General features: G+C 65.8%; 106 protein-coding genes (1 of these 106 only partly in view). 48 read left to right on the top strand and 58 right to left on the bottom strand.

What is annotated here, in order from left to right:
• Window positions 1-353: the 3' portion of a 4-(cytidine 5'-diphospho)-2-C-methyl-D-erythritol kinase gene (locus tag ACFSM0_RS10545; protein WP_377390100.1), read on the top strand. Its footprint begins 514 nt before the window's first position; 353 of the gene's 867 nt are visible here — the last part of the coding sequence; the start codon falls outside the window, past its left edge; it ends in the stop codon at window positions 351-353.
• Here the strand turns inward: ACFSM0_RS10545 and ACFSM0_RS10540 are convergent.
• The 13 genes from ACFSM0_RS10540 to ACFSM0_RS10480 all read right to left on the bottom strand — a co-directional run bounded on the left by ACFSM0_RS10540 (window position 346) and on the right by ACFSM0_RS10480 (window position 11,612).
• Complete coding sequence (locus ACFSM0_RS10540; protein ID WP_377390098.1) at window positions 346-849, bottom strand: hypothetical protein; 504 nt, start codon at window positions 847-849, stop codon at window positions 346-348. The genes ACFSM0_RS10545 and ACFSM0_RS10540 overlap by 8 nt on opposite strands.
• Window positions 850-854: 5 nt before the next feature.
• On the bottom strand, window positions 855-1,712 hold the full coding sequence (locus ACFSM0_RS10535; RefSeq protein WP_377390096.1) for a tetratricopeptide repeat protein: 858 nt from the start codon (window positions 1,710-1,712) through the stop codon (window positions 855-857).
• Window positions 1,713-1,737: 25 nt separating this feature from the next.
• Complete coding sequence (locus ACFSM0_RS10530; RefSeq protein WP_377390094.1) at window positions 1,738-2,292, bottom strand: tetratricopeptide repeat protein; 555 nt, start codon at window positions 2,290-2,292, stop codon at window positions 1,738-1,740.
• Window positions 2,293-2,295: 3 nt separating this feature from the next.
• A complete protein-coding gene (locus tag ACFSM0_RS10525) occupies window positions 2,296-3,306 on the bottom strand; it encodes a type II secretion system F family protein (protein WP_377390092.1) in 1,011 nt (336 codons plus the stop codon).
• Between the two features lie 10 nt (window positions 3,307-3,316).
• The gene (locus ACFSM0_RS10520; RefSeq protein ID WP_377390090.1) at window positions 3,317-4,285 is read right to left on the bottom strand and encodes a type II secretion system F family protein; all 969 of its coding nucleotides are present in this window, start codon (window positions 4,283-4,285) and stop codon (window positions 3,317-3,319) included.
• 5 nt (window positions 4,286-4,290) lie between these two features.
• Window positions 4,291-5,763, bottom strand: coding sequence for a CpaF family protein (locus tag ACFSM0_RS10515; RefSeq protein ID WP_377390088.1), 1,473 nt, complete (start codon window positions 5,761-5,763; stop codon window positions 4,291-4,293).
• Window positions 5,764-5,785: 22 nt separating this feature from the next.
• Complete coding sequence (locus ACFSM0_RS10510; protein WP_377390086.1) at window positions 5,786-7,054, bottom strand: CpaE/TadZ family protein; 1,269 nt, start codon at window positions 7,052-7,054, stop codon at window positions 5,786-5,788.
• A gap of 248 nt (window positions 7,055-7,302) precedes the next feature.
• Window positions 7,303-7,968 carry an OmpA family protein gene (locus ACFSM0_RS10505; protein ID WP_377390084.1) on the bottom strand — a complete coding sequence of 222 codons (666 nt, stop codon included), beginning with the start codon at window positions 7,966-7,968 and terminating at the stop codon, window positions 7,303-7,305.
• A 24-nt stretch (window positions 7,969-7,992) separates the two neighbouring features.
• Window positions 7,993-9,411 (bottom strand): type II and III secretion system protein family protein, encoded by a 1,419-nt coding sequence (locus ACFSM0_RS10500; RefSeq protein WP_377390082.1) that lies wholly within the window; start codon window positions 9,409-9,411, stop codon window positions 7,993-7,995.
• A 190-nt stretch (window positions 9,412-9,601) separates the two neighbouring features.
• Entirely contained in the window at window positions 9,602-10,471 is an 870-nt protein-coding gene (cpaB, locus tag ACFSM0_RS10495; RefSeq protein WP_377390080.1) for a Flp pilus assembly protein CpaB, read from the bottom strand.
• A 77-nt stretch (window positions 10,472-10,548) separates the two neighbouring features.
• Window positions 10,549-10,773, bottom strand: a complete 225-nt coding sequence (locus ACFSM0_RS10490; RefSeq protein WP_377390078.1) for a pilus assembly protein — start codon at window positions 10,771-10,773, stop codon at window positions 10,549-10,551.
• A gap of 157 nt (window positions 10,774-10,930) precedes the next feature.
• Window positions 10,931-11,155: a hypothetical protein gene (locus ACFSM0_RS10485; protein ID WP_377390076.1), complete on the bottom strand. Its 225-nt coding sequence runs from the start codon at window positions 11,153-11,155 to the stop codon at window positions 10,931-10,933.
• Between the two features lie 232 nt (window positions 11,156-11,387).
• Complete coding sequence (locus tag ACFSM0_RS10480) at window positions 11,388-11,612, bottom strand: hypothetical protein (RefSeq protein WP_377390074.1); 225 nt, start codon at window positions 11,610-11,612, stop codon at window positions 11,388-11,390.
• Between the two features lie 437 nt (window positions 11,613-12,049).
• Between ACFSM0_RS10480 and ACFSM0_RS10475 the strand changes: the two genes are divergently transcribed.
• From ACFSM0_RS10475 to ACFSM0_RS10460, 4 genes are all read left to right on the top strand, one after another.
• On the top strand, window positions 12,050-12,928 hold the full coding sequence (locus tag ACFSM0_RS10475; protein ID WP_377390072.1) for a lytic transglycosylase domain-containing protein: 879 nt from the start codon (window positions 12,050-12,052) through the stop codon (window positions 12,926-12,928).
• A gap of 2 nt (window positions 12,929-12,930) precedes the next feature.
• Window positions 12,931-14,364: a UbiA family prenyltransferase gene (locus ACFSM0_RS10470; RefSeq protein ID WP_377390070.1), complete on the top strand. Its 1,434-nt coding sequence runs from the start codon at window positions 12,931-12,933 to the stop codon at window positions 14,362-14,364.
• 82 nt (window positions 14,365-14,446) lie between these two features.
• Window positions 14,447-15,217 carry a VOC family protein gene (locus ACFSM0_RS10465; protein WP_377390068.1) on the top strand — a complete coding sequence of 257 codons (771 nt, stop codon included), beginning with the start codon at window positions 14,447-14,449 and terminating at the stop codon, window positions 15,215-15,217.
• A gap of 75 nt (window positions 15,218-15,292) precedes the next feature.
• Window positions 15,293-18,415 carry a valine--tRNA ligase gene (locus ACFSM0_RS10460; RefSeq protein ID WP_377390066.1) on the top strand — a complete coding sequence of 1,041 codons (3,123 nt, stop codon included), beginning with the start codon at window positions 15,293-15,295 and terminating at the stop codon, window positions 18,413-18,415.
• Between the two features lie 106 nt (window positions 18,416-18,521).
• Here ACFSM0_RS10460 and ACFSM0_RS10455 read toward each other — a convergent pair whose 3' ends face one another.
• Window positions 18,522-18,953 carry an Lrp/AsnC family transcriptional regulator gene (locus tag ACFSM0_RS10455; RefSeq protein WP_377390064.1) on the bottom strand — a complete coding sequence of 144 codons (432 nt, stop codon included), beginning with the start codon at window positions 18,951-18,953 and terminating at the stop codon, window positions 18,522-18,524.
• A 225-nt stretch (window positions 18,954-19,178) separates the two neighbouring features.
• On the opposite strand from ACFSM0_RS10455, the gene ACFSM0_RS10450 reads away from it, so the two are divergent.
• Complete coding sequence (locus tag ACFSM0_RS10450; protein ID WP_377390062.1) at window positions 19,179-20,324, top strand: type III PLP-dependent enzyme; 1,146 nt, start codon at window positions 19,179-19,181, stop codon at window positions 20,322-20,324.
• 135 nt (window positions 20,325-20,459) lie between these two features.
• Window positions 20,460-21,584 (top strand): DUF2235 domain-containing protein, encoded by a 1,125-nt coding sequence (locus tag ACFSM0_RS10445; protein WP_377390060.1) that lies wholly within the window; start codon window positions 20,460-20,462, stop codon window positions 21,582-21,584.
• On the opposite strand, the gene ACFSM0_RS10440 is transcribed toward ACFSM0_RS10445, so the two are convergent.
• Window positions 21,536-22,024 carry a PaaI family thioesterase gene (locus ACFSM0_RS10440; protein WP_377390058.1) on the bottom strand — a complete coding sequence of 163 codons (489 nt, stop codon included), beginning with the start codon at window positions 22,022-22,024 and terminating at the stop codon, window positions 21,536-21,538. The genes ACFSM0_RS10445 and ACFSM0_RS10440 overlap by 49 nt on opposite strands.
• Before the next feature lie 89 nt (window positions 22,025-22,113).
• Window positions 22,114-22,980: a methylenetetrahydrofolate reductase [NAD(P)H] gene (gene metF, locus ACFSM0_RS10435; protein ID WP_377390056.1), complete on the bottom strand. Its 867-nt coding sequence runs from the start codon at window positions 22,978-22,980 to the stop codon at window positions 22,114-22,116.
• An 89-nt stretch (window positions 22,981-23,069) separates the two neighbouring features.
• Between metF and ACFSM0_RS10430 the strand changes: the two genes are divergently transcribed.
• From ACFSM0_RS10430 to ACFSM0_RS10415, 4 genes are all read left to right on the top strand, one after another.
• Window positions 23,070-23,975, top strand: coding sequence for a LysR family transcriptional regulator (locus ACFSM0_RS10430; RefSeq protein WP_377390574.1), 906 nt, complete (start codon window positions 23,070-23,072; stop codon window positions 23,973-23,975).
• Window positions 23,976-24,055: 80 nt separating this feature from the next.
• Window positions 24,056-25,252 (top strand): MFS transporter, encoded by a 1,197-nt coding sequence (locus ACFSM0_RS10425; protein ID WP_377390054.1) that lies wholly within the window; start codon window positions 24,056-24,058, stop codon window positions 25,250-25,252.
• A 61-nt stretch (window positions 25,253-25,313) separates the two neighbouring features.
• Complete coding sequence (locus ACFSM0_RS10420; RefSeq protein WP_377390052.1) at window positions 25,314-26,105, top strand: inositol monophosphatase family protein; 792 nt, start codon at window positions 25,314-25,316, stop codon at window positions 26,103-26,105.
• A 108-nt stretch (window positions 26,106-26,213) separates the two neighbouring features.
• Entirely contained in the window at window positions 26,214-26,867 is a 654-nt protein-coding gene (locus ACFSM0_RS10415; protein ID WP_377390050.1) for a hypothetical protein, read from the top strand.
• Between the two features lie 6 nt (window positions 26,868-26,873).
• On the opposite strand, the gene ACFSM0_RS10410 is transcribed toward ACFSM0_RS10415, so the two are convergent.
• A complete protein-coding gene (locus ACFSM0_RS10410) occupies window positions 26,874-27,569 on the bottom strand; it encodes a glutathione S-transferase N-terminal domain-containing protein (RefSeq protein WP_377390048.1) in 696 nt (231 codons plus the stop codon).
• A 102-nt stretch (window positions 27,570-27,671) separates the two neighbouring features.
• Between ACFSM0_RS10410 and mscL the strand changes: the two genes are divergently transcribed.
• A complete protein-coding gene (gene mscL / locus ACFSM0_RS10405; RefSeq protein WP_377390046.1) occupies window positions 27,672-28,100 on the top strand; it encodes a large conductance mechanosensitive channel protein MscL in 429 nt (142 codons plus the stop codon).
• Between the two features lie 35 nt (window positions 28,101-28,135).
• Here mscL and ald read toward each other — a convergent pair whose 3' ends face one another.
• Window positions 28,136-29,254, bottom strand: a complete 1,119-nt coding sequence (gene ald / locus ACFSM0_RS10400; protein ID WP_377390044.1) for an alanine dehydrogenase — start codon at window positions 29,252-29,254, stop codon at window positions 28,136-28,138.
• Window positions 29,255-29,391: 137 nt separating this feature from the next.
• Here ald and ACFSM0_RS10395 point away from each other — a divergent pair, with 137 nt between their 5' ends.
• The gene (locus ACFSM0_RS10395; protein ID WP_097071035.1) at window positions 29,392-29,850 is read left to right on the top strand and encodes an Lrp/AsnC family transcriptional regulator; all 459 of its coding nucleotides are present in this window, start codon (window positions 29,392-29,394) and stop codon (window positions 29,848-29,850) included.
• Here the strand turns inward: ACFSM0_RS10395 and ACFSM0_RS10390 are convergent, their stop codons facing one another.
• On the bottom strand, window positions 29,851-31,299 hold the full coding sequence (locus tag ACFSM0_RS10390) for a TrkH family potassium uptake protein (RefSeq protein WP_377390042.1): 1,449 nt from the start codon (window positions 31,297-31,299) through the stop codon (window positions 29,851-29,853).
• Window positions 31,300-31,821: 522 nt separating this feature from the next.
• Window positions 31,822-32,028, bottom strand: coding sequence for a 30S ribosomal protein S21 (gene rpsU / locus ACFSM0_RS10385; protein ID WP_010398727.1), 207 nt, complete (start codon window positions 32,026-32,028; stop codon window positions 31,822-31,824).
• A gap of 105 nt (window positions 32,029-32,133) precedes the next feature.
• Between rpsU and ACFSM0_RS10380 the strand changes: the two genes are divergently transcribed.
• From ACFSM0_RS10380 to ACFSM0_RS10365, 4 genes are all read left to right on the top strand, one after another.
• The gene (locus ACFSM0_RS10380; protein WP_377390039.1) at window positions 32,134-32,811 is read left to right on the top strand and encodes a COQ9 family protein; all 678 of its coding nucleotides are present in this window, start codon (window positions 32,134-32,136) and stop codon (window positions 32,809-32,811) included.
• A complete protein-coding gene (locus ACFSM0_RS10375; RefSeq protein WP_377390037.1) occupies window positions 32,808-33,794 on the top strand; it encodes an NAD(P)H-quinone oxidoreductase in 987 nt (328 codons plus the stop codon). The genes ACFSM0_RS10380 and ACFSM0_RS10375 overlap by 4 nt, the downstream gene beginning before the upstream one ends.
• 26 nt (window positions 33,795-33,820) lie before the next feature.
• Window positions 33,821-34,276 carry a SpoIIAA family protein gene (locus ACFSM0_RS10370; protein WP_377390035.1) on the top strand — a complete coding sequence of 152 codons (456 nt, stop codon included), beginning with the start codon at window positions 33,821-33,823 and terminating at the stop codon, window positions 34,274-34,276.
• A 228-nt stretch (window positions 34,277-34,504) separates the two neighbouring features.
• The gene (locus tag ACFSM0_RS10365) at window positions 34,505-35,278 is read left to right on the top strand and encodes a DUF1013 domain-containing protein (protein WP_377390033.1); all 774 of its coding nucleotides are present in this window, start codon (window positions 34,505-34,507) and stop codon (window positions 35,276-35,278) included.
• A 227-nt stretch (window positions 35,279-35,505) separates the two neighbouring features.
• On the opposite strand, the gene ACFSM0_RS10360 is transcribed toward ACFSM0_RS10365, so the two are convergent.
• Window positions 35,506-36,984: an NAD-dependent succinate-semialdehyde dehydrogenase gene (locus ACFSM0_RS10360; protein WP_377390031.1), complete on the bottom strand. Its 1,479-nt coding sequence runs from the start codon at window positions 36,982-36,984 to the stop codon at window positions 35,506-35,508.
• A gap of 88 nt (window positions 36,985-37,072) precedes the next feature.
• On the opposite strand from ACFSM0_RS10360, the gene ACFSM0_RS10355 reads away from it, so the two are divergent.
• A complete protein-coding gene (locus ACFSM0_RS10355) occupies window positions 37,073-37,849 on the top strand; it encodes an alpha/beta hydrolase (RefSeq protein WP_377390029.1) in 777 nt (258 codons plus the stop codon).
• Between the two features lie 75 nt (window positions 37,850-37,924).
• Here the strand turns inward: ACFSM0_RS10355 and ACFSM0_RS10350 are convergent, their stop codons facing one another.
• Together ACFSM0_RS10350 and ACFSM0_RS10345 are read right to left on the bottom strand one after the other, a co-directional pair.
• Window positions 37,925-38,911 carry a P1 family peptidase gene (locus ACFSM0_RS10350; RefSeq protein WP_377390028.1) on the bottom strand — a complete coding sequence of 329 codons (987 nt, stop codon included), beginning with the start codon at window positions 38,909-38,911 and terminating at the stop codon, window positions 37,925-37,927.
• Window positions 38,908-40,503 carry a GMC family oxidoreductase gene (locus ACFSM0_RS10345; RefSeq protein WP_377390026.1) on the bottom strand — a complete coding sequence of 532 codons (1,596 nt, stop codon included), beginning with the start codon at window positions 40,501-40,503 and terminating at the stop codon, window positions 38,908-38,910. The genes ACFSM0_RS10350 and ACFSM0_RS10345 overlap by 4 nt, the downstream gene beginning before the upstream one ends.
• A 152-nt stretch (window positions 40,504-40,655) precedes the next feature.
• Here ACFSM0_RS10345 and ACFSM0_RS10340 point away from each other — a divergent pair, with 152 nt between their 5' ends.
• Together ACFSM0_RS10340 and ACFSM0_RS10335 are read left to right on the top strand one after the other, a co-directional pair.
• Complete coding sequence (locus tag ACFSM0_RS10340) at window positions 40,656-41,132, top strand: DUF1178 family protein (RefSeq protein WP_377390024.1); 477 nt, start codon at window positions 40,656-40,658, stop codon at window positions 41,130-41,132.
• A 79-nt stretch (window positions 41,133-41,211) separates the two neighbouring features.
• Window positions 41,212-41,856, top strand: a complete 645-nt coding sequence (locus ACFSM0_RS10335; RefSeq protein ID WP_377390023.1) for an SDR family oxidoreductase — start codon at window positions 41,212-41,214, stop codon at window positions 41,854-41,856.
• Window positions 41,857-42,175: 319 nt separating this feature from the next.
• Here the strand turns inward: ACFSM0_RS10335 and ACFSM0_RS10330 are convergent, their stop codons facing one another.
• Window positions 42,176-43,684: a pyruvate kinase gene (locus ACFSM0_RS10330; protein ID WP_377390022.1), complete on the bottom strand. Its 1,509-nt coding sequence runs from the start codon at window positions 43,682-43,684 to the stop codon at window positions 42,176-42,178.
• A gap of 175 nt (window positions 43,685-43,859) precedes the next feature.
• Here ACFSM0_RS10330 and ACFSM0_RS10325 point away from each other — a divergent pair, with 175 nt between their 5' ends.
• Both ACFSM0_RS10325 and ptsP read left to right on the top strand, forming a co-directional pair.
• The gene (locus tag ACFSM0_RS10325) at window positions 43,860-45,122 is read left to right on the top strand and encodes an aspartate kinase (protein ID WP_377390021.1); all 1,263 of its coding nucleotides are present in this window, start codon (window positions 43,860-43,862) and stop codon (window positions 45,120-45,122) included.
• Window positions 45,123-45,179: 57 nt separating this feature from the next.
• On the top strand, window positions 45,180-47,420 hold the full coding sequence (ptsP, locus tag ACFSM0_RS10320) for a phosphoenolpyruvate--protein phosphotransferase (RefSeq protein ID WP_377390019.1): 2,241 nt from the start codon (window positions 45,180-45,182) through the stop codon (window positions 47,418-47,420).
• A 37-nt stretch (window positions 47,421-47,457) separates the two neighbouring features.
• Here ptsP and ACFSM0_RS10315 read toward each other — a convergent pair whose 3' ends face one another.
• From ACFSM0_RS10315 to ACFSM0_RS10305, 3 genes are all read right to left on the bottom strand, one after another.
• Complete coding sequence (locus ACFSM0_RS10315; RefSeq protein ID WP_377390018.1) at window positions 47,458-47,715, bottom strand: DUF6455 family protein; 258 nt, start codon at window positions 47,713-47,715, stop codon at window positions 47,458-47,460.
• Window positions 47,693-48,055, bottom strand: a complete 363-nt coding sequence (locus ACFSM0_RS10310; RefSeq protein ID WP_377390017.1) for a DUF6455 family protein — start codon at window positions 48,053-48,055, stop codon at window positions 47,693-47,695. The genes ACFSM0_RS10315 and ACFSM0_RS10310 overlap by 23 nt, the downstream gene beginning before the upstream one ends.
• A gap of 123 nt (window positions 48,056-48,178) precedes the next feature.
• Window positions 48,179-48,970, bottom strand: coding sequence for a M48 family metallopeptidase (locus ACFSM0_RS10305; RefSeq protein ID WP_377390016.1), 792 nt, complete (start codon window positions 48,968-48,970; stop codon window positions 48,179-48,181).
• Window positions 48,971-49,090: 120 nt separating this feature from the next.
• Between ACFSM0_RS10305 and ACFSM0_RS10300 the strand changes: the two genes are divergently transcribed.
• A complete protein-coding gene (locus ACFSM0_RS10300; RefSeq protein WP_377390014.1) occupies window positions 49,091-49,345 on the top strand; it encodes a hypothetical protein in 255 nt (84 codons plus the stop codon).
• 84 nt (window positions 49,346-49,429) lie between these two features.
• On the opposite strand, the gene panC is transcribed toward ACFSM0_RS10300, so the two are convergent.
• The 6 genes from panC to ACFSM0_RS10270 form a co-directional block, all read right to left on the bottom strand.
• Window positions 49,430-50,269, bottom strand: a complete 840-nt coding sequence (panC, locus tag ACFSM0_RS10295) for a pantoate--beta-alanine ligase (RefSeq protein ID WP_377390012.1) — start codon at window positions 50,267-50,269, stop codon at window positions 49,430-49,432.
• Window positions 50,266-51,090 carry a 3-methyl-2-oxobutanoate hydroxymethyltransferase gene (gene panB / locus ACFSM0_RS10290; RefSeq protein ID WP_377390010.1) on the bottom strand — a complete coding sequence of 275 codons (825 nt, stop codon included), beginning with the start codon at window positions 51,088-51,090 and terminating at the stop codon, window positions 50,266-50,268. The genes panC and panB overlap by 4 nt, the downstream gene beginning before the upstream one ends.
• Before the next feature lie 135 nt (window positions 51,091-51,225).
• Window positions 51,226-52,074, bottom strand: a complete 849-nt coding sequence (locus ACFSM0_RS10285; protein ID WP_377390008.1) for a L,D-transpeptidase — start codon at window positions 52,072-52,074, stop codon at window positions 51,226-51,228.
• Window positions 52,075-52,276: 202 nt separating this feature from the next.
• Window positions 52,277-53,482, bottom strand: a complete 1,206-nt coding sequence (locus tag ACFSM0_RS10280) for an aminopeptidase P family protein (RefSeq protein ID WP_377390006.1) — start codon at window positions 53,480-53,482, stop codon at window positions 52,277-52,279.
• 226 nt (window positions 53,483-53,708) lie between these two features.
• On the bottom strand, window positions 53,709-56,777 hold the full coding sequence (locus tag ACFSM0_RS10275) for an efflux RND transporter permease subunit (RefSeq protein WP_377390004.1): 3,069 nt from the start codon (window positions 56,775-56,777) through the stop codon (window positions 53,709-53,711).
• A 10-nt stretch (window positions 56,778-56,787) separates the two neighbouring features.
• Window positions 56,788-57,900, bottom strand: a complete 1,113-nt coding sequence (locus ACFSM0_RS10270) for an efflux RND transporter periplasmic adaptor subunit (RefSeq protein WP_377390002.1) — start codon at window positions 57,898-57,900, stop codon at window positions 56,788-56,790.
• A 296-nt stretch (window positions 57,901-58,196) separates the two neighbouring features.
• Here ACFSM0_RS10270 and ACFSM0_RS10265 point away from each other — a divergent pair, with 296 nt between their 5' ends.
• From ACFSM0_RS10265 to ACFSM0_RS10255, 3 genes are all read left to right on the top strand, one after another.
• Window positions 58,197-58,520: a hypothetical protein gene (locus tag ACFSM0_RS10265; RefSeq protein WP_377390000.1), complete on the top strand. Its 324-nt coding sequence runs from the start codon at window positions 58,197-58,199 to the stop codon at window positions 58,518-58,520.
• A 124-nt stretch (window positions 58,521-58,644) separates the two neighbouring features.
• Window positions 58,645-58,830, top strand: a complete 186-nt coding sequence (locus ACFSM0_RS10260; protein WP_377389998.1) for a CTP synthetase — start codon at window positions 58,645-58,647, stop codon at window positions 58,828-58,830.
• A gap of 140 nt (window positions 58,831-58,970) precedes the next feature.
• Entirely contained in the window at window positions 58,971-59,462 is a 492-nt protein-coding gene (locus ACFSM0_RS10255; RefSeq protein WP_377389996.1) for a cytochrome b, read from the top strand.
• 19 nt (window positions 59,463-59,481) lie between these two features.
• Here ACFSM0_RS10255 and ACFSM0_RS10250 read toward each other — a convergent pair whose 3' ends face one another.
• Window positions 59,482-60,261 (bottom strand): alpha/beta fold hydrolase, encoded by a 780-nt coding sequence (locus ACFSM0_RS10250; protein ID WP_377389994.1) that lies wholly within the window; start codon window positions 60,259-60,261, stop codon window positions 59,482-59,484.
• Window positions 60,262-60,360: 99 nt separating this feature from the next.
• On the opposite strand from ACFSM0_RS10250, the gene ACFSM0_RS10245 reads away from it, so the two are divergent.
• On the top strand, window positions 60,361-60,717 hold the full coding sequence (locus tag ACFSM0_RS10245) for a hypothetical protein (RefSeq protein ID WP_377389993.1): 357 nt from the start codon (window positions 60,361-60,363) through the stop codon (window positions 60,715-60,717).
• Between the two features lie 63 nt (window positions 60,718-60,780).
• Here ACFSM0_RS10245 and glyA read toward each other — a convergent pair whose 3' ends face one another.
• Window positions 60,781-62,073, bottom strand: a complete 1,293-nt coding sequence (gene glyA, locus ACFSM0_RS10240; protein ID WP_377389991.1) for a serine hydroxymethyltransferase — start codon at window positions 62,071-62,073, stop codon at window positions 60,781-60,783.
• A 214-nt stretch (window positions 62,074-62,287) separates the two neighbouring features.
• On the opposite strand from glyA, the gene ACFSM0_RS10235 reads away from it, so the two are divergent.
• Window positions 62,288-63,049: an NAD kinase gene (locus tag ACFSM0_RS10235; RefSeq protein ID WP_377389989.1), complete on the top strand. Its 762-nt coding sequence runs from the start codon at window positions 62,288-62,290 to the stop codon at window positions 63,047-63,049.
• Between the two features lie 8 nt (window positions 63,050-63,057).
• On the opposite strand, the gene ACFSM0_RS10230 is transcribed toward ACFSM0_RS10235, so the two are convergent.
• The 3 genes from ACFSM0_RS10230 to ACFSM0_RS10220 form a co-directional block, all read right to left on the bottom strand.
• Window positions 63,058-64,515: a sigma-54-dependent transcriptional regulator gene (locus ACFSM0_RS10230; RefSeq protein WP_377389987.1), complete on the bottom strand. Its 1,458-nt coding sequence runs from the start codon at window positions 64,513-64,515 to the stop codon at window positions 63,058-63,060.
• Complete coding sequence (locus tag ACFSM0_RS10225; protein ID WP_377389985.1) at window positions 64,512-66,074, bottom strand: response regulator; 1,563 nt, start codon at window positions 66,072-66,074, stop codon at window positions 64,512-64,514. The genes ACFSM0_RS10230 and ACFSM0_RS10225 overlap by 4 nt, the downstream gene beginning before the upstream one ends.
• 191 nt (window positions 66,075-66,265) lie before the next feature.
• On the bottom strand, window positions 66,266-68,161 hold the full coding sequence (locus tag ACFSM0_RS10220; RefSeq protein ID WP_377389983.1) for a propionyl-CoA synthetase: 1,896 nt from the start codon (window positions 68,159-68,161) through the stop codon (window positions 66,266-66,268).
• A 346-nt stretch (window positions 68,162-68,507) separates the two neighbouring features.
• On the opposite strand from ACFSM0_RS10220, the gene ACFSM0_RS10215 reads away from it, so the two are divergent.
• The 5 genes from ACFSM0_RS10215 (at window position 68,508) to ACFSM0_RS10195 (ending at window position 73,861) form a co-directional block, all read left to right on the top strand.
• Entirely contained in the window at window positions 68,508-68,900 is a 393-nt protein-coding gene (locus ACFSM0_RS10215) for a cytidine deaminase (protein ID WP_377389981.1), read from the top strand.
• A gap of 11 nt (window positions 68,901-68,911) precedes the next feature.
• A complete protein-coding gene (locus ACFSM0_RS10210; protein ID WP_377389979.1) occupies window positions 68,912-70,234 on the top strand; it encodes a thymidine phosphorylase in 1,323 nt (440 codons plus the stop codon).
• Complete coding sequence (locus tag ACFSM0_RS10205; protein WP_377389977.1) at window positions 70,231-71,445, top strand: phosphopentomutase; 1,215 nt, start codon at window positions 70,231-70,233, stop codon at window positions 71,443-71,445. The genes ACFSM0_RS10210 and ACFSM0_RS10205 overlap by 4 nt, the downstream gene beginning before the upstream one ends.
• 11 nt (window positions 71,446-71,456) lie before the next feature.
• Window positions 71,457-72,089, top strand: a complete 633-nt coding sequence (gene upp, locus ACFSM0_RS10200) for a uracil phosphoribosyltransferase (protein WP_377389975.1) — start codon at window positions 71,457-71,459, stop codon at window positions 72,087-72,089.
• 77 nt (window positions 72,090-72,166) lie between these two features.
• A complete protein-coding gene (locus tag ACFSM0_RS10195; RefSeq protein WP_377389973.1) occupies window positions 72,167-73,861 on the top strand; it encodes an SPOR domain-containing protein in 1,695 nt (564 codons plus the stop codon).
• Window positions 73,862-73,876: 15 nt separating this feature from the next.
• On the opposite strand, the gene ACFSM0_RS10190 is transcribed toward ACFSM0_RS10195, so the two are convergent.
• Window positions 73,877-74,902 (bottom strand): hypothetical protein, encoded by a 1,026-nt coding sequence (locus ACFSM0_RS10190; protein ID WP_377389971.1) that lies wholly within the window; start codon window positions 74,900-74,902, stop codon window positions 73,877-73,879.
• 126 nt (window positions 74,903-75,028) lie between these two features.
• Between ACFSM0_RS10190 and ACFSM0_RS10185 the strand changes: the two genes are divergently transcribed.
• Entirely contained in the window at window positions 75,029-75,679 is a 651-nt protein-coding gene (locus ACFSM0_RS10185) for a sulfotransferase family 2 domain-containing protein (RefSeq protein WP_377389969.1), read from the top strand.
• Window positions 75,680-75,865: 186 nt separating this feature from the next.
• Complete coding sequence (locus ACFSM0_RS10180) at window positions 75,866-76,531, top strand: Hint domain-containing protein (RefSeq protein WP_377389967.1); 666 nt, start codon at window positions 75,866-75,868, stop codon at window positions 76,529-76,531.
• 6 nt (window positions 76,532-76,537) lie between these two features.
• Here ACFSM0_RS10180 and ACFSM0_RS10175 read toward each other — a convergent pair whose 3' ends face one another.
• From ACFSM0_RS10175 to ACFSM0_RS10140, 8 genes are read right to left on the bottom strand one after another with little or no spacing between them, the layout of a single operon-like run.
• On the bottom strand, window positions 76,538-77,323 hold the full coding sequence (locus tag ACFSM0_RS10175) for an amino acid ABC transporter permease (protein ID WP_377389965.1): 786 nt from the start codon (window positions 77,321-77,323) through the stop codon (window positions 76,538-76,540).
• Window positions 77,320-78,096 carry a transporter substrate-binding domain-containing protein gene (locus ACFSM0_RS10170; protein ID WP_377389963.1) on the bottom strand — a complete coding sequence of 259 codons (777 nt, stop codon included), beginning with the start codon at window positions 78,094-78,096 and terminating at the stop codon, window positions 77,320-77,322. Before ACFSM0_RS10170 ends, ACFSM0_RS10175 begins: the two co-directional genes overlap by 4 nt.
• Before the next feature lie 59 nt (window positions 78,097-78,155).
• The gene (locus ACFSM0_RS10165; RefSeq protein ID WP_377389961.1) at window positions 78,156-79,196 is read right to left on the bottom strand and encodes a HesA/MoeB/ThiF family protein; all 1,041 of its coding nucleotides are present in this window, start codon (window positions 79,194-79,196) and stop codon (window positions 78,156-78,158) included.
• A 9-nt stretch (window positions 79,197-79,205) separates the two neighbouring features.
• Window positions 79,206-79,451: a hypothetical protein gene (locus tag ACFSM0_RS10160; RefSeq protein WP_377389959.1), complete on the bottom strand. Its 246-nt coding sequence runs from the start codon at window positions 79,449-79,451 to the stop codon at window positions 79,206-79,208.
• Between the two features lie 3 nt (window positions 79,452-79,454).
• Entirely contained in the window at window positions 79,455-79,922 is a 468-nt protein-coding gene (gene dut / locus ACFSM0_RS10155) for a dUTP diphosphatase (protein WP_377389957.1), read from the bottom strand.
• Complete coding sequence (gene coaBC / locus ACFSM0_RS10150; RefSeq protein WP_377389955.1) at window positions 79,919-81,130, bottom strand: bifunctional phosphopantothenoylcysteine decarboxylase/phosphopantothenate--cysteine ligase CoaBC; 1,212 nt, start codon at window positions 81,128-81,130, stop codon at window positions 79,919-79,921. The genes dut and coaBC overlap by 4 nt, the downstream gene beginning before the upstream one ends.
• A gap of 51 nt (window positions 81,131-81,181) precedes the next feature.
• Window positions 81,182-82,006, bottom strand: coding sequence for a ChaN family lipoprotein (locus ACFSM0_RS10145; RefSeq protein WP_377389953.1), 825 nt, complete (start codon window positions 82,004-82,006; stop codon window positions 81,182-81,184).
• The gene (locus ACFSM0_RS10140) at window positions 82,003-82,881 is read right to left on the bottom strand and encodes an RNA polymerase factor sigma-32 (protein WP_377389951.1); all 879 of its coding nucleotides are present in this window, start codon (window positions 82,879-82,881) and stop codon (window positions 82,003-82,005) included. The genes ACFSM0_RS10145 and ACFSM0_RS10140 overlap by 4 nt, the downstream gene beginning before the upstream one ends.
• A 175-nt stretch (window positions 82,882-83,056) precedes the next feature.
• Here ACFSM0_RS10140 and ACFSM0_RS10135 point away from each other — a divergent pair, with 175 nt between their 5' ends.
• Window positions 83,057-83,749 (top strand): glutathione S-transferase, encoded by a 693-nt coding sequence (locus ACFSM0_RS10135; RefSeq protein WP_377389949.1) that lies wholly within the window; start codon window positions 83,057-83,059, stop codon window positions 83,747-83,749.
• A 64-nt stretch (window positions 83,750-83,813) separates the two neighbouring features.
• The gene (locus tag ACFSM0_RS10130) at window positions 83,814-85,328 is read left to right on the top strand and encodes a YifB family Mg chelatase-like AAA ATPase (RefSeq protein WP_377389947.1); all 1,515 of its coding nucleotides are present in this window, start codon (window positions 83,814-83,816) and stop codon (window positions 85,326-85,328) included.
• Here ACFSM0_RS10130 and ACFSM0_RS10125 read toward each other — a convergent pair.
• From ACFSM0_RS10125 to rsmI, 4 genes are read right to left on the bottom strand one after another with little or no spacing between them, the layout of a single operon-like run.
• Complete coding sequence (locus ACFSM0_RS10125; protein ID WP_377389945.1) at window positions 85,325-86,224, bottom strand: alpha/beta hydrolase; 900 nt, start codon at window positions 86,222-86,224, stop codon at window positions 85,325-85,327. The two genes, ACFSM0_RS10130 and ACFSM0_RS10125, sit on opposite strands and share 4 nt — an antisense overlap.
• Window positions 86,221-87,168 (bottom strand): glutathione synthase, encoded by a 948-nt coding sequence (gene gshB / locus ACFSM0_RS10120; RefSeq protein ID WP_377389943.1) that lies wholly within the window; start codon window positions 87,166-87,168, stop codon window positions 86,221-86,223. The genes ACFSM0_RS10125 and gshB overlap by 4 nt, the downstream gene beginning before the upstream one ends.
• A gap of 57 nt (window positions 87,169-87,225) precedes the next feature.
• A complete protein-coding gene (locus ACFSM0_RS10115; protein ID WP_377389941.1) occupies window positions 87,226-87,603 on the bottom strand; it encodes a YraN family protein in 378 nt (125 codons plus the stop codon).
• Window positions 87,596-88,519 carry a 16S rRNA (cytidine(1402)-2'-O)-methyltransferase gene (rsmI, locus tag ACFSM0_RS10110; protein ID WP_377389939.1) on the bottom strand — a complete coding sequence of 308 codons (924 nt, stop codon included), beginning with the start codon at window positions 88,517-88,519 and terminating at the stop codon, window positions 87,596-87,598. The genes ACFSM0_RS10115 and rsmI overlap by 8 nt, the downstream gene beginning before the upstream one ends.
• A 98-nt stretch (window positions 88,520-88,617) precedes the next feature.
• Between rsmI and ACFSM0_RS10105 the strand changes: the two genes are divergently transcribed.
• Genes ACFSM0_RS10105 through murJ form a run of 3 tightly spaced genes read left to right on the top strand, consistent with a single transcriptional unit; the run spans window position 88,618 to window position 94,145 of the window.
• Window positions 88,618-89,787, top strand: a complete 1,170-nt coding sequence (locus ACFSM0_RS10105) for a penicillin-binding protein activator (RefSeq protein ID WP_377389937.1) — start codon at window positions 88,618-88,620, stop codon at window positions 89,785-89,787.
• A 48-nt stretch (window positions 89,788-89,835) separates the two neighbouring features.
• Window positions 89,836-92,601 (top strand): [protein-PII] uridylyltransferase, encoded by a 2,766-nt coding sequence (locus ACFSM0_RS10100; RefSeq protein ID WP_377389935.1) that lies wholly within the window; start codon window positions 89,836-89,838, stop codon window positions 92,599-92,601.
• A complete protein-coding gene (gene murJ / locus ACFSM0_RS10095) occupies window positions 92,598-94,145 on the top strand; it encodes a murein biosynthesis integral membrane protein MurJ (RefSeq protein WP_377389933.1) in 1,548 nt (515 codons plus the stop codon). Before ACFSM0_RS10100 ends, murJ begins: the two co-directional genes overlap by 4 nt.
• 3 nt (window positions 94,146-94,148) lie before the next feature.
• On the opposite strand, the gene ACFSM0_RS10090 is transcribed toward murJ, so the two are convergent.
• Window positions 94,149-94,832 carry a rhomboid family intramembrane serine protease gene (locus ACFSM0_RS10090; protein ID WP_377389931.1) on the bottom strand — a complete coding sequence of 228 codons (684 nt, stop codon included), beginning with the start codon at window positions 94,830-94,832 and terminating at the stop codon, window positions 94,149-94,151.
• 85 nt (window positions 94,833-94,917) lie between these two features.
• Here ACFSM0_RS10090 and trpS point away from each other — a divergent pair, with 85 nt between their 5' ends.
• Window positions 94,918-95,970 carry a tryptophan--tRNA ligase gene (trpS, locus tag ACFSM0_RS10085; protein ID WP_377389929.1) on the top strand — a complete coding sequence of 351 codons (1,053 nt, stop codon included), beginning with the start codon at window positions 94,918-94,920 and terminating at the stop codon, window positions 95,968-95,970.
• A gap of 112 nt (window positions 95,971-96,082) precedes the next feature.
• Here the strand turns inward: trpS and ACFSM0_RS10080 are convergent, their stop codons facing one another.
• From ACFSM0_RS10080 to ACFSM0_RS10070, 3 genes are read right to left on the bottom strand one after another with little or no spacing between them, the layout of a single operon-like run.
• Complete coding sequence (locus ACFSM0_RS10080; protein WP_377389927.1) at window positions 96,083-97,414, bottom strand: MATE family efflux transporter; 1,332 nt, start codon at window positions 97,412-97,414, stop codon at window positions 96,083-96,085.
• 4 nt (window positions 97,415-97,418) lie between these two features.
• A complete protein-coding gene (locus ACFSM0_RS10075) occupies window positions 97,419-97,922 on the bottom strand; it encodes a PaaI family thioesterase (protein WP_097069261.1) in 504 nt (167 codons plus the stop codon).
• Entirely contained in the window at window positions 97,919-98,356 is a 438-nt protein-coding gene (locus tag ACFSM0_RS10070) for a PaaI family thioesterase (RefSeq protein ID WP_377389925.1), read from the bottom strand. Before ACFSM0_RS10070 ends, ACFSM0_RS10075 begins: the two co-directional genes overlap by 4 nt.
• A gap of 166 nt (window positions 98,357-98,522) precedes the next feature.
• Here ACFSM0_RS10070 and ACFSM0_RS10065 point away from each other — a divergent pair, with 166 nt between their 5' ends.
• From ACFSM0_RS10065 to ACFSM0_RS10055, 3 genes are all read left to right on the top strand, one after another.
• Complete coding sequence (locus ACFSM0_RS10065; RefSeq protein ID WP_377389923.1) at window positions 98,523-98,891, top strand: MerR family transcriptional regulator; 369 nt, start codon at window positions 98,523-98,525, stop codon at window positions 98,889-98,891.
• A gap of 224 nt (window positions 98,892-99,115) precedes the next feature.
• Entirely contained in the window at window positions 99,116-99,499 is a 384-nt protein-coding gene (locus ACFSM0_RS10060) for a MerR family transcriptional regulator (RefSeq protein ID WP_377389921.1), read from the top strand.
• A gap of 35 nt (window positions 99,500-99,534) precedes the next feature.
• Window positions 99,535-101,310: an acyl-CoA dehydrogenase C-terminal domain-containing protein gene (locus tag ACFSM0_RS10055; RefSeq protein WP_377389919.1), complete on the top strand. Its 1,776-nt coding sequence runs from the start codon at window positions 99,535-99,537 to the stop codon at window positions 101,308-101,310.
• Window positions 101,311-101,645: 335 nt separating this feature from the next.
• Here ACFSM0_RS10055 and ACFSM0_RS10050 read toward each other — a convergent pair whose 3' ends face one another.
• Window positions 101,646-103,490 carry a TRAP transporter large permease gene (locus ACFSM0_RS10050; protein ID WP_377390572.1) on the bottom strand — a complete coding sequence of 615 codons (1,845 nt, stop codon included), beginning with the start codon at window positions 103,488-103,490 and terminating at the stop codon, window positions 101,646-101,648.
• Window positions 103,491-103,494: 4 nt separating this feature from the next.
• A complete protein-coding gene (locus ACFSM0_RS10045; RefSeq protein WP_377389917.1) occupies window positions 103,495-104,067 on the bottom strand; it encodes a TRAP transporter small permease subunit in 573 nt (190 codons plus the stop codon).
• A gap of 731 nt (window positions 104,068-104,798) precedes the next feature.
• On the opposite strand from ACFSM0_RS10045, the gene ACFSM0_RS10040 reads away from it, so the two are divergent.
• Together ACFSM0_RS10040 and ilvN are read left to right on the top strand one after the other, a co-directional pair.
• Window positions 104,799-106,544, top strand: coding sequence for an acetolactate synthase 3 large subunit (locus tag ACFSM0_RS10040; RefSeq protein WP_377389915.1), 1,746 nt, complete (start codon window positions 104,799-104,801; stop codon window positions 106,542-106,544).
• A gap of 75 nt (window positions 106,545-106,619) precedes the next feature.
• Window positions 106,620-107,180 carry an acetolactate synthase small subunit gene (ilvN, locus tag ACFSM0_RS10035; protein ID WP_377389913.1) on the top strand — a complete coding sequence of 187 codons (561 nt, stop codon included), beginning with the start codon at window positions 106,620-106,622 and terminating at the stop codon, window positions 107,178-107,180.
• A gap of 47 nt (window positions 107,181-107,227) precedes the next feature.
• On the opposite strand, the gene ACFSM0_RS10030 is transcribed toward ilvN, so the two are convergent.
• The gene (locus tag ACFSM0_RS10030) at window positions 107,228-108,514 is read right to left on the bottom strand and encodes a DUF3422 family protein (RefSeq protein WP_377389911.1); all 1,287 of its coding nucleotides are present in this window, start codon (window positions 108,512-108,514) and stop codon (window positions 107,228-107,230) included.
• Between the two features lie 269 nt (window positions 108,515-108,783).
• On the opposite strand from ACFSM0_RS10030, the gene ACFSM0_RS10025 reads away from it, so the two are divergent.
• Both ACFSM0_RS10025 and ACFSM0_RS10020 read left to right on the top strand, forming a co-directional pair.
• A complete protein-coding gene (locus ACFSM0_RS10025) occupies window positions 108,784-108,996 on the top strand; it encodes a hypothetical protein (RefSeq protein ID WP_377389909.1) in 213 nt (70 codons plus the stop codon).
• A 176-nt stretch (window positions 108,997-109,172) separates the two neighbouring features.
• Window positions 109,173-110,237 (top strand): acetyl-CoA C-acetyltransferase (locus ACFSM0_RS10020; RefSeq protein ID WP_377389907.1); only part of this gene is annotated, 1,065 nt, incomplete at its 3' end.

Genomic DNA, 110,237 nt, shown 5'->3' with positions numbered 1-110,237 from the left:
CCGCGGTGTTCAAGGCGCTCGTCTGCAAGGACAATGCGCCGATGGACGAGATCCCGGCCTTTGCCGATGCGGCGGCCTGCATCGCGTGGCTCGCGCGTCAGCGCAACGACCTGCAAGCCCCGGCAGTGGCCCTGGCCCCGGTGATTGCCGAGGTGCTGGCCGCGCTCGAAGCCTTGCCCGGCTGCCTTCTGGCGCGCATGTCGGGCTCTGGGGCGACCTGCTTTGGCCTTTTTGAGAGTGACGCGGCAGCGGCCGCGGCGCAGGAACGGCTTGCCACCACCACCCCCGCGTGGTGGAGCGCGCATGGCCCGCTTGGCGATCAGGCCGAAGCGGCGGCGCCGCGCTTTATCTGAGCGCGGCGAGAAATCCCAGATAGCCCGTCAGCGTGCCCACAAGCACGAGGCCGAAGGGGAATTTGCGGTGCCCCCAGCTCGCCCAGTCCGGCGTTGCGGCCCGCACCGCCGGGATCGCGCGGGCGATCCGGTGCGTGGCAAAGGCCGAGAGCACGCAGGCCTGCAGCAAGATGAGGGCCAGCATCACATGATTTGGCGCGGTGGCAAAGAAGGGCGCCGCGGCGGTGGCAAATTTGACATCGCCCATGCCAACGCCCGCCGCAATGTTGAGCAAGAGCCCGATGCCGAGCAGCACCGGCAGGTTTACCCAGCGCCAGGCCCAGACATCGAGCGGCAGCACCAAAAAACCCACCACGGCGAAAACGGCAACCAGCGCCAGCACCGCCGCATTGCGGATTTTCATGAACTTCAGATCCGTAAAGACGACCCAGGCGCAGATCGGCGTCACCGCGAGAAGCAGCACCAGCGCGGCGGCGGATTGGCTCAGCCCCAGCATCGGCCCTACCCCTGCTTGCCGGCGTCGAGCGCCTCAAGCGCGCGCGCGGCCTCCTCGAAATAGACCGGCGAGGTGTCGACGGCATCTTGCAAGAGCCCCTTGCCGATCGACACATCGCCCTTCTTGATCGCCGAAAGCCCGGCTGTGTAGAGCAGCTTTGCGCGCTCGGTCTGGGTCATCTCGACCACCGGCAGATCGTATTTGTGCTGCGCGGCGCGCGCCATCACGAGGTTGTTCTTGGTGGTGAAATTCGAGGCGTCATAGGTCAGCGCCTCGGCAAAGAGCTTCTCGGCGCCTGCGGCGTCGCCGCGCGAGAGCTTGGAAAAGCCCCAGTTGTTGAGCACGCCCGCAGGCTGCGTGGTGAGGCCCACGGCGGTCTCGTAGAAACTGTCGGCCTTCTTCCAGTTCTGCTCGCTGTCGGCCACCATCGCCTCGAGCTTGTAACGCTCGAAGCTCTCATGCGTTGGCGGAATTGTATTGAGCGTGGCCTTGGCGCCATCCCAGTCATTGGCGCGGACCTGCGTTTCCGCGAGCGCGACCTTGTCATCGGCGGTCGCCCCGGGCATGCCCACCACCTTGGTCCAGACCGCCACGGCCTTGGTGGGATCGCCCGCCCGCACCAGCGATTTGGCAAGCCCGCGTTGCAGGTCGATCCGGTCGGGGTTCTCGTTCGTCGAGCGGGTGAAATAGCTCACCGCCTCGCGCGGATCGCCCACCGTCAGCATGATGTCGGAAAGGTTCGTCGCATCAACGGCATTGACGGAATCGAGGGCGGCGTTCACCTCTGCCTTGTCGCTGCCCATGCAGCCAGCAAGCGCAAGCGCCCCTCCCAAAAGGGCTGCGGAGAAGATCGTGTGGCGCATGTTTTCTGCGTCCTTTGCTCGTGCCTCATTGCTCGGTCAGCAGCAGGTATTCCCCCACCCCGCGCCGCACGAGCTTGAACGGTCTGTCCTGCGGAGGATCATAGTCGGGCTTTTCCGATTTTGCGAGCGCGTGGCGCAGGTTTTGCCGGATCGCGTCGGATTCGCCACTGTCGAGCCCGTAGGCGATCTGGAACACCCGCGCCGCCTCGGCGGGCTTGTTCTGCTCCATCAGCACCACGCCAAGGTTGTTCCACGCGGGCACGAAGCGGGGGTCCTTTTCGGTGGCGCGTTGCAGCATCTGCTCTGCCTGACCAAGACGGCCGAGTTTCAGATCCGCCGAGCCGATTGCCGAGAGCACATCGGCGGTTGCCCCCTGCTGGCCTGCGGCCCGGTAATAGGCCTTCAGCGCGAGTTCATATTCTCCCGCCGCCATCAGCCTGTGGCCGACGATCAGCCCGTCGACCCCTTCCCCCGCCGCATTGCCCGGCGCATAGGGGCTCCCCTTCGACGCACCAAGGCCGCCTGACGAACAGGCGGCCAGCAGGCAGATCAGCACGGCGCCGGTGATGCGCGGGAGCATGGATTACAATTGGCTCATCGACTGGAAGTTCACCATCATATCATGGATCGAGGGGCCGACAAGAATGATCAGGAGCGGCGGCACGGTGAACATCATCGTGCCAAGTGTCATCTTGACCGGGATCTTGTTGGCCGCTTCCTCGGCGCGCATGATCCGCTTGTCGCGCATGTCGGCGGCATAGAGGCGCAGCGCTTCGGCGATCGAGGTGCCGAATTGCTGCGACTGGATCATCACGGTGACGAAGGAAGCCACATCGGGCACGCCCGAGCGCTCGGCAAAGGCGCGCAGCACCGAGGGCTTGTCCATGCCCGCCTTGATCTCATGGGAAACGGTTTCGAATTCTTCCGCGAGCGCAGGGTAGGAAGAAACGAGTTCCTTGGAAACGCGGATGATCCCCTGATCGAGCGACAGGCCCGCCTCAACGCAGACAAGCAGCATGTCGAGCGCATCGGGGAAGCCGTTGGCGATCTCGGCGGTGCGGGCGGTGACACGTTTGTTCACCCAGTATTTGGGGGCGTAATAGCCCAGCACCGCAGGCATCAAGATCGCCACCACGGTGACTGTCGAGTCGAGCGGGATCTCGTTTGTTGCATTGTGAAAGGCGACATAGGCGAGCCCGAGCCCCAGAAACGCAATGGCGAGCGCAAACTGGATCGCGTGGAAGGTGCGCACGGCATTGGCGCCGCGATAGCCCGCCTTTTGCAGCCATTTCCGGCTCTCCGACATTTCTTCCTTGTTCTTCGGTTCAAGGAAGTCGGCGAATTTCTCCAGCTTGTCGTTGCCGCCGCCGTAGCGCAGCCGCTGCGGCCCCGCCCCTCCCGGTGCCGCCCCGCCTTTGCCTGCCCCTTGCGCGCGGATCGCGGCGCGCAGCTTGTCGATCGGGTCTTCGCGCTTTTTCAGAAGTGCGGGCAGGGCGGCGAGCACCATCAGCGCCGCAAGGGCGCCGAGCGCAATCATCGGGCCCATTGGCCCCAAAAGCTTGGTGAGGGCGTCGGCGATGGCAGCAATGGACATGAGAGCCTCCTCAGACCTTGATCGTCGTCATGATCTTCATGAACAGCATGTTGCAGCCCAAAAGCGTGAAGGCGACGATGGCAGCGGGCACGAAAGCCGGGGTCTCCTTGACCGCGTCGTAATAATCGGGCGAGACGACCATGATCGTGACCAGCACCGCGATCGGAAAGCCCGAGAGGAACACGCCAGACCATTTCGGCTCGGCGGTGATCGCCCGCACCCGGCGGAACAGGCGAAACCGCGCCCGGATCACTTTCGCAAGGCCATCGAGCACTTCGGCAAGGTTGCCGCCCGATGTTTGCTGGATCGACACGGCGACGGCGAGAAAGCGCAGATCCTGCATGTCGAGCCGCTCGGCCAGATCGCGCAGGCAGTCAACGACGTTGCGCCCATAGGCGGCCTCATCGGCGATGATGCCGAATTCGGTGCCGAGCGGGTCGGGAATTTCTTTCGCGACGGCCTGAATGGCAGAGGAGAACGGATGGCCCACCCGCAACGAGCGCACCATCAGCTCGACCGCATCGGAAAGCTGTTCTTCCGCCATTTTCAGGCGCTTGTTGGCCTTGCCATTGACCCAGAAATAGACCCCGCCCACGCCCATCACGATCGCCAGCACCACCCGCACGGGCGGCGAGGCTTGCGTGCCAAGCGTCAGCCCCAGAAAGGCAAAAACGCTCACGAGCCCCATCACCCCGATCAGCGCCGTGGGCGAAAAGGCGATATTGGCCTTTTGCGCCTTTGAGGCGAGCAGCGCATAGACCGGGATGCCCTGCGCATTCATGTGCTGCGTGGCTTCCTTGCGGAGCTGTTCCAGCACCTGATCGCGCCGCTGGCCCTTGTCGAGCATCTCGAGGCGGCGGTTGACCCTTTTGTTGAGCGAGATCGACTTGCCGAAGACCAGCAGATAGATGCCCTCGACCAGCAAAAGCACCGCAACGAAGATCAGCGCATAGATGATGGGGGTCGGAGAGATGGGCATCGGTCTCAGTCCTGCACGGGTTCATAGATCGCGGCGGGCAGGTCATAGCCCCATTGCCGGAACCGGTCCGAGTAATGGCTGCGCACGCCCGTTGCGGTGAAACGGCCGATGATCTTGCCATCGGGGGCAAGGCCAAGCCGTTCGTAGCGGAAGATTTCCTGCATCGAGATCACATCCCCCTCCATGCCGGTGATCTCGGTGATCGAGACCATCCGGCGCGAGCCGTCTTGCAGGCGCGAGGCCTGCACGATCAGGTTCACAGCCGAGGCGATCTGGCTGCGCACCGCCTTGAGCGGCATCTCGATCCCGGCCATGGCGACCATGTTCTCCAGGCGGCTGATGCCGTCGCGCGCGTTGTTGGCGTGGATTGTCGTCATCGAGCCGTCGTGGCCGGTGTTCATCGCCTGCAGCATGTCGATGACCTCTTCGCCGCGGGTCTCGCCGACGATGATCCGGTCCGGGCGCATCCGCAGGGCGTTGCGCAAGCAATCGCGCTGGGTGACGGCGCCCTTGCCTTCAACGTTGGGCGGGCGGCTCTCCATCCGGCCCACATGGGTCTGCTGGAGCTGAAGTTCGGCGGTGTCTTCGATCGTCAAAATGCGCTCGGAGTTGTCGATGAAGCTCGAGAGCGCATTGAGCGTCGTGGTTTTCCCCGAGCCGGTCCCGCCCGAGACGATCACGTTCAGCCGGGTGGCAACGGCGGCCTGCAGATAGGCGGCCATCTCCTCGGTGAAGGCACCGAATTTGACCAGATCGTCGATCGCGAGCTTGTCTTTTTTGAATTTGCGGATCGAGACGAGCGAGCCATCCACCGCGATCGGCGGCACCATTGCGTTGAAGCGCGAGCCGTCGCGCAGCCGCGCGTCGACATAGGGGTTGGATTCATCGACACGCCGCCCCACCGCGGAGACGATCTTGTCGATGATCCGCAGCAGGTGGCGTTCGTCCTTGAAGGTGACATCGGAGAGTTCGAGCTTGCCGAACCGCTCGATGAAGATCTGGTTGGGCCCGTTGACGAGAATATCGGAGACGGTGTCGTCCTTCAGCAGCGGCTCCAGCGGGCCGAGCCCCATCACCTCGTCGTAAAGCTCCTGATGCAGGTGCTGGCGCTCGGCGCCATTGAGCGCGACCGACATCTCGCTCATTGCCTCGCTCGAGATTGCGGCAATCTCGGCTTTCAGATCTGTCTCGGAGGCATGTTCGAGCGCGGCGAGGTTGAGGTTTTCAAGGAGCCGCTTGTGCAGTTCCACCTTCAGCTCGCTCATCCGCTCCTTGCGCTTGCGCTCCTTGTCGGCATGGCCGGGCTGGGCGGGCGTGGCCGCCGCGCCGGGCATGGCGCGGCGCTGCACTTGCGGCTTGGCCGGAGCGGCACCGCCTGCCGCAAGCGGCACGGGCGGCGGCGCAGCCGCTGGCGCGCTGGCCGGGCGGGGGGCCGCAGCGGAAGCCGCAGGGGCGGTTTTCTTGTAACGCGAGAACATGCGACTTCCTCCGGAAAAAGCCTCAGGCCGTCGCGGCCTCGGCGGCGCGGTTCAGCGCGGCAATGGATTGTGCAAGCTTCTGGATTTCCTTGCGCAAAGGCGCCTTGGCCGCCGACAGCGCAAGCGGCAGGCCGTGGTCATTGGCCTGCGTCACCACCCGGCCACAATCCGAAAGCTGCACCTCAAGGGCGATCTCAAGGCTTTCGGCAAGCCGCTTCACGCGCGCCTTGCCGGTCATGTCGGTGAATTTGGGCGCACGGTTGAGAACGAAGCGCAGCTTTTCGGCGGGCAGGTTCTCGGCCTTGAGCGCGCGGATCATCCGCAGCGTGTTTTGCGCCGAGCGCATGTCGAGCTCGATCAGCGCGAAATAGAGATGGGCCTGGCTCAGCACGGTCTCGGTCCAGCTCACCACCGTGGTCGGCATATCGATCACGACAAAGTCGAATTGCGCCCGCGCCATCTCGACGATGCGGGCGATATCCTCGCCAGTGACGATGTCGAGCGGCAGCATGTCGGCGGGTGCGGTCAGCACCTGCAGCCGGTCATTGAAGCTCACCAGCGCCTGATTGAAGCTCTCTGCATCCATATGCGCGGTGTCTTGCAGCATCTCGAACACGATGTCGCGGCGCGGCAGGTCGAGATAGGTCGAGGCCGAGCCGAACTGGAAGTCGAAATCGAGCAGGCAGACGCGCGGCGGGGGCACCGGGTTCTTTTTCGATGTTTCGGGATTGGCGAGCTCCCAGGCGAGGTTGACGGCAAAGGTCGTGGCCCCGGCGCCGCCCGAAAGCCCGTGCACGGGCAACACGACCCCGTCGCGCCCGCCCCCGGCGCGTTGACTCGTTGCGGGAACCGATGGCGCGGCGAGCGGTTCGGGCGGGAGCGCCCCTTGACCAAGCCGCTCGACCGCCTCGTGCAGCGCGCCCTCAGGCAGCGGGTAAGGCACAAAATCGTCGGCGCCGAGCCGGAGCAACTGGTGCAGCGCGATGGGAGAGACCTCTTCGGCGATCAAGATCACCCGGATTCCCTTTTCCTTTGCGGTGGTGATGATGCCGGAGATGCGCGCGAGATCGCCCTCGTCATCGCTGTCGACGGCAATGGCGACAAAATCGAGAAGTTCGGCATCTGGCTGGTTGAGGAAGATCACCGCATCTTCGAACGTCAGATCCCCCCAGCTTTCGCCCAGCTCCGCTTCCATGTCCTCGATCAGTAGATCGAAGTTGGAGACATCGCGCGAGACCGTGCAGGCCACGATCGGCGCCGGCTCGGGAGATAGAATGGGGGCTGCACTCATTGCCTCGGTCCTTTGTTACAGTGGTGGACCGGACCCGTGATCCGGGCATCGGCCGCCACCCGGCACGACTCACAAGACGTGCCTTTTGCTTGCGCCAAGGTCGCGGCCAATCTGGGCGACATTGGGGCCGGAATGTTCAAATTGTGGGGTAAGGTGAGACGATCAGGCCCGCGCGGGGCGTTTCGGCGCCGATCGCTCGGCATGTCCCGCGCTGGCCCTTGGGGCCAGCGCGGCCCGGTCCGGGGGCTTTACTGGCCGCCGCCGCCGCCGTTGCCGACGGTGCCGATATCTGCAGCCTGCACCGAGGTCGCGGCGCGGATATATTCCCGGAAGATCAGATCGGCATATTTGCCGTTGAGATATTGCGGCTCGCGCTTGAGCAGCCCGGTCACTTCCGTCACCGTACGGCGGTTTTGCTCATTGGGCTCGGGGGTGTAAACGAGCGGCTGCGTCTTGCCATAGGAGACGACCGCCTCAAGCCGTGCGCGCGAAATCCCCTGACCGGTCAGGAAGGCGACCACCGCCTTGGCCCGGCGCAGGCCGAGCGCCTTGTTGTAGGCATCCGAGCCGACAAGGTCGGTATGGCCATAAACGCGGAACTTCACCTCGGGGAACTGCTTGATCCAGTTCGCCTGTTGCACGAGCGCGGCCTGGGCCGCCCCGTCGAGCACCGCCGAGTTGAAGGCGAAATTGACCGTGTTGGGCACATCGGCGGCAAATTTGCGGGTCAGGCTGATGACGAGGTCACGTTGCCCGGTCATCATCAGCGTGTTGTTCATCGTGGCGTTGCCAAAGCCGCCGGTTTCGTATTCGCCGCCCACTTCGGAGCGGAACTTGTCACCGCTGCATCCGGCCAGTGCGGCCAGTGCGACGAGCGCGCCCACCAGAGCATAGCGCTGCGCGCTGTTCCGCATTCCTGCCCTCTCACGCTGCATCGCTCACTCCATCACATAGCCGTAGGAGCCGGAAAAATCCTGCCGTGCCACTTCGCCCGCGGCCCCCGAAACGGGTTTGGCGGAGGTTTTGCCAAGCAGGAACAGTTCCGATTCCGTCGGCAGGCGCACCCGGTCGGTGGGCAGCGCAAGCGCCTCACCGCGGGTCGGCGTGACCAGATGCGGCGTGACAATGATCACGAGCTCCGATTGCTGGCGCTCGAATTCGGCAGAGCGGAACAGCGCCCCAAGCACCGGCACATCACCAAGCCACGGGATCTGGCTGTTGAGGTCGTTGAAATCGTCTTGCAACAGCCCCGCGATAGCGAAGCTCTCGCCGTCGCGCATCTCGACCGTGGTCGAGGTTTCGCGGCGCTTGAACGCGTTCACGCTGAACCCGCCTGACTGCATCGTCACCGTGGTGTCGATGGCCGAGACCGCGGCGGCGATCTCAAGGTTGATCAGGTTGCCGTCCACAACGCGGGGGGTGAAGGTCATCTCCACGCCGAAGGGCTTGTATTTGATCGAAACGGTCCCGTCATCGACCACCGGGATCGGATATTCGCCACCGGCGAGGAATTTGGCTTGCTGGCCGGACAGTGCGGTCAGGTTCGGCTCGGCCAGCGTGCGCACCATGCCCTTGCTCTCAAGTGCTTCGAGCAAAACGCCAAATTCCATGTTGCCGACGGTGAAACCGAGATTGAGGTTGCCCGAAGTGCCCGAAACCGGGATCGACCCCCCGTCGAACACGCCGTCAACGGCGCCGGCGCCGGAATAGTTGCCAGTGCCCGAGGCGACGCCGGTGGCGCCCTTGCCGCTGCCCACCGTGCCGCGCATGGCGAGCGAGGAGGAGAGGTTCTTTGAAACCGAGCGCTGCATCTCTGCAAAGCGCACTTTCAGCATCACCTGCTGCGTGCCGCCCACCGTCATCAGGTTGGAGACGCGCTCACCGGCATAGCGCTTGGCCAGATCGAGCGCGCGGTCGAGCCGAGAGGTGGAGGACACCGTTCCCGAAAGCACGATCCCGTCATTGGCGGTGCGGACCTCGATGTTCTCACCGGGCAGGATTTGCTTGAGCCGTTCCTTGAACTCGCCGATGTCGGGCGTGACCTGCACCTCGACGTTCGACAGCAGCGTGCCATCGGCGCCAAGGATCGTCATGGTGGTGCGACCGGGGAGTTTGCCGAGCACGTAGATCGTCTTGTCCGACAGCGTTGTTACATCGGCGATACCGGGGTTGGCGATCGACAATTCCGAGAAGGGTTGGTCGCTTTCGACGACGACGGCACGGTTCATCGGCACATTGAGCGGGGTGCTCGAACTCCCCGAAACGACGCGCAAGGTCTCGGCGCGCAGCGGTGCGAAGGCCATGACGCCAAGCGCACAGCCCACCATGCAAGCCCGAAGAAAGCTCTTCATTTTCATTGTGATCCTGCCTCTCCGATCACGCTCTGCCGCCCGGATCTTGCGCCCGGTCCATTGGGCAGTTCGCCCGTTCAATGCTCACATTGCCCGAAACCGCGAAATTATGCAAGAATCAACCGCTTGGCACCGGGGCGGCAGCGAGGCAGGCAAAAGTGCCCCGGGTCCGGGGCACCGCTGCGGGGGACTTGGCTCAATTCTTGCAGGGGATCGGCGTCTCGACAACTTCCGTGCCGCGGCGGGTCTTGATCGTGCAGACCCTCTCGGCTTCGGCCTGAACGGCCTCCTGCACAGAGATCCCGAGCAGCTTGTTGCGGTCGATTTCGATCTGGCCAACGTCGACCGTGTCGCGCATGCCCACGAGGGCCAGTGTGAGCTGGCCGGTTGATTGTGCGAGCGTGAGCGCCGCAACCTGTTCCGGGGTCACTTCCGCGGTGACGGTGCGTGCCACCTTGGTTTCGGCGGCCCGGTCGGCATCAGAGCTTTGGTCGATGGCGATCAGCTTGAGATTGGTGTCGATCAGCTTGGTCACGGGTTGGTTGCCCACCGTCCCGGACCAATACACGTCCACCCGGTCCCCCGGTCGCAGGAAGCCCGACACCCCGGAAGAGACGTTCACCTCGATCGTGAAGGCGCGCATGTTCGGCGACAGCGCAGAGATGATGCCCGCATCGACGCCGGGGGCGGTAACTTTCTGCGCCAGCAGCGGCTCGTTGACCCCGTAGGAGCGCAGCGCCGCGCGCGGGCGCGTTTCGCCCTCCACAAAGACCGCGCGCTCGGCCTGCGGCGTGCCTTGCGGCGCGGAGGGGAACAGGAACACCCCCTCAGGAAGCTTGTCAGCCTGCACCTTCGCAATGTCCAGATCCTCGCGGGTGAAGCGTTCGCCGTATTTCAGCGGCCGGCGCAGCACCACCACATCGGTGAGCTGGGGCGTGTCGTTGCGCATCGCGGCCAGATAGTCGCGTTCGGCCTGGTATTGCGCGATCTGTTGCTGCGCCATGTAGATCGCCGCCCCGCCGAGCACGACGCCCAGAACGAGAAACACAGCAAAGAGCATCCGCATCAGTGCACCTGATCCTTTCCGGGCTCACACGAGCCCCGTTTCCGCACGGCGCGATCTCTTCTCGCGCCCTGTCACGTTCAGGAACCGGCCTCGGCAAAGGTGGAGATCACCTGTTGCTCACCGATATAGGAGGAGATCACCCCGGCCAGCGACCCGGACTGCCCCCAGATCACGCCGCCAACGATCATCCCCAGCGAGACGATCGAAGCGGTCAGCACGACCCAGTCGACGGTGACTGCGCCTTCCTCGTGGCGCAGCCGTGCGCCCCAGACTTTTCTGAAATCGAACCCTGTCACGGTCATCGTCCCTGATCTGACACCTCACTCAGCTCCCATGTTTACGCCTGAAGGCGGCGCAATTACGGCGGAAAGTGGTGAAATTCTCGTTTCATGGGCGCAAAGCGAAAGGCCGCCCGAAGGGGCGGCCCGGATGGCGAAGTGACCTGCGTCACGCGAATGGTCAGTTGCTGCCCGAGGTGGTTTCGCTCGAGTCGAAGGTGCTCTTGACCTCGGCGCTGGACACATAGGTGTCGATCTTGCCGGTCAGCTTGCCGGTGCTCGAACGCACGAGGGTGAGCGCGGCGGCGCCGAGGCCCACGACGGCGGCGGTCAGCACGACCCAGTCAACGGTCACGGCGCCGTCTTCTTCGGTGCGGATTTTGCGGGCGATTTTGAAGAATTTCATCTGGTCTCTCCTGAATGTCGGGCTTCTGAGTTCCGGGGCTCCGCGGTGCTGCCAGCTCTGACCTTGGCCCATTGCCTCGCGGGATGTCCCTGTTATCGCGGGGAATCGTGGCTCGATTGGGGCGGTTTCGGTGTTTCTTCGGGGCATGTGCCGGCGGCCTTGGTCGTGCCGGGCCAATGGCAAAAGGCCGCCCGGTCGGGCGGCCTTCGGAAGGTGGCATCTGCGCTTGGGATCAGTTGCTGCCCGAAGCGGTTTCGCTCGCGTCGAAGGTGCTCTTGACCTCGGCGCTGGACACATAGGTGTCGATCTTGCCGGTCAGCTTGCCGGTGCTCGAACGCACGAGGGTGAGCGCGGCGGCGCCGAGGCCGACGACGGCGGCGGTCAGCACGACCCAGTCAACGGTCACGGCGCCGTCTTCTTCGGTGCGGATCTTGCGGGCGATTTTGAAGAATTTCATCTGGTCTCTCCTGAATGTCGGGCTTCTGAGTTCCGGGGCTCCGCGGTGCTGCCAGCTCTGACCTTGGCCCATTGCCTCGCGGGATGCCCTCTTTTTCCTGCCCAAACGTGGCGGGAATGGGGCGCGTCAGCGGAATTTTCAGGAATCGTTAGGCCCGGATCAAATGCGCCATGGCCATTGAAATATAACGGTTTTCTTTGTTCGTTCGGGAGGTTTGCGGCAAATTTTGTCCCGGTTTGCCGGTGTTGCCCCGGGGTCTTGCGGTGGGTGGCCCGCCCCGGCGCCCGGCGTTGGTGCCACACTGGCCGGGCAATATCGCCGCGCAACGCCCGGATCGCGTGTTTTTCTTTGGAGTCGTGGCGGTTTTCGCGGATAACGGAGAAAACGGGCACAAGACCCGCCATAGAGCAGTCAACAACCAGAACGGACAGGCGCCGATGCGGCGGATATGGGCATTCACTCTTGCGGCCTCTGCGGCCCTTGTGGCGCTGCCGGGTGCGGCTTTTGCCGATGCCGGGCCGACAGTGCATCATTTTACCCCAAAACGGGTTTTGCCACCGAAAAAGGGCCAGACCCGGTTTTTGACGATTCAGATCGACCCCGAGGAGCAGATGCGCGAGCTTGCGGCGCAGGCGGCCAAGCCTTTCGCGCCGCTCACCGCCACGCCCCCGCCGCAGACCGCCAGCGCGAGCGGCATCGGTGGCGGACGGACGCAGGACGGCGCCTCGGCGAATTACGCCTGGTATTGGAACGCGGTTTCGCCCGCGCTCGGGGATCGCGCCGGTCGGTTCCAGAAAGCGATTGATGCGCTGGCCGCGGGGCCGGGCGGCCAAAGCGTGCGTGCGCCGCGGCTCGACCATCTGCAAGCGATCGCGCTGACCCATGGCCGGGAGATCCTTGCCGCGACGATCGGCACCGAGGTCTCGCCCGCGCTGGTGCTTGCCGTGATCTCGACCGAGTCGGGGGGGCGTGCCGATGCTGTTTCGCATTCGGGGGCGGTCGGGCTGATGCAGCTCATTCCCGCAACGGCGGACCGGTTCGCGGTCAATGACAGCACCGATCCGGGGCAGAACATCAAGGGCGGCGTTGCCTATCTGAACTGGCTGATGAAGGAATTTGACCGCGATCCGCTGATGGTGATTGCCGCCTATAACGCCGGAGAAAATGCCGTGAAAGGCGCGGGAGGCGTGCCCCCCTATGCCGAGACACGCGATTATGTGCCCAAGGTGCTTGCCGCGTGGCAAGTGGCGCGCGGGCTTTGCCTGAGCCCGCCGGAGCTTGTGACCGACGGCTGTGTTTTCGCGGTGAAAGGGTAGGGATGGGCGTGCCGAAACCGCTGGTGCTTGATGTCGATGGCACGTTTTTGCGCACCGACCTGCTCTATGAGGGGGTTTGGGCCGGGCTCGGGCGCGACCCGCTGACCACGCTCGGCATTGTCGCGGCGCATTTTTCCAACCCGGCGGCGCTGAAGGCGAAGCTTGCGGCCGCGGTGCCGCTTCGCACCGATCTGATGCCGGTGAACCCGGCGGTGGCAGAGGTGGCGGTCAATGCGCTCGCCGAGGGGCGCGAGGTTTGCCTTGCGTCGGCCTCTGACCGGTCTCTGGTGGCGCCGCTTGCGGCGCAGCACGGGCTTTCGCCGCATGTTTTTGCCAGCGATGGCCGCGTGAACCTGAAGGGAAGCGCCAAGGCCGGAGCGCTCGTTGCGGCCTTCGGGCCGCGCGGCTTTCTTTATGCGGGCAACGAATCCACCGATATGGCGGTCTGGTCGCATGCCGAGACGGCCATTGTGGTGGGCAAGGTGTCCGAGGCCGCGGCGCTGCCCGCGCGTGGCATTGGCGTGGTGGAGTTGCCCGGCGGCTGGGCGCCGCGCGCGCTCTGGACCGCGATCCGACCGCATCAATGGGTCAAGAACGTGCTCTTGCTTTTGCCGATGATCGCCGCGCACCGGTTCGATCTGGCGACGCTGGTGCCGATCCTCCTGGGGATGATCGCCTTCTCCCTCGCGGCCTCCGCGATCTATATCGTCAACGATCTGCTCGACCTTGAGGCAGACCGGCTGCACCCGACCAAATGCCGCCGCCCCCTTGCCTCCGGCGCGGTGCCGATCAAGATCGGCATGATCGCCTGTGTGGCGCTGGCGCTCGTTGCCCTCGGTATCGCGGCGGCGCTCAACGCGGGCTTTCTTGGCATCGTTGCGCTCTACATGCTCACCTCGCTTGCCTATTCGCTCAAGCTCAAGCGGATGCGCTGGGTCGATATTGCGACGCTGGCAAGCCTTTACACGATCCGCGTGGTCGCGGGGGCGGCGGCCGGGGGGGTGGATGTTTCAATCTATATGCTGATCTTCATCTTCCCGGTGTTCATCGCCTTGGGCTGTGTCAAGCGGCTCACAGAGCTGACATTCGCCAAGAATGACGAACGCCTCCCCGGGCGCGGTTATGGCCGCCCCGACCGGGGGGACCTGCTCAATGTCGCGGGGCTGGGTGTGTTTGGCGCGCTTTTGATCTTCTTTCTCTATTCCGTCTCCGATCAGGGCCGCGCGCTCTACCCCGACACATGGCTTTTGTGGCTGGCGATGGTGCCGATGGGCTGGTGGCTCATCCGCATGGTGATGCTGGGCTGGTTCGGCAAGCAGGATTACGACCCGATCGTTTTCGCCCTCAGGGACAAGTTCGGCCTCGGGTTCCTGATGCTGACCCTGAGCCTGATGTTCTGGGCGGCGGGGCTCTGGGCGCAGTGGTTCGGGGGCTGAGGGCGCGGGCCTGCCGCAAGATCCGTCATATTCGCGTCGGGCGCATCATGCTAGGATGGTGTCGTTTCCAAGGAGAATAGCCATGTCTGAGCACGGTCTTCCCTGCTGGTTCGAGCTTTCCGTCCCCGATCTGGACGCCGCGCAGGAATTCTACGCGCCGCTGATGGGCTGGGCATGGTCGAGCGCGGGCATGGAGGGGTTTGATTATCGCCTCGCCAGCGCCGGCAAGGACATGGTGGCCGGGGGCTTTCCGCTCTCCGAATCCCCGCCCGGCACGCCGCCGAACTGGATGATCTATATTGCGGTCGAGGATTGCGACGCCACCGCGGCACGGGCGGCGGAGCTTGGCGGCAAGGTCTGGAAAGAGCCCGCCGACATTCCCGGCACCGGGCGTTTCGCCATTCTGGGCGATCCGCAGGGCGCGGTGTTTGGCGTGCTGACCCCCTTGCCGATGGACCCGCCGCCCGAGGGCGGCGCCTGGAACCAGCGCGCCACCGGTCATGGCGCCTGGCTTGAGCTGATGTCGTCTGATCCACGCGCCAGCCTGGAGTTCTATCGCAAGCTCTTTGACTGGCGCCGCGATGCGGATTTCGACATTGGGCCTTTGGGGCAATATTACGTCTTTGCCCATCGCGGCGTGCAGATTGGCGGCATGATGGGGCTCGGCCCGGCGCCGGTCTCCAACTGGCTCGCCTATTTCGGTGTGACCGCGCTCGATCCGGCCATTGCGCAGGTGAAGGCCGCCGGCGGCGCGCTTCTCAACGGCCCTGTGGAGGTGCCCGGCCCCGCCTTTATCGCCACGCTGCGCGACCCGCAGGGGGCGCATTTCGCGCTTGTCGCGCCCAAACGCTAGGGCAAACCGTCTCGGAGGCTTTTCCTTGCAGGGCGTGCGCGCTAAAGAGCGTCAAGCCCTGAAAGGACAGAACCGATGACGATGGAAAAGACTTTCGACGCGCGCGAGGCCGAGCCGCGGCTCTATGCGAAATGGGAAGAGGCGGGCGCCTTCAAGGCGGGCGCCAATGCCTCGCGCCCGGAAACCTTCTGCATCATGATCCCGCCGCCGAACGTAACGGGCGCGCTCCATGTCGGCCATGCTTTCAACAACACGGTGCAGGATATTCTGATCCGCTGGCACCGGATGCGCGGCTTTGACACGCTCTGGCAGCCGGGGCAGGACCATGCGGGCATCGCCACCCAGCTGATGGTGGAAAAGGAACTGGCCAAGACCCAGCAGCCGAGCCGCGCCGAGCTGGGCCGCGAGGCGTTTTTGGAAAAGGTCTGGGAATGGAAGGGCAAATACGGCTCGACCATCATCAACCAGCTCAAACGCCTTGGCTCGTCGTGCGACTGGTCGCGCAACGCTTTCACCATGTCGGGCGCGCCGGGGGCTCCCGAGGGCGAGGAAGGCAACTTCCATGACGCGGTGATCAAGGTCTTTGTCGAGATGTATAACAAGGGGCTCATCTACCGCGGCAAGCGGCTGGTGAACTGGGACCCCCATTTCGAGACCGCGATCTCTGACCTCGAAGTCGAGAATATCGAGGTGGCGGGCCATATGTGGCACTTCAAATACCCGCTCGCCGGGGGCGCCACCTATGAATACGTCGAGAAGGACGAAGACGGGAATGTGACCTTCCGCGAGACGCGCGACTATATCTCCATCGCCACCACGCGCCCCGAGACGATGCTGGGCGATGGCGCGGTGGCGGTGCATCCGTCTGATGAACGCTATGCGCCGATTGTCGGCATGCTCTGTGAGATCCCGGTCGGGCCGAAGGAACACCGCCGCCTGATTCCGATCATCACCGATGAATACCCCGACCCGACCTTTGGCTCGGGCGCGGTGAAGATCACCGGCGCGCATGATTTCAACGACTATCAGGTCGCCAAACGCGCCGGCCTGCCGATGTATCGGCTGATGGATACCAAGGGCGCGATGCGGTCTGACGGGGCGCGCTACGAGGACTGCGCGCAGCGCGCGATGGAAATCTCGAAAGGCGCGTCCTTCACCGAAGCCGAGATCGACACGCTGAACCTGATCCCCGAAGAGCTGCGCGGGCTTGACCGGCTGGAGGCGCGCAAGGCGGTGGTCGCCCAGATCAACGCCGAAGGGCTCGCGGTGATGACCAGGGCCACGGTCAAGGACGCGGAGGGCAACGAGGTCGAGACGCTGGTTCCCTATGTCGAGAACAAGCCGATCATGCAGCCCTTTGGCGACCGCTCCAAGGTGGTGATCGAGCCGATGCTGACCGACCAATGGTATGTGGATGCCGAAAAGGTCGTTGGCCCGGCCCTTGAGGCCGTGCGCGAAGGCCGCACCAGGATCATGCCCGAAGCGGGCGAGAAGACCTACTACCACTGGCTGGAAAACATCGAGCCCTGGTGCATCTCCCGCCAGCTGTGGTGGGGGCACCAGATCCCGGTGTGGTATGCAATGGTGCCGAGCATCAAGGGGGAAGTCGGCACATGGCGGACTAGTGTCGCAAGCAACGTATCTCCATCACAAGCGGCGAAATTCCTGCGCGAGCATAGCTTCGATGAAGATGCACTTGGCGGCATTCTCACCGAAGGAGGTTTGCTCATACAGCAGTTCTGTGCGGCCTCTGTTGAGGAAGTGAAAGAAAAGATTTCAGAAGTCTGGCAGAGCCGCGCTGGCGTTCGTCCAGCAAGACTAGTTGAGGTCGCCTCGAAGCCGCACGGTTGGCCGTTGGAAGACCCCGCATCAGATGGATACTTCCACATCCCCTTCTGGCGCGACCCGGATGTGCTCGACACCTGGTTCTCCTCGGGTCTCTGGCCTATCGGCACGCTGGGCTGGCCGAACTGGGACGAGACGACCTCGAAATATTTCCCGACCGATGTGCTGGTGACGGGCTTCGACATCCTGTTCTTCTGGGTGGCGCGGATGATGATGATGCAGCTGGCGGTGACGGGCAAAATCCCGTTCCACACCGTTTACCTGCACCAGCTCGTGCGCGACGAGAAGGGCAAGAAAATGTCCAAGACCGCGGGCAATGTGATCGACCCGCTGGAAATCATTGATGAATACGGCGCCGATGCGCTGCGCTTCACCAATGCCTCGATGGCGGCGATTGGCGGCGTGCTGAAGCTCTCGAAAGACCGCATCGCGGGCTATCGCAACTTTGGCACCAAGATCTGGAACGCCACCCGCTTTGCCGAGATGAACGGCGTGTTCGAGGGCCCCGCCGCCGCGGGCGTGCCCGTGGCCAGCCACACCGTGAACAAATGGATCATCGGTGAGACCGCGAAAGTGCGCGAAACCGTGGATGCGGCGTTTGAAAGCTACCGCTTCAACGATGCGGCAAACGCGCTTTACGCCTTTGTCTGGGGCAAGGTCTGCGACTGGTATGTCGAATTCGCCAAGCCGCTCTTTGACACCGAACACGCCGCGGAAACCCGCGCCACGATGCGCTGGGTGCTCGATCAGGCCTATATCCTGCTCCACCCGATCATGCCCTTCATCACCGAAGAGCTTTGGGGGCTGACCGGGGATCGCGCGAAGATGCTCGTCCATGCCGACTGGCCGGGCTATGGCGCGGAACTTGTCGATACGGACGCCGACCGCGAGATGAACTGGGTGATCGGGCTGATCGAGGAGATCCGCTCAAGCCGGGCGCAGATGGGCGTGCCGGTGGCGGCAAAGCTGCCGATGACGCTGGCCGAGGCCGATGCGGCCGCGCGCACAGCGCTTGCGCAAAACGAGGCGTTGATCTTGCGGCTCGCGCGGATCGAGGCAATCACCGAGGGCGCCGTTGCCAAGGGCTCGATCTCGATCCCGGCGCCGGGCGCGCTGTTCGGGCTGCCGCTCGAAGGGGTGATTGACGTGGCCGCCGAGAAGGCGCGGCTTTCGAAAGCGCTCGCCAAGGTGGAGAAGGAAGCCGCCGGGCTGAAGGCGCGGTTTGCGAACCCGAAATTCGTGGCGAATGCCGCGGAAGAGGTGATCGAGGAGGCGCGCGCCAATCTTGCCGCGCGCGCGGAAGAGGCCGAAAAGATCGGCGCGGCGCTCAAGCGGCTCGCGGAACTGGGCTGACGGGGAAGGGGGGCGCTGCCCCCCTCTTGCCCGTTCCGGGCAATTCACCCCCCGGGATATTTAAGCAAAGTCGAAGGGGGCTTCGGGTGCGGCTGCGCCGTGCGGATCAGACCGCGCGGTCGAGTTTTGTGCTCAGATGGATGAGGCTTTCGGAGCTTTTCACCCCCTGCATCTCGCCGACCTGATCGAGCACATTGTCGAGTTGCGCGGTGGAGTTGGCCGCGACTTGCAACAGCAGATCAATGCGCCCCGAGGTGGTGGAGATCCGCTCCACCTCGGGAATGCCCTTCAACCGGCTGAGGATCGCGGGCTGGGCGCGCGGCTCGATCATCAGCAAAACCGTGGCCCGAAGGCGCCCCGCGCGCGCCGCCTCGCCCAGTTTGACCGTGTATCCGGCGATGACGCCCGTGACCTCAAGCCGCTCCAGCCGCGCCTGCACCGTTGAGCGCGCGACCTTGAGCCGGCGCGCCAGCGTGGCGAGCGACATTCGCGCATCGCCCGAAAGCAGGCCAAGGATCGCCTTGTCGAGATCATCCATGAGCGCACCCGCAGTTTGACCGAATTTTTCGTCATTATAACGAGTTTTTGGCGCATTTCTACTCTTTAGATCGGTGGAAATGTGCCCCATATCGCGCAGTCTGAGAAGACAGGAAAAGGGCGGCTCATCCGCACCTGGCCTGGTTGGTTGAAACGCTGTAAGCGTCTCCCGACCCGTGAAGCCGGGGCAAGAGGTGGCTGCAATTCTGTTGGCGAGGAGAAGCCGATGGGACTGTCGAAGACGATCTGGGCGAATCCGTCCGAAATCATCCGCACGAAACGCCCTGATCACCCGGTGCTCGTGTTTTCCCCCGAAGTCCTGCAAACGACCGCGCGCCGGTTCCTGCGCGGCTTTCCGGGGCTGGTCACCTATGCGGTGAAATCGAACCCCGACGAGATGGTGATCGAAAACCTCGTTGCTGCCGGGATCCGCGGCTTTGATGTGGCCTCGCCCGCCGAGATCGACATGATCCGCCGCATCGCACCGCGCGCGGCGCTGCATTACCACAACCCGGTGCGCGGGCGCGACGAGATCGCCCATGCCGTGCGCGCCGGGGTGAAAACCTGGTCGGTCGATTCGCGCTCCGAGCTGGAAAAGCTGATCGAGATGGTGCCCGCCGAGGGCTGTGAGATTTCGGTGCGCTTCACGCTGCCGGTGCGGGGGGCGGCCTATGACTTTGGCACGAAATTCGGCGCCACGCCGGTGCTGGCGGCGGAGCTGCTCGCGCGGGCCGCGGGCGCGGGGTTCATGCCCTCGCTTACCTTCCATCCGGGCACGCAATGCACGGACCCGATGGCATGGGGCGCCTATATCCGCACCGCGGCGGAGATCTGCCGTTTGGCGGATGTGCCGGCGCGCCGGCTCAACGTCGGCGGGGGCTTCCCGAACCATCGCACCCGCGGCCCGGCACCGGCGCTCGAAGAGATCTTTTCGCTGATCGACCGCGTTGCGACCGAGGCTTTCGGCGCCGCGCGCCCGGCGCTTGTGTGCGAACCCGGCCGCGGCCTTGTGGGCGATGCCTTCACCCATATCACCCGCGTCAAGGCGCTGCGCGATGACAGCCATGTCTTTCTCAATGATGGTGTTTATGGCGGGCTCGCCGAATTGCCGCTGATTGGCAATATCGAGCGGCTCGAAGTGAGGGCGCCGTGCGGCGCGCCGCGCACCGGCGCGGCGGTGAACCGCATCGTCTTTGGCCCGACCTGTGATTCCGTTGATCGGCTGCCGGGGGAGATTGCGCTTCCGGGCACGCTCGAGGAAGGCGATTTCCTCGTGTTTCATGGCATGGGCGCCTATTCCTCGGCCACCAACACCCGCTTCAACGGTTTTGGTCAGCTTGAAATTCTCACCGCGCTCTCGCTGCGCGGCTGAACGCTCTGCAGACGCACCTGGCGAAAACGCAACATTCTTTCGTGAGCTGCGACAATCTGGCGCAAATGTAATTGAGAGTTAACGGCCTTGCCCTATCGTTTTCAGGGTGAGGCCGTTTTCAATGACGAGTGTGCCATGATCGGATTGCTCCATCGCCTGATCGGACGCTTGCGGCAGGAAGATGCCGATGACAGCGTCGAGACCCCGACGATCCGCCGCAGGGAGCGGGGGCCCGTGGACCATGTTGTCTTGCTGGACGGCACGCTCGGCTCGCTCAACCCGATCCGGCGCACCTCGATCGGGCTGCTCTATCTTTACCTGCGCCGCACCGTCCCGCGCGCCTCGCTTTATTACGGCAAGGGGCTGAAATATCGCGAATGGCGCGACGTGAAGGATATCTGGCTGGGCTGGGGCGTGGAGATGCAGATCATGCGCGCCTATGGCTGGCTTGCGATGCGCTACCGCCCCGGAGACAGAATCTTTTTGCTGGGTTATTCGCGCGGGGCCTTTGCCGCGCGTTCGCTCGCCGGGTTGATCGACCGGGTGGGGCTGCTGCGCAGCAGCGAGGCCACCGAACGCAATGTGCTTCAGGCGTGGCGGCATTACGAGTCGGAGGCGTCGCCGCAGGCCTTCCGCAGCCAGTATTGCCACGCGGAAACGCGGATCGAGATGGTCGGCGTCTTTGACACTGTGGCGGCGCTGGGGCCGCGCTTTCCCTTCCGCTCGGCGCGGAGCGCGCTTCGGGTGCGGTTTCATGACCACACGCTCGGGCCGAGCGTGCGGCACGGCTATCAGGCGCTTGCGCTGCATGAAACGCGCCGGGTGCTTGCCCCGCTCGTGTGGGACCGCGCCGAGACCGGGGCGCACCGGATCGAGCAGGTCTGGTTTCGCGGCTGCCATGCCGATATTGGCGGCCAGCTTGCCGGCGCGGAGCGCTCCCGCCCGCTTGCCAATATTCCGCTTGTGTGGATGATGGAGCGGGCCGAAGGGGTGGGGCTTGAATTGCCGTTCAACTGGCGCGCCGACTTCCCCTGCGATGCCTCCGCCCCCTCGATCGGCAGCTGGTCTGGCTGGGGGAAAACCTCGATCTGGCGCGCGCCGCGGGTGGCGCACCGCTGTATCTCCGAGCGCATCCACGAGACGGCGCTCACCGTGCGCCGCGAATGGTGGCTGAAAATCCGTCCTGACCCCGACGTGCCGGGGGAGCGGCTTCAACCGGGGGCGGCCATCACCAGACATGTCGCCGTGCCAAGGGCGTAAACCTTGCCATCCGGCCCGCGAATTTCCCCGCGCGACACGCCGGTGGAGCGCCCGATATGCTCCAGCCTTCCCTCTGCGGTGATCTCCTGGCCCGGCGGTATCGCCCGCAACATGTTGATCTTGAGGTCCAGAGTGGTCTGGATCTGGCCGGGCTGGAGCCCGGTGATCACGGCGCAGGTGAGGCAAGTGTCCAGCAGCACGCCATACCAGCCACCATGCACGCCACCAAAGGCGTTGGTATGCGCATGGCCCGGAACGCCGGTCAGCACCACGCGCCCCGGCTCCACCGCGCTGATCCAGTAATTGCAGCCGCGTGCGAAGGTGGTGGAGGGCACCTCGCCCGCCATCATCTTGCGCATGTAGTCGAGCCCCGAGAGCTTGCCGATTTCGGAAAGCGGCAAGAAATCCTCGGGAGTTTCCGCATATCTCTGTTTCGTCATGGTTCCCCCTCGGATGATCCTGCCGCGCGCGGGTCCATGCGAAAAGGGGGCCGAGGCCCCCTTGAGACGTTCCGTTACGTCAGGTGCGTTCAGGCGACGTTTTCGAGCACCACATCCGGGTTGACCCCGAGCGCATGGCAGACATCGCGGGTCATTTGCGGGCGGTTCAGCGTGTAGAAATGCAGCTCTTCCACGCCGCCCGCAATCAGATCGTCGCACAGTTCCGTGCAGAGCGCGGTGGCCAGCAGCTCTTCGCGGTCGTCCCGCAGGGCGTGGTCAAAGGCGTCTTCGACCCAGGCCGGGATCGAGGTGCCGCAGCGCTGCGCAAAGCTTTTTGCGCCTTTCCAGGATTGGATCGGCAGGATGCCGGGGATGATCTTCGCCTCGATCCCTTCCTTCACGCAGGCATCGCGGAAGCGGAAGAACGTGTCCGCCTCGAAAAAGAACTGGGTGATCGCCGAGGTGGCGCCTGCCTCAACCTTGCGCTTGAGCCAGCGCACATCGGCGAGCGTGTCTGCGGCCTCGGGATGGGCTTCCGGGTAGGCGCCGCAGCGGAGCTTGAAGCGGCCATCGGCGGCGAGAAACTCGATCAGCTCGACCGAGGAGGCGAAGCCTTCGGGGTGGGCGGTGAACTTGGCCTCCCCCTTCGGCGGGTCGCCACGCAGCGCAACGATCTCGGTCACGCCCGCGGCGGCGTAAGCGTCGATGATGTCTTTCGTTTCGGCACGGGTCGCATTCACGCAGGTCAGATGCGCGGCGACATTGAGCCCGTAATTGCCGTGGATCGTTGCCACCGCCTCATGGGTCAGCTTCCGCGTGGTGCCGCCCGCACCATAGGTGACAGAGACGAAATCGGGTTTGAGGGGGGCGAGAACCTGAACCGTTTCCCACAGCCGGAACGAGGCATCGAGGGTTTGCGGCGGGAAGAATTCAAAGCTGATCTTGGGCGTGGGCATTTGGATGTCCTTTCGTTGCCCTCTTGTGTCACGATTTTTGATGTGAGACAAACTCATAAAGTTCAACAAGGTAATGAGGCGCGCTCATGATGTATCTGGAGTTCCGGCATCTGCGCACGATCAAGGCGATCCATGATGCGGGCGGGCTCGCCAAGGCGGCCGATATTCTGCACATCACCCAAAGCGCGCTCAGCCATCAGGTCAAAGGGCTTGAGGAACAGGTGGGAATCGAGCTTTTTGCGCGCCGTTCCAAGCCCTTGCGCCTTTCCGCCGCGGGGATGAAGCTGTTGCGCCTTGCCGAGCGGATCTTGCCCGAGATTGCCGCGACCGAGGCGGAATTTGCCGCGATCCAGCAGGGGCGGGCGGGGCGGCTGCATATCGCCATCGAATGCCATGCCTGTTTTGAATGGTTGTTTCCGGTGCTGGAGGCCTTCCGCATCGCCTGGCCCGAGATTGATATCGACATCCGCCCCGGCCTTGCCTTCACCGCTCTGGCCGCGCTCGCGCGCGAAGAGGTGGACGTGGTGATCTCCTCCGACCCGGAAAAGACCGAAGGCATCACCTTCAACCCGCTGTTTGACTATTCGCCCACCTTCCTCGCCGCCGCGACCAGCCCGCTTGCCGCCAAAGCCTTTGTGACGGCGGAAGATTTTGCCGATCAGACGCTGATCACCTATCCGATCGACCGCGCCCGCTCAGATATTTTCTCGCTCCTGCTCACGCCGGCGCGAATCGAGCCGAAACTGCACCGGCAGGTGGAGTTGACGGCGGTGATCCTGCTCCTCGTGGCCTCCGGGCGCGGCGTTGCCGTTTTGCCCGACTGGGTCTTGCGCGAGGCGAAATACCGCCCCGATTTCATCACGCGCCCCGTGACCGAGGGGGGGCTGACCAAGCGGCTTTATGCAGCGACGCGCGCCGAGGATGTGCGCGAGCCCTATATCGCGCATTTCCTGCGCCTTGCGCGCACCGAGCCGGTCAAGCTGCAACGCGCCTGAGGGCTGTATCCGTGACAATCTTGTGCGTGACCGGCGCGCGGCGTGGCGGTATAGGGCGGCTTTAGCCACCGGACCCCGCCATGACTGCAACCCTGCCTTCACGCGCCGCTTCGGCGACGGTTTTCCCGATTCTTCTCGCGATCTCTGCCTGCCACATGCTCAACGATGTGATGCAGTCGATGCTGTCGTCGATCTATCCGATCCTGAAGACCGATTTCGCCCTCGATTACTGGCAGATCGGCCTGTTGACTCTGGCCTTTCAGGGCACGGCGTCGCTGTTGCAGCCGGTGATCGGCATCTATACCGATGCGCGCCCGCAGCCCTGGTCGCTGCCTGTGGCCTCGCTCTCGACCTTCGTCGGGCTGATGGGGCTGGCCTTCGCGCCGTCCTACCCGGCGCTGATCCTTGGCGCGATGTTTGTGGGTTTTGGCTCGGCGATCTTCCACCCCGAATCAAGCCGGGTCGCGCGCATCGCCTCTGGCGGGCGCTTTGGCCTTGCGCAATCAGTGTTTCAGGTGGGGGGCAATTTTGGCACCGCCATCGGCCCCTTGCTGGCCGCCTTCATCGTGCTGCCGTTCGGGCGGCCTTCGGTTGCGCTTTTCGGGGCGCTTGCCTGCATCGCCGGGGTGATCCTCGTGCGGGTGAGCCGCTGGTATGGCGCCCATCTGAAGGACCGCGCCCGCAAGGCGGTTGACAAGACCCTGCCCCTGCCGCGCAACCGCACCATTTTGGCGATCACCGTGCTGGTGATCCTCGTGTTCTCCAAAAACGTCTATATGGCCTCGCTCGGCTCTTACTACACCTTCTATCTGATCGAGAGTTTTGGCGTGGACACGCGCACCGCGCAGCTCATGCTGTTTTTGTTCCTCGGCGCCGTGGCGGCGGGCACCGTGCTGGGCGGCCCGGTGGCCGACCGTTGGGGGCCGATGACGGTGATCTGGATCTCGATCCTCGGCGTGCTGCCCTTCACGCTTGCGCTGCCGCATGTGGGGCTTTGGGGCTCGGGCGTGCTCACGGTGATCATCGGCCTCATTCTCGCCTCGGCCTTCTCGGCCATCGTGGTCTTTGCGCAGGAGCTTCTGCCCGGCCGGGTCGGCATGGTGGCGGGGATCTTTTTTGGCCTCAGCTTCGGCATGGGGGGCATTGCCGCCGCCGCGCTCGGGCTGCTGGCGGACCATCACGGCATCCGCACCGTCTATCTGATCTGCTCGGTGCTGCCCGCGCTCGGCATCCTGACGATCTTCCTGCCGCGGCGGGCCGAGTTTCTGGCCCGCTGACCCTCTTGGATTCTTTCCGTCCGCCGTGTAAGGCAGGCGCTTGAACCGAAGGAGCCCCCCGATGCAAGGCAGTGCCAACCTCAATCTGATGATCAAGGCCGCGCGCAAGGCGGGGCGGTCGCTTGTGAAGGACTTCCGTGAGGTCGAGAACCTTCAGGTCTCTGCCAAGGGGCCGGGCGATTTCGTCTCCAAGGCGGACCGCGAGGCGGAGCGGATCATCAAGGAAGAGCTGCGCGGCGCGCGCCCGACCTATGGCTGGCTCGGCGAGGAAACCGGCGAGGAAGCGGGCGAAGACCCGACCCGGCGCTGGATCGTCGATCCGCTCGACGGCACCACCAACTTCCTGCACGGCCTGCCGCATTGGGCGGTGTCGATCGCGCTCGAACACAAGGGCGAAGTGGTCGCCGGTGTGGTGTTCGACGCCGCGAAGGATGAGCTTTACTACGCCGAGAAGGGCCTTGGCGCCTATATGAACGAAAGCCGTCTGCGGGTTTCGGGGCGCCGCCACATGATCGAGGCGATCTTTGCCACCGGCGTGCCCTTTGGCGGCCGCTCGACCCTGCCCGCGACGCTGCAAGACCTCGCCCGGCTGATGCCGGTCTGCGCCGGGGTGCGGCGCTGGGGCGCGGCGGCGCTCGATCTCGCCTATGTCGCCTCGGGCCGCTATGATGGCTATTGGGAGCGCGGCATCAACGCCTGGGACATGGCGGCAGGGTTGATTCTGGTCAAGGAAGCGGGCGGTTTTGTCGGCCCGGTGCGCGAGGGCCGCGAGATCTTCGAATCCGGGGCCGTGATCGCGGGCAATGCCGAGCTTTATGAACCGCTGTGCCGGATCATTCGCGAAGCGGCGTGAACTTTTGTTGATCGAAGGGGGAACAAGGCGCGAATATGGGCCGCGCCCGTTCACCACTTGTTCACCTCGTTGTGACAGGGTGGCGGCATCACCAGAAGGGGATGCACTATGCCGACCAGCGCTGCCAGACCACAAGCCGACGCGTGCGAGGCTGACCTCGCGCCTGTTTGCGAGCCGCAGCTTTCACCTTTTCCGCTGCAGACAACGCTTGAAGAGATTGGCCGCGCCGCGCGTGACCTTGCCTTGGCCGAGACGGCGGATGTGGTCGCGCTGGGCCGGATCCGGCTTCTGCGCGACATGATCGAGGCCTGCCATGAGGCCATCGCAGCGGCAGAGGACCGGCATGTCGCGCTGGAGCTTGTTGCCGCAATCGACGGGCTGGGCGCGGAGCTTGCCTCTTTCGAAGATACGCTGCCGCTGGAACGGGCGTTTCGGGCCGATCAGCGCGATCGGGCGCTCGAACGGATCGCCGCCGCGCAGGCACAACTGCGCGCGTTCGTGCGCGCGATCCATCAAGAGGCCGAGCTTTTCGAACCGGCGTTGAGCCGGGAAGAGGCGGTCGAGCTTGCGATCACCGCCTTGGCGCGCAGCCCCGAAGACATCGCCGCCGCCGCACGCGCCGAGGCCGAGGCGCGTTTTGCCGAGGCCCCTGCGCCATTCACCGAAATGCGCGCGCCGCAGTTTTCGCGCCCGGACGGGTGGACCGCATGGCTCGCGACCCGCATGGCCGAGCAGGCGGGCCGCGCCTTTCCTGAGATCTGAGCGCGTTCAGTCGCGTTGCGGGCGCACAAGGCCCCGTTGCACCGCCGGGCGCGCAAGGAAACGCTCCAGATAGGCGGGCACATTCTCAAGGCTCTCCCATCCCACCAGATCGGCGGCCTTGTAGCCGTCGCGGAACGCGCGCAGCCAGGGCGCGATGGCGATATCGGCAATCGTATAGGCGCCGCAGATCCAGTCCTTGCCCGCAAGCGCACCGTCGAGCACCTTCAACAGCCGCGCGGTCTCGGCGCGATAACGCTCCTTCGGGCGGGGATCTTCGATCTCCTTGCCGGCATAGGCATGGAAGAAGCCGAACTGGCCCATCATCGGCCCCATCCCGCCCATCTGCCACATCAGCCATTGCAGCACCTCGTAGCGCTGCGCCTCGGGCAGGAATTGCCCCGCCTTCTCGGCCAGATAAATCAAGATCGCGCCGCTTTCGAAAAGCGCGAGCGGCGCCCCGCCCGGCCCGTTCGGGTCGATGATCGCGGGGATCTTGTTATTGGGGTTGAGCGAGAGGAACTCCGGCGTCATCTGGTCGTTGGTATCGAAACGGACCAGATGGGGCTCGTAGGGCAGGCCGCATTCCTCCAGCATGATCGAGACCTTCACCCCGTTCGGCGTGGTCAGCGAATAAAGCTGTATCGCGTCCGGGCGGGTGGCGGGCCAGCGCTTTGTGATGGGAAATTGGCTCAGATCGGTCATATGTGCCTCCGTTTGGGCCAGCCTGCCCGAAAATTCCGGGGGAGAAAAGCCACCCGGGCGAACATGCCGTGTCCATCAATGCACGGAACCAAGGAGGGGCGCATGCTCAAGGATTTCAGAAACTTCATCGCCCGCGGCAACGTGGTCGACATGGCCGTGGGGATCATCGTCGGCGCGGCTTTCACCGCGATCGTCAATTCGATGGTGAGCGACCTGATCAACCCGATCATTGGCGTGATCACCGGCGGCATCGATTTCTCAAATCTGTTCATCAATCTGGGGGAGGGCCGCTACGCCTCGCTCGCCGCCGCGCGCGAGGCGGGGGCGCCGGTGTTCGCTTATGGCGCCTTTTTCACGGCGGTGATCAATTTCCTGATCATCGCCTTTGTGGTGTTTTTGCTCGTGAAAGGCGTCAACCGGCTCAAGGAGGCCGCGCACCGCGAAGAGGCGAAGGCCGCTGCCGCGCCGAAGGGCCCGAGCGAGGTTGATCTGCTGATGGAGATCCGTGACGCGCTGAAAACGCCGCGCTGAAGCGGAGGCCGGAGGGTGCCGGCCTCCGTGCCCGATCAGAGTGTCAACGCCTCGTCGGCAGGAAGATAGGGCAGGCGGAGCGCCTCCGCCACCGGCGCGCAGGTGATACGCCCGGCATGGACATTGAGACCGGCGCGCAGATGCGCGTTGTCAAGGCAGGCCTGCCGCCATCCCTTGCCCGCAAGCGCGAGCAGGAAGGGGAGCGTGGCATGCCCCAGGGCCTGAGTGGCGGTGCGGGCAACGGCGCCGGGCATGTTGGCAACGCAGTAATGCACGATGCCGTCGACCTCGTAGATCGGGTCTTGATGGGTCGTGGCATGCGAGGTCTCGAAACAGCCGCCCTGATCAATGGCGACATCGACGAGCACCGCCCCCGGGCGCATCGTCGAGAGCATCGCGCGGGTGACGAGCTTGGGCGCCGCCGCGCCGGGCACCAGCACCGCGCCGATCACCAGATCCGCCGTGGCCACCAGTTCGGCGGTGAGCGCCGCGGAGGCATAGCCGGTGTGGAACGCCCGCCCGAACACATCGTCAAGATAGCGCAGCCGCGGCAGGGCGCGGTCAAGCACCGTCACATCGGCGCCCATGCCTGCGGCAACGCGGGCGGCCTGTGTGCCAACCACACCGCCGCCAATCACCAGCACCCGCGCCGGCAAGACCCCGGGCACCCCGCCCAGAAGCACGCCGCGCCCGCCATTGGCCTTTTGCAGCGCCCAGGCGCCGACTTGCGGCGCGAGCCGCCCGGCCACCTCCGACATCGGCGCGAGCAGGGGCAAACCTCCCATCCTGTCCGTCACCGTTTCATAGGCGATGCAGGTGGCGCCAGAGGCGACAAGATCGGCCGTTTGCGCCGGGTCGGGCGCAAGGTGAAGATAGGTGAAGAGCACCTGGCCGCGGCGCAATTGCGCCCGTTCCTCCGCCTGCGGCTCCTTCACCTTCACCACCATCTCCGCTTCGGCCCAGACGGTGGCCGCCTCGGCCACAACCGTCGCGCCCGCGGCGGCGTAATCGGCATCGGCATATCCGGCCCCTTGGCCCGCGCCCGCCTCGATCATCACCGCATGGCCTTGCGCCACCGCCTCATGCACCGCAAACGGCGTCATCCCGACGCGAAACTCCTGCGGCTTGATCTCCCGCACACATCCGATCTTCATGGCATCCTCCCTTGACGCACTGACCTCAGCTTGCGCCCGAGCGGCTGCAATTGGCTTGATTTCCGCTTGCAAAAGGGCGCGGTGCGCGCGCATATCTTCGCCAAAATTGCCACTGCTTCGAAGAAAATCCCGCTGCGATGAGCCTTGACGCCACAGATCGACGAATTCTGACCGTGCTGCAAAAGCAGGGCCGGATCTCCAATGCCGACCTTTCCGAGCGGGTGAACCTCTCCGCTTCCGCCTGTCACCGCCGGGTGCAACGGCTGGAGGAGGAGGGCTACATCAAGGATTATGTGGCGCTCCTTGACACCCGCAAGATGGGCTGCCCGACCACGGTCTTTGTCGAGATCACGCTTTCAGGCCAAGCCGACGAAGTGCTCGAGGCGTTCGAGCGCGAGGTGAAAAAGATCCCCGATGTGCTCGAATGCCATCTGATGGCGGGCTCGGCGGATTATCTGCTCAAGGTGGTGGCGGAAGATACCGAGGATTTTGCCCGCATCCACCGCTCCAAGCTTGCGCGGTTGCCGGGGGTGCAGGGCATGCAAAGCTCGTTTGCCTTGCGCACCGTGTTCAAAACCACGGCGCTTCCCGTCTGATCAGTCGCGCCAGAACCGCGGCAGCACCAGCACGAGAATGGCGAGCAGCCCGAGCCGCCCCAAAAGCATCGACAGGCTCATCAGCCAGGTCGAAAGGTCGTTGAAATCGACCATCGTGCCGGTGGCGGCCACCATCGGGCCGACGCCAAAGCCGATATTGCCGATCGCCCCCCAACTGGCGAAGAGCGCGGAGGAGAAATCCACCCCGGTCATCGAGATCAGCACCGCAACAATGCCCTGGGTGAGGATGTAGCCCGTGACATGCAAGATCAGCGGCCCCATCGTCGCCTCGTCGAGCGGCTTGCCGTCATAGCGTGGCACCACCACGCGGTTGGGCGAATGCAGTTGCCGGATCGTGGCATAGATCGCCGAAAGCACCACCTGCACCCGGAACACCGACAGCGAGCCCGAGCTTGAACCGGTGCAGCCGCCCGACATGCCGACAAGGAACGCCAGCACCATCACGAAGCCGCCCCAGGGCTCGACCCCGCCCACGCCAAAGCCGGTGCCGGTGAGGATCGAGGAAAAGTTGAATGCGGTTTCGCGGAACACCTGCTCGAACGGGAGGTCTTCCTGGCTGTAGCGCCAGAGCGTTGCGACGATCGTGTAATAGACAAACCAGCGCAGGAAGGCGCGGATCTGCGAATCGCGCCAGATCGGCGTGAGCTGGCCTTGCATGACTTGCACGAAGCGGATGAAGGGCATCCCGGCGAGCAACATGAACACCACGCCCGCATATTGCGCGGAAGGGGCGTAATTCATGAAGCTCGAATCGGTGGTGGCAAAGCCGCCGGTCGAAAGCGTTGCCATCGCGTTGCAGATCGCATCGAAGGGGGCCATGCCGCAGGCGATGAAGCTCACCGCGCAGGCGATGGTGATAATCGTGTAAACCTGCAGCAGGGCGACGGCGATGTCGGTCGCACGGGGCAGAACCTTGCCGAAGGTGTCAAACCCTTCGGTCTGGAAAAACCGCATGCCGCCGATCCGCATCACTGGCAGGAAGATCATGGCGACAAAGGCGATGCCGAGCCCGCCTGCCCATTGCAGCATGGCCCGCCAGATGAGCACCGAGCGCGGCAGCTCGTCGAGATGCTGGAACACCGTGTAGCCGGTGGTGGTCACCCCCGACACTGCCTCAAAATAGGCATCGGCAAAGCTCACATCGGGCTTGCCATGAATGAAGGGCAATGCGCCGAAGGCCGGCAGGAAGAGCCAGATCGCCGCGGTGAGCATATAGGCCTGCCGCAGCGTGAGCGGGCGTGGCTCGTCCGAGCGCGCGGCAAGCGACAGGAGCGCGCCAAACAGCAGCGTTTCGATCGCGGCCTTGAGCACCTGCAACCCGTTCGGATCGGAAAGCGCGATATCATAGCCCGCCGGCAGCAGCATGGCTGCTCCGAGTGCCAGCAGGATGTGGCCGAAGATATAAAAGACGGGTCCGAAATCGGTCATCGTGTCCGAGCGATGCAAAGGGGGGACGGAGGACGCAACTCACGAAATCGTGAGCAGCGGTGCCGGAGCGCGGTTCGGGCTGTGACAAACACGCCATAAACCGTGCCGGACGAGGACCCGCTCAGAAGGCGGAGCTGCGCCGGCACGAGGCAGAAGAGGCGCTGCAGAGTGCCACGGCGATGCGCCTGCAATCGGAAGAGACCACGCGCACCGCGGCCGAGGCCAACAGCCGCGCGCCCGCACCGGCATCAACGGCCCGGTCGAGCCGCTCGATTCGGTGGCGCAGCAAAACGTCGCGATGGTGGAGAGACCACGGCCGCACGCCGCGCCCGCAACGGCATGGCGCGCAACTGCATGAGGCGAGGGGGCATCTCCGCACCGAGGCGCGCGCGCAGTCCCGGCGGCCTGAGCCGGCCCGGGGCCTGCCTCCCGGTCTCGGTTTGCGCCAAAAAGACAAAACCCCCGATGGCCGGGCCACGGGGGTTTTCACTTGCGGGCGAACCCGCCAGCGTATCCAAGCGCTTAGAGCGCGCCTTCGCGTTGGGCCTTCTTGCGCGCCAGTTTACGGGCGCGGCGGATGGCTTCAGCTTTTTCGCGCGCTTTCTTCACGGACGGCTTTTCGAAATGCTGCTTGAGCTTCATTTCCCGGAAAACCCCCTCGCGCTGAAGTTTTTTCTTCAGAGCACGAAGCGCTTGTTCGACGTTGTTGTCGCGAACGCTGACCTGCATGTGGTGTCACCACCTTCCTAAGTTTGAGTTGCATCGCTGTGCAGGAAGCGGCCATATAGCAAAGGCCAAGGCATTTGTCCACTGTTGCCGCACAAGGGAAAAGCCATGAAAAACGACCATTTGAACGTGTCGCGTCTGCGCGCGGACCTGCTGGATGCGATCACGCCGCATGTGCCTTTTGATGGCTGGTCCGAACCCGCCTTTCAGGAGGCGATCCGCGCCACGGGAACGGACCCGGCGCTGGCGCGGCTTGTGTGCCCGCGCGGCGCCGTTGATCTTGCGGCGGAATATCACCGCTCTGCGGACCGGGCGCTGGCGCAGGCGCTGGCCGGCGCCGATTTCAGCGGGATGCGGTTTCGCGACAAGGTGGCGAGCGCGCTCAAGATGCGCTTCGATCTTGTCGACCGGGATCTGGTGAGCCGCGGTGCCTCGGTCTTCGCTCTGCCGCAAAATGCCGCGATGGGGGCCAAGCTCGTGTGGGAAACCGCCGATCTGATCTGGCGCGCGCTGGGCGACACGAGCGTGGATTACAACTGGTATTCCAAGCGCCTCACGCTTTCGGGGGTGATCTCGGCCACCACGCTGTTCTGGATCGGGGATGACAGCGAGGGCCATGCCGAGAGCTGGGCCTTTCTCGATCACCGGATCGAGAATGTGCTGCAATTTGACAAGGTGAAAACGCAGCTTCTGAAAGTGCCGGGGCTGAAGGGCCTTTTGGAAAACCTGCGCGCGCCCGCGCCCATGGCTGCCCCCGGTCATGTTGCCGGTGAGGAGGTGGCATGAGCCTGCCCGAGCAGATGCGCTGCATCGAGATCGCGGCGCCCGGTGGCGCCGATATGCTCAAACCCGCAAGCCGCGCCGTGCCGGTGCCGGGGCCGGGGGAAATTCTGATCGAGGTGGCCTGGGCGGGGGTGAACCGCCCCGATGTGCTGCAGCGCATGGGGGCTTACAAGGCCCCCTCGGGCGCCTCGGATCTGCCGGGGCTTGAGGTCTCGGGCATTGTCGCCGCCATCGGCCCCGAGGTCGCGGGCTGGCAGGTGGGAGATGCGGTCTGCGCGCTGACCCCGGGCGGGGGCTATGCCGAATATGCGCTTTGCCCCGCCGCCCATGCGCTGCCGGTGCCGCAGGGCGTGAGCCTGCGCGATGCCGCCTGCCTGCCCGAGACCTGCTTCACCGTCTGGTCCAATGTGGTGATGCGCGGCGGGCTCACGGCGGGCGAGCGCTTCCTTGTGCATGGCGGCACCTCCGGCATTGGCACAACGGCAATTCAGATCGCGCGCGCGCTGGGGGCGCGGGTCTGGGCAACGGCGGGGAGTGCCGAGAAATGCGCCGTCTGTGAAAGCCTTGGCGCCAGTGCAATCCCCTATCGCGAAACCGATTTTGTCGAAGTGCTGCGTGCCGAGGGCGGCGCCGATCTCATTCTCGACATGGTCGGCGGCAGTTATATCGCGCGCGACATCAAGGCATTGGCGGATGACGGACGGCTTGTGTTCATCGCCTTTCTGGAGAGCCCGAAGGCCGAGATCAACTTCGCGCAGGTGATGATGCGCCGCCTGACCATCACCGGCTCGACGCTGCGCCCGCAATCGGACGCCGCCAAGGCCGCCATCGCGCGCGCGCTGGCGGCCGAGGTCTGGCCAATGATCGCCGCGGGCAAGCTCAAGGTGGTGCAAGACAGCGAGTTTCCGCTCGCCGAGGCCGCCGCGGCCCATGCGCGGATGGAAACCAATGCCCATATCGGCAAGATTGTCCTGAAGGTTCGCTGAACTTTCGCCAACCGAAGGAGGACAGGATGACGAAGGGGCGCTTTACCCTGATCGAGGGCTTTCCCGCCGATGTGCTGGCGCTGGAGGCGCATGGCAAGATCGACCATGATGCCTATGTGACCGATCTGATCCCGGCGCTGGAGGCGCGGTTGAAGGCCGAGGGGCGGCTCAAGCTGCTGTACGCGCTGGGCGAAGATTTTGAGGGCTTCACCGCCGGGGCGATGTTTGAGGATGGCAAGGTTGGCCTGCTGCATCTGGGCGATTTTGCCCGCATCGCGGTGGTGAGCGACGTGGCCTGGGTCAATGGCGGGGTGCGGCTTTTTGCGCCGCTGATCCGCTGCCCGGTGCGCACCTTCCCGCGCGCTCAGATCGCGGCGGCGAAAGACTGGATCTCGGCAGACCCTGAACGCGACGGCGGGCCGGAAGTGGCGGCGGAGCACAAGCTCTCGATGCTCGAAGATCGGGAGCCGCCGGCGAGCTGATCACCGCACGCGCTCCATAAGCGCATCGCGCAGGCGGCCGTCCGCCCGGCCCGGGGGGCGAAAAGCGTGGCGAGAACAAGGATAAATGCTCTCATTTTCTCTTTCCATGACGCGGTTTCTTGCCTATACAGGCCGGCAATTCCCCACCAGAAATGGACCGCGGCCGGGGGGAAGCCCAGGCCGCAGCCGGTTTCACGGCCCGGGAGAGATTTGTAAAGGATGGCGTCGATGACGAACAAGCCCCTGATGTCAAAGGCCACTGCCGTTTGGCTGGTGGACAATACCACGCTTACCTTCAAGCAGATCGCCGATTTCTGCGGTATGCACGAGCTTGAGGTTCAGGGCATCGCCGATGGCGATGTTGCCGCCGGTGTGAAGGGGTTTGACCCGGTCGCCTCGAACCAGCTCGACCAGAAAGAGATCGACAAGGGCGAGAAAGACCCGCTCTACAAGCTGCGGCTCAAGTTCAACGCTGCCGCCGTGGGCGAGGACAAGCGCCGTGGCCCGCGCTATACGCCGCTGTCCAAACGGCAGGACCGCCCGAACGCGATCCTGTGGCTGGTGAAATTCCACCCCGAACTGGCGGATGCGCAGATCGCCCGGCTCGTGGGCACCACGAAGCCGACGATTGCCTCGATCCGCGAGCGTACGCATTGGAACATTGCCAACATGACGGCGATCGACCCGGTGGCGCTGGGCCTGTGCCGGCAATCCGAGCTCGACAGCGAAGTGCAGAAAGCGGCGAAGAAACGCGCGGCCGAAGGCGTGATGAGCGATGACGAGCGGCGCAAGCTGGTCTCGACCGAGCAGAGCCTTGGCATGGCGACCGAGCCGCGGCTTCCGGGGGGCATTGCCGAGCTTGAGGGCTTCACGCTTGGCGGCGGCATGGCGGAGGAAGAGCGCGAGCATCCGAAGGATTTCTCGGATGCCGACAGCTTCTTCAACCTGCCGCATGACGATGAGGACGACGAGGACGAGGAAGACAGCGGCCCGATCCGCTGAGCTGATCCCCTTTTGTGAGACTGCAAGGCCCCTGCCGGATCGGCGGGGGTTTTTCTGTCGTTTCGGCAGGGCCGAAACGACCCGGGCGGGGGCTTCGCCCCCGCACCCCCAGGATATTTATGGCAAGATGAAAGGCCGTTCGGCGCGGTGTGGGCGCCGGGGAGGGGCTGCAAGATCGCGGGCCGGACCGCCGCACACGATCGGGTGCGGCGGTGTGGTGATTTGGCTCAGATCGAGAGGCAGATGTATTTCAGTTCGAGATAATCCTCGACGCCGTGATGGCTGCCCTCGCGCCCGAGCCCGGATTGCTTGACGCCGCCAAAGGGCGCCACCTCGGTCGAGATGATGCCGGTGTTCACGCCGACGATGCCGTATTCGAGCCCTTCCTGCACGCGGGTGATGCGGCCGATGTCGCGGGCGTAGAAATAGGAGGCCAGCCCGAAGATCGTGGCATTGGCCTTCTCGATCACCTCGTCCTCGGTTTCGAACTTGAAGAGCGGCGCGACCGGGCCAAAGGTCTCTTCGGTCGCGACCTTCATCTCCTGGGTGACGCCGGTGACGACAGTGGGCTGGAAGAAGGTGCCGCCAAGCGCGTGGCGCGCGCCGCCGGTGACGATCTTGCCGCCGCCCGCCACCACATCGGCGATATGTTCCTCGACCTTCTCGACCGCATCTTCCGAGATCAGGGGGCCGGTGGTCACGCCCGCCTCGAGCCCGTCGCCCACGGTGAGCTTGGCGACCGCTGCGGCGAGCTTTTCGGCGAAGGCGTCATAAACGCCCGCCTGCACATAGAGCCGGTTCGCGCAAACGCAGGTTTGCCCGTTGTTGCGGAACTTCGACATCATCGCGCCTTCGACCGCGGCATCGAGATCGGCATCGTCAAAGACGATGAAGGGGGCGTTGCCGCCAAGCTCCATCGAGCATTTCATCACCTGATCGGCGGCCTGACGCAGCAAGATCCGCCCCACCTCGGTCGAGCCGGTGAAGGTGAGTTTGCGCACGGCGTGGTTTTCACAGAACTCTTTGCCGATGTCGGAGGCGCGCGACGAGGTGATCACCGAGAGGATGCCCTTGGGCAGACCGGCGCGCTCACCCAAAAGCCCCATCGCGAGCGCGGAGAGCGGCGTTTCCGAGGCGGGGCGGCAGACAAAGCCGCAGCCCACCGCAAGCGCGGGGCCGGCCTTGCGCGCGATCATCGCATTGGGGAAGTTCCACGGCGTGATCGAGCCCACCACGCCGATCGGCTGCTTGAGCACGGTGATGCGCTTGTCACGCATGTGGCCGGGGATCGTTTCGCCGTAGATGCGCTTGGCTTCCTCGCCGAACCATTCGATGAAGCTGGCGCCATAGGCGATTTCGCCCTTTGCCTCGGCCAAGGGCTTGCCCATCTCGGCGGTGAGGATCAGGCCCAGATCATCCTGGTTCGCCATCATCAGATCGAACCATTTGCGCATCACCGCGGCGCGCTCCTTGCCGGTGCGCGCGGCCCAGTCCTTCATCGCGGCTTGCGCGGCGGCAATGGCACGGGCGGCATCGGCGCGGGTCAGGTCCGGCACGGTGCAGATCACATCGCCGCGGGCGGGGTTTTTGACATCAAAGGTCGCGCCATCCGCGGCGTCGACCCAATCCCCCGCGACGAGGGCCTTGGTGCACAGAAGGCTCGGATCCTTGAGCAGGGATTTCAGATCGGTGGCGGTATCGAGCATGGCATCTCTCATCGTTTGCGGGATATGCAAGGGAAGCACGCGGCGGCGCCGATGTAAATCGTGCGCCGTGGCAAGAAAGAGGTGGGAAATGACCGATCTGGACGATGACTATGCCAATATGCCCTACATCCCGCAGGGCGAAGCCTTCCCGGAGTGCTGGGCGCGCGCGGCCGAGGCCTATCGCGACGATGCGATGATGCTTGAGGTGGGCTATGACAGCGGGGCCGAGCGGCAGATCGACATCTTCCTGCCCCAAGGCGCGCCGAAGGGCGTGGTGATCTTCGTGCATGGCGGCTACTGGAGCGAGGGCTCGCGGCGGCTCTATTCCCACCTTGCGCAGGGCCCGGTGAGCGCGGGCTGGGCGGTGGCGATTCCGGGCTATGATCTCGCGCCCGCGGTGCGGATCTCGCAAATCACCGCACTTTTGGCGCTGGCAGTGGCAGAGGTGGCGCGGCGCTTTTCCGGGCCGATCCGGCTGTGCGGCCATTCCGCGGGCGGGCATCTGGTGGCGCGGCTGGTGAGTTCGGGGCTGCTCGCGGAGGAGGTTCTGGCGCGGATCGAGAAGGTGGTGCCGATCTCGCCGGTCTCGGATCTGGCACCGCTTTTGCGCACCTCGATGACGGCGGTGCTCGGGCTCGATGAAGAGGAAGCGCGGGCGGAAAGCCCGGTGCATGCGCCCGCGCCCCGGATGCCGGTCGAGGTCTGGGTGGGAGAGGCCGAACGGCCCGCCTTCCGCGATCAGGCGCGCTGGCTTGCCGAGGCCTGGGGGGCAAAGCTCACCGTCGATCCGGGGCGGCACCATTTCGATGTGATCGAAGGGCTGGAGCGCGCAGACCGGTCGCTGTGCCAGGCGGTGATCGGTTAGGGGGGCGCTGCCCCCCTCTTGGCGCGGACGCGCCAATTCACCCCCCGGGATATTTGCGCAAAGTCGAAGGCGGCCTCAGGAGAGGGTTTGCCAGCAAGGTTGCACATCGCCCGGCTGCGGGCTGGCCGCATAGACGGCGCGGGCAATGGCGCGGGCAAGGCAAAGGGCGGCGGCATGGCCGAGGCGGAACGGATCGGCGATGGCGTCGGTGAGCGGGCGCGCGCCGGTGGCGGCGGCAAAGACGAGATCGCCGTCGAGCGGGGTGTGGCTTGGCACCAGCGCGCGGGCCATGCCGTCATGGGCGGCGGTGGCCATGCGTTGCGCCTGCGCCTGATCAAGGGCCGCATCGGTGGCGACGATGGCGATGGTGGTGGCCTCGCCCATCCGTTTCATCGGTTGCGGTTCGGCCTCGGGCGTGTAGCCGGGCGCCGCGCCCAAGGCGCCAAATTCATCGCCCATTTCCCAAGGCGCGGCCCAGAAATGGCGGCCCGTGCCCACGGTCGCTTGCCCGAGCGCATTCACCGCCACGAGGGCGCCCACGGTGAAGCCGCCCGCGAGCACCGCCGAGGCCGAGCCGAGCCCGCCCTTGAGCGTGCCGGTCAGCGCGCCATAGCCCGCCCCTGCCGTGCCAATGGCGAAGCTTTCTGCCGCAGCCTCAAGCGCCGCGCGGCCAAGGGCGGGGTAGGGGCTTTTTTCCCAGTCCTTCGCGCCGCCGTTCAGCAGATCAAAGAGGATCGCGCCGGGCACGATGGGCACGCGCATGTCGCCCACGGCAAAGCCGCGGCCCTTGGCGCGCAGCCCCGCCATCACGCCCGAGGCGGCATCGAGCCCGAAAGCGGAGCCCCCCGACAGCACCAGCGCATCCACCTCCTGCACCAGTTTGTCGGGGGCGAGAAGGTCGGTCTCGCGGGTGCCTGGGGCGCCGCCCATCACCGACACCGCCGCGGTGAAGGGGCGGGCGCCGGTGAGCACCGTCACCCCTGAGCGCAGCGCCGGGTCATGTGCGTTGCCGACAAAAAGGCCGGGCACATCGGTGATCAGGTTCAAGGGGCCCGGTTTCATGCGTTTGCATCCTCCAAGATCATGCGCGCGGCCTTTTCGGCGATCATCATCACCGGCGCGTTGGTGTTGCCCGAGGTGATGCGCGGCATCACCGAGGCATCGGCGATGCGCAGGCCCTTCAGCGCGTTCAGCCGCAACCGCGGGTCGACCACGGCGCCCGCATCCGCGCCCATCCGGCAGGTGCCGACGGGGTGGAAGATCGTGGTGCCGATATCGCCCGCGGCCTGTTGCAGGGCCTCTTCGCTCGCCAGTTCGGCGCCGGGCTTGTATTCCTCTGGCCGGAACCGCGCGAAAGCGGGCTTGGCCGCGATTTCGCGGGTGATGCGGATGCTCTGGGCGGCCACGCGCCGATCCCCCTCGGTGGCGAGGTAATTGGGCGCGATCGCGGGCGCGGCGCGGAAATCGGGCCCCTGCAGGTGGCTGGTGCCGCGGCTTTCCGGGCGCAGGTTGCACACGCTCGCCGTCATCGCCTCGAACGGGTGCAGCGGCGCGCCGAACCGGTCAAGGCTCACCGGCTGCAAATGCCATTCCAGATCGGGGGTTTCCTTTTCCGGGAAAGACCGCGCGAAGATCCCGGCCTGAGAGGGCGCCATCGACATTGGCCCGCTGCGGAAGGCGGCATATTCGGCGGCGATTTTCGCCTTGCCGAGCAGGGTCGCGGCCATGGTGTTGAGCGTGCGCGTGCCCGAGACCTTGAAGATGAGCCGCAATTGCAGATGGTCTTGCAGGTTCTTGCCGACCTCGGGCACGGCCACTTGCGGGGCAATGCCGTTCGCGCTGAGCACCTCAGGGTCGCCGATGCCAGAGAGTTCAAGGATCTGCGGCGTGCCGATCGCGCCGGCGGCGAGCACCACCTCGCCCGCCGTCACCTTATGCCGCCCGGCCTTGTCGTGGACCACGAGCCCGGTCACGCGCCCCTCGGAAAGTGTCAGCCGTTCCACCTGTGCGCCGGTCATGACCCGCAGGTTCGGCCGCGCCAGCACCGGTTTGAGAAAGGCTGTGGCCGCCGACCAGCGCCAGCCATTTTTTTGCGTGACGTGGAAATAGCCCGCGCCTTCATTGGTGCCGCCGTTGAAATCTGCGCTGCGCGGCAGGCCCGCCTCGGCTGCGGCGTCGAGAAAGGCGTCGAGCACTTCCCAGCGCACCCGCGCCTGCTCGACCCGCAGCGCCCCGCCCGCGCCATGGGTTTCTGATGCACCAAGGAAGAAATCTTCCTGATCGCGAAACAGCGGCAGCACGTCGCTCCAGCCCCAGCCGGTGCAGCCTTCCTGGGCCCAGAGGTCATAATCGCGCGCCTGGCCGCGCATGTAGATCATGCCGTTGATCGCCGAGCAGCCGCCCAGAATCCGCCCGCGCGGGTAAAGCAGCGCGCGCCCGTTCAGCCCCGGTTCAGGCTGTGTCGAAAACCCCCAGTCGGTGCGCGGATTGCCAATGCAGTAAAGATATCCCACCGGAATGTGCACCCAGTGATAGGTGTCGCGCCCGCCCGCCTCGAGCAGCAACACCCGGTTTTTCGGATTGGCGCTGAGCCGGTTTGCCAAAACACAGCCGGCGCTCCCCGCGCCGACCACGATGTAATCGTAGCTGTCCATGATCTCCCTCCTCCTCCGGGGGGGATCTTCTCAAGGCAACCCGGCGGGCGCAAGGCTGATGCCAGGGCGCTTTTCGCGCCCGCCTGCGCCAGAGCCCTTGCAATTTTGTCGCGCCCCCTGTCTGATGGGGCTGTCTCAGAAGTGCCGCGCCCATGATCCGTTACAGCCTCAAATGTGAAAACGGCCACAGCTTCGAAAGCTGGTTTGCCTCAGCCGAGGCCTTCGAGAAACTGCATGGGGCGAGCATGGTGGCCTGCGCCGTCTGCGGCGCGACGAAGGTGGAAAAAGCGCTGATGACCCCGGCGTTGCGGTCGGCGCGCAAGGCCGCACCTGTTCCCACAGCACCAGAGGCGCCCGCAGCAATGCCCTCGGCGCAAGCCCCCGCCCATCCGCTCAGCGAACCGCAGGACGCCGCCGAGGCGCTTTTTGATGCGATGCGGCGCAAGGTCGAGGAAACCTCCGATTACGTTGGCGCCGATTTCACCGCCGAGGCGCGGGCGATGCATGCCGGGCTCAAGCCCGAGCGCTCGATCCATGGCGAGGCGAAGATCGAGGATGCCAAGGCGCTTCTGGAGGAAGGGATTCCGGTCACGCCCCTGCCGATCGTGCCAAAGCGCCGCCGCAACTGAGCCGCGACGGCGCGCCCCGCATCCAACCCCCCTTGCCCCTGCCGATGAGCACGCCATGATGGGCAAAAAGGAGGTTCGGATGACCATTCTCATCACCGGGGCAAATCGGGGCATCGGCGCGGCATTGCTGGCGCATTATCGGCATGCCGGGACGGCGGCTTTTGGCACGGCGCGGCGGCCCGAGGGCGACCTGCTGCCGCTCGATGTGACCCAGCCCGACAGCGCGAAGGAGCTGGCGCGGCGGCTCAATGGGTTGCCGCTCGATCTGCTGGTGTGCAATGCCGGGGTCTATGCCGACAAGGGGCAGGAGCTTGAGGCGGGCTATGCCGCGCCGCTCTGGGCCAAGAGCTTTGCGGTCAATGTGACCGGCGTGTTTCTCTCGATTCAGGCGCTTTTGCCAAATTTGCTGGCGGCAAAGGGGAAGGTGGCGATCATTTCCTCCGGCATGGCCTCGGATGCGCGCGCGCCGGGCGGCAGCTATATCTATCGCGCCTCGAAGGCGGCGGCGCTCAACCTTGGTCGCAACCTTGCGGTGGACCTCAAGCCGGAGGGGATCGCCGTCGGCATCTATCATCCGGGCTGGGTGAAAACCGATATGGGCGGGCCGCAGGCGGAAATTTCCCCGCGCGCGGCGGTGACCGGGCTCGCGGCGCGGTTCGATGCGCTGTCGCTCGACACCACCGGGTGTTTCGAGAGTTACGACGGCGGCACGCTGCCGTTTTGACAAGGCTTGCGGCGGGGGCGTATGAGGGGCACGCCACCCGCCGCAAAGGCATTCGGATCGACAATCAGGGCAGCCCGCCCTTGCGCCGGGAGGAGGAGGCGCAAGGGCGGGGGGCCTTGCTGTCTGGGCCCGGAGGCCAATCGGAACATTCCCTTTCCGATACCCCCAAAGTTGGGCTCCGGCGCCATTCGGTCAAGGTCAACAGCCGCCCCGAAGGCGCCAATGCGGTCACTCTCGCGCGACTGCCCGGAAACGGACCGCTGGCGCGAAGTGCGCCTAAATTTTGGGCGATTGCAAAAAGGCTGGGCTCGAAATGGGCTCAGAGATCGTGCCAGAGGCCGAGCGCGCCGAGCCGGGGAGATTTCTTGTTGGTGTGACGGTCCATCCGCATCAGCACATCGCGCAGGAACCCCACAGCCGCGCCCAGATGCGGCCCCTTGTTGAGCATCACGCATTCGGCGCGCTGGCTCATCGCGGCATCGGTCATCTCTGCCCGGCTCGCCTGACCATCCTTCACCATGCCCTCAAGCACCTGTGTGGCCCAGACCACCGGCACCTCGGCGGCCTCGCACAGCCACAGCACCTCTTCCTGAATTTCGCTGAGCCGCTCAAAGCCGATCTCGACGGCGAGATCCCCGCGCGCGATCATCACCCCGACCGGCACCCGCCCGCCCGCCTCGACAATCAGCGCGGGCAGGTTGCGCAGGGCCATCGGCGTTTCGATCTTCAGCATCAGCGCGGGCCAGTCGCGGCTCGTGCCGCCGTCCGAGCGGCAGTCAAGCGCCTCGAAGAGCGCGCGCAAATCGGCGCCGGTCTGCACGAAGGAGAAGCCCAGAATATCGGCGTGGCCCAGCACGAAATCGAGGGTTTCAAGGTCGGTGCGGGTCAGCGCAGGCACGCGCAGGTCGACGCCGGGCAGGTTCACGCCTTTCTCGAGCTTGATCTTTGCCCCTTTCGAGGGGGTCGAGACAACTTCGGCCAGCACCCGGCCCTGCGCGACGCTGAGGATTCGCGCGCGCAGCTTGCCGTCATTGATCCAGAGCGCGCCGCCCTCCACCATCGCCGCAATCAGCGCCGGGTGGCTCAGGCGGATCTGCAGATGCTCGGGCGCTTTCGAGAATGTCTCGACCACCTCGAAGCGATCCCCCTCGAACAGGCGCGGCGAGTCCTCCTTGCCCGTGGACAGCGCCTCGACCCGCAGCTTCGGCCCCTCCAGATCCATCTGCACCGGCACCCGCCGCCCCAGCCGCACGGCGGCATGACGGACATGGCCGATCATCGCCGCCCATTCGTTTGGCGTGTCATGCGCGCAGTTGATGCGGATGCAATCGGCCCCCGCGGCCAGGAGCGTGCCGACAAGGGCCGGATCGGTGGCGGCCTCGGTGGGCAGCGTGACCATGACGCGCGAGCGCGGCGCATCGCGGCGGGCGCCAAAAAGCGCATCGCGCCGCGCCGCGAGCCGGGCCGGGCCGGCGGCGAACATTTCCACGGTCGGATAATCGGCGGTGCCTTCGCCGCCGATCATCGCGAGCGAGGCCAGAACCGCATCGAGCGAGGGGCGCACATGGCTTTCGGCGCGGCCGAGCGACGAAAGGCCGAGCGAGGCGAGCGGCGCCTGAAACGGCACCAGATCGCCGCGGCGCAGCGCCAGATAATCGGCAAGGTTGCGCGCCGAGGGCAAGAATTCGGGGCGCCGGATCAGCCCGTCCCATCCCTCCAGTGTTGCCTCCGACCGGCGCACCAGATCGCCGCGCAGCGCCTCCAGCGCGCGTTGCAAACCGCGTGCTTGCGCCCGCCGCTCCCGGATCTCGACCTCGACCAGACTCATGACCCCTCCTTCAACCGTCTACGCCAAGGAGCTATCCGCTCTGGATGACGGGCAGGTGACAGATCCGCGACAGACTGTCCGCCTGGACCCGGTGAAACTCTTGCATGCGCCGCCCCCTTCCGCTAGCAGGAGCGCGATACCGGACACAGGGTCCGGCGCAGGATCGGAGGGGAAGATGCCGCTTCTCGTGATGAAATTCGGCGGCACCTCGGTGGCCGACCTCGACCGCATCGCCAATGCGGCCGCGAAGGTCAAGCGCGAGGTCGAGCGCGGCTATGATGTGATCGTGATCGTCTCGGCGATGTCGGGCAAGACGAACGAGCTTGTCGGCTGGGTCGAGGGCACATCACCCCTTTACGATGCGCGCGAATATGATGCCGTGGTTGCCTCGGGCGAGAATGTCACCGCGGGTCTGATGGCGCTGCGGCTGCAGGAAATGGGGATCTCGGCGCGCAGCTGGCAAGGCTGGCAAGTGCCGATCAACACCACCTCGGCGCATGGCTCGGCGCGCTTCGTCTCGATCCCGCGCGCCAATATCGACGCGAAATTCGCCGAGGGCTTCAAGGTCGCGGTGGTGGCGGGCTTTCAGGGGATTTCGGTCGAGGGCCGGATCACCACGCTGGGCCGTGGCGGCTCGGATACGACCGCGGTGGCCTTTGCCGCCGCTTTCGGCGCGGAGCGCTGCGATATCTACACCGATGTGGACGGCGTCTATACCACCGACCCGCGCATCAGCTCCAAGGCGCGCAAGCTCGACAAGATCGCCTTTGAGGAAATGCTCGAACTGGCCTCGCTCGGCGCCAAGGTGCTGCAGACCCGCTCGGTAGAGCTGGCGATGCGCTACAATGTGCGGCTGCGGGTGCTCTCCTCCTTCGAGGACACCGACGAAAACTCTGGAACCCTTGTGTGCGGGGAGGATGAAATCATGGAATCGAAAGTCGTCTCGGGGGTCGCCTATTCGCGCGACGAGGCCAAGATCACCCTCTTCACCATCGAAGACCGCCCCGGCGTGGCGCAGGCGATCTTTGGCCCGCTCTCGGAAGCGGGGGTGAACGTGGACATGATCGTCCAGAACATCTCCGAGAAGGATTATGACGAGGCCCACCCCGGCGCCGTCACCGACATGACCTTCTCCTGCCCGATCAATCAGGTTGCGCGGGCGCAAAAGGCGCTCGAAGACGCCGTGGCCGCAGGCAAGATCAAATATGACGAGCTGATCATCGACACCGAAGTGGCGAAGGTTTCGGTTGTCGGCATCGGCATGCGCTCTCAAGTGGGTGTGGCGGCGCGCAGCTTTGCCGCTTTGGCCGCCGAAGGCATCAACATCAAGGTCATCTCCACCTCCGAAATCAAGATTTCGGTGCTGATCGACCGGAAATATATGGAACTGGCCGTGCAAGCCCTTCATGATGCGTTCGAGCTGGAGAAAACGGCCTGAGCGCTGAGCAGGGTCGAGCCCGCGGCTGAGGCGGGGCGAAAAACGGGGGCGAAATGAATGGCAGAGCGTCGCGAGAGTGACAGTCGCAGCCTGCTGCGCCGGTTGCGCGATACGCTGGCCACCCCCGGGGGCGGGCAGGACCGGCTCGACCATATCACCCATCTGATCGCGGATTCGATGCACGCGCATGTGTGCTCGATCTATCTGTTCCGCGACCCGGAAACGCTGGAGCTTTGCGCCACCGAAGGGCTCAACCGCGAGGCCGTGCACCAGACCCGGATGCGCCTCGGCGAGGGGCTTGTGGGGCGGGTTGCCCGCACCGGCCAGCCGATCAACACCGGCGACGCCCCCTCCGAGCCCGGCTTCCGCTACATGCCCGAGACCGGCGAAGAAATTTATTCGAGCTTCCTTGGGGTGCCGATCCAGCGCGTGGGCGAAAAGCTCGGCGTGCTGGTCGTGCAGTCGCGCGAGGCGCGGGAATTCCTGGAAGACGAGGTCTACGGGCTCGAAGTCGTCGCCATGGTGCTCGCCGAAATGACCGAGCTGGGCGCCTTCACCGGCGATCAGAACGGCATTGGCGCCACGCATCGGTTCCCGGTCATGTTCCGCGGCACCACCGGGCAGGAGGGCGCCGCCGAGGGCCGGGTGTGGCTGCACGAGCCGCGCGTGGTCGTGACGAACCCGGTGGGCGACGACCCCGAGGCCGAGAAGGTGCGGCTTGAGGAAGCCGTCGCCACGCTGCAGGCGCAGATCGACGAGATGCTGATCGGCTCGGCGGCGATGGACAAGGAGCAGCGGCAGGTTCTTGAGGCCTACAAGATGCTTGCCCATTCGCGCGGCTGGGTGCGGCGCATGTGCGAGGATATTGCGCTGGGTCTGTCTGCCGAGGCGGCGGTGGAAAAAGAACAATCGACCGCCCGCGCAAGGCTTGAGCAATCGACCGATGCCTATCTGCGCGAGCGGCTCCACGACCTTGATGACCTCTCGAACCGGCTGTTGCGGCTTTTGACCGGGCAGGGGCAGGACACGGGCGCCGATCTGCCCGAGACCCCGGTTCTGGTGGCACGCAACATCGGCCCGGCGGAGCTGCTCGATTACGGGCGCCGCCTCAAGGGGGTTGTGCTTGAAGAGGGCTCGGTCGGAAGCCATGCGGCCATCGTCGCGCGGGCGCTGGCCATTCCGCTCGTGATCCATGCCCATCGCATCACCAACGAGGCGCTGAACGGGGACCAGATCCTTGTCGACGGCGATCAGGGCATTGTTCACCTGCGCCCCGAGGAAACCGTGGCGAATGCCTTCCGCGACAAGATCGCGATGCAGGCAGAGGCGCAAAAACGCTATGCCGATCTGCGCACCGTGCCCGCGATGGACCGCTCTGGCCAGACCGTGCGGCTGATGATGAATGCCGGTCTGATGGCCGATCTCCCCTCGCTGAAAAGCTCGGGCGCGGACGGGGTGGGCCTGTTCCGCACCGAGCTGCAATTTCTGATCCGCTCGCGCGTGCCGCGGCGCGGCGAGCTTGCCGCGCTCTACAAGCGCGTGATCGACGCCGCGCAGGGCGCGCCGGTGCAGTTCCGCACCCTCGACATCGGTTCGGACAAGGTGCTGCCCTACATGAAGCCGCAAGAAGAGCCGAACCCGGCGATGGGCTGGCGCGCGATCCGCGTCGGCCTCGACAAGCCGGGCGTTCTGCGCATGCAGCTTCAGGCGTTGATCCGCGCTTCCGAGGGGCGCGAGCTTTCGATCATGTTCCCCTTCATCGCCGCGCCCGACGAGTTTTACACCGCCAAGGCGATGCTGCTGCGCGAGATCGACCGGGAGGCCTCGCTCGGGCATCCGGTGCCGTGCGATGTGCGGGTGGGCGCGATGCTCGAAACCCCCTCGCTCGCCTTCGCGCCCGACAGCTTCTTTGCGGCTTGCGATTTCATCTCGATTGGCGGCAATGACCTCAAGCAGTTCTTTTTTGCGGCCGACCGCGAAAACGAGCGGGTGCGGCGCCGCTATGATACGCTCGACGTCAGCTTCCTGCGCTTCATCGAGACAATCGTGGCGCGCTGCGCTGCGAATGACACGGCGCTGAGCTTTTGCGGCGAGGATGCGGGGCGCCCGATCGAGGCGCTCACGTTCGCGGCGCTTGGTGTGCGCACGCTCTCGATGCGCCCGGCCTCGATCGGGCCGGTCAAGCATCTGATCCGACGCTCCGATCTGGGCGCGTTGCGCGATGTGATCGAGACGGCGCGGGCGAGTGGCGCACAATCCGTGCGCCACCCGGTGACCGCTTGGCTCGCCAGCCAGTAACCGCGTTGGTTGCGCTCGTGTGCTGTGTCGGCCGGGCTCAGTTCAGCGCGCGCAGGCCGGTGAGCATGGCGCGGTTGGCGCACCAGTCGGGGGCGGAGCCTGCGGCGTCATTGCCGGAGAGATAGGTCATGCAGCCATCGACCCCCTGACATTCGCGGCAGCGCAGGATCATGTCGGCAAAATCCGCCTGCGTCAGCGCCCCGTCCTGCATTGCTTCGGAGAGGTTCACTCCCATCCGACGCGCGATGCCGCGCGTAATCCAGAAGTGCAGATCAACATTTCCCTGGATACCCATCACTTTCTCCTTCTACACCGCTTCCGGGCACTGGTTCTTCGGCTTGGTCTTCCTCGACAATCTGACGGCGCAGCCGGGCCATCATCATTTTGTTGGTGCAATAGGAGGGCGCCGCGGCGATCGGGGGCGCGTTCGGGTCTGTGCCGGCCTCGGCATGTTCGGCCAGCCAGTGCATGCATTCGCCGGGGTCGCTGCAATTGGTGCAGCGCACCACCGCCTCACGCCATTCCTCGCCACTGATCTTGCCCGCGATCATGCGCTCGGTGAGGTTGATCCCCAGAACCTGAGCCATGCGGTTCATCAGTGCGGCGTGACGATTGAGGGTTTTGCGTCCGTACATGGGCCATCCTTTGGAAAATCTGCGCCATGCTGTAAATCATGACGTGTTCACGCCATGATTCAGATCAAGCGCCGCCGGTCGATCCGGCAGGGGGCCGGGCAGGGGGATGTTCGGGGGGCCGGCTCAGCTGCCGCTGGCTCCGGGGGGAAGGCTGTGGGCGCTGGCGCGGGCACGCAGCTCGGCCACGGTGCGCCGCACCAAGGCGATGCGTTCGGCATTGGCGGGGTGGGTGTCGAGAAAGCCGTGCCCCGGGTCGGGAATGCGGGTGAAGAACAGCGCGCCCCGGGCCGGGTCATAGCCCGCATCCCAGGCGATCACGGCGCCAAGCTGGTCTGCCTGCAATTCGTAATCCTTCGAGAAGCTGCGCGCGCCAACCTCGGCGCCAAAGCTCTCGGCGCGGGCGATGGTGCCCGCATCCGCGCCCGAGGCGGCGGCAAGGGCGCCCATGATCCGCGCGCCGCGGTCCGCATCGGAGCTTTTCGCCTCCAGATGGCCAAGAATGTAATGCGCCGCCTCATGCCCCATCACGAAGGCCAGCTCGTCGCGGTTGCGCGCCTCGGCGATCAGCGCGAGGTTGAAGGCGACCACCGGCCGGCCTCGGGCATCAACGGTTTGCAGCGCGTTGGGGGCGCTGTCGGGACTTTCGTCGACCATCACCTGATAGTCGCAGTTGCGATGCCCCTGGGTGCGGGCCCGGCACTCGGCCTCGATCCGCGGTTTCATGTCTTGCGTGACGGCAATGAAATTCGCGGCGGCCTCGCTGGCGTTGGGCCCCTGTTCGGTGGTGACGACCGGCGCGCCGGAGGCGGGCATCTGCGTGCGCACCACCGCACTCGGCCCCGCCCCGGGAACGGCATCGCAAGCCGCAAGGCCCAGCGGTACGATCAGGCACATAAGCAGGTGATGACGCAGCATTTCAAGCCCCGGGGGAGATCGCGCGAGTGTATCTGCCCGCCCGGCGGGTGCAACGGGCAAACAGAAGAGAAATGAAATCTTTGCCCTTGCGCGGCGGTTTTGCCGCGCTAGCATAATCCTATGTTCACCATCGAGCACGAATTCGACGCCACCGTGATCACCCTCGTCGACGAAGGGGCCGATCCGCGCGACTACCTGCAGGAAGATATCACCATCCAGTCCTTCGAGGATTGTGTGGTGGTCGAGCAACTCGACGAAAACACCGAGATCGTGATGCGGGTGGTGTTCTCGCATGCGCAGCTGCGCGAGCTCGCCGCGGCGCTGGATCTGCCCGAGGGCGTCTACCGGTTGCAAAACCGCAAGCCGCCGGCGTGACCAAAGGCAGGGGGCGCTGCCCCCTCTTGGCCTTTGGCCAATTCACCCCCGGGATATTTGCGCAAAGTCGAAGCGGCAGCCGTTTCAGACTGCGATATTGTCGATCATCCGCACCGCGCCAAGGCCGACGGCCGCCAGCAGACGGGCGGGTTCGCAGGGCGTGTCGAGCGGCTGCAGCGTTTCGGCGCTGCGCATCTCAAGATAGTCCCATGGCCCGAAGCCCGCGGCGCTGAGCGCCTCTTGGGCCGCCGCGAGCGCCGCGGCGGCGGGGGTGCCGGCGCGAATCGCTTCTGCCGCCTTTTGCAGTTCGGCATGCAGAAGGGGCGCGCAGGCCCGTTCGTCCGCGCTCAGCCGCACATTGCGCGAGGACATCGCCAGCCCGTCCTCTTCGCGGATCGTCGGGCAGCCGATGATGCGGACGGGAATGTTGAGATCCGCAACCATCCGGCGCACCACCTGCAATTGCTGCCAGTCTTTTTCGCCAAAGAAGGCGCGGCCCGCCTGCGTCATGCCGAAAAGCTTGGTCACCACCGTCGCCACGCCGTCAAAATGGCCGGGCCGGAACGCGCCTTCGAGCGGCTCGGAGACGCCGGAGACGGAGACCTTGGTGGCAAAGCCCGCCGGATAGACTTCCTCCACCCCGGGGGCAAAGAGCACATCGACCCCCTCGGTTTCAAGCAAGGCCAGATCATGCGCCTCGTCGCGCGGATATTTCGCGAGATCGTCGGAATTGTTGAACTGCATCGGATTGACGAAGATCGTCACGATGACCCGGTCGGATTGTTTGCGCGCGGCGCGCACGAGGCTCATGTGGCCATCATGCAGCGCGCCCATCGTGGGGACGACGCCCACCAGCATGCCCGAGCGTTTCCATGTTGCCACCTTCTCGCGCAATTCGGCGGAAGAGCGGATCACCTGGGTCATTTGTTGGCCTCATCGAAGAAAGAATGTTCGGGGGCGGGAAAGCGCTTTGCGCGCACCTCGGCGGCATAGGCGGCAACCGCCTCGGCAGCGGTGCGGCCCAGCTCCGCATAGCGTTTGACGAATTTCGGTTTGAAATCGGAAAACAGGCCGAGCATGTCATCGACCACCAGCACCTGCCCGTCGCATGCCACCCCGGCGCCAATGCCGATGGTCGGGATCGGGAGCGCGCGCGAGATCTCGCCCGCGAGCCCGGCGGGCACTTTTTCCAGCACCACCGAGAAGGCGCCCGCCTCGGCCACGGCCTGCGCATCGGCCATCAGCCGCGCCGCATCCGCGCCCTTGCCCTGCACCTTGTAGCCGCCGAGCGTGTTGACCGATTGCGGCGTCAGCCCGATATGGGCCATCACCGGAATGCCGCGGGCAACGAGAAACGCGATGGTCTCGCGCATATGCACGCCGCCCTCCAGCTTCACCGCGCCCGCGCCGGTTTCCGCCATGATCCGCGCGGCGTTGCGGAACGCCTGGGCCGGGCTTTCTTCGTAGCTGGCAAAGGGCATGTCGATCACGACGAGAGCCCGGTCCGAGCCACGCATCACCGCCTGACCATGCAGGATCATCATCTCCATCGTCACGCCCAGCGTCGAGGGGAGGCCGTGCAGCACCATGCCCAGCGAATCGCCCACCAGCAGCACGTCGCAGGCCGGATCGGCGAGCTTGGCGACGGGCGTGGTATAGGCGGTCAGCACCACCACCGGCGCCGTGCCCTTGAGGGCGCGAATATCCGACGGCATCAGCCGTTTCAGGCTTGCGGTTGCGCTCATGGAACCCTCCCTTTCCTCGGCGCAGGCATATAGACCTTATGAGCGGCGAATGCAAAGTGGGAACGCTGCGACGCAGCGCAAAGACGCCAATGGCCTTCCGGGCGGGCCGGAAGGCCGATGGCGCCTTGGGCGGGCTCAGTTCGCGCCGCGGGCCTCGGCCGAGGCGACGGCGGCGGCGTGCTGCTGGGCCTCGAGGATGGCCGGATCGGTGATCTGTCCGGCTTCCCAGGCCGCCTCGTCGGCGCTGATCAGCTCCACCGCGGCTTCGGGCACAACATAGCCTGTGTGCAGCTCATGCATCGGCCCTTCGAGCTCAAGGCTCTCGGCGCGGCTGCGCACCTTCACCCTGGTGCCAAGCGGCGCCTCGTCGAACATGTCGATGATGTCTTGATTGAAGAGCCGGATGCAGCCCGCCGAGGTGGCCTTGCCGATCGAGGACGGGTCCATCGTGCCGTGGATGCGGTAATAGGTGTCGTGCCCGTTGCGGTAGAGATAGAGCGCGCGCGCACCGAGCGGGTTGTCGAGCCCGCCGGGGAGCCCGCCGGCCAGCGGGCCATAAAGCGCAGGGTCGTGGCGCACCATGTTCGCGGTGGGTTGCCAGGAGGGATATTCTTCCTTGCGCCCGACGATGGCCGTGCCCGAGAAGCCCTTGCCGGCCTTGCCCACCGCAACGCCAAAGCGCATCGCCCGGCCCGGTTCGACAACGTGGTAAAGGAGCCGCGCATAGGGGTCGATGACGATCGTGTCCTTGCCCTCGGGGCCATTGTAATCGACCCAGCGGCGGCGGTTGCGCTCGTTCAGATAGGCAGGGTTGACCGGCGGCACGACACGCGTGCCGTCAGGGCGCGCCTGATATTCGGGCGGCACGGCGGAAGAAGAAGATTTGCCGCTGGGCGTCATCGGCGCGGGGGCGCAGCCGGCGAGCAGGGCGGCTGCAATCACCCCGGCGACGGGGGCGTGAAAACGGAGTGAAAGTCGAGACAAGAGTCAGCACCTGTGGACTTGAGCGAATCCCCGTGGCAGCGGGGCGATTGATAATTTAGCTCGCCGGGGCGGTGCTGCCAGGTCAAGCCCCGCCGTTCACGAAACCGCGAAAACCGCTCAGAAATCTGCCGGGAGCCGCCTTTTGGCGCGTTCCGGGCCGCGGGCGGGGCCCGGGGAGCGGTTTGCGCCCCCCGGGCCGGTTTCAGCCGACCACGTTGAAGCCGGGGCCATAGGGGTATTGGGTGATGTCTTCCGCGCCCGTTTCACCAATCACCAAAATGTCGTGCTCGCGGTAGCCGCCTGCGCCGGGCATGCCTTCGGGCAGCGTCAACATCGGCTCCATCGAGATCACCATGCCCGGTTCGAGCACCGTCTCGATATCTTCGCGCAGCTCCAGCCCCGCCTCGCGGCCATAGTAATGCGAGAGCACGCCGAAACTGTGGCCATAGCCGAAGGTGCGGTATTGCAAGAGATCGCGATCGGCGAAGAAGGCGTTGATCTGTTGCGTGATCTCATCGCAGCGCGCGCCGGGCACAAGCAGGCTCATGCCATATTCATGCGCGGCCACGTTCGCCTCCCAGATCTTCAGGCTCGCGGCGTCCACCTCGCCCACAAAGAGGGTGCGCTCAAGCGCGGTGTAATAGCCCGAGATCATCGGGAAGCAGTTCAGGCTGAGAATATCGCCGCGTTTGAGCACCCGCCCCGTGACCGGGTTATGCGCGCCATCGGTGTTGAGCCCGGATTGGAACCAGACCCAGGTGTCGCGGTATTCCGCCTCGGGGAAGCGCTTGGCGATCTCTGCCTCCATCGCGTCGCGCCCGGCCATTGCCACGTCGATCTCGCGCAGGCCCGCGCGGATCGTGTCGCGGATCGCATGGCCGCCAATATCGGCCACCGCAGCGCCATGGCGGATCAGCGCGATCTCGGCGGGGGATTTGACCATGCGCTGCGCCATTGTGGCGGGCGCCACGTCGAGCCCGCGCTTGGGCTTGAGGAAATGGGAGAACTTGTCGGCATTGACCATGGTGAGGTGGTCCGCCTCGCAGCCCACCGCCTTGCCGGTGCCAATCACATGGGCCACCGCGCGCCAGAAATTGTCGCGCGCCCAGTCGGTATAGGTGAGCGCCTCACCGTGGCAGCGCCGCCAGGGCTGGCCCGCGTCAATCCCCGCCGAGATCAGCACCGAGCGGTCTTTGGTGACCACAAGCCCATAGGGGCGACCGAAGGCGCAATAGAGAAACCCCGAGTAATAGGCGATGTTGTGCATCGAGGTGAGCAGCACCGCATCAAGGCTGTGCATCTCGATGATGTCGCGCAGCCCCGCAAGGCGCGCCTCATATTCCTCTGGGGCGAAGGGCAGGGGCGCCTTGAGGCCGTTTTCGCAGGTGTAGAATTCGGGTCTTTGCATGGTCTGTCCTCTGGGCCCGCGGGCCCGGATAGGCCCCGGCGTTCAGGACGAAGCGCGGGGGCCTTCCTCGCGCAAGCATCGGACGGATCTCCGCCCTGCGGCGACGCCATCGCCACGGCTCGGGAGCAAGAATGGCAAAAGGGCAGCGAGCTGGCAAGGGGGAACCACCGCCGCGCGGAAAAGGGACAATCGCGTGGCCACGGCGCGGGCCGCGGCCACGTGGCGGTTACCCCGCCGCGTGCCGTTTGGCCTCGGCGGCCTTCATCGCTTCATCCGAGGGCGCGATGAGCGTGTAGAACATCGGCACCACGAAGAGCGTGAACATCGTCCCGATCAGGAGGCCCGAGAACATCACGATCCCCATCGCCTCGCGCGCGGCCGCCCCCGCGCCCTCTGCGAGCACGAGCGGCACCACCGCAAGCGCCATCGCCGCAGTCGTCATCAGGATCGGGCGGAGCCGGGTTTTTGCCGCCGCGACAATCGCCTCGCGCCGCCCGAGCCCGTGGCTCTCGCGGCTCTGGTTGGCAAATTCCACCATCAGGATGCCGTGCTTGGTGATCAGGCCGATCAGCGTGATCAGCCCCACCTGACTGTAGATGTTGAGCGTGCCAAGACCGAGGTTGAGCGGCAGCACCGCGCCAAAGATTGTCAGCGGCACCGCCATCAGGATGATGAACGGGTCGCGGAAGCTTTCGAATTGCGCCGCGAGCACGAGATAGATCACGAGCACCGCCGCGCCAAAGGCGATCATCAGCGTGTTGCCCTGCGTCTGCTCCAGCCGCGACTGGCCCGAGAAGTCGAGGAAGAAGCCTTCCGGCATCACCTCATTGGCGATGCGGATGATCTCGGCCAGCCCGTCGCCCGAGGATTGACCCGGGATCGGCAGCGCCGAGATGGTGGCGGAGTTGAGCTGGTTGAACTGTTCGATCGCGGCGGCCATCGAGCCCGAGGTCATGGTGACGACGGCCGAAAGCGGCACCATCTCGCCGCTCGACGCGCGCACGAAATAGCGCCCCAGATCCTCTGTCGTGCCGCGGGTGTCGCGCGGCACCTGCAAGATGATGTCATAGCTGTTTGAATCGCGGTCGAACTGCGCCACCGAGGCGCCGCCGACCATCAGCCCGAGCGTGGTGGCGATTTGCGAGACCGGCACCCCAAGCGCTGCGGCGCGGTCGCGGTCGATCATCACCACCACTTCGGGCGCGTCGAAGGTCAGCGAGTTCTGCACGAAGATGAACTTGTGCGTCGCCGTTGCGCGACGACGGATCTCTTCGGAGACCTCGGCCACCCGGTCTGCACCATGGATCGACTGCACCACGACCGAGATCGGCAGCCCGCCACCGGCCCCCGGCAGGGTGGGGGGGGCAAAGGCGAAGCCCTGCACCCCGGTCGAGGCGTCGATGCCCTTCTGGATGTCGGTCTGAACCTCTTTCTGGCTGCGGTCGCGGTCGGCCCAGTCCTTCAGCGCCCAGATATAGATCCCCATGCTGTCCGAGCCGCCGAACCCGGCAATCGAGAACGAGGTTTTCACCTCCGGGATCTCGGCAGTCTGCTGGCCGAGCGCATCAATGTAATGCGCGGTATAATCCGAGGTCGCATAGCGCGGCCCCTGCAGCATGGCGATCACCGCGCCCTGATCCTCTTCGGGGGCGAGCTCGGTCTGGGTGTGGCGGAACATGAAGCCCATCGTGCCGATCAGCACCACGACGATCAGGAGCGTCACCGGGCGATAGTCGAGCGAACTGGACACGCGCCGTTCATACCAGCCCGCGAAGCGCTCGAAGCTGCGGTCGACAAAGGCGGCAAAGCCGGTCGCATGCCCCGATTTGAGCACCCGCCCCGCCATCGTCGGGGTGATGGTGAGCGCGATGATCCCCGAGAGGATCACCGAGCCCGCCAGCGTGAAGGCAAATTCGGTAAAAAGCGCCCCGGTGAGACCGGCGGTGAAGGCAAGCGGCGCCAGCACCGCGGCGAGCGTGATCGTCATCGCCACCACCGCGCCGGTGATCTCTTTCATCCCCTGCACCGCGGCCGGAAGCGGTTTCATCCCGTCTTCGATGTGGCGGTGAATGTTTTCCACCACCACGATCGCATCGTCGACGACGAGCCCGATTGCCAGCACCATGGCCAGAAGCGTGAGCAGGTTGATCGAATAGCCCAGCGCCATCAGCACCGCCATCACGCCAATCAGCGACAGCGGAATGGTGACGATGGGCATCACCACCGAGCGGAGCGAGCCAAGGAACAGCAAGATCACCACCACCACGATGGCGACGGCCTCGGCGATGGTCTTGAACACCTCGTCGATGGAGGCCGAGATCTGCTCGGTCGTGTCATAGACAAGGTCGATCGACATGCCCTCGGGCAGGGTCGCGGCGATGGCCGGAAGCTCCTTGCGCACGGCGGCGGCGGTGGAGAGCGGGTTCGCCGAGGGCGTGGGCGAGAGGCCGATGAAGGTGCCGCGCGCGCCGTCGAAGGTGACGATCTCGCCCGCCTCGTCGGAGGCGAGTTCAACCCGCGCGAGATCGCGCAGCCGCACCACCTGATCCCCCTCGGCCCGGATCGGCAGGGCGCCGAAGGCCTCGGGCGTCTGCAGCGTCGATTTGAGCGTGATTGCGCGGGTGACATATTCGTTCTCGGTCTTGCCCGGCGCGGCGAGGAAGTTCGAGGCATTGATCGCGGCGAGCACCTCGGCGGCGGTGACATTGCGCGCCGCCATCTTCAGCGGATCAAGCCAGACCCGCATCGCATAGGTCGAGGCGCCGATCAGCTGCACCTCGGCAATGCCCGGAATCGTCGACATCCGCGGCTTGATCACCCGCTCAAGGTATTCGGTGAGCTGCTCGGCGGTCATGTTGGGGTTTTGCACCGCCAGATACATGAGCGCGAAGGTCATCCCGGTGCCCTTGACGATCACCGGATCTTCCGCGTCGGAGGGCAGCTCGCCCCGCACCTGCTGCACCTTGGAGAGCACCTCGGTCAGCGCCGTGTCCGGGTCCGAGCCGAGCCGCATGTTGACCGAGACCGTCGAGACCGAGGGCATCGACGAGGAGGTGACATAGTCGATCCCCTCGGTGGTGGCGACGGCGGCGGCGATGGGCGCGGTGATGAAGCCCTGAATGAGATCGGGCGCAGCGCCCGCATAGGCGGTGGTGATCGTCACCACCGTCTCGTCAACCTTGGGGTATTCGCGCACCGGCAGGTTGAAATAGGCCTGGATGCCCAAGAGCAGCATGAAGGCGCCAAGAACGGTGGAAAGCACCGGGCGGCGGATGAAAAGCTCGGAGAAATGCATCCCGCCCCCCTCAGTTGGCTGCCGCAGGATCAAGGCTCAGGCTGTTGTCGATCGTTACCGCGGCGCCCGAGGTCAGCTTGTTCTGCCCCGCATTCACCACCCGGTCGCCAACCGTGAGCCCCTCGCGGATCTCCAGCCGGTCTCCCGCGCTGCGCCCGACCTTGACGAAGACCTGCTTGACCTGCAACTCCGGCGCCTCCGCCCCCTCGGGCGTGACCTCGCGCACGACAAAGACACTGTCGCCATAAAGGCTCGCCTGCACCACGGATTGCGGCAAAGCGATCACGTTTTCCTCGGCCGGCAATGCCACCTGCACATGCAGGAACTGCCCCGGCGTCAGTCGCCCCGCCGCATCGGGCACCACCGCGCGCATCGTCACGAGCCGGGAATTGGGGTCGATTTTCGGCTCGATGCCGGTGATCGTGCCGCTCAGGCTCAGATCTTCGCCCTCCGAGGTCAGGCTGACCGGCATGCCCGCGCGCACCTGTGCCGCCTGCTGTTCGGTGAGCGCAAAATCGACCCGCATATGCGCGCGGTCCTGCAAGGTCGCATAGGTCGTGCCCGCAGAGACATAGGCGCCGGTCTCGATCTGCGGAATGCCGATCACGCCCTCAAAGGGGGCGGTGAGCACCTTGGTCGAAAGGCTCGCCTCGATCTTTGCCACGCGGGCACGCGCTTCCGCCGCCGCGGCTTCCGCCTCGTCGAGCGTCGAGGTTGCCGAAACGCCACGGGCGCGCAACTCACGCGCGCGCTTGAGCGTTACATCCGCCAGATCGAGCGCGGCCTTGGCCGAGGCCAGATCGGCGCGTTCCTCGCGGTCGTCGATCTGCACCAGAACCTGCCCCTTGGTGACGGTATCATTCGCCTTGAAGCGGATCTCGCGCACGATCCCGGAGGCTTCAACCGCGAGATCTGTGCCGCGCATTGCCGCGGCGGTGCCGATCGCCTCGATCTGAGGCGTCCAGGTGCCCGCCTCGACCATGCTCACCGAGACCGGCACGGCCGGCGCTTTCATGTTGGCAAAGATCGTTTTCATCAATTGGCCAATTAAGAGATTGTAGCCGATGATGCCACCGGCCACGATGACAAGGGCGACGATGGCGATGAGCAGGCGTTTGATCATGGACAGCTCCGATACATTTCCGGTCGGGCCGCGGCGCGGCCGTCCCCGCCCGGCGACGGCGTCCGGGACGATGTCTGGCGCACCATGTGGGCGTCTCTGCCAAAACACAAGATCGTGCACCAAGTCCGTTCCGCGACGTTGCAGATAAACCCGCCAGCCCGACCGGGGCGCGCTTCATCTTTTGTTAACCAAAGCCGCCGAAAATTCCTTCCCGGCTCTGCGCGATGCCGCGACCTAGGGGGGCCTCGACGTGGAGGGGCCTCGACTTGGGGGGCCTCGATCTGGGGGAGGCCGTGATGCGATATGCGGTTCATCTGGCTTTGAGCCTTGCGCTCCTGTGCGGCTGTGCGGTCTCGCCCGCGCCCCAGTTCTTTGGCGCGACACGTCAGGAAGTGGCGCTTGAAGGGTATCGTTTCACCGTTTTCGTCAAGACTGGTCGCGCCGAGGTGGTGCGGCGGGGCTATCTGCCGCGTGCTGCGCGCGACCGGGTGCCCGCCTTGATGGTGCGCGCGGCCGAGATCGCCTCAGGATGCACGGTCATCGGCCCCGCAGGCGGGATCTGGCGCGCGCCTTCGTTGCCGGGCGACACCGGCGAGGCGCGGTTCGAGCTTGCGTGCTGAGGCCCGCGTCATTGCGCCGCATGCGGGCAAACCGCCGCAAGTATCCGAATATGACTCAGATCAATTTTCCACGCACCAAAAGATGCTTGAAATTTGCATGAAACGCGTTGCACCGGAGGCTCTCATGACACGTCTATTTGGCATCATTTATGCCCTCGCTGGCCCGACACTGGCCGGTATCCTCATCACTGCTGCGCTCACCATGAACATGTTCAACACAAAAGCGATGCTGGTCGCCGCGGCGGTCGGTTTTGTCGTGGCATTGCCGATCGCCTGGGTCGTGGCAAAACAGATCAACGAAAACGCCTGAGCGGACAGAACCCGAAGAGGGGGCGGCACCGGGGACGGGAAGGGGCCCGGGCCTGCGCTGATCTATCCGCTTGCGGGGCGAGAAGGGCTGTGCAAGCCTTTCTCGCCCCGCCTTTGTTGCGGTTCTTTCAGGAGAAAGCCATGTCCCGTCCCCAAGGATACAGCCGCGCCCAGATCGCCCTGCATTGGGCCGTTGCGGCTTTGATCATTCCGCAATTCCTGTTCAACGATGCCATTGGCGCCGCCTTCGATGCGGCGCAGGAAGGCACGGCCATTCCGTTCAACGCCGCCGCCCCGCTGCATGTGCTCACCGGGCTTTTGATCCTTGTGATGGTGGTCTGGCGGATGGTGCTGCGCTTCACCCGCGGCGCGCCGGAACCGGTGCCGACCTCGAACCCGATGATGACCAAGCTTGCCGCCGCCGTGCAGCACACGATGTATCTTGTGCTGATCTTGATGGTGGTGAGCGGCGGGGTGGCGAAGTTCGGCGGCGTCGAGCTGTCGGCTGGCGTTCATGGCGCGCTTGCGCTGGTGCTTGGCCTGCTCATCCTCGTTCATGTGGCGGGCGCGCTCAAGCAGCAGTTCGTTGAAAAAACTGGCGTGATCGCGCGCATGATGAAGGCGGCCGACTGAGCCTTTACCGACGGAGCCTTTAGCGCGCGAGGAAGGCGGCGATGGCCGCCTCCACCGCGCGCGGCTTCTCGGCATGGAGCCAGTGGCCCGCACCTTCGATGCCCTGAAAATCCGCGTGGCTGAAAAGCGCGCGGATTGTTTCATGATAGGCGGGGCGCAGGTAATCGGAGGTGCCGCCCGACAGAAACAGTGCCGGCCCGGCAAAGGGGCGCGCCCCGGCGGGCAGCGCGGGCCAATCCAGAATCGCGGGGAGGTTTGCCTCCAGCGCATCAAGGTTGAGCTTCCAGCGCACCGGGTCTGCGCGCAAATCGAGCGATTGCAACAAAAACGCCCGCGTACCAGGATCTTGAACCGTCGCGGCAAGCCGCTTGTCCGCCTCACCCCGTGTTGTCAGATCGTCGATCTTCAAGGCCTTCATCGCAGAGATGAGCCCGCCATGCGCGGCGCCATGGGTGTAGCGCACCGGCGCAATATCGGCCACAACAAGCCGTTCAACGAGCCCGGGCCGGGTCAGCGCGAGCATCATCGCGGCCTTGCCCCCCATCGAATGGCCAAGCACATCACAGGCGCGCCCCTCGGCCGCGATCACCTCGGCAATATCGGCGGCAAGCTCGGGGTAGGTATGGCTCTCGGCCCAAAAACTGTCGCCATGATTGCGCATGTCAAGCGCGAGCACGCGCCGCGCGGCGCTCAGGTGCTTGGCGATCACGCCCCAGTTGCGGCCCGAGCCAAACAGGCCGGGCACGATCACGAGCGGGGGCAGGGCGGTTTCGGGGCCATGGGCGATGACATGCAGCATGCGCGACATTTAGCGCGTGGCGCGGCGCGCGACCAGTGCAGCGTTGCGTGCCTGGCGGCGGACAGCTAGCCTGGGGCGGGGGATGCAGGGGAGAACGAGATGGAGCCGAGAGAGCTTCAGCGGATGTGTGGGCGCGTCTCGCAGCTTCTGGCAGAGCGGCTGGGCGCGCGCGGGCATTCGCTCTCCGAGCGGATCGCAAGCCGCCACCGCAGCCTGCCGCGCAAGGTGCGCCGCGCCGCGCGCCAGATCGCGCAAGCCGAGGCGATGATTGGCGCGCCGCGGCTGGCGCGCCAGCTCGATGAGCAGGCCTTGCGCCAAGCCTATCAGACCTGTGTGACGTATCTTGAGCCGCTCGGGGCGCCGATGCGCTTTGGCCGCCGCCTGCTCGACATCGCCGCCACCGTCGCTTTTGGCTGCGCCGTGATGGCCGGGGTCGCTTTCGCCTTCATTCGCTGAACCGGCCCGAGCCGCCATGAAAAAGGCCCCCGGAGGGGGCCTTTCGTCTTTGAGAGCAGAGGCTCAGAGGTTCGGATAAAGCGGGAACTGGGCGCAGAGCGCGGCCACTTCGGCGCGCACTTCGGCTTCCACCGCGTCATTGCCCTCTTCGCCATTGGCGGCGAGGCCATCGACCACCTTGATGATCATCCGCGCGATCTGGCGGAACTCTTCTTCCTTGAAGCCGCGGGTGGTGCCGGCGGGCGTGCCAAGGCGGATCCCCGAGGTCACGGTCGGCTTTTCCGGGTCGAAGGGGATGCCGTTCTTGTTGCAGGTGATATGGGCGCGACCGAGCGCCTTGTCGGTGGCGTTGCCCTTCACGCCTTTCGGGCGCAGGTCAACAAGCATGACATGGGTATCGGTGCCGCCGGTGACGATGGCGAGCCCGCCCTTGACGAGCTCGTCCGCCAGCGCCTGCGCATTCGCAATCACTTGCTGGGCATAAACCTTGAACTCGGGGCGCAGCGCCTCGCCAAAGGCCACCGCCTTCGCCGCGATCACATGCATGAGCGGGCCGCCCTGAATGCCGGGGAAGATCGCCGAATTGACCTTTTTCGCGATTTCTTCGTTGTTGGTCAGGATCATGCCGCCGCGCGGGCCGCGCAGCGTTTTGTGAGTCGTCGTGGTGGCCACATCGGCATGCGGGAACGGCGAGGGATGCGCGCCGCCGGCCACGAGGCCCGCAAAGTGGGCCATGTCGACCATCAGATAGGCGCCAACGCTGTCGGCAATCTCGCGGAACTTGGCAAAGTCGATCTGACGCGGAATGGCCGAGCCGCCAGCGATGATCAGCTTCGGCTGATGCTCTTTGGCAAGGCGGGCAACCTCGTCATAGTCGATCAGGTTGTCTTGCTGGCGCACGCCATATTGCACCGCGTTGAACCATTTGCCCGACTGGTTCGGCGCCGCGCCGTGGGTCAGGTGGCCGCCCGAGGCGAGGTTCATGCCGAGGATCGTGTCGCCGGGTTTCAAAAGCGCGTTGAACACGCCCTGGTTCGCCTGGCTGCCCGAGTTCGGCTGCACGTTGGCGAAAGAGCAGCCAAAAAGCTGGCACGCGCGGTCGATCGCGAGTTGCTCGGCCACGTCAACATACTGGCAGCCGCCATAGTAGCGTTTGCCCGGATAGCCCTCGGCGTATTTGTTCGTCATCACCGAGCCTTGCGCTTCCATCACCGCCGCGGAGACGATGTTTTCGGAAGCGATCAGCTCGATCTCGTCGCGCTGGCGGCCCAGCTCGTTCCGGATCGCGCCGAACAGCTCGGGGTCACGGGTAGAAAGGCTTTCGGTAAAGAAGCCGGCGTCGCGTTGGGCGGTCATAGGCGTCTCCTGCTGGGGATTGTTGTCGCCCGTTTATCGCAGAATTTGCGGCCCCGAAAGCGCTCAAAACGACGATCGGGCATTTTGGCGCGGCGCATTTGTCGCGCCGGGCGGAGGGCGCGATCCGCTTCAGGATCCGGCCTTGTGTTTCCGCGCCCGGCTTGCGACACCTTGTTGGCCCGCTGCGCCTGCGCCGGGCGAGAGGGGAAGGGGTATGAACCGGCCGAACCACATTCATTTCGCGGCCTCCTCGGCGCCGAGCGCGCAACAGGCCCGTGCAGATCTGACCCGGCGTTACGGTCAGGCCTCCGTCGAGCGGGCGGATGTGATCGTGGCGCTGGGCGGCGATGGCTTCATGCTCCATTGCCTGCATGCCGACCGCGGCTTGCCGGTTTACGGCATGAACCGTGGCTCGGTCGGCTTTTTGATGAATGATTATGCCGCGGAAGATCTGCCTGAACGGCTCGCGGCGGCGGAAGAGGCGCATATCAACCCGCTCGCGATGCGGGCCGAAACCGCCGATGGCGTGCTGCACAAGGCGCTCGCCATCAATGAGGTCTCGCTTCTGCGCGCCGGGCCGCAGGCGGCAAAATTGCAAATCTCGGTCAATGGCCGGGTGCGGATGGAAGAGCTGATCTCGGATGGCGCGATCGTCTCCACCCCCGCAGGCTCGACCGCCTATAACTATTCTGCTCAGGGGCCGATCCTGCCGATCGGTTCGGATGTGCTGGCCCTGACGGCCATCGCCCCGTTCCGGCCACGGCGCTGGCAGGGCGCGATCCTGCCCTCCTCCGCGCTGGTGCGCTTTGATGTGCTCGAACCGGGCAAGCGCCCGGTGATGGCCGATGCCGACAGCCGTGGCGTGAAGCCGGTGCGCTGGGTCGAGGTGTATTCCGAGCCAAAGGTCACGCACCGGATTCTTTTCAACCCCGGCCACGGGCTTGAAGAGCGGCTGATGCGCGAGCAGTTCGCCTGAACGCCCAGCTAGTCTTTCCGCCAGCTTTCAAGCTTGCGGTAAAGCGTGGAGGGCGCAACGCCAAGATCGGCCGCGGCCCGCGGCACGGCGCCCTCGTGGCGTTCCAGCGCGGCCTCGATCGCGGCGCGCTCCAGATCGGCGAGGGTGAGCCCGTCAAAGCCCGCGCTCTCTTCCATGCGCAAATCTCCTTGCGGCAGGCCGTGGTGCGCCGCGCCCGCCTGCAGCGCCTCGGGCAGCATCTCCGGGGTCAGGGTCACGCTTTCCTGCGTTACGGCCACCGCGCGCAGCACATTGCCGAGCTGGCGCACATTGCCCGGCCAGTCATAGGCTTGCAAAAGCGCCATCGCTTCCGGGGCGATCTTGCAAAAGCTGCGCCGCTCAAGCGCGGCAAAGCGGTGCAACAGGCTCTCGGCGAGCACCGGAATATCATCGCGGCAGGCGCGCAACGGCGGCATCGCGAGCGGCACGACCATCAGCCGGTAATAAAGATCCTCGCGCAGCCGCCCGGTGCGCATCGCCTGCTCAAGCGGGATCGAAGAGGTGGCAAGGATGCGCAGGTTGACCCGCCGCGCCGATTCCGCGCCAAGCGGGCGCACGATCCCGCCATGCAGGAACCGCAGAAGTTTCGGCTGCAGCGCAAGCGGCAATTCGCAGATTTCATCGAGCAAAAGCGTGCCGCCGTCGGCCATTTCCGCCGCGCCAAGCCGGTCGGAAATGGCGCCCGCAAAGGCGCCGCGGCGATGGCCGAAAAGCTCTGAATCGAAGCGGTCGGCGGTCATCGCGCCGCAGTCGAGGGCGATGAACGGGCCCTGCGCCCGGTTTGAGAGCCGGTGGATCGCCAGCGCGGCGAGTTCCTTGCCGGAGCCGGTTTCGCCCTCAATGGCAACCGGGGCCATCGAGCGCGCGGCGGCGCGAATGCGGGCGTAGACCGCGCGCATCGGCGGCGATGTTCCCATGAAATCGCCCACCGGTTCGCGCGCCCCGGCTGACTGGGGCGGCAGGGCGCGGTTTGCGGCCCGGCGCGCGGCTTCTACCGCTTCCATCAGCCGGGTCTCGCTGACGGGCTTCACAAGGTAATCGAGCGCGCCGCGGCGGATCGCCGTCACCGTGCGGTCGGTCGAGCGTTCGGCAGCGATCACCACCACCGAAGTCTCCGGCCGCAGCGCAAGCAGATCGACGAGGAGGTCGAGCCCGTCGCGGTCGGGCAGCATCAGATCCAGCAGCACCACCGTCACCGGGTGATGGCGGAAGAGCTCCAGCCCCTCGCCGGCGGTGCCGGTCGCAAGGGTGCGATAGCCGGCGCGGCGCATATGCGCTTCGTAGATCGTGCGCATCGAGGCGGTATCCTCGACGATCAGGATGTCGACCGGATCGAACGGGATCTCCGCGCCGTCATTCGCGGCGGTTTGCGGGAAGGGGCGCGGCGCGGGGCTTGTGGCCAGTTGGGCAGTGCTGTCGCGGGTCATGTCCGCTCTCCGGTCAGGTCTTGCCGTTTGCGGACGACATGGGCGATCAGCCGGTCGATCTGGGCCAGAACCGAACGGCCGATCATGCGTACGGCGGCCAGATCCTTGACCCGGGCGGCGCTTGCGAGATCTTCGGCCAGCGCGCGCAGCGGCCAGGCGCCCAAAGATCCGGCGACCGAGATCAACACATGGGTATCGGCGCAGATCATGGTCGGATTGCCCTCCGACAGCCCGGCCACGAGGCCACGTTCGACCCGGATCAGATCATCGAGCACGCGCGAGAGCAGATTGAGCACGCCGTCCGGCCCTGTGAGCTGCAACAGCGCCTCGAACACCTGCGTGTCGAGAAGCGGCGGCGCGGTCGCCAGTGCGGCTGTCGGATCGGCGGTCTCGGTATTGGAAAGCGCGAGGTTGATCGCCTCGGCGAGCGCGTCGATCGTGTCGATCGGCTTGGAGACCATCGCATCGGCGCCGGCGGCAACGATGGCATCGCGATTGGCCCGCAGCACATAAGCGGTTGCGGCGACAATCGGAATGCCCGCATGCCGCCCGCCGCCGGTGCGCAGCGTTCGCATCAGCTCAAGCCCCGACAGACGGGGCATTTCCACATCGATCACGGCAAGGTCATAGGTGCCCGTTTCCAGCAGCTCAAGTGCCGCAACGCCATCGCCCGCCGTGTGGCATTCGGCCCCGAGCGTGGTCAGCATATGCGCCAGAACCGCCTGATTGAGGGCAGAATCCTCTGCCACCAGCACGCGTTTTCCGCGCAGATCAGGCGGGGCCTGCGCCGTTTGCAACTCGTCGGGAAGCAGGTCGGCAAGCGGGATCGAAAGGCGCGCCTCCGCGCCGCCCTCGGCACGATTGAAGATCTCGAAATCCGCCGCGAGCCGTTGCGCCATCTGCCGCGCAATAAAAAGCCCAAGCCCATGGCCGCCCCGGCCCGGCAAGGCCGTGGAGCCCGCGCCGGGGGGGGCGAGCAGATCGGGGGCAAAGCCCGGCCCTTCGTCCGTGACCGCAAGGCGCAGCCACGCGCCGCCCGGCACGGCGCGCCTGTCGTCCGAGGTGTCGGGGACGCAACTCACGATCAGCCGCACGGTGCCGCGCCGGGAATGCTTGACCGCATTCGAGAGCATGTTGGAGAGCACCCGCTCCAGCGCGATCCGGTCGAGCCGGATCTGCATCGGCACATCGGGCGTGATCGCGATCTGGAAGCCGAGGCCCTTTTCCTGTGCCCGCGCGCTCCAGCGCATCTCGATATCGCAAATCAGCCGGGTCAGTTGCACGGTGTGGCGCAGCGGCCCCAGCGTCTGATCGGTGACGATCTCGATCCCTTCCTCGATCAGCCGCGCCATGTCTTCGCCCGCGGCGCGCATCCGCTCGAGTTGCAGACGGGTTTGCGGATCGAGATCCTGATCGGGCAACAGCCGCAAGCCCGCGAGAATATCCGAGACCGCAGCGCGCAGGTCATGCCCCAAAAGCATCAACCGCCCCAGGCGCGCGGTGTCGCCGGGCTCCGAGGTATCCACCTCTATGCCAGATGTTGACAAGTGTTTGTTCATGGTCGGACCTGATGAAATGATTCCGACAAGCTGGAATCAAATCAAGAGATCCGTGACAGAAATAGTCTAAAAACACAAATTGCCGCACCCGGGCAGACGCATCCCCCAAGCCGCGGCACGTCGCGCGACATCTTTCGCATGGCCTTCAAAAGGGCGTGCAGGCCCCGAAGGGGGCCCGCACCGGGGTTTGCTCAGGCCGCCACGGCGGGGAAGCCCAGCGTTTTCAGCGCGGCCGCAATCTCGTCGAGGATCGCGGGGTCGTCGATTGTCGCGGGCATCTTGAAGGGTTCGCCATCGGCGATCTTCACCATCGTCCCGCGCAAGATCTTGCCGGAGCGCGTTTTCGGCAACCGATCCACCACCACGGCCAGCTTGAACGCCGCCACCGGGCCGATCTGGTCGCGCACAAGGTTGACGCATTCCTTGATCACTTGGGCATGGGCCTTGGCGCAGCCCTTGTTGAGGCACAAAAAGCCCATCGGCAGTTGCCCCTTGAGCTCATCGGCAACACCGATCACCGCGCATTCGGCCACATCCGGGTGCGAGGCCAGCACCTCTTCCATTGCGCCGGTCGAGAGCCGGTGGCCCGCGACGTTGATCACGTCATCGGTGCGCGCCATGATGTAGACATAGCCATCCTCATCCAGATAGCCCGCGTCGCCGGTTTCGTAATAGCCCGGGAAGTGGCTCAGATAGCTCTTCACAAAGCGATCTTCGGCGTTCCACAGCGTCGGCAGGGTGCCGGGCGGCAGCGGCAGCTTGATGGCGATCGAGCCCAGCGTGCCCGCGGGCACCGGGTGGCCGCCCTCATCCAGCACCTGCACGTCATAGCCGGGCATCGCCTTGGTCGGCGAGCCGACCTTGACCGGCAGAAGCTCGATTCCGAGCGGGTTGCCCGCAATCGCCCAGCCGGTTTCGGTTTGCCACCAGTGGTCGATCACCGGCACGCCCAGATGTTCGCGCGCCCAGTTCACCGTATCCGGGTCGGCCCGTTCCCCCGCGAGGAACAGCGCCTGCATCTCGTGGAGCTTGTAGCGCTTGATGTATTCGCCGGTCGGGTCTTCGCGGCGGATCGCGCGGAGCGCGGTCGGCGCGGTGAAGAAGCTCTTGATGCGGTGGTTCTGGATGATGCGCCAGAACACGCCCGGATGCGGCGTGCCGACGGGCTTGCCCTCGAACACGACGGTCGTTGCCCCCACCAGCAGCGGCGCGTAGCAGATGTAGCTGTGGCCGACGACCCAACCCACGTCCGAGGCGGCCCAGAAGCGGTCCCCCGCCTCGATGTTGTAAATCGCCTTCATCGACCAGTTCAGCGCCACAAGATGCCCCGCAGTGGCGCGGACAACGCCCTTGGGGGCGCCGGTGGTGCCGGAAGTATAGAGAATATAGGCGGGGTGATTGCCATCAACCGGCACGCATTCGGCGGGCTTCACGCCATATTGGAAGCCGTGCCACGAAAAGTCCCGGCCTTCGACGAGTTTCGCCACTTCCTGCTCGCGCTGGAAGATGACGCAGAATTCGGGCTTGTGGGTGGCTTGGTCGATCGCGGAATCCAGAAGCGGCTTGTAGTGCACGACGCGGTTCGGTTCGAGCCCGCAGGAGGCCGCGATGATCGCCTTGGGCGTGCAGTCGTCAATCCGCACGGCGAGTTCGTGCGCCGCAAAGCCGCCGAACACGACGGAATGGATCGCGCCGATCCGCGCGCAGGCGAGCATCGCCTCGAGCGCTTCGGGGATCATCGGCATGTAAATGATGACGCGGTCGCCCTTTTCCACGCCGCGCATGCGCAGCGCGCCGGCAAGGCTCGAAACCCGCGCCTGAAGTTCCTTGTAGGTGATCCCCTTGGTCGCATGGGTGATCGGGCTTTCGTGCATGATCGCGATCTGATCGCCCCGGCCCGCCTCGACATGACGGTCGACGGCGTTCCAGCAGGTGTTCACCTTGGCATCGGCAAACCATTCCCCGGCCGGACCTTGCTGGAAGAAAGCTTTCGAAGGCGGCTCGACCCAGTCGATGCCCTTCGCCGCATCCATCCAGAATCCTTCCGGATCCGCTTTCCACGCGCCATAGACCTCATTGTATCCCATGGTATCCTCCCTCCTCACGTGCAAGCTTGTTATTCAGACAGAAAGATTTGTGCAAGATTCTTGCGGCCGCAGCGGCCGGGTTCGGCCAAAAATTTGCAGAACTGGGGCGTATGTTTAGCGCAAACTTTTGCAAAGCTCGGAAAAGTTTTCAGGAGCAGGAGTGGATAGCGGAAATTTGCAAAATTTGTAGAGTTTGCAAAGTTCGCCTGCGTCACGTTGCCCCGAGGGGGCTGCGCCGGGTCTGCGGGGGCGAGTCGGGCGCGAGGGCGGGCTGCGTTGGCCCCCTTGCACCCGCGCCAAGCGCGGCGCAGGATCATGCAGATCATTCGTTTTCGGAGGCTGCCCCATGAGCTTGCTCGACGCCGCGCGCGATGTGCGTGAGAACGCCTATGCGCCCTATTCGCGCTTCAAGGTGGGGGCGGCTGTGCGCGGCGCTTCGGGCACCATCTATCGTGGCGTGAACGTCGAGAATGTCGCTTATCCCGAGGGCACTTGCGCCGAGGCGGGGGCGATTGCGGCGATGGTCGCGGCGGGCGAGACCCGGCTCACCGAAGTTGCCGTGATCGCCGACAGCCCCGCCCCCGTGCCGCCCTGCGGTGGCTGCCGCCAGAAGCTTGCGGAATTCGGCGCAGAAGATGTGCCGGTGGTGCTTGCCACCACGGCGGGCGGGCGGTTCGACACCACGATCGGCGCCTTGCTCCCCGGCCGGTTCGACGCGCGCCACATGGACAACGTGTGATGGGAGCGATCATGGACGCCCGCACGATCATCATGGCGGTGCGCGACGGCAAGGGACTTTCGGCAGAGGCGGCGGGCTGGTTTGCGCGCGGGCTGGCCGATGGCACGGTCTCCGATGCGCAGGCCGGGGCTTTTGCAATGGCGGTGCTGTGCCGCGGCATCGGTCCGGCCGGGCGCGTGGCGCTGACCCGCGCGATGCGCGATTCCGGGCAGGTGCTGGCGTGGGATCTGCCGGGCCCGGTGCTCGACAAGCATTCCACCGGCGGCATCGGCGACTCGGTTTCTTTGATCCTTGCGCCCGCGCTTGCCGCCTGCGGGGTTTATGTGCCGATGATCTCCGGGCGCGGCCTTGGCCATACCGGCGGCACGCTCGACAAGATGGAGACGATCCCGGGCTACAAGGCGCTGGCGGGTGTGGCGACGCTGAAAAAGGTGGTGGGCGAGGTCGGCTGCGCCATCGTTGGCGCCACCGACGAGATCGCCCCCGCCGACCGTCGCCTTTATGGCATCCGGGACATTTCCGGCACGGTCGAGAGCATTGATCTGATCACCGCCTCGATCCTGTCGAAAAAGCTCGCCGCGGGGCTGGGCGCGCTGGTGCTTGACGTGAAGGTCGGCTCGGGCGCGTTCATGGCGCGGATGGAGGATGCCAAGGCCCTGGCCGAGAGCCTTGTGCGCACGGCAAATGGCGCCGGGTGCCACACCTCGGCGCTGATCACCGACATGAGCCAGAGCCTCGGCCATTCGGCGGGCAATGCGCTCGAAGTGCTTGAGGTGATGGAAACGCTCACCGGCTCCGCCGTCAATGAGGCGCTTTGGGATGTGACGGCGGCGCTGGGCGGTGAGGCCCTGCGCCTTGCGGGCAAGGCGGACACGCTCGACGACGGCGCGGAGATGATCGACTCGGCAATCGAATCCGGCCGTGCGGCCGAAAAATTCGGGCAGATGGTGGCGGCGCTGGGCGGGCCTTTCGACTTTGTCGAGCGCTTCCCGGATCGGCTCCCCGCCGCGCCGGTGATCGTGCCCGTGCCCGCCGCGCGCCGTGGGCATGTGGCGCGCGTCGATGCCCGCGCGCTGGGCGAAGCGGTGGTGCATCTGGGCGGCGGGCGGCTTGTTGCCTCTGACCGGATCAATCCTTCGGTCGGCTTGTCCGGGCTGGCCTCGATTGGCGAAGAGGTCGATCCGGGCGAGGTGCTCTGCCTCGTTCATGCCGCGGATGCCAGCCGGGCCGAGCGCGCCGCAGCAATGGTGCGGGCGGCCTATGTGATCTCTGACGATCCGCCCGAAGAGCCGCCGCTCATCCACTGCCGGATCGGCGTGGAGGATCTGAAATGAAGCCCCGCGCCTTTCTGATCGTGCTGGATTCGGTCGGCATCGGCGGCGCGCCGGATGCCGATACGTTTTTCAATGAGGGCGAGCCCGACACGGGCGCCAATACGCTTGCGCATATTGCGGCCGCCTGTGCCGCAGGGCGCGCCGAAGAGGGGCGCACGGGGCCGCTCAGGCTCCCCCATCTCGATGCGCTCGGCCTCGGTGCGGCCTGCGCGCTTGCCTCCGGCATCCGCCCCGCCGGGCTGGGGGCGCAGCCCCATGGCCTCTGGGGCGCCGCCAGCGAAGTTTCGCGCGGGAAGGACACGCCCTCGGGCCACTGGGAGCTTGCGGGCGTGCCGGTGCCGTGGGACTGGCACTATTTCCGCGACACCGAGAACAGCTTTCCCGCCGAGCTTGTCGCTGCGGTCTGCCATGCGGCCGGGACCGAGGGCATCCTTGGCAATTGCCACGCCCCCGGCACCGCGATCATCGAGCGGCTTGGCGCAGAGCATCTCCGCACCGGTTGGCCGATCTGTTACACCTCCGCGGACAGCGTGTTCCAGATTGCCGCGCATGAAGAGGCGTTCGGCCTCGACCGGCTTTTGGATCTGTGCCGCGCCATCGCGCCGCGGCTCCATGCGATGAAGGTGGGCCGTGTCATCGCGCGCCCCTTCACCGGCGCACCCGGCGCCTTCACGCGCACCCCGAACCGGCGCGATTTTGCCATCGAGCCGCCCGCGCCGACGCTTCTGGATTGGGCCGAGGCGGCGGGGCGCACCACCCATGCAATTGGCAAGATTGGAGATATTTTCTCGCATCGCGGCATCACCCATCTGCACAAGGGGCGGGGCGATGCCGATCTGATGGAGCATCTGATCCGGCTTGGCCACGAGGCGGAGCCCGGCAGCCTCACATTCGCCAATTTTGTCGAATTCGACAGCCTTTACGGCCACCGTCGCGATGTCTCGGGCTATGCCCGCGCGCTCGAATGGTTCGACACCGCGCTGGGCCGCTTTCTGCCCACGCTCAAGCGTGGCGATCTGGCGCTCTTCACCGCCGATCACGGCAATGACCCCACCTGGCGCGGCACCGACCACACCCGCGAGCGGGTTCCGGTGCTGGGCCACGGGATCGGCTTGCGCGCCGTGGGGCAGGTGGCCTATGCCGATGTCGGCGCCTCGGTTGCCGCCCATCTGGGCCTCGCCCCCTCCGGCCCCGGCCGCAGCTTTCTTTGAAAGGACACCCCATGGATGAACAGGTTACGGTCGTCGACCACCCGCTCGTGCAGCACAAGCTGACGCTGATGCGCGAGAAAGAGACCTCGACGGCCTCCTTCCGCCAGCTTCTGCGCGAGATCTCGCTTTTGCTCGCCTATGAAGTCACCCGCGGCCTCGACCTGACCACCAAGCGGATCGAAACGCCGCTGTGTGAAATGGATGCGCCGATCCTTGAGGGCAAGAAACTCGCGCTGATCTCGATCTTGCGGGCGGGCAACGGCCTTCTCGACGGGATCCTTGAGCTGATCCCGGCGGCGCGGGTGGGCTTTGTCGGTCTTTACCGCGACCCGGAGACGCTGCAACCGGTGCAATATTACTGCAAGGTGCCCGCCGAGCTTGAAGACCGCACCGTGATCGTGGTCGATCCGATGCTTGCCACCGGCAATTCCTCGGCGGCGGCGGTGCAGCTGATGAAGGACAAGGGCGCGAAGAACATCCGCTTCCTGTGCCTGCTTGCGGCGCCGGAGGGGATCGCGCGGATGCGCGAAGCACACCCCGATGTGCCGATTGTGACGGCGGCGATCGACAGCCACCTCAACGACCATGGCTATATCGTGCCGGGTCTAGGGGATGCGGGCGACCGCATGTTCGGCACCAAATAAGCCATAATTCCGCCGCTTTTCCCTTTACTCGCTCCCCGTCCTGCGGCATTTTTTGCAAAAAGGTCATGGGGGGCGAGATGCGGCGCTATGGGGTGTTTCTGGCCGCGACGGCGCTTGCCGCCGTCTGCGCAGGCTCGGCGGCTTTTGCCGATTTCACACTGAATGGTCCGGCAGAGGTGCCGCCCGCCAGCTACAAGGGCCGGCAATATGTCGACAGCGCGGGCTGCGTGTTCGTGCGCGCGGGCTACGGCGATGTGGTGAACTGGGTGCCGCGTGTGGGCCGCAACCGCCAGCAGCTTTGTGGCTACCAGCCAAGCCTCGGCGCCGATGCGCCGGTGCTCGATGTGGCGCGCTCCGCCCCGCCCGCGCCGCAGCCCGAACCGGCGCCGCAGCCTTCTGCCGCGCCCCGGCAAACCGCCGCGGCTCCGGCGCCCGAACCGGCCCCCGCCGCCAAGGCGGCATCGCCCGCCCCCGGCTCGGTCGCAGCGCTCTTCCCCACGCCCTCGCCTGCGCCCGCGCCGACGATCATTCCGGGCCCCGCTCCGAAAGCGGCGGTGGCAGAGGCGCCCGTGGCGGCCCCCGGTCGCCCCGCATCGCCCTTTGCGCCGACACCGTTTGTCGGCAAGCCGATGGCCACGGTCGCCCTGACCGAAACCCCGCCGCGGATCAACCGCGCGCCGGCGCCTGCGCCGCGCGCCGCAACCGCGCGCCCGGCCGCCCCCGTGGCCTCCCCCGTGGCGGCGCCTGCGCCGGTCGCATCGGCGCCGGGGCGGTATGTTTCGCCCTATGTCGCGGGCGCAACCGGTGCACCTGTGAGCCCGGCCACCAAGGTGCGCTACCACAATCCGATGCCGCTGCCCGGCACGGCCAGCGCTGCGGCGACGATCCTGTCGAGCGAAGTCGTGGCGCCCGGCGCCACCTCCTGCCCGGCGGGGACTGTGAGCGCGCAGCGCTTCCGGCTTTCCGATGGCCGCACCGTGGTGCGCTGCGGCGCGCAAACGACCGATCCGGTGGCCTTCATCAATACCGCCGCGGTGCCGGGGCTGCAGGTCGCGGCTGGGCCGGGCGGATATGTCTCGCCCTATGTCTCGGGCTCGGTCGCCACCGCTCCGATGGTGGGCGGCACAGGTTACGCGATTGGGCCGGTGGTCGCGGGCGCCACGGTTTCCGCGCCGATGTATGGCGGCACGGGCTATGCCGCGAGCGCCCCGCCGATGCCGCGCACGGTGAGCAGCGCGGGCAATCCGCTGGTGCCCGAGGCAGTGCAGGTGCGCAGCCCCACCGGCCAGCTTACCCTCGCGCCGGTGATCGTGCGTTCGAAAGCGGGGCGCACCGGCTACAAGCCCGCTTTTGAGGATGGCCGCCTGAACCCGTTCCGCGGGCCGCGCACGGTGCAGGGCGATGCCGAGCAGGGCGTGCTCTGGACCAATCAGGTGCCCGCCCGCCAGATCACCACCACCACGCCCGACCGGCTGCGGATCGTGCCGCCGGGGGCGGCTGCGGCTGCGCGTGTATCCTCCAAATCCATGTCCGGGACCGGTGCGACATTGGCCCCCGCCGCCGCCCCGCGCTATGTGCAGGTGGGCACGTTCGGCGTTGCGACGAATGCTGCCGCGGCCAAGGCGCGGCTTGCTGCGGCGGGGCTGCCGGTGGCGAGCGCAACAACGGCGCGCGGGCTTTCGGTGGTTCTGGCCGGCCCCTTCGCGGATGCGCGCTCCGCCCTTGCGACCGTGCGCGCGGCGGGGTTTGGCGCGGTGATCTTGCGCCGCTGATCCCGGCTTCGCGCGTTACGAGCAGATATCTTTGAGCGCGAGCCATTGCGCATCGGGAAGCACCGGTTCGGGCGCGGGCGCGCCGCGAAACGGATCTGCCTCGATCAGGCTCAGCACCGTTTCCCCTGTCGGGTCAAGCGCATAGGCATAGGGTGTGGAGGCCACGCCCGCAGCCTTGAAGGCCGCGAGCAGGGCATCGGTTTCGGCGGGGCGCTGCGGCAAAGCGACAGGCGTTGCAATGAGCGCCGCGCCATAGCCCGCGATCTCGCGCGCCGGCAGATCTCCGGTGACAAGGAGCCGGAGCGCCGAGACCGCCCCCGACCAAGCCAAGAGCGCATGCACCGGCGCCTCGCCCGCCTGCGCCTGTCGCGCCACGAGGATCGCACCTGCCGCCACCTCGGGCGTATCGAGCCCGATCAGCGTATCTTGTCCCAGCGCCACCACCCCTCCGGGCAGGATCCGCGCGCCGCCAAGCTGATGCGGCAAGACCGCAATCTGCACCATGTCACCAAGCCGCTCGGCCAGCGCTTCGAGCGCCGCATCCCCCGCGCTTGAATGGCAGGCCACCCCGGTGGAGCGCTCAAGATCGGCAAGCACCAGCCGCCCGATCTCTTCGCGCTTGGGCGCGGGCAGCACACGCGCGGCCTGATCGATGAGCGCGCCGGGCAGCCACAGCGCAACCCCCAGCAACGCCACGACCGCGGTGCTGACCCAGCCGATCCGCCGCAACCGCCCCGGATGCGGACGGTGGGCCTCGATCAGGGCCTGCACCTTTTCGATCGCCTCAACCATCGTCTCGTCGCTGATCTCAAGCTCTTCGCCGGGGTCTTCGGAGGGGGCAAAAATGGCGGGCCGCGTGCCCGGGTTGCGCCGCACCACCGCCGCCATCGACCAATGCGCGAGCGCGGCAGTGGAGCGGTCATCCGAGATCACCAAAGACGTATCGCCGAAAGACACGATCACTTCGCGCCGCTGGGCTTGCGGCGTTTCCCGCCACAGGCCGGGGGCTTCAAGCCTTTCATATTGGGGCAGGGCGGTCATGATCTAGGGTTTGGGTCCGGCTGGTGTCTGGCCACAAACAATAGCGGAAGGCGGGCGGGGGTCAATCCGCCTCTGGGGGGCGCGCGCCCTCTCGTCATTGCGGCGGCGGCCCGTTAGAGTTGCGCCATGATCGTTTCACCGGGGCGGCGTTACATTTTCGTGCATATCCCCAAAACCGGCGGCACCGCGCTTGCCGCGGCGCTTGAGGCACGCGCGATGGCGGATGACATTCTGGTGGGGGACACCGAGAAGGCCCGCCGCCGCAAGGGGCGGCTGAAAGGGGTGACGACGGCGGGGCGGTTGTGGAAACACGCGACCCTTGCCGATGCGGTCGGGCTTTATACCGAGGCCGAGGCGCAAGCGTGGTTCACCTTCACGCTGGTGCGCAACCCCTGGGACAGGATGGTGAGCTATTACCACTGGCTGCGGGCGCAAAGCTTTGCGCATCCGGCGGTGGGCTTGGCGCAGGCGCTCGACTTTGCGTCTTTTGTCACGCATCCCGAAACCGCCGCGACCATCGCGCAATGGCCCGCGGCGCGCTATTTGGCTCTTGCTTCAGGCCCGGTGCCGGGGGCGCATTTTCTGCGGCTTGAGCATTTTGCCGAGGATGCGCAGGCGCTTGAGGCGCATCTGGGCTTTCGCCTCGCGCCGCTGGCGCGCCGCAACGCCTCCGCCCGAGCGCGCGACTGGCGCCCCTATTACACCGACGCCACGGCGGCGGCGGTGGCGCGATTCGCGGCTGCGGACATCGCGCAATTTCACTATTCTTTTGGCTAGGTTTACGCGCGCAAGCCGATTGCCGCAGCTTGCGTCAACAATCTGCCCTGCATGCGCAGGATTGGCGCGACATCCGCATCAATGCCCTTTTTGTGCCGCAAAGGCGCCCCGGAAACTGCGCGGGAATCACCCGCAATGGCCTCATGGAAACACCCGGCGAAGACCGGCGCAGCGAGGGAAATGGGGATGTTCGGAGTTCACACCGCAAAACTTGCCGAACGTGCGAGGGGCGTGGTTCAGGCCGGGTCCGCGTTTGAGACGTTCTTTGCCGTGCCGCAGGCCGGGACCATTTCAGACCGCGGGCTGGCGGAGGGGATCGTTGCGGGCACCCATATCGCCACCGCGATGGGCTGGCGCCCGGCGGAGGCGATCGCGGTGAATGATCTGGTGATGACCTTCGACCACGGTTTGCGCCCGGTGCGCCGGGTCAGGCGCAGCCCGCTTTTTGCCGGGCCGAGTGCCTGCCCGCGCCCGCTCAAGCCGCTCGCCGTGCCCACGGACGCGCTGGGCAATGGCGCGCCGATGCTGCTGTTGCCCGAACAAAGCGTGCTGGTGGAGAGCGATCTGGCGGAAATCCGTTATGGCGATCCGTTCGCGCTGATCCCGGCGGCGGCGCTTGAGGGCTGGCGCGGCATCGACCGGATCACGCCGCATCAGCGCATCGAGGTGGTGGTGCTCGAATGCGACGAGGATGAGGTGCTCTATGCCAATGGCACCGGGCTCATTCATTGCGGTTCGGTACATGGCCACCCGATTGGCGCGTTTCTGGAGGCGGCGGCGGGCTATTCCGTGCTCTCGTTGAAGGCCGCGCGCGAGATCGTTGCCGATCTGAGGGCGGCGGAGCGGCTCTGAGCCGGGTCAATCCGCCCCGGGGCCACGCCGGCGCAGATGCGCCTCCAGCTTGCGCAGCAAAAGCGAGAGCGTGATGGTGAGCGCCAGATAGATCAGCGCAACGAGGTTATAGGTCTCGAAATAGCGGAAGTTGCCCGCTGCGGCGACCTTGCCGAGTTGCGTCACATCGGCAACGCCGAGCACGGAAACGAGCGAGCTGTCCTTCACCATCGCCACGAAATCATTGCCCAGGGGCGGCAGGATCGTGCGCAGCGCCTGCGGCAGCACGATCAGCCGGAACCTTTGGCCGCGCGAAAGGCCAAGCGCCTTGGCCGCCTCGATCTGGCCCGGATCGACCGACAAGAGCCCGGCGCGAAACACCTCCGCCAGAAAGGCGGAATAGGCAAGGATCAGCGCGAGGATGGCGCGGGCCAGAAGCGGCACGTCGCGCACCGAGACCGGGGGCAGGCCGAGCGCATTCCAGCCCGCAATCGCAAGCGGCACCAGCGCGAAGGCGACGTAGAGCAACAGCACGATGATCGGCACGCCGCGGATCACCTCGGTATAAAGCCGCGCAAGCTGGCGCAGCACCAGCGCGCGCGAGAGCGCCGCAAGCGCGAGCCCGAGCCCGGCCACCAGCGCGCCCGCAAAGGCCACCAGCGTGACAAAGAGGGTGACGCCGATCCCCTTGGCCAGCATGGAAAATATTTTCGCATGCAGCGGGTCGCGCGCCACGGCGAGGGCAAAGCCCGCCCCGGCCAGCGCCAGCACCACCAGCCACCACGGAAAATCGCGCTCGGGTTTTGGCGTCATTCCCCGAGCTTGTAATCGAGGAACCACTTTTTCGTCAGCGCGGTGAGTGTGCCATCGGCCTGCATGTCGGCAATCGCGGCATCAACCGGGGCGACGAGGTCGGAGCCCTTCGGGAAGATGAAGCCGAAATCCTCGGTGCCGAGCTTCTCGCCCACGATCTTCAGCGCGCCCTCGGAGGCGGCCACATAGCCCTCGCCCGCGGTGCCATCGGTCAGCACAAGATCGACATCGCCCGCGCGCAGCGCCGCGACCCCGGCGCCGAAGGTTTCAAACATGCGGATGCGCGGGTTGGCCTCGTTGCCATCAAGCACGTCATAAACGCCGACGTAAAAGGGCGTGGTGCCGGGCTGTGCGGCCATCAGCAAATCGGGGTTGGCGGCAAAGGAGGCAGCATCGGAAAACCGGCTTTCGTCGCCGCGCACCAGCATCACCATTTCCGAGCGCATGTAAGGGCGGGAGAAATCCACCGCTTCCTTGCGGTCGTCGCGGATGGTGATCCCGGTCATGCCGATGTCGAACTGGCCCGCCGAAACCGCGGGGATCATCGCATCCCAGCTCGAATGCTCATAGCTGACAGTGAGGTGGAGGCGCTTTGCGATCTCGGTCATCGCGTCATATTCCCAGCCCACCGCCGCGCCCGACGCGTCGATGAACTGAAGCGGCGGATAGGCGTTTTCGGTCACCACGGTGACCGCGCGCCCGCCCAGATCGGGGAGGTCTGCAAGCGCGGGGGACGCGGCAAGGAGGGCGGCGGCGAAGAGGGGGAGACGCATGAAAAACTCCGTCTGCGATTTTGCGCGAGGCTATGCGCGGTGCGCGCCTCTGTCCAGCGTCAGGCCCGGCGCGCGGCGGCGCAGACCGGGCAGCCGGGATCTGGGCGCACCTTGACCCGGCGGTTTTCGCCAAAGAGCACATCTTGCAGCACAAGCTGGCCGCGTAGGCTCGCCCCTGCCTGCGTGATTTCCTTGATCGCCTCGGCGGCCATCATCGCGCCGATGATGCCCGGCAGCGCCCCCACCACCCCGGCCTCGGCGCAGCTTGGCGCGAGCCCCGGTGCGGGGGCGGCGGGAAAGAGGCAGGCCAGACAGGGTGCGCCCGTCGCCGGATGATAGAGGCTGAGCTGCCCCTCCCATTGCGTGATGGCGCCGGAAAGGAGCGGCACGCCCTGTGCCACGCAGGCGCGGTTGACCGCCTGCCGAGTCTCGAAATCATCGCAGCCGTCGAGCACGAGATCATACTCGGCCACGAGATCCGCGCCGATTTCGGCGCTGAAGGCGCGGTCATAGGGGCGGATCGTGATGAAGGGGTTGAGCGCCTTGAGCGCCGCCTCGGCGGCAAAGACCTTGGGCTTGCCAATATCGGCATCGCGAAAGAGCACCTGCCGTTGCAGGTTCGAGGCGGAGACCCGGTCCGGGTCGATCACGCCGATCCTGCCCACCCCCGCGGCGGCGAGGTAAAGGAGCGCGGGAGAGCCGAGCCCGCCCGCGCCCACCACGAGCACGCGCGCCGCCTTGAGCCGTTTTTGCCCCGGCCCGCCGATTTCGCGCAACAGGATATGGCGGGCGTAGCGCTCCAGCTCGGCGGAGGAAAACGGGCCTTGCGGGGTCTGCACCGGCGCAGCGGCGCGGGCGCGCAGTTTTGCAAGCCCCCAGTGATAGGCGAGCACGATCGCGGCCACGACGCCAAGCCCGACCCAGCCCGCGAGCGAGCCGCCGATCATCTGCCGCAGCGGATGCTCGGGCGCGGAAAAAAGCGCATGCGCCGCGACATAGCTCGCCCAGAGGATGGCCAGCATCGCAAGCACCATCCGGCGCGGCGCCTTCAGCACCAGCCCCAGAAGGGCAATCACACCGAGAAGGATCAGCCCGGCCATCGCCGCCGGTCAGCGCCGTTGCCGCAAGAATGTCCAGACGGCAAAGCCAACGGCCCCGGCGGCGCCAACGGCAAGCCAGAGCGTGAGCGAGCCGCCCGAAATCGCGCGCAGCGGCGCATCGGGGTTTTTGAAGAAGAGATGCCCCGCCGTGAAGCCCGCCCAGATCAGCGCGAGGATCGCCGCGATGGCCTTCGGCGGCGCCTTCATCGCGCGCCCCAGAAGGGCGACAATCGCCAGAACAAACAAACCCTGCATACCCTACTTCCTTCCCGTCGAGCCAAAGCCGCCGGCGCCCCTGTCGGTTTCGCCCAGCGTCTCGGCGAGGCTATAGCGTGCCTGCACCACCGGCGCCACCACCGCTTGCGCGATCCGGTCGCCGTGGTGGATCGTGTAGGGCTCGGCGCCAAAGTTGATCAGCAAGACCCCGAGCGGGCCGCGGTAATCGCTGTCGATCGTGCCCGGCGTGTTGGGCAGGCTCAGCCCATGCTTGAACGCAAGCCCCGAGCGCGGGCGGATCTGCATCTCGAAGCCTGCGGGGATCTCCACCCTGAGCCCCGTTGGCACGATCACGCGCGCCATTGGCGCAAGCGTCAGCCCGGCGTTGCGGCTCTCGGGCGGCAGGTTCGCGCGCAGGTCCGCCCCCGCGGCGCCGGGCGTTTCATAGGCGGGAAGCGCCACCTCCGGGTCGGCCCAGTCCTCGCGCAAAACCTTGATCTCGGGGGTCATGGCGTCTCCAGCGTTGCAAGCGTTTTGGCGATGCGGGCGGCGAGCCGTTCGGCCACCTCGGCCTTGGGCATCCGCGGCCAATGCTCGGTTCCCGCCGCGTCAATGATTGTCACGGCATTTTCCGGGCCGCCCATCACACCACTTTCCGGGCTCACGTCATTCGCCACGATCCAGTCGCAGCGCTTGCGGGCGCGTTTGGCCACGGCATGCGCCTCGACCGTCTCCGTCTCCGCGGCAAAGCCGATCACAAGCGGCGGGCGGCCTTGCCCCATCTGCGCGACGGTGGCGAGAATATCCGGGTTTTCGGTAAAGGTGAGCGCAGGCGCTTGGCCGGAGCCGTCTTTCTTCATCTTTTGCCCCGCGGCATTGACAACGCGCCAATCCGCCACCGCAGCGGCAAAAAGTGCCACATCGGCGGGCAGCGCCGCCTCGACGGCGGCAAGCATCTCGCGCGCGGTCTCGACCCGGATCACCTCGACGCCCGTGGGCGGCGGCACGCTGGCCGGGCCGGTGACAAAGCTCACCCGCGCGCCCAGATCGCGCAGCGCGGCGGCCAGCGCCGTGCCCTGCGCCCCCGAGGAGCGGTTGGCGATATAGCGCACCGGGTCGATCGGCTCATGCGTCGGCCCGGAAGTGACGATCATATGCCGCCCCGAAAGCGGCCCTTCGGCCAGCGCGGCGCGGATCGCGCCGAGAATTTCGGCGGGCTCGGCCATCCGTCCCAGCCCGTGCTCGCCGCAGGCCATGTCGCCCGCATTGGGGCCCACTGTCAGGATGCCGTCGGCTTTCAGTTGCGCAAGGTTGCGTTGCGTGGCCGGGTGGTGCCACATCCGCACATTCATCGAGGGCGCGATCAGCACCCGCTTGTCGGTGGCCAAAAGCAAGGTCGCGGCCAGATCGCCCGCGAGGCCCGCCGCCATCTTTGCCATCAAATCCGCTGTCGCGGGCGCCACCACCACCAGATCGGCGGCGCGGCTGAGCTGAATATGACCGATCTCCGCCTCGCGGGTGAGGTCAAACAGCGCGGTATGGGCGGCCTCTCCGGCAAGCGCCGAGATCGCGGTCGGGGTGACGAAATGCTCGCCCGCCTGCGTGAGAACCGGCGTCACCGCCGCGCCCTCGGCGCGAAGCGCGCGGATCAGTTCGGGGCATTTCACCGCCGCGATACCGCCGCCGATGATCAGCAGAATACGTTTGCCGTGCAACATGGGCCCTCCGTTTCTGCCCAAGCTGTAGGGCGCCCAAGGCCCCGGCGCAAGCTAGCGGAAGGCGGCGCAGGGGTCTTCGCGGGGCGTGGGATCGGTGACGATCCAGATGTCGAAGGGTTGATCGGGGTCGATCTCGCCCTCTGCAGGCCGTTCCAGCTGGCCGAGCGTGAGCAGCCGCACCGCCGGATCGGCGCGCGCAATCAAGGCGGGCACGGCGCGGTCGGTGCGGGCATGGCCCGAGCCCGTGATCAGCGCGACGGGGCCGCCGGTTTGCGCGCGTGCGGCAAGCGTTGTCTGCGCAAAGGCCGCATCGCGCAGGCGTTGCGCCGCGACCATGCCGGGCAGCATCTCGGGGGGGAGCGCATCGCAGTGATCGGCCTGCGTTTCGGCTTCAAGTTCCGTTTGCACGTCCGCAGGGTAGGGGGTGTCGAGCCCGTAACGCGCGCCCTCGGGCAAAAGCGCGTCAAGCGGCTCCGTGAAGGCGCGGCGGACCTGCGCGCGCGGCAGCGCGGCCCCGTAGATCTTTGCCTCGGGCGCCGCTGCAAAGATCGGCGCGTAAAGCGCGAAATCGGGCCAGCCCGCCGCTTCCCAGCCCAGGACTTCGCCCAGCTTGGCGGGCTGGGCAATCAATTCTGGTGTCACCTGTGCCGCCTGTTCGGGCGAGAGCATCTCGAACACGAGCGCTTTGGGGGCCAGTGCGGCCACGGCGGCGGCCTGATTTTGGTGATGGCCGGGGTTGTCATGGATTTCGCCCAGCACCAGCACTTGCGGCGCTTCGGCCAGAACCCGTGCGGGCAAATCCGCGGCCGAAATCTCTTCGGCCACGGCGGGAAGGGCCAGAAGCCCGAGCGGGATCAGCGTGCCAAGCAGCCTCATTGCAGCAGTGTCGCCACCTCGGGGCCATGCGTCTCAAGGCTTTTGCGCATCTTGCCAAAGGCCTGCGCCTCAAGCTGGCGGATCCGCTCTTTCGACAGGCCAAGTTCGGCACCAAGGCTCTCAAGCGTGCGCGGCTCGTCGATCAACCGCCGTTGCACGACGATGTAGCGCTCGCGCCCAGAAAGGTTGTCCATCGCCTCGCCAAGCCAGTCGCGCATGCGTTGACCGTCATGTGCCTCGCTCACCCGAAGCTCCGGGCCTGCGCCCTCGTCTTCCAGCGCGTCGACCCATTCGCGGCCCTCATCCTCCGAGCTTTGCGGCGCATTGAGCGAGAAATCGGAGCCCGAAAGCCGGCCCTCCATCATCTCGACATCGGCAATCGGCACGCCGATCGTCACCGCCACCCGCTCGCGCAGCTCGGCGCCGTCAAGCTCGATGCCCTCGGCCGCCGCCTCGCGGATGATCTGCGCCTGCACCCGGCGCAGGTTGAAGAACAGCGCCTTTTGCGACGAGGTCGAGCCGGTGCGCACCATCGACCAGTTGCGCATCACGAATTCCTGGATCGAGGCCTTGATCCACCACACCGCATAGGTCGAAAACCGCACGCCCCGGTCCGGGTCGAACTTGTCGGCGGCCTTCATCAGCCCAAGCGAGGCTTCCTGAATGAGGTCATTCATCGGCGCGCCGTAGCGGCGGAACTTTGCCGCCATTGCCACGGCAAGCCGCATATAGGCGCTTACCAGCCGGTGCAGGGCAGCCTCGTCGCGCCTGTCTCGCCATGCGCGGGCAAGGGCCGCTTCGGTTTCTGCATCGAGGTATTCGGCGCGCATTGCCTGGCGCGCCAAAGTGTCGTCGGTCATTCCATCGAGTGCCATGTCCAGTCTCCTCGGGTCTCCCAACCCGCTGTTGGCGTGCTCACTGCATCCACTCTGACAGAAACGATCTGGAATGTCTTTTGGTTGCACTGTGCATCACAAAAAAATCACTGTGCGGAATTCGCCATTGTAAGCCACGGGAATTCCCATAGGATTCCGCGCACGGGAGGTGCTCATGGGCTATGAACTTGCAATTGGTGACCGGTCCTATTCGAGCTGGTCGCTGCGCGGGTGGCTTTTGTTCGCAAAAGGGGGAATCGCTGTCACCACGCACAGCGGGCGCCTTTATTGCGACGATTTCACCCGGCTTTTGAGTGAATTTGCCCCCGCGCGGCTTGTGCCTGCGCTGCGTCTGCCCTCCGGGCGGGTGATTGGCGAGACGCTCGCAATTGCCGAAACGCTCGCCGAGCGGCACCCCGAGGCGGGGCTCTGGCCTGATGCGCCGGAGGCCCGCGCCGTGGCGCGCTGGCTCGCCTCAGAGATGCATGCGGGCTTTGGCGCGTTGCGCAACCATTGCCCGATGAACCTGCGCGTGAGTTACGAGGAATGCGCCCCGCCCGCGGCGGTGCTGGAGGATCTGGCCCGGATCGAGGCGCTTTGGGCGATGGCGCAAGCCGAGTTCGGGGCAGAGGGGCCTTGGCTCTTTGGCGCGCGCTGCTCGGTGGCCGATATCTTCTTTGCGCCCGTTGCGGCGCGGATCGCGGGCTATAACCTGCCCGTGGGCGCTGCGGCGCAGGCCTATGTGAGCACCTGGCTCGCCGATGCCGATTTTCGGGCCTGGCGGGCCGAGGGCGCCGAAGAGGGCCCCGATCAGCCCTTCTACAAGCGCGACTGGCCGACCCGGCCCTGGCCCGATCCGCTGGCGTAAGCGAAAATCCTTGATCCATGGCGCCTTCCGCCCCCATGCTCGTGATGTAACGAGGGGGGGAAGGATGGTTGCGCGCACCTATACGGTGGCCTTTGAGGGCGTTGAGGCGCGCCTTGTCGAGGTGCAATGCGCGCTCGCCACCGGCATGCCCGCCTTCACGCTGGTGGGGCTGCCTGACAAGGCGGTGAGCGAGGCGAAGGAGAGGGTGCGCGCGGCGCTGGCCGCGCTCTCCATCGCGCTGCCGCTGCGGCGCATCACCATCAACCTTTCGCCCGCCGATCTGCCCAAAGAGGGCTCGCATTTCGACTTGCCGATCGCGCTGGCGCTTTTGGCTGCTATCGAGATTGTGCCGCGCGAAGAGGTGGAGGGCCTTGTCGCCATTGGCGAACTTGCCCTCGACGGGCGGCTGGTGCCGGTGCTTGGTGCGCTGCCTGCGGCGATGGCGGCGGCAGAGGCGGAAAAGGCGCTGATCTGCCCCTCGGGCTGCGGGCCGGAAGCCGCCTGGGTGGGCGCCACGCCGGTTTTTGCCCCCGCAACGCTGACCGAGGCGTTGCGCCATCTGAGCGGGCAACACCCGCTCGCCCCTTCGGTGCCGGGGGAGGTGGTGATGGACCCCTCTCCCAAGGATCTGCGCGATGTGAAGGGGCAGGAGCGTGCCAAGCGCGCGCTGGAGATCGCCGCGGCGGGGCGGCATCATCTGTTCATGGCGGGCCCGCCCGGCTCTGGCAAGTCGATGCTCGCGGCGCGGCTGCCGGGGATCTTGCCGCCGCTCTCGCCGGTCGAGGCGCTGGAGACCTCGATGGTGCATTCGCTCTCGGGGCTGTTGAGCGAGGGGGGCATTTCGCGCGCGCGCCCGTTTCGCGAGCCCCATCACACCGCCTCGATGGCGGCGATGATCGGCGGCGGGCGCGCGGCGCGACCGGGCGAGGTGAGCCTTGCGCATAACGGCGTGCTCTTCATGGATGAATTCCCGGAATTTCCGCGCGCGGTGCTGGAGACCCTGCGCCAGCCGATCGAGACCGGAGAGGTGGTGGTGGCCCGCGCCAATGCGCATGTGCGCTACCCCTGCCGGTTTTTGCTGATCGCGGCGGCGAACCCCTGCCGCTGCGGCTATCTTGGCGATCCGGCCCGCGCCTGTTCGCGCGTGCCGCAATGCGGCGAAGATTATCTGGGCCGGATCTCGGGGCCGTTGATGGACCGGTTCGATCTGCGCATCGAAGTGCCCGGGGTGGATTGGCGCGCGCTTGATCTGCCTGCGGCGGGAGAGGGGTCCGCCACGGTCGCCGCACGGGTGGCAGCGGCGCGGGCGGTGCAGGCGCGCCGGTTTGACGCGCATCCGCAGTTGCGGGTGAATGCCGAGGCGGAGGGCGCGGTGCTCGAAGAGATCGCGCCCCTTGATGCCGAGGGGCGGGAGCTTCTGGGCAAGGTTTCCGAGCGGTTCGGGCTGACCGCGCGGGGCTATCACCGGGTGCTGCGCACCGCGCGCACGATTGCAGACCTTGAGGGCGCGGCAGCGGTGCGGGCGCCCCACCTCGCCGAGGCGGTGAGCTATCGGCTCTCTTTCGCGCAGGCGCGCTAGAGGGCGAGCGCCTTGCGCGCAAACATCGCCGCGTCACGCAGCGCGGCACGGGCCTCGGGCACCCAGCCGTCAAACATCTGCCAGACATGGGGCGCCTCGGGCCAGAGCTGCACCGTGACATCGGCCCGCGCATCGCGCAGCTTGTGCTCAAGGCGCAGCGCATCGTCGCGCAGGATGTCGCGCTCGGAGGTTTGCAACAGCACCGGCGGGCAGCCCGGATAATCGGCAAAAAGCGGCGAGGCCGCCGGGTCTTCGGCACTGTGGCCCTGCAGGTAATAGCCTGCCACCTCCTCCATCCGGCCCGCCACCAGCATCGGATCGGCATCTTCCAGCAGCACGAGCGAGGGCGCGCCGCCGGTGAGATCTGTCCAGGGCGACATGGCAATGAGCCCGGCGGGAATTGTGCCGCGCGCGCAAAGCTTTGCCAGCAAGGAGAGCGCAAGCCCTGCCCCGGCGCTGTCGCCCGAGAGCACGATCCGCTCCGGCGCAAAACCTGTGCTGACGAGATCATCAAAGATCGCCACGGCATCTTCGAGCGCGGCGGGGAAGGGGTGTTCGGGTGCGAGCCGGTAATCGGGGGCAATCACCTCCAGCCGGGCAAGGCGCGCAAGGCGCGAGAGCATCGGCAGGTGTGTGGCGGGGCTGCCCGCGATGAAGGCGCCGCCATGAAAATGCAAGATCACCGCGCCCGGATGCGCGCGCCCCGAGCGGATCGAAAGCGCGGGGCGGCCCCCAAGCGCAAGAGGTAGGCTTACGGTGAAGGGCGCGGCGCGCCACAGCAGGCCGGACCAGAATTCCATGTCGGCGCGCAGTCTTGCGGGCTTCGTGACACGGGCGAGATAGGGTTTGGCCATGACCCGAAGGCCAAGGTTGAGCGCTTTCAGCTGCAGGCTCATGGCTGCGCCCTCTTCGCTTCAATGACCTCCCAGATCCGCTGCGCGGTATTGGTGCCGTCGAAGCGCTCAAGCTCCTGAATGCCGGTGGGGGAGGTGACGTTGATCTCGGTCAGCCAGTCGCCGATCACGTCGATGCCCACGAAGATCTGGCCCTTTTCGCGCAGGGTCGGCCCGATGGCGGCGCAGATCTCGCGCTCGCGTGCGGTGAGCGCGGTCGGCTCGGGGCGCCCGCCCACATGCATGTTCGAGCGCGTTTCGCCGGCCGCCGGAACGCGGTTGATCGCGCCCACCGGCTCGCCATCCACAAGGATGATCCGCTTGTCGCCCTTGGTCACGGCGGGCAGGTATTTCTGCACGATCAGCGGCTCGCGGTTGATGCCGGTGAACAGCTCATGCAGCGAGGCGATGTTACGGTCGTTTTCATCGAGCCGGAACACCCCCGCGCCGCCATTGCCGTAAAGCGGCTTGAGGATCACATCGCCATGCGCGGCCTTGAAATCGCGGATCACCTGCAGATCGCGCGCAACGAGCGTGGGCGGCGTCAGATCGGGGAAGTCGAGCACAAGGAGCTTTTCGGGGAAGTTGCGCACCCAGAACGGATCATTGACGACGAGCGTTTTGGGGTGGATGCGCTGCAGCAAGTGGGTGGTGGTGATGTAGCCCATGTCAAAGGGCGGGTCCTGGCGCAGCCAGACCACGTCAAAGCTTTCGAGATCCACCTCGGTCTCTGCGCCAAGGGTGAAGTGGTTGCCCTTCTCGCGGCGCAGCTCCAGCGGCCAGCCGCGCGCGCGCACGTGCCCCTCCCGGTAAAAGAGCTTGTCGGGCGTGTAGTAAAACAGGCTGTGGCCGCGCGCCTGCGCTTCCAGCGCAATGCGGAAGGTGCTGTCGCCGTCGATATTGATCGCGGCGATCGGGTCCATTTGCAGCGCGACTTTCAAGGCCATGACGCCCCCTTCTTGGCCCCGTGACCGCCGCTTGGCACCATCCGGGGCCGGCGCGGTTCAGTCAAACATATGGGCATTCTGAATTATTTCGATTTCGCCCCGCGCATCGACAAGGCCGAGGTCGAACCTGATATCGGGCGCGAGGGGGGCTTGGTCAAGGGCGAGGAACTCTTCTGCCGAGCGGGCGATGCGCCGCAGTTGTGCCGGGCCCAGATGCGCGGCGGCCTCGGCATGCGTGGTTGAGCACTTCACCTCGACGAAGACGATCAGCCCCGCGCGCCGCACGATCAGGTCGATCTCGCCGCCGTGCTGCCCGCGCCAGCGGCGGGCGCAGACCTCAAACCCGTCGGCGCGGTAGCGCGCCTCGACCTGCGCCTCGGCGGAGGCGCCCGCGTGATGCGCCATCGCGCCCCGGCTGCGGCGCGACTCAGTCATCGCGTGCGAGCGCCAGCGCCCGCTGATACACGTCGCGCCGCTTCAGCCCGAGCGCCTCGGCCACCTCGGCGGCGGCATCTTTCACGCTCATGTGATCGAGCCGGGCCTTCAGCGCCGCCTCGATATCCTCGGCGCCCGCGCGCGGGCCGTGCGGGCGGTCCACCAGCACCACGATCTCGCCCTTGATCGGCGCGGCGGCAAGGCTTGCGATCAGCTCTGCAATGGTGCCGCGGCGCACCTCTTCAAAGCGCTTCGTCAGCTCGCGGCAGAGCACCGCGGCGCGCTCGGCGCCGAATTCGGCGGCGAGGTCTTCAAGCATTGCACCGATCCGCTTGGGGGATTCGTAAAGGATCACGGTTGCGGGCAGATCGGCCATTTCGCGCAGCCATTTGCGGCGGGCGCTTTGGGTGTTGGGCGCAAAGCCCGCAAACAGAAACCGGTCCGACGGCAGGCCCGAGACGGTGAGCGCGGCCAGCACCGCCGAGGGGCCGGGGGCGGCGAACACAGGGTGTCCGGCGGCAATCGCGGCACGGCCAAGCTGAAAGCCCGGGTCGGCAACAAGGGGCGTGCCCGCCTCGGAGGCATAGGCGACGACCTTGCCCTCGGCGAGCGCGGCGAGCAGGCGCGGGCGCGCCTGTTCGCCATTATGGTCATGATAGGCCACAAGCGGGCGCCCCTTGAGCGGGATGCCGTGGATCTCCATCAGATGCCGCAGCGTGCGGGTGTCTTCGGCGGCGAGCACATCGGCCATCTGCAGCGTATCGAGCGCGCGCAGGGTGATGTCGCGCGCGGTGCCGATGGGCGTGGCGAGAAAATGCAACCCCGGCGCGGGCCTGCGCGGCGCGGCGCCGAAACGCGCCTCCGCGCCCGGCGGATCTTCGCCACCCGCCTCGTCTGCCCGCTCATCGGTTGTCATCGCTTTGCCGTCCCGCCTTTGTGCCAAGTTTACTTCATCAGACGAAACGCTTAGGCTCGCCCGAAATCTTTTCCCCCGTCCGAACCGGAGGTCCGTTCATGTTCGCCACTTTGCGCAGCACCCGCAACCCCTTGCTGCGGCTCTTCATCCTGATGACGACGCTCTGGCTTGCCGCCTGTCAGCCGATGGGCAGCGGCGGCGGCAATGTCAATGCCGGTGCCGCGGTGCCGGTGGCGCTTCTGGTGCCCTCGGGCTCGGGGGAAACGAATGACGAGCTTCTCGCCAGCTCGCTGCGTCAGGCCGCGCAGCTCGCGATCTCGGATCTCAACGGCGTGAAGATCGATCTGCGCGTTTACAACACCGGCTCAAGCCCCGAGCTTGCCGCGCAGATGGCCTCGAAAGCGGTGGATGAGGGCGCAAAGATCATTCTTGGCCCGGTCTATTCGGGCTCGGCCAATGCGGCTGCGGTGGCGGTGGCCAGCCGGGGCGTGAACGTGCTCGCCTTCTCCAACAACACCGATATCGCGGGCGGCAACCTTTTCGTGCTTGGCCCGACCTTCCCCAATACCGCGAACCGGATGGCAAGTTTTGCCGTGGCGCAGGGCAAGCGGCGCGTCCTTGTGGTGAGCGAGCAGACGCTCGCGGGCGAGGTTGGCGCCGCCGCGATCAAGACGGCGGTGACGCGCTTTGGCGGCGAGATCGCGGGCGAGGTCAGCTTCCCTTATTCGCAGACCGATGTTGCAAGCGCGGTGCCGAAGATCGCGAGCCGGGTCAATGCGGGCGGGGTGGATGCGCTTTTCCTGACCTCGGACGCGGGCGGCGCGCTGCCGATGCTGGCGCAAATGCTGCCCGAGCAGGGCGTCAATCCTGCGGTGACAAAATTCATCGGCCTCACCCGCTGGGACACGCCGCCCGCGGCGATGGCGCTGCCGGGGCTGCAGGGCGGCTGGTTCGCGCTGCCTGACCCGAGCCTGAACGAGCGCTTCCGCCAGCGCTATTTTACCGCCTATGGCGGGGCGCCCCATCCGATTGCCGGGCTCGCCTATGACGGCATCGCCGCAATCGGCGCGCTGGTGAAAGCGGGCCGGGCCGATGCGCTCTCGCGCGATGCGCTGACCCAGCCCTCCGGCTTCGTCGGCGTCAACGGCATCTTCCGGCTGCGCCCCGATGGCACCAATGAACGCGGCCTTGCCGTGGCCGAGATCCGCGACGGTCAGGTGCGCGTGATCGACGCGGCGCCGCGCTCCTTTGGCGGCCCGGGCCTCTGAGCCCACCGCCCCCACCCCGTGCCGCAAGGCCAAACGGATGTATCAGACGTGACCGACACTCCCCTTTCCGCCCCGGCAGACGCCGGGGCGCCCCTGCTTCTGAGACCCGATGCCCTGTATGCCGCGCTCGACGCGGCGCTTGAAGCGCCCGATGCGCGCGGGTTGCGCGCCCAGACGGTGCAGTTCCTGCACGCCGAGCGGGAGGCGGCGCTGCCGTGGATCGTTGCGGATTTTGGGCGCCACCCGCGCGATGCCGGCGAAACGGTGCAGCTTTACGCGGCGATGACCGACGGGATCGTCAAGGGGGTGCTGCATGTGGTGATGACGCGCCTGCATCCGCTGCAAGCGCCGACGGCGGGGGAAAACATCTCGGTTCTGGCGGTCGGCGGCTATGGCCGCTCCGAGATGGCGCCCTTCTCCGATGTGGATCTGCTGTTTCTCACCCCCTACAAGATGACCCCTTGGGCGGAGAGCGTGATCGAAAGCATGCTCTACATGCTGTGGGATCTGAAGCTGAAGGTGGGCCATGCCTCGCGCACGGTCGAGGATTGCCTCCGGCTCGGGCGGGAAGACATCACAATCCGCACGGCGCTGCTTGAAAACCGCCATATCGGCGGGGATGCGGCGCTGGCGGAGATGCTCGACCACCGTCTGCGCAACGATCTTTTCAAATCGACCGGGCCCGAGTTCATCGAGGCGAAGCTGGCCGAGCGCGCCGAGCGCCACCGCCGTCAGGGCGGGCAGCGCTATGTGCTTGAGCCGAACGTCAAGGAGGGCAAGGGCGGGCTGCGCGATCTGCAGACCCTCTACTGGATCGCCAAATACCTCCATGGCGTGAACGACACCGCCGATCTGGTGGGGCTCGGCGTGTTCGGCGCCGAGGAATATGCGGCCTTTGTCGCGGCAGAGAATTTCCTGTGGGCGGTGCGCTGCCATCTGCATCTGATCGCCGGGCGTGCCGCCGACCAGCTCTCCTTCGATGCGCAGGTCGAGGTGGCGCGGCGCATGGGCTATGCCGATATGGCCGGGCGCCGCGCGGTCGAGGTGTTCATGCAAGATTACTTCCGCCACGCCACGCAGGTGGGGGAGGTGACGCGGATCTTTTTGACCGTGCTTGAGGCGCAGCATGCCAAGCCCGCGCCCGTGCTCAAGCGGCTGTTCCGGCGCCGCAAGCCGCTGGTGGCGCCCTTCGTCGATGACATCGGCCGGATCAATGTGGCCGACGCGAAGACCTTTTTGGCCGATCCCTTGAATTTCCTGCGCATCTTCGAAGAGGGCCTGCGCACCGGCATGCTGATCCATCCGGCGGCGATGCGGCTGATTGCGGCCAACCTCAAGCGCATCGACGACCGGCTGCGCGAGGACAAGGAGGCGGCGCGGATCTTTCTGGATCTGCTGCTCAAGCACGGCAACCCCGAGCGCGCGCTCCGGCGCATGAACGAACTTGGCGTGCTGGCGGCCTATATCCCCGAATTCGAGCCGATCGTGGCGATGATGCAGTTCAACATGTATCACAGCTACACGGTGGATGAGCACACGATCCAGGTGATCTCGACGCTGGCCGAGATCGAGCGCGGCGAGCTTTCCGACGATCTGCCGCTCTCGACCCATATCCTCGACGAGGGGGTGAACCGGCGCGTGCTCTATGTGGCGCTGCTCTTGCATGACATCGGCAAGGGGCGGCCCGAGGACCATTCGATTCTGGGGGCGCAGATCGCGCGCAAGGTGGCGCCGCGGCTCGGGCTCAACCACGAGGAATGCGAAACCGTCGAATGGCTGATCCGCAATCACCTGCTGATGTCCGACGTGGCGCAAAAGCGTGACCTGTCGGACCCGCGCACGATCCGCGATTTCGCCAAGCAGGTGAAAACCCGCAAGCGGCTTGACCTGCTCACGCTGCTCACCGTGTGCGATATTCGCGGCGTTGGCCCGAATGTCTGGAACAACTGGAAGGCCACGCTTTTGCGGCGGCTCTATTCCGAGACGGCGCGGGCGATGGAGCACGGGCTTGAGGCGGTCAACCGCGAACAGCGCACCGATGCGGCGAAAAAGGCGCTGCGCGAGGCGCTGGCGGGCTGGGAGCCGAAGGATCTGCGCACCGAGATGGGGCGGCACTATCCGGCCTATTGGCAGGGGCTGAGCACGGCGACCCATGCCGACCTTGCGCATCTGTTGCGCGGGCTCGACAATGGCGAGATCCGCGTTGATCTGCACCCCGACCCCGATCACGACGCGACCCGCGCCTCTTTTGCGCTGGTCGATCACCCGGGCATTTTCTCGCGGCTCGCGGGGGCGCTGGCGCTGGTGGGGGCCAACGTTGTCGATGCGCGCACCTATACTTCGAAAGACGGTTATGCCACCGCGGTGTTCTGGGTGCAGGATGCCGAGGGCCATCCCTATGAGGCCGCGCGCCTGCAGCGCCTGCGGCAGATGATCGACAAGACGCTGAAAGGCGAGGTGGTGGCGCGCGAGGCGCTCAAGGACCGCGACAAGGTCAAGAAGCGCGAGCGCGAGTTCCGCTTCCCCACCCATGTCACGATCGACAACGACGGATCGGATATCTACACGATCATCGAGGTGGATACCCGCGACCGGCCGGGCCTGCTTTATGACCTCACCCGCGCGCTGGCCTCGGCCAATATCTATATCGCCTCGGCGGTGATCGCGACCTATGGCGCGCAGGTGGTCGACACCTTCTACGTCAAGGACATGTTCGGGCTGAAACTCTACTCGCGCGCGCGGCAGGAACTGCTCGACAAGCGCCTGCGGGAGGCGATTGCGCGCGGTGCCGAGCGGGCGGCACAAAACTCATGAAACCGATCCGGCTGGTGCGCGGCTTTCTCACCGTCGGGGGCTGGACCTTCGGCTCGCGGCTTCTGGGCTTCGTGCGCGACATGATGATGGCGGCCTATCTGGGCTCAGGCCCGGTGGCCGAGGCCTTCCTTGTCGCGTTTTCGCTGCCCAACATGTTCCGCCGCTTCTTTGCCGAGGGCGCGTTCAACATGGCCTTCGTGCCGATGTTTGCGAAAAAGGTCGAAAGCGGCGAAGATGCGATGGGCTTTGCCCGCGATGCCTTCAAGGGGCTCTCGGCGGTGCTGTTGTTCTTCACGCTGATCGGCACGCTGGCAATGCCGTGGCTCGTCTGGGCGATGGCCTCGGGCTTTGCCGGGGACGCACGCTTTGACCTCGCCGTGCTCTATGGGCGGATCGGCTTTTCCTACATCCTCTTCATCTCGCTCGTGGCGCTGCTTTCGGGTGTCTTGAACGCCTTTGGCCGGTTCACCGAAGCCTCGCTGGTGCCGGTGCTGATGAACCTGATCTTCATCGTGGCGATGTGGCTCGCCTCTGTGGCCGGCTGGGATATGGGGCTGACGCTCGCCTGGACGGTGCCCGTCACCGGCGTGGCGCAATTCGCGCTCACCTGGATTTCGGCGCATCGGCTCGGCTATACGCTCCTGCCCGGCATCCCGCGCTTCACGCCGGAATTGAAGCGGCTGCTCATCATCGCGGGGCCCGCGGTGCTGGCGGGGGGCGTGGTGCAGATCAACCTGATCGTCGGGCGGCAGGTCGCCTCCTTCACCGAGGGCGCGGTGGCGTGGCTGAGCTATGCCGACCGGCTCTATCAACTGCCGCTTGGCGTTGTCGGCATCGCCATCGGCACGGTGCTTTTGCCGGTGCTCTCGCGCCATTTGCGCGCGGGCGAGCATGTGCAGGCACGCGACAGCTTCTCGCGCGGGGCGGAATTTGCGCTATTTCTGACGGTGCCCGCCGCCGTGGCGCTTGTGGTGATCGCCACGCCGCTGATTTCGGTGCTCTACGACCGTGGCGCGTGGCGGGCTGAGGACACGACGGCGACCGCGCTGGCGCTGGCCGCTTACGGGCTCGGCCTGCCCGCCTTCGTGCTGCAAAAGGTGCTGCAGCCGCTTTATTATGCGCGCGAGGACACGCGCCGCCCGTTTCACTATGCGCTGATCTCGATGCTGGTGAACGCAGGCTTTGCCGTGGGCATGATGCCGGTTCTGGGCTTCATGGCGGCCGCGCTCGCCACCACCGTTTCGGGCTGGGTGATGGTGGCGCAACTGTGGTGGGGGGCGCGCGGCATGGGCGATGCGGCCCGGCCCGACGCGCGGTTCTGGCGGCGGCTGTGGCGCATTGCGCTCATCTCTGCGGTGATGGGCGCACAGCTTTGGATCACGGCGGATTGGCTTGCGCCACTGCTCGAGGCGCGCGGATCGCGCTGGGCGGCGCTTGCGCTGTTGTGCGGCTCCGGCATTGCGCTTTATTTCGTGCTTGGCGCGGCTTTGGGCACCTATGGCCTTGGCGAGCTGAAAGCGATGGTGCGGCGGCGCAGGGGCTGAGGGTCAGCGCTTGCGCAGCTTGCGCAGCAGATGCCGCCAGCCGCCGGGCGCGACCAGAAAGCTCAGCAAAAAGCCAAAGCCAAAGCCGGCGAATTGCGCGATCCAGTCCGGGCTCGCGCCGAACAGCACCGCAAAGACAAGCTGCAACCCGGCCAGCATGCCGATCATCGAGAAGGCCCGGATCCGGTTCGGATCGCCGGGGCCGAGCCGCATCCACAAAAGCCAAGTGAAGGCGCCGATCAGCCCATAGGCGCCCGGATAGCCGCCCACCAGCGTCACCTGCGTGAAGGGCATCAGCGCATAGACGAGCGCGCCGAGGATCGAGGCGCCAAGAAACACCGCCGCCAGCGCCCAACTGGCAAAGACCTCGCCCACGAATTTGCCAAGCGCCAGCGTGAAGACGACGACAAAGGCGGCATGGGTCAGGCTGAGGTGCACGAAGGCATAGCTGATCAGCGTCACAAAGGGCCGGAACGACCAGTCCTGCAGCGCGATCATGCGCTTGAACAGCAGCGGATCAAAACCGAGCTGGCCGAGCATCTGATAGCGCCAGCCGATTGCCGCGGGGCCAAAGATCCCGGTGCCCGCCAGTGCAAAGATGATCTCGGTGACGACGATCGGCGCCACCAGAATCCACACCACCGTGGGCAGCGGGTTGACCGGATGTTCGTTGTAGCCGTGATGCATTGTCTCTCCCCTTGGCGCAACATTGCGCCGCGCGCCCTTTAGCGATAAGCGCAAGACGTCCGTTTTTCCAGCCCGGAGCCTGATCATGTCTGACAAACCCCTAGAAACTCCCGAAGATATCAACGCGCGTTTTACCCCGCGCATCTTTTCCGGCATCCAGCCCTCGGGCAATCTGACGCTGGGCAACTATCTGGGGGCTTTGCGCCGCTTTGCGCAAAAGCAAGATGAGGGGATCGAGACGATCTATTGCCTCGTCGATCTGCATGCGATCACCGTCTGGCAAGATCCCGAGGCGCTCAAAAAGCAGACCCGCGAGGCGGCGGCCGCCTTCATCGCCTCGGGGATCGACCCGGAGCGCTCGATCCTCTTCAACCAGTCCCAGGTTTCGGCCCATGCCGAGTTGGGCTGGCTTCTCAACTGTGTCGCGCGGATGGGCTGGATGAACCGCATGACGCAGTGGAAGGACAAGGCGGGCAAGAATGCCGAGAAGCAATCGCTCGGGCTCTTTGCCTATCCTTCGCTGATGGCGGCGGACATTCTGGTCTATCACGCGACGATGGTGCCGGTGGGCGAGGATCAAAAGCAGCATGTGGAGCTGACGCGCGACATCGCGGCGAAGTTCAACCATGATTACGGGGTGGAGTTCTTCCCCGCGCCGCTGCCCTTGATCGAGGGCGCGGCGACGCGGGTGATGAGCCTGCGCGACGGCTCGAAGAAAATGTCGAAATCCGACCCGTCCGATGCGAGCCGGATCAACCTCACCGACGATGCCGACACGATCGCCAAGAAGTTCCGCAAGGCGGTGACGGACCCCGAGCCGCTGCCCGAAAGCCTTGAGGGGCTCGAAGGCCGGGCCGAGGCGCGCAACCTTGTCAACATCTATGCCGCGCTCGCCGACATGACGCCCGCAGAGGTGCTGGGCCAATATGGCGGGCAGGGCTTTGGCACGTTCAAACCGGCGCTCGCGGATCTGGCCGTTTCGAAGCTCGAACCGATCTCGACCGAGATGAGCCGGCTGATGAACGATCCCGCCGAGATCGACCGGATCCTCGGTGCGGGGGCGGCGAAAGCGGATGCGATCGCCCAGCCGATCCTTGCGCAGACGCTCGAGATCATGGGGATGGTCCGCTCGCGCTGAGCACAGCGTGGGGGCTCTGCCCCCACACCCCCGGGATATTTGCACAAAGTCGAAGCCAAACCGCTTTCCCTTCGACTTTGTGCAAATATCCCGGGGGGTGAATGAGCGCAGCTCAGAGGGGGGCAGCGCCCCCCTGCGCCGGTGCCGCTTTCGCCTCGGCGCGGGGGTAGAGCCGCGCCATGGCGAGCCCGCGTGTGAGGTTCAGCACCATCAAGGCCGCCCAGAGCCCGTGATTGCCGAGCGCGGGCAGAAGCGCGACCAGGGCGAGCGCATAGATTGCGACCGAGACGATCATCGCATTGCGCATCTCGCGCGTCAGCGTGGCGCCGATGAAGATGCCGTCGAGCATCCATGAGGCAATGCCGATCAGCGGCGCCGCCACGAGCCATGGCAGATAGTGGCGCGCGCCCGCGCGCACTTCGGGCGCAGTGGTCATCAGATCAATGATCGCGCCGCCAAAAAGCGCAAAGGCGATGCTGAGCGCGAGCGCGCCGCTCAGGCCCCATTGCGCGGCGACCACCGCGGCGCGGCGCAGGCGCGCCGGGCTGCGCGCGCCGACAGCCTGACCGACAAGGCTTTCGGCGGCAAAGGCGAAGCCGTCGAGCGCATAGGCGGTGATTTGCAAAAACTGCAAAAGCACCTGATTGGCCGCGAGGTTTACATCGCCCTGCCCGGCGCCAAGGAACAGAAAGGCAGTGAAGCTGCCTTGCAAGATCACCGAGCGGATCATGATGTCGGTGTTGACGCGTGCCATCTGCCGCAGCGCGGCGCCGGCAAGGAGCGCGGCCCGGCTCAGCCCGGCGCGGAAAGCGTCGCGCGCGAGCCAGAGCGCGAGTGCCACCCCCGTCCATTCGGAGATCAAGGTTGCCGCCGCCACCCCCGCAACGCCCCAGCCAAGGCCCAGCACGAACAGCAGATCGAGCCCGACATTGAGCCCGTTCATCACCACTTGCAGCACCAGCACCGCGCGGGTGCGCTCCACAGCGATCAGCCAGCCGGTGAAGGCGTAAAGCGAGATTGTTGCCGGGGCGCCCCAGATCCGAATGGCGAGGTATTGGCGCGCGAGGCTTTCCACCTCGGCCGAGGCGGGCGCAATCTGGAAGGCGGCCCAGACCAGCGGCACCTGCAATGCGATCAGCGTGATCCCCGCGGCAAGGGCGATGATGAGGGCGCGCATCAGCCCCGCCGCGACCTCAAGACTGTCGCCCCCGCCCTTGGCCTGCGCAACGAGCCCGGTTGTGCCCATGCGCAAGAAGCCAAAGATCCAGTAGACCGAGGCAAGGATCACCGCGCCGATCCCCACCGCGCCAATGGGGGCGGCTGCGCCGATCTGGCCAACGACGCCGGTGTCGACGGCGCCCAGAAGCGGCACGGTGGCATTCGAGATCACGATCGGGGCGGCAATCGCCAGCACGCGGCGATGGCTGATATCGGCGCTGCCCAAGGTCTTAATCCTGATCCGGCATCAGGAAATGCCCGGTTGCCTGCGCAAAGAGGCGGGCGCGATTGTCTTGCCATGCCTCGACATGCACCGAGGCATAGCGCCGCCCGGAGCGGTTCACGCGGGCGCGGGCATAGGCATCGCGCGGCAGGCCGGAGCGCAGATAATCCACGGTGAAATCAATGGTTTTTGGCAGGCGCGGCAAAAACGGCTCGGGCGCGGACAGATCGATCCGTCCGGCCTCGACATCCTCCCACAGCGCCGCCCAGCCCAGCTCGATGATCGCCGCCACCTCAAGGAAAGCCGCAGTCACCCCGCCATGCAGCGCGGGCAGCATCGGATTGCCGATCAGCTTGTCGTCATAGTTGAGAACCGCCGTCAGCTCGTCGCCGCGCCGGTCGAAGGTGATGCCCAGAAAGCGAATATAGGGCACGCCGGAGACCAGCGCGTTCAGCGCCGCATCGCGACGTTGCTTGACCACTTGCACAGGCTCGGGCTTGGGGCGGCTCATTGCGCACCGCCTTTCGGGCGTTCGATGGTGAAGGCGCCGGTGGCGGTGGCGACGGGCAGGCCCGCTTCTTCGTCATGCGCGGTGGCGCGCAAAAAGGCGACGGTGCGGGTGATGTGATAGACCTCTGCCTTCGCGGTGATGCGCTGGCGGGGGGTGGCGGCACGCATGTAATCAATGCGCAGATCGAGTGTGGCGGTGCCGGCGGGGGCCTCGGGGTGGCTCATCACCGCCGCGCCGCAGCAGGTGTCCATCAAGGCCGAGACCGCGCCGCCATGAATGACGCCGCTGCGCGGATCGCCCACGAGTTCGGCGCGCCACGGCATCGAGAGCTCTGCCGTGCCCTCTCCCAGCGCCTCAAAGCGCATTTCGAGCGCCTGCGCATGCGGGATCGCCTCGATGAACTGCCGTGCCCGCTTCAGCCTCTCTTCGCCCATCGCCGCCTCCCTTTGGCTAAAAATGCCCTGCGGACCGGGCAAGCGCAAGCGGCGTTGCAGACCGCAAGCGTCAAGGGGAGTTGAACCGGACGGTTCGCCGCGCTAGCTTCCCGCACCAGGACGTGCGGGCAGGGACGTGCGAGGTCGCCCAGGGGAGGGGGAGATCATGGCCGATGTGCTGAGCTTCAAGGAAATGTGTGCGCGCTTCGATGTGACGCCGCGCACCTTGCGCTATTACGAGTATATCGAGTTGCTCTCGCCGCAGAAGGAGGGCCGGGCCCGGTTTTACGGCCCGCGCGAAGTGGCCCGGATGACGCTGATCCTGCGGGGGCGGCGCTTCGGCTTCTCGCTGGAGGAACTGCGCCAGTGGCTGCTGATTTATGACCATCAGGGCACGGAGGCGCAAAACCGCGCCTGGATCGCGCTGGCCGACCGGCAGCTTGGTGTTTTGACGGGGCAACTCGAGGAATTGCAGGGGGCGATCGCGGATCTGCGGGCGTTGCGCGACGATGTCGCCAAGACCCTCACGGAGTGAGCCGAGTCGCGCCCGGCTGCCCGAAAACCGCAGCCGATGAGGCTGGTTCCGGGGCCGATGCCTGCAAGGATCGGTCAGAGTTTTCCGAGGTTTCGGGCTGACATCACGTCAGCGCCACCGTGACGCCACGTTACAGTGACGCGAACGTCAACTTAAACGGTAATGTAGGACAGGCGGTCATTCTGCCGGCTTACGTTACGCCTAAGGAACCGAAAGGCGGCACGATGAGTGACGATCTGATGACGATCCGCGAGATGTGCGACGCGTTCGATGTGACGCCGCGCACCTTGCGGTTCTATGAGGCGAAGGAGCTGCTGTTTCCGCATCGCGAGGGGCAGAAGCGGCTGTTCACCCGGCGTGACCGGGCGCGGCTGAAACTGATTTTGCGCGGCAAGCGTTTCGGCTTCAGCCTTGAGGATATTCGCCAGTTGCTGGACCTCTATGACATGGGGGACCAGCAGCGCACGCAATTGGCCGAGACGCTCAAACTGGCGCGTCTGCGGCTTGACGCAATGGTGCGCCAGCGCGACGAACTCGATCAGGCGATCGAGGAGCTGGCGGCACAGATTGCCTGGGGCGACGCGAAACTGGCCACAGAGGCTGGCTGAGCGGCCCCGGGCTGGCAGACCAAGGGAGAGGGATCATGCCCAGCTACACCGCCAATATCCGCGACATGCAATTCGTGCTGCACGAGCTGCTCGACGTTTCCGCCTCCGGCGTGCCGGGCTATGCGGATCTGGAGCGGGAGTTTACCGAAGCCGTGCTCGATGCGGCGGGCAAGGTCTCCTCCGAGGTGCTCGCGCCCCTCAATGCGGTGGGCGACCATGAGGGGTGCAGGCTCGAAAACGGCGTGGTGCGCACGCCCAAAGGGTTCGACGCGGCCTTTGCGGCGATGAAAGAGGGCGGCTGGACCGCGCTTGATTGCAATCCCGATTACGGCGGGCAGGGCATGCCCTATGTGCTCAACTGCGCGGTGGGGGAGATGTTTGTCTCCTCCAACATGGCCTTCAACATGTATCAGGGGCTGACCCACGGCGCCGTTTCGGCGATCGAGGCGCATGGCACCGAGGAGCAGAAGGCGCTTTATCTTCCGAAGATGATTGCCTGTGACTGGACCGGCACGATGAACCTGACCGAGCCGCATTGTGGCACGGATCTGGGGCTTTTGCGCACCAAGGCCGAGCCGCAGGAGGATGGCAGCTACAAGATCACCGGCACCAAGATCTTCATCTCGGCGGGCGATCACGATCTGGCCGAGAACATCATCCACCTCGTGCTCGCCAAGGCGCCGGGCGGTGGCGAGGGCACCAAGGGGATCTCGCTCTTCATCGTGCCGAAAGTGCTGGTGAATGCGGATGGCTCGCTTGGCGCGCGCAACGCGGTGAGCGTGGGCAAGGTGGAGCACAAGATGGGCATCCATGGCTCGGCCACCTGCGTGATGAACTATGACGGGGCGACGGGCTACCTGCTTGGCGATCTGCACAAGGGCATGCGCGCGATGTTCACGATGATGAACGAGGCGCGGCTCGGTGTCGGGCTGCAGGGCTATGCGGTGGCCGAGGCCGCCTATCAAAACGCGGTCGCCTATGCCAAGGACCGGCTGCAGGGACGCGCCGTGACCGGGGCGGAAAATCCGGGCGGCGCCGCCGATCCGCTGATCGTGCATCCTGACATTCGCCGCGCGCTGATGGATCAGAAGAGCTTCCTTGAGGGCGCGCGCGCCTTCACCTATTGGGGCGCCACGCTGATTGACCGCGCGCATGGGCTTTCGGACCACGAAGCCGAGGGGCTGATCTCGCTGATGACGCCGGTGATCAAGGGCTTTTTGACCGACAAGGGGTTCGAGGCCTGCGTGCTGGCACAGCAGATCTACGGCGGGCATGGCTATATCGAAGAGCAGGGGATGAGCCAGTTCACCCGCGATGCCCGGATCACGATGATCTATGAGGGCGCGAACGGGGTGCAGGCGCTCGATCTGGTGGGCCGCAAGCTCGCACAGGATGGCGGCAAGCATGTGATGGCCTTCTTCGAGATGGTGAAGGCCGAGTGCAAGGCGCATGAAGGCGACGACCGGATGAAGCCGTTCACCGGGGCGCTCAAGGTGGCCTCGAAACAGCTTCAGGCGGCGGGGATGTATTTCATGCAAAACGGCATGAAAACCCCCAATGCGGCGCTCTCGGGCAGCTATGACTTCATGCATCTGATGGGGCATGTCTGCCTTGGCCTGATGTGGACGCGGATGGCGAAGGCGGCTTATGCCGCGCTCGACGGCGGCGCCTCCGATACCGGCTTTTATGAGGCGAAGATTGCCACCGGGCGCTATTACATGGCGCGCCAGATGCCCGCCTGCGCCATGCATCTGGCGCGGATCGAAAGCGGTGCCGAGCCGGTGATGGCGCTTGCCGCCGATCAGTTCTGATCGCGCACGGAATGGGATGCGAAAAGGGCGCCGCTTGCGGCGCCCTTTGTTTCGCTCCGCTGGCGCGGAGCGACCCGCCGGGGGCTCCGCCCCCGGACCCCCGGGATATTTGGACAAAGTCGAAGGACAGGGGCTTGGGGTGGGTCGCGCAAGCGGGGCGGATGCCACAGGGGCGCCGCGCGCCTGCGCTCTCGCGCCCGCGCCTGACACGTCATCAAATGTCTGCTTCGACTTTGTCCAAATATCCTGGGGGGTCCGGGGGGCGAAGCCCCCCGGCGGGTCGTCTCGGCTTTGCCGAGGCGAAAGAAAAGGGCGGCCCGTAGGCCGCCCTGTGTTCAGTTTCCGATCGGTGTTCCCCCGAGCCCCAAGGGCGCGGGGATGCCGAGGCTCGCCCCGCCACCCTGAGGCGGTTGCTGAGGCGTGCCGCTTGGCGCGCCCAGCCCCGGAGGGGGGCCGCCAAGCGAGGGCGCACCAAGGCTCAGCCCGCCGCCCGGCGCGGCCGGCTGGCCTCCGATCGGTGGCAGGCCCATGCCGCCCGGCGCGCCAAGCCCGCCCCCGAGACCGGGCATGCTCGGCAAGGTCACGGTCACATTCGACAGATCCACCGGCTTTCCTTTGTAATGCATCACCATCTGCGGGAAGGCGATGACGACAGCGATCATCGCGATCTGGATGAACACGAAGGGCACCGCGCCCCAGTAGATCTGCGAGGTCTTCACCGGCTCGGTGACCAGCCCCGTCACCTTGTCCACAAAGGGCACTTTCGGTGCCACCGAGCGCAGGAAGAACAGCGCAAAGCCAAACGGCGGGTGCATGAACGAGGTCTGCATGTTCACGCCCAAAATCACCCCGAACCAGATCAGGTCGATCCCCATTTTCTCGGCCGCCGGCGCCAGAAGCGGCACGATGATGAAGGCCAGCTCGAAGAAATCGAGGAAGAAGGCGAGGAAGAAGACCAGAAGCGAGACAACGATCAGGAAGCCCATCTCTCCGCCCGGCAGCGAGACGAGGAGATGCTCGACCCAAAGATGCCCGTTCACGCCGTAGAAGGTGAGCGAGAACACCCGCGCGCCCAGCAAGATGAACATCACGAAGGCCGAAAGCCGGGTCGTGGCGGCGAGCGCGTCGCGGACCACGGCCATGTTCAGCCGCCGCTTCACCCCCGAGAGGATCAGCGCGCCCACAGCCCCCATCGCGCCGCCTTCGGTCGGCGTGGCGACGCCGAGGAAGATCGTGCCGAGCACAAGGAAGATGAGTGCAAGCGGCGGGATCAGCACGATCACCACTTGCTGCGCAAGCCGGCTCATCCGGTTCAGATGCAGCCCCTTGTCGATAAGCGCGACCACGTAGATCACCATCACGGCGAGCGCCGAGGCGAGGATACCTGCGTTCGAGTTCCGCGCGGCCGGATCATGGAGCCATTGATAGGCCCCCCAGTAGATCGCCCCGCCAAAGACCAGCACGACAAAGAGCGAGGTGACGCCCGAGCCAAGCGTGCGCGCCTCTTTCGGCAGCGCGGGCATGGCCGCGGGCCGCACGATCGACATCACCGCAACATAGCCCATATAGATGCCGGTGAGCACGAGGCCGGGGATCAGCGCGCCCTTGTACATGTCGCCCACCGACCGGCCAAGCTGGTCGGCCAGAACGATCAGCACAAGAGAGGGCGGGATGATCTGCGCAAGCGTGCCAGAGGCGGCGATGACGCCGCTCGCCAAGCGGCGGTCGTAGCCGTAGCGCAGCATGATCGGCAGCGAGATGAGCCCCATCGCGATCACCGAGGCCGCAACGACACCGGTGGTGGCGGCAAGCAGCGCGCCCACAATGATCACCGCATAAGCCAGCCCGCCCCGCACCGGGCCGAAGAGCTGGCCGATCGTGTCGAGCAGGTCTTCCGCCATGCCGGATTTTTCCAGCACGATCCCCATGAAGGTGAAGAAGGGAATGGCCAGAAGCGTCTCGTTGCTGAGCACCCCCCAGAACCGCTCTGGCATCGCATTGAGGAGCGGCCAGCTCAGGTTGATCGTGCCGCCCGACAGCGGCGCCAGTTCGACGCCGATGATGAAGAACATCAGCCCGTTCGCGGCAAGCGAGAAGGCCACCGGATAGCCGAGGAGCAAAAAGCCGATGAGCGAGACGAACATGATCGGCGCCATGTTCGTGGCGATGAGTTCCAGCACCATCTCAGAGCCCCTTTTCTTCGACGAAGGACTCGGCCGAACCGTGATGGCCGGAGAAGGTGTGCGGATCCTCGATCAGCCCGCGCATGATCGCGATCTTCTTGATGATCTCGGAGAGGCCCTGCGCGAAGAGCAGGCTGAAGCCGATCAGAAGGAGCGACTTTGCCGGCCAGATCACGAGCCCGCCCGCATTGGTCGACAGCTCGCCCGAGCGCACTGACATCATCACATAGGGAAAGAGCATCCAGAGCATCATCGTCAGGAACGGCATCAGGAAGAACACATGGCCGAACAGGTCGATCCAGTGCTGCACCCGGCGCGAGAAGGCGCCATAGACGATGTCGATGCGGATGTGCTCGTTTTGCTTGAGCGTATAGGCGGCGGCGAGCAGGAAGGCTGCGCCGTAAAGATACCATTGCGCCTCGAGCCAGGCGTTCGACGAGACGTTGAACACCTTGCGGATGGTTGCGTTGATGGCGGAAATCAGCACCGCCACCAGAATGAGCCATGACACCGATTTGCCGATGAACTCGTTGATACGGTCGATGACCCGTGACAGGGCCAGCAAAGCGCCCATCGTCTCCTCCCCTTCCCAATTCCCCGGCCCACTGTGGGGCTTTGCTGTTCCTTGGCTGCTTGCGGCCAGAAAATCAAGCGCGACGGACCATCTGGTCCGTTCGGCTGACCAGTTTGCGCGAATGCAGGAGGATTTGTTCGCCTCCTGCGGGAGGCGGGCACGCGGGGCGAACAGAGAGAATCGGTCTTTGTGCGCGCCGGGCGATCTGTGGGCAGGCGAGGGCCGGGGCGAGGGGCGCGCGAACGGAGCCGCGACAGCGGGGCGGCGCGCGGCGGCGCAGGCCGGGGGCGGCGTGCTGGCGAGCCGCTCCGGGGCGCGCGAGCGCGCCCGCCGTCTTGTCGCGTGTTCGGGGGGGCGGTTCGCGCCCGGGTCAGACGACTCGCGGGGGCGCAACGTGGCGGTCTGTTTTCGGCTCCCGGCTTGCGGAAATATCGCGGGGCCGCTCATTTGCGCAACTTTTGCAACACTTGCAGCGGTGCCGCGACATTATATTCAGCGTTTTGCCGTTGACGCCCTTCCCGGCTGCCCCTAATGTCCGCCCCGATGCAACGAAAGGAACGACAATGTTCTCGCTTCTGGTTCTCGTAGGGGAGTGGCGCATGGGCCGGTGACGGTTGACCATAATGGTTCCCATGCGCCCTCGCCGAACACGCGGGGGCTTTTTGTTGCCAAACGGGTTGGGGCCTTGCCCCGATAGGTCGGGGGCAGTGCCCCGGGAAAGGACGTGAAAGATGTCGCGGCAGATGACCGGCGCGGAAATGGTGGTGCAGGCGCTCAAGGACCAGGGGGTCGATACGATCTTCGGGTATCCGGGCGGCGCTGTTCTGCCGATCTATGACGCGATCTTTCAGCAAAACGACATTCGCCACATCCTCGTTCGGCATGAACAGGCGGCGGTGCACATGGCGGAGGGCTATGCGCGCTCGACCGGCAAGCCGGGCTGTGTGCTCGTGACCTCTGGCCCCGGCGCCACGAATGCCGTGACCGGGCTCACCGATGCGCTGATGGACAGCATTCCGCTGGTGGTGTTTTCGGGGCAGGTGCCGACCTTCATGATCGGCACGGACGGCTTTCAGGAGGCCGATACGATCGGCATCACCCGGCCCTGCACCAAGCATAACTGGCTGGTGAAAGACCCGGCAAAACTCTCTGAAACCATCCATCAGGCGTTCCATGTTGCCACCTCGGGCCGCCCCGGCCCGGTGCTGATCGACCTGCCCAAGGATGTGCAATTCGCCACGGGCCCCTATAGCGGGCCGAAACAGGCGCGGGTGGACCATTACCAGCCGAAAATGAAGGGCGATATCGACGCCATCACCAAGCTTGTCGAGCTGATGGAAAAGGCGGAGCGGCCGGTGTTTTATACCGGCGGCGGCGTGATCAACTCGGGCCCCGGCGCGAGCCAGCTTCTGCGTGAACTGGTGGATGCCACGGGCTTTCCGATCACCTCGACGCTGATGGGGCTTGGCGCCTATCCGGCCTCCGGCAAGAACTGGCTTGGCATGCTCGGCATGCACGGGCTTTACGAGGCCAACCTCGCCATGCACGGCTGCGATCTGATGATCAACCTCGGGGCGCGGTTCGATGACCGCATCACCGGGCGGGTCGCCGATTTCTCGCCGACTTCAGTCAAAGCGCATGTCGATATTGACGCCTCTTCGATCAACAAGATCATCACGGTCGATCTGCCGATCATCGGCGACATTGGCCATGTGCTCGAAGACCTGTTGAAGGTCTGGAAGGCGCGCGGGCGCAAGACCCACAAGGAGGGGCTTGCGAAATGGTGGGCGATGATTGCGGAGTGGAAAAAGGTGCGCTGCCTGAGCTACACCAACTCCGACACGGTGATCAAACCGCAATATGCGCTGGAGCGGCTCGAAGCCCTGACCAAGGGGCGCGATCGCTACATCACCACCGAGGTGGGCCAGCATCAGATGTGGGCGGCGCAATTCCTCGGCTTTGAGGCGCCGAACCGCTGGATGACCTCCGGGGGGCTTGGCACCATGGGCTACGGGTTCCCGGCCTCGATCGGGGTGCAGATCGCCCATCCCGACGCGCTCGTGATCAACATCGCGGGCGAGGCCTCTTGGCTGATGAACATGCAGGAGATGGGCACGGCCACGCAGTTCCGCGCCCCGGTCAAGCAGTTCATCTTGAACAACGAGCGGCTTGGCATGGTGCGGCAATGGCAAGACCTGCTGCATGGCGGGCGCTATTCGCAAAGCTGGTCGGAGAGCCTGCCCGATTTCGTCAAGCTGGCGGAGGCCTTCGGCTGGAAGGGGATCGTGGTGAGCGACCCGAAAGAGCTCGACGATGCGATCATGGAGATGATCAACTACGACGGCCCGGTTCTGTTCGATTGCCTTGTCGAGAAGCACGAGAACTGCTTCCCGATGATCCCGTCGGGCAAACCGCATAACGACATGCTGCTCTCGGCGGATGCCGAGGCCTTCCGCGGCGGCGCCGCGCTGGTGTGAGAGCGCCGGGGGCGCTGCCCCCGGACCCCCGGGATATTTCCGGCAAGATGAAAGACATTCGGAAGGGAGAGGGCAATGGCCGCTCTGAACATCAAGAAAGGCTCCTCGAGCCACTCCGCCTATGACCTGCGCGACAGCCACTCCGATGTGGAGCGCAGCCACACGCTTGCGGTGATCGTCGAGAACGAACCGGGCGTTCTGGCGCGCGTGATCGGGCTGTTTTCCGGGCGGGGCTACAACATCGACAGCCTCACCGTGGCGGAAATCGACCACAAGGGGCACCGCTCGCGCATCACCATCGTGACGCGCGGCACCGAGGCGGTGATCGAGCAGATCAAGGCGCAGCTTGGCCGCATTGTGCCGGTCCATGAGGTGCATGACCTCACCGTGGAGGGCGCGGCGGTCGAGCGCGAGCTGGCGCTGTTCAAGGTTGCCGCGACGGGCGAGAAGCGGGTGGAATCGCTCCGCCTTGCCGATATTTTCCGCGCCAATGTGGTCGACAGCACGCTGGAGAGCTTTGTGTTCGAGATCACCGGCACGTCGGAGAAGATCGACGCCTTTGCCGAGCTGATGCGCCCGCTCGGGCTTGTGGACGTGGCGCGCACCGGTGTGGCGGCGCTTGCCCGCGGCGTCTGAGCGATCTGCGCTGCGACAAAGACGGGAGGGGGCCGCTGGCCCCCTTTTCAATGCCCGACGCTGTTGCGGATGCGCCGGAGCGCGAGCCAGACGATGACGACCACGAGGGGCGTGAGCCCGGCAATGGCCATTTCCTTCGAGATGCCGATTTCCTTTGCGATCGGGTAGACCGCATAGCCCGCAAGGCTCACCGCATAATAGCTGATCGCCACCACCGAGAGCCCTTCCACGGTGCGCTGGAGCCGCAGTTGCAGGTCCGAGCGGCGATCCATGCTTTCGAGCAGTTTCTGGTTTTGCGCCTGACGCGCCACATCGACCCTTGTGCGCAAGAGCTCGCCCGCCCGTGCCGCGCGCTCGACCATGGCGTTGAGCCGCACCTCGGCGGATTTCACCGTGCGCATCGCCGGATCATAGCGGCGCATCATGAATTCGTTGAACTTTTGGCGCCCGTTGAAACGGCTCTCGCGCAGCACCTCGACCCGGTCATGGACGATCGCCTCATAAGCGAAGGTTGCCGAGAAGCGGAACGTATGGGTGACGGCGAGGCTCTCGAGTTCGGTCGAGACCTCCAGCAGGCGATGCAGCGTGTTCTCGGCGGGGTGGGTGTCGTCCTTCATGGTGTCGACAAGCGCGCTCAGCTCGGGTTCGAGCGCGTTGAGCTTTTGCGTCAGCGAGCGGGCGCGGCCAAGGCCCAGCATCGAGACGGCGCGATAGGTCTCGATCTCGCAAATCCGTTGCACGATGCGCCCGATCCGGCCCTGCCCGGTGCCGGGGCGGGCGAAAACGGCAAAGCGCATCAGCCCGGCCGGGTCGATGCGGAAATCGGTAGCGACCACCGCGGCCTCGTCCAGCACCCAGGCGCAAACGAGGCTTTCGGGCACGAACCAGTTTTCGAGCGCGGGCAGGATCTTCGTTTCGTCCCCGGGCAGCTCCTCGATCCGGATCGAGACCGCGACGATGCGGCGCCCGGGCGCGTTTTGCACCCAGTCTGTCGGGAAGATCTCTGCCTCGACCGGGTCGAAGGGGCGCTCCGAGACGCCCGGCGCATGGGCGAGAAAGGTGGTGAATTCGGTATGGCTTTCCCATTTCAGCGCATGGCGGCCAATTTCGCCGCTGTAATGGGTGGCGCCCATCGGCGGCACCGCACCGCCCTGCCGGGTGAGCAGGTCGACGAGATGCTCGTGATCCTTGGCGCGGTCGCGGTTGACGGCGTCTTTCGGCTCCTTGAAGGCGAGATAGATCACATGGGCGGGCAGGTCGACCGAGGGAAAGGGGCGGGCATGAAGCTCGTTCACCAGCGCATAGCGCAGCGGATGGTCGTCAATCGGCGTCATCGGAGCCTCGCGCGGTTGGATCTGTTGAGGCTACCCTAGCACAGTCTGACGACAAGGAAAAAACACGTGAGGGCTCAGGGGCTTGCGGCATACAATCGCATGCGGTGAGGGGCCGGGTGTTTCGCCGCGGCAGGGCCGCGGCGACCCGCCGGGGGGCTTGCAGCCCCCCGGACCCCCCGCGGCGCCCGGCCCCCGCCCGCGCGCCGCGGGGGAACAGGCTGGTTTTTGCCACCGCGGCCAACTAGGGTGCGCGGAGCGAGGAGAGAGTGATGCCCAAACGCCTGCGCCTGACGCGCCGCTTTCCGGTGGCGATGACCAACGACGCCTACCGGACCTTGCAGCGCTTTGCCGATGAGGCGGAGATCAGCCCGGACGAGGCTCTGTGCTTTCTCTTTGAGCATTTCAGCTCGGTGACGCATCACGAAAACCTGACAGCGCGGCTGCGGCTCTTCAAGGCGGAGCTTGCGGCGCGCAAGGCCTGAGGCGGGGCGGCGCGATCCGCCCCTCTCGTGACGTTGCGCAACAAGGCGCCCTTGCCCCTTACGCGAAGGTCAATTCGTTGCGATAGTCGAGGCGAGCACGGGCCGCCCCATGGGCGCCCGGCCGGAACGCCCGGAAAGAGGAGCCCGGGAGCATGGCCCGGACCCGAGGAGGACCAATGACCGAAGCCTATATCTATGACGCCTGCCGCACGCCGCGCGGCAAGGGCCGCCCCGATGGCAGCCTGCATGAAGTGACCTCTGTCGCGCTTTCGGCGCGGCTTCTCAACGCGGTCAAAGCGCGCAACGGCCTGGAGGGCCACGCGGTCGAGGATGTGATCTGGGGCAACGTGACCCAGGTGGGCGAACAGGGCGGCTGCCTTGCGCGCTCTGCCGTGCTGCTCTCCGATCTGGACGAGTCGATCCCCGGCCTCTCGATCAACCGGTTCTGCGCCTCGGGCATGGAGGCGGTGAACCTCGCCGCCAACCAGGTGAAGGCGGGGGCGGGCGCGGCCTATATCGCGGGTGGCGTCGAGATGATGGGCCGCGTTGCGATGGGCTCGGACGGGGCGGCGATTGCCGTCGATCCGGCGCTGGCGCTCAAGACCTATTTTGTGCCGCAGGGGATCTCGGCCGATATCATCGCCACCGAATACGGCTTCACCCGTGAGATGGCCGATGCGCTCGCGGTGGAAAGCCAGCGCCGCGCCGCCGCGGCCTGGGCCGAGAACCGGTTTGCGAAATCGATCGTGCCGGTTCTCGACCAGAACGGGCTGACGATCCTTGATCGGGACGAATACATGCGCCCCGGCACCACGCTTGAAGACCTTGCCAAGCTCAAGGCCTCGTTCAAGGACATGGGCGAGGCGATGCCCGGCTTCGACAAGGTGGCAATGCTGAAATACCCCCATCTGGACCATGTCGAGCATATCCACCATGCGGGCAATTCTTCGGGCATTGTCGATGGCGCCGCCGCGGTGCTGATCGGCTCGAAGGAATTTGGCGAAGCGCATGGGCTCAAGCCGCGCGCGCGCATCCGCGCCACGGCGAAGATCGGCACCGATCCGACGATCATGCTGACCGGCCCGGTGCCGGTGACTGAAAAGATCTTGCGCGACAGTGGCATGGCGATTGGTGACATCGACCTTTTCGAGGTCAACGAGGCCTTTGCGGCGGTGGTTCTGCGCTTCATGCAGGCGTTTGACGTCAGCCCCGACAAGGTGAACGTGAACGGCGGCGCAATG

Origin of the sequence: Rhodobacter lacus (assembly GCF_042683065.1) — a bacterium.
GTDB classification, from domain to species: Bacteria; Pseudomonadota; Alphaproteobacteria; order Rhodobacterales; family Rhodobacteraceae; genus Rhodobacter; species Rhodobacter lacus.
Note: the sequence above shows the minus strand (reverse complement) of the source record. Positions and strands in the feature narration are given on the sequence as shown.

Bases quoted from the DNA above. Each gene is read 5' to 3' on its own strand.
- ACFSM0_RS10540 (WP_377390098.1), bottom strand. From the start codon at position 849: ATGCTGGGGCTGAGCCAATCCGCCGCCGCGCTGGTGCTGCTTCTCGCG.
- ACFSM0_RS10535 (WP_377390096.1), bottom strand. From the start codon at position 1,712: ATGCGCCACACGATCTTCTCCGCAGCCCTTTTGGGAGGGGCGCTTGCG.
- ACFSM0_RS10530 (WP_377390094.1), bottom strand. From the start codon at position 2,292: ATGCTCCCGCGCATCACCGGCGCCGTGCTGATCTGCCTGCTGGCCGCC.
- ACFSM0_RS10525 (WP_377390092.1), bottom strand. From the start codon at position 3,306: ATGTCCATTGCTGCCATCGCCGACGCCCTCACCAAGCTTTTGGGGCCA.
- ACFSM0_RS10520 (WP_377390090.1), bottom strand. From the start codon at position 4,285: ATGCCCATCTCTCCGACCCCCATCATCTATGCGCTGATCTTCGTTGCG.
- ACFSM0_RS10515 (WP_377390088.1), bottom strand. From the start codon at position 5,763: ATGTTCTCGCGTTACAAGAAAACCGCCCCTGCGGCTTCCGCTGCGGCC.
- ACFSM0_RS10510 (WP_377390086.1), bottom strand. From the start codon at position 7,054: ATGAGTGCAGCCCCCATTCTATCTCCCGAGCCGGCGCCGATCGTGGCC.
- ACFSM0_RS10505 (WP_377390084.1), bottom strand. From the start codon at position 7,968: ATGCGGAACAGCGCGCAGCGCTATGCTCTGGTGGGCGCGCTCGTCGCA.
- ACFSM0_RS10500 (WP_377390082.1), bottom strand. From the start codon at position 9,411: ATGAAAATGAAGAGCTTTCTTCGGGCTTGCATGGTGGGCTGTGCGCTT.
- cpaB (WP_377390080.1), bottom strand. From the start codon at position 10,471: ATGCGGATGCTCTTTGCTGTGTTTCTCGTTCTGGGCGTCGTGCTCGGC.
- ACFSM0_RS10490 (WP_377390078.1), bottom strand. From the start codon at position 10,773: ATGACCGTGACAGGGTTCGATTTCAGAAAAGTCTGGGGCGCACGGCTG.
- ACFSM0_RS10485 (WP_377390076.1), bottom strand. From the start codon at position 11,155: ATGAAATTCTTCAAAATCGCCCGCAAAATCCGCACCGAAGAAGACGGC.
- ACFSM0_RS10480 (WP_377390074.1), bottom strand. From the start codon at position 11,612: ATGAAATTCTTCAAAATCGCCCGCAAGATCCGCACCGAAGAAGACGGC.
- ACFSM0_RS10475 (WP_377390072.1), top strand. From the start codon at position 12,050: ATGCGGCGGATATGGGCATTCACTCTTGCGGCCTCTGCGGCCCTTGTG.
- ACFSM0_RS10470 (WP_377390070.1), top strand. From the start codon at position 12,931: ATGGGCGTGCCGAAACCGCTGGTGCTTGATGTCGATGGCACGTTTTTG.
- ACFSM0_RS10465 (WP_377390068.1), top strand. From the start codon at position 14,447: ATGTCTGAGCACGGTCTTCCCTGCTGGTTCGAGCTTTCCGTCCCCGAT.
- ACFSM0_RS10460 (WP_377390066.1), top strand. From the start codon at position 15,293: ATGACGATGGAAAAGACTTTCGACGCGCGCGAGGCCGAGCCGCGGCTC.
- ACFSM0_RS10455 (WP_377390064.1), bottom strand. From the start codon at position 18,953: ATGGATGATCTCGACAAGGCGATCCTTGGCCTGCTTTCGGGCGATGCG.
- ACFSM0_RS10450 (WP_377390062.1), top strand. From the start codon at position 19,179: ATGGGACTGTCGAAGACGATCTGGGCGAATCCGTCCGAAATCATCCGC.
- ACFSM0_RS10445 (WP_377390060.1), top strand. From the start codon at position 20,460: ATGATCGGATTGCTCCATCGCCTGATCGGACGCTTGCGGCAGGAAGAT.
- ACFSM0_RS10440 (WP_377390058.1), bottom strand. From the start codon at position 22,024: ATGACGAAACAGAGATATGCGGAAACTCCCGAGGATTTCTTGCCGCTT.
- metF (WP_377390056.1), bottom strand. From the start codon at position 22,980: ATGCCCACGCCCAAGATCAGCTTTGAATTCTTCCCGCCGCAAACCCTC.
- ACFSM0_RS10430 (WP_377390574.1), top strand. From the start codon at position 23,070: ATGTATCTGGAGTTCCGGCATCTGCGCACGATCAAGGCGATCCATGAT.
- ACFSM0_RS10425 (WP_377390054.1), top strand. From the start codon at position 24,056: ATGACTGCAACCCTGCCTTCACGCGCCGCTTCGGCGACGGTTTTCCCG.
- ACFSM0_RS10420 (WP_377390052.1), top strand. From the start codon at position 25,314: ATGCAAGGCAGTGCCAACCTCAATCTGATGATCAAGGCCGCGCGCAAG.
- ACFSM0_RS10415 (WP_377390050.1), top strand. From the start codon at position 26,214: ATGCCGACCAGCGCTGCCAGACCACAAGCCGACGCGTGCGAGGCTGAC.
- ACFSM0_RS10410 (WP_377390048.1), bottom strand. From the start codon at position 27,569: ATGACCGATCTGAGCCAATTTCCCATCACAAAGCGCTGGCCCGCCACC.
- mscL (WP_377390046.1), top strand. From the start codon at position 27,672: ATGCTCAAGGATTTCAGAAACTTCATCGCCCGCGGCAACGTGGTCGAC.
- ald (WP_377390044.1), bottom strand. From the start codon at position 29,254: ATGAAGATCGGATGTGTGCGGGAGATCAAGCCGCAGGAGTTTCGCGTC.
- ACFSM0_RS10395 (WP_097071035.1), top strand. From the start codon at position 29,392: ATGAGCCTTGACGCCACAGATCGACGAATTCTGACCGTGCTGCAAAAG.
- ACFSM0_RS10390 (WP_377390042.1), bottom strand. From the start codon at position 31,299: ATGACCGATTTCGGACCCGTCTTTTATATCTTCGGCCACATCCTGCTG.
- rpsU (WP_010398727.1), bottom strand. From the start codon at position 32,028: ATGCAGGTCAGCGTTCGCGACAACAACGTCGAACAAGCGCTTCGTGCT.
- ACFSM0_RS10380 (WP_377390039.1), top strand. From the start codon at position 32,134: ATGAAAAACGACCATTTGAACGTGTCGCGTCTGCGCGCGGACCTGCTG.
- ACFSM0_RS10375 (WP_377390037.1), top strand. From the start codon at position 32,808: ATGAGCCTGCCCGAGCAGATGCGCTGCATCGAGATCGCGGCGCCCGGT.
- ACFSM0_RS10370 (WP_377390035.1), top strand. From the start codon at position 33,821: ATGACGAAGGGGCGCTTTACCCTGATCGAGGGCTTTCCCGCCGATGTG.
- ACFSM0_RS10365 (WP_377390033.1), top strand. From the start codon at position 34,505: ATGACGAACAAGCCCCTGATGTCAAAGGCCACTGCCGTTTGGCTGGTG.
- ACFSM0_RS10360 (WP_377390031.1), bottom strand. From the start codon at position 36,984: ATGCTCGATACCGCCACCGATCTGAAATCCCTGCTCAAGGATCCGAGC.
- ACFSM0_RS10355 (WP_377390029.1), top strand. From the start codon at position 37,073: ATGACCGATCTGGACGATGACTATGCCAATATGCCCTACATCCCGCAG.
- ACFSM0_RS10350 (WP_377390028.1), bottom strand. From the start codon at position 38,911: ATGAAACCGGGCCCCTTGAACCTGATCACCGATGTGCCCGGCCTTTTT.
- ACFSM0_RS10345 (WP_377390026.1), bottom strand. From the start codon at position 40,503: ATGGACAGCTACGATTACATCGTGGTCGGCGCGGGGAGCGCCGGCTGT.
- ACFSM0_RS10340 (WP_377390024.1), top strand. From the start codon at position 40,656: ATGATCCGTTACAGCCTCAAATGTGAAAACGGCCACAGCTTCGAAAGC.
- ACFSM0_RS10335 (WP_377390023.1), top strand. From the start codon at position 41,212: ATGACCATTCTCATCACCGGGGCAAATCGGGGCATCGGCGCGGCATTG.
- ACFSM0_RS10330 (WP_377390022.1), bottom strand. From the start codon at position 43,684: ATGAGTCTGGTCGAGGTCGAGATCCGGGAGCGGCGGGCGCAAGCACGC.
- ACFSM0_RS10325 (WP_377390021.1), top strand. From the start codon at position 43,860: ATGCCGCTTCTCGTGATGAAATTCGGCGGCACCTCGGTGGCCGACCTC.
- ptsP (WP_377390019.1), top strand. From the start codon at position 45,180: ATGGCAGAGCGTCGCGAGAGTGACAGTCGCAGCCTGCTGCGCCGGTTG.
- ACFSM0_RS10315 (WP_377390018.1), bottom strand. From the start codon at position 47,715: ATGGGTATCCAGGGAAATGTTGATCTGCACTTCTGGATTACGCGCGGC.
- ACFSM0_RS10310 (WP_377390017.1), bottom strand. From the start codon at position 48,055: ATGTACGGACGCAAAACCCTCAATCGTCACGCCGCACTGATGAACCGC.
- ACFSM0_RS10305 (WP_377390016.1), bottom strand. From the start codon at position 48,970: ATGCTGCGTCATCACCTGCTTATGTGCCTGATCGTACCGCTGGGCCTT.
- ACFSM0_RS10300 (WP_377390014.1), top strand. From the start codon at position 49,091: ATGTTCACCATCGAGCACGAATTCGACGCCACCGTGATCACCCTCGTC.
- panC (WP_377390012.1), bottom strand. From the start codon at position 50,269: ATGACCCAGGTGATCCGCTCTTCCGCCGAATTGCGCGAGAAGGTGGCA.
- panB (WP_377390010.1), bottom strand. From the start codon at position 51,090: ATGAGCGCAACCGCAAGCCTGAAACGGCTGATGCCGTCGGATATTCGC.
- ACFSM0_RS10280 (WP_377390006.1), bottom strand. From the start codon at position 53,482: ATGCAAAGACCCGAATTCTACACCTGCGAAAACGGCCTCAAGGCGCCC.
- ACFSM0_RS10275 (WP_377390004.1), bottom strand. From the start codon at position 56,777: ATGCATTTCTCCGAGCTTTTCATCCGCCGCCCGGTGCTTTCCACCGTT.
- ACFSM0_RS10270 (WP_377390002.1), bottom strand. From the start codon at position 57,900: ATGATCAAACGCCTGCTCATCGCCATCGTCGCCCTTGTCATCGTGGCC.
- ACFSM0_RS10265 (WP_377390000.1), top strand. From the start codon at position 58,197: ATGCGATATGCGGTTCATCTGGCTTTGAGCCTTGCGCTCCTGTGCGGC.
- ACFSM0_RS10260 (WP_377389998.1), top strand. From the start codon at position 58,645: ATGACACGTCTATTTGGCATCATTTATGCCCTCGCTGGCCCGACACTG.
- ACFSM0_RS10255 (WP_377389996.1), top strand. From the start codon at position 58,971: ATGTCCCGTCCCCAAGGATACAGCCGCGCCCAGATCGCCCTGCATTGG.
- ACFSM0_RS10250 (WP_377389994.1), bottom strand. From the start codon at position 60,261: ATGCTGCATGTCATCGCCCATGGCCCCGAAACCGCCCTGCCCCCGCTC.
- ACFSM0_RS10245 (WP_377389993.1), top strand. From the start codon at position 60,361: ATGGAGCCGAGAGAGCTTCAGCGGATGTGTGGGCGCGTCTCGCAGCTT.
- glyA (WP_377389991.1), bottom strand. From the start codon at position 62,073: ATGACCGCCCAACGCGACGCCGGCTTCTTTACCGAAAGCCTTTCTACC.
- ACFSM0_RS10235 (WP_377389989.1), top strand. From the start codon at position 62,288: ATGAACCGGCCGAACCACATTCATTTCGCGGCCTCCTCGGCGCCGAGC.
- ACFSM0_RS10230 (WP_377389987.1), bottom strand. From the start codon at position 64,515: ATGACCCGCGACAGCACTGCCCAACTGGCCACAAGCCCCGCGCCGCGC.
- ACFSM0_RS10225 (WP_377389985.1), bottom strand. From the start codon at position 66,074: ATGAACAAACACTTGTCAACATCTGGCATAGAGGTGGATACCTCGGAG.
- ACFSM0_RS10220 (WP_377389983.1), bottom strand. From the start codon at position 68,161: ATGGGATACAATGAGGTCTATGGCGCGTGGAAAGCGGATCCGGAAGGA.
- ACFSM0_RS10215 (WP_377389981.1), top strand. From the start codon at position 68,508: ATGAGCTTGCTCGACGCCGCGCGCGATGTGCGTGAGAACGCCTATGCG.
- ACFSM0_RS10210 (WP_377389979.1), top strand. From the start codon at position 68,912: ATGGACGCCCGCACGATCATCATGGCGGTGCGCGACGGCAAGGGACTT.
- ACFSM0_RS10205 (WP_377389977.1), top strand. From the start codon at position 70,231: ATGAAGCCCCGCGCCTTTCTGATCGTGCTGGATTCGGTCGGCATCGGC.
- upp (WP_377389975.1), top strand. From the start codon at position 71,457: ATGGATGAACAGGTTACGGTCGTCGACCACCCGCTCGTGCAGCACAAG.
- ACFSM0_RS10195 (WP_377389973.1), top strand. From the start codon at position 72,167: ATGCGGCGCTATGGGGTGTTTCTGGCCGCGACGGCGCTTGCCGCCGTC.
- ACFSM0_RS10190 (WP_377389971.1), bottom strand. From the start codon at position 74,902: ATGACCGCCCTGCCCCAATATGAAAGGCTTGAAGCCCCCGGCCTGTGG.
- ACFSM0_RS10185 (WP_377389969.1), top strand. From the start codon at position 75,029: ATGATCGTTTCACCGGGGCGGCGTTACATTTTCGTGCATATCCCCAAA.
- ACFSM0_RS10180 (WP_377389967.1), top strand. From the start codon at position 75,866: ATGTTCGGAGTTCACACCGCAAAACTTGCCGAACGTGCGAGGGGCGTG.
- ACFSM0_RS10175 (WP_377389965.1), bottom strand. From the start codon at position 77,323: ATGACGCCAAAACCCGAGCGCGATTTTCCGTGGTGGCTGGTGGTGCTG.
- ACFSM0_RS10170 (WP_377389963.1), bottom strand. From the start codon at position 78,096: ATGCGTCTCCCCCTCTTCGCCGCCGCCCTCCTTGCCGCGTCCCCCGCG.
- ACFSM0_RS10165 (WP_377389961.1), bottom strand. From the start codon at position 79,196: ATGGCCGGGCTGATCCTTCTCGGTGTGATTGCCCTTCTGGGGCTGGTG.
- ACFSM0_RS10160 (WP_377389959.1), bottom strand. From the start codon at position 79,451: ATGCAGGGTTTGTTTGTTCTGGCGATTGTCGCCCTTCTGGGGCGCGCG.
- dut (WP_377389957.1), bottom strand. From the start codon at position 79,922: ATGACCCCCGAGATCAAGGTTTTGCGCGAGGACTGGGCCGACCCGGAG.
- coaBC (WP_377389955.1), bottom strand. From the start codon at position 81,130: ATGTTGCACGGCAAACGTATTCTGCTGATCATCGGCGGCGGTATCGCG.
- ACFSM0_RS10145 (WP_377389953.1), bottom strand. From the start codon at position 82,006: ATGAGGCTGCTTGGCACGCTGATCCCGCTCGGGCTTCTGGCCCTTCCC.
- ACFSM0_RS10140 (WP_377389951.1), bottom strand. From the start codon at position 82,881: ATGGCACTCGATGGAATGACCGACGACACTTTGGCGCGCCAGGCAATG.
- ACFSM0_RS10135 (WP_377389949.1), top strand. From the start codon at position 83,057: ATGGGCTATGAACTTGCAATTGGTGACCGGTCCTATTCGAGCTGGTCG.
- ACFSM0_RS10130 (WP_377389947.1), top strand. From the start codon at position 83,814: ATGGTTGCGCGCACCTATACGGTGGCCTTTGAGGGCGTTGAGGCGCGC.
- ACFSM0_RS10125 (WP_377389945.1), bottom strand. From the start codon at position 86,224: ATGAGCCTGCAGCTGAAAGCGCTCAACCTTGGCCTTCGGGTCATGGCC.
- gshB (WP_377389943.1), bottom strand. From the start codon at position 87,168: ATGGCCTTGAAAGTCGCGCTGCAAATGGACCCGATCGCCGCGATCAAT.
- ACFSM0_RS10115 (WP_377389941.1), bottom strand. From the start codon at position 87,603: ATGACTGAGTCGCGCCGCAGCCGGGGCGCGATGGCGCATCACGCGGGC.
- rsmI (WP_377389939.1), bottom strand. From the start codon at position 88,519: ATGACAACCGATGAGCGGGCAGACGAGGCGGGTGGCGAAGATCCGCCG.
- ACFSM0_RS10105 (WP_377389937.1), top strand. From the start codon at position 88,618: ATGTTCGCCACTTTGCGCAGCACCCGCAACCCCTTGCTGCGGCTCTTC.
- murJ (WP_377389933.1), top strand. From the start codon at position 92,598: ATGAAACCGATCCGGCTGGTGCGCGGCTTTCTCACCGTCGGGGGCTGG.
- ACFSM0_RS10090 (WP_377389931.1), bottom strand. From the start codon at position 94,832: ATGCATCACGGCTACAACGAACATCCGGTCAACCCGCTGCCCACGGTG.
- trpS (WP_377389929.1), top strand. From the start codon at position 94,918: ATGTCTGACAAACCCCTAGAAACTCCCGAAGATATCAACGCGCGTTTT.
- ACFSM0_RS10075 (WP_097069261.1), bottom strand. From the start codon at position 97,922: ATGAGCCGCCCCAAGCCCGAGCCTGTGCAAGTGGTCAAGCAACGTCGC.
- ACFSM0_RS10070 (WP_377389925.1), bottom strand. From the start codon at position 98,356: ATGGGCGAAGAGAGGCTGAAGCGGGCACGGCAGTTCATCGAGGCGATC.
- ACFSM0_RS10065 (WP_377389923.1), top strand. From the start codon at position 98,523: ATGGCCGATGTGCTGAGCTTCAAGGAAATGTGTGCGCGCTTCGATGTG.
- ACFSM0_RS10060 (WP_377389921.1), top strand. From the start codon at position 99,116: ATGAGTGACGATCTGATGACGATCCGCGAGATGTGCGACGCGTTCGAT.
- ACFSM0_RS10055 (WP_377389919.1), top strand. From the start codon at position 99,535: ATGCCCAGCTACACCGCCAATATCCGCGACATGCAATTCGTGCTGCAC.
- ACFSM0_RS10045 (WP_377389917.1), bottom strand. From the start codon at position 104,067: ATGGGCGCTTTGCTGGCCCTGTCACGGGTCATCGACCGTATCAACGAG.
- ACFSM0_RS10040 (WP_377389915.1), top strand. From the start codon at position 104,799: ATGTCGCGGCAGATGACCGGCGCGGAAATGGTGGTGCAGGCGCTCAAG.
- ilvN (WP_377389913.1), top strand. From the start codon at position 106,620: ATGGCCGCTCTGAACATCAAGAAAGGCTCCTCGAGCCACTCCGCCTAT.
- ACFSM0_RS10030 (WP_377389911.1), bottom strand. From the start codon at position 108,514: ATGACGCCGATTGACGACCATCCGCTGCGCTATGCGCTGGTGAACGAG.
- ACFSM0_RS10025 (WP_377389909.1), top strand. From the start codon at position 108,784: ATGCCCAAACGCCTGCGCCTGACGCGCCGCTTTCCGGTGGCGATGACC.